The 115,343-nt window shown below is 67.6% G+C and carries 104 protein-coding genes and 1 tRNA gene (2 of these 105 running past the window's edge); 53 read left to right on the forward strand and 52 right to left on the reverse strand.

What is annotated here, in order from left to right:
• A protein-coding gene (locus tag NK1_RS02190) for a penicillin-binding protein (RefSeq protein WP_063006903.1) crosses the window boundary here: on the forward strand, window positions 1–53 show its 3' end. The gene continues 2,311 nt to the left of window position 1, outside the view; the window shows 53 of its 2,364 coding nt (coding positions 2,312–2,364); the start codon falls outside the window, past its left edge; its stop codon occupies window positions 51–53.
• Between the two features lie 63 nt (window positions 54–116).
• On the opposite strand, the gene NK1_RS02195 is transcribed toward NK1_RS02190, so the two are convergent.
• The gene (locus NK1_RS02195; protein ID WP_062994581.1) at window positions 117–581 is read right to left on the reverse strand and encodes a GatB/YqeY domain-containing protein; all 465 of its coding nucleotides are present in this window, start codon (window positions 579–581) and stop codon (window positions 117–119) included.
• 148 nt (window positions 582–729) lie between these two features.
• Between NK1_RS02195 and NK1_RS02200 the strand changes: the two genes are divergently transcribed.
• The 4 genes from NK1_RS02200 to NK1_RS02215 all read left to right on the forward strand — a co-directional run bounded on the left by NK1_RS02200 (window position 730) and on the right by NK1_RS02215 (window position 4,090).
• Complete coding sequence (locus NK1_RS02200) at window positions 730–1,716, forward strand: metallophosphoesterase (protein WP_062994582.1); 987 nt, start codon at window positions 730–732, stop codon at window positions 1,714–1,716.
• Window positions 1,717–2,403: 687 nt separating this feature from the next.
• Window positions 2,404–3,384, forward strand: a complete 981-nt coding sequence (locus NK1_RS02205; protein WP_157104036.1) for a DUF8017 domain-containing protein — start codon at window positions 2,404–2,406, stop codon at window positions 3,382–3,384.
• A 56-nt stretch (window positions 3,385–3,440) separates the two neighbouring features.
• Window positions 3,441–3,514 (forward strand) — tRNA-Pro (locus NK1_RS02210).
• A 177-nt stretch (window positions 3,515–3,691) separates the two neighbouring features.
• The gene (locus NK1_RS02215) at window positions 3,692–4,090 is read left to right on the forward strand and encodes a hypothetical protein (protein WP_157104037.1); all 399 of its coding nucleotides are present in this window, start codon (window positions 3,692–3,694) and stop codon (window positions 4,088–4,090) included.
• Window positions 4,091–4,132: 42 nt separating this feature from the next.
• Here the strand turns inward: NK1_RS02215 and NK1_RS02220 are convergent, their stop codons facing one another.
• Together NK1_RS02220 and NK1_RS02225 are read right to left on the reverse strand one after the other, a co-directional pair.
• On the reverse strand, window positions 4,133–5,401 hold the full coding sequence (locus tag NK1_RS02220; RefSeq protein ID WP_063006906.1) for a low temperature requirement protein A: 1,269 nt from the start codon (window positions 5,399–5,401) through the stop codon (window positions 4,133–4,135).
• A 73-nt stretch (window positions 5,402–5,474) separates the two neighbouring features.
• The gene (locus NK1_RS02225) at window positions 5,475–6,518 is read right to left on the reverse strand and encodes an ABC transporter substrate-binding protein (RefSeq protein ID WP_062994586.1); all 1,044 of its coding nucleotides are present in this window, start codon (window positions 6,516–6,518) and stop codon (window positions 5,475–5,477) included.
• Window positions 6,519–6,730: 212 nt separating this feature from the next.
• Between NK1_RS02225 and NK1_RS02230 the strand changes: the two genes are divergently transcribed.
• Complete coding sequence (locus NK1_RS02230; RefSeq protein WP_063006907.1) at window positions 6,731–7,735, forward strand: isopenicillin N synthase family dioxygenase; 1,005 nt, start codon at window positions 6,731–6,733, stop codon at window positions 7,733–7,735.
• A gap of 1 nt (window position 7,736) precedes the next feature.
• Here the strand turns inward: NK1_RS02230 and NK1_RS02235 are convergent, their stop codons facing one another.
• Window positions 7,737–8,570, reverse strand: coding sequence for an SAM-dependent methyltransferase (locus NK1_RS02235; protein ID WP_062994588.1), 834 nt, complete (start codon window positions 8,568–8,570; stop codon window positions 7,737–7,739).
• Window positions 8,571–8,937: 367 nt separating this feature from the next.
• On the opposite strand from NK1_RS02235, the gene nicT reads away from it, so the two are divergent.
• Window positions 8,938–10,044 (forward strand): Nickel transporter NicT, encoded by a 1,107-nt coding sequence (gene nicT / locus NK1_RS02240; RefSeq protein WP_062994589.1) that lies wholly within the window; start codon window positions 8,938–8,940, stop codon window positions 10,042–10,044.
• Between the two features lie 131 nt (window positions 10,045–10,175).
• Window positions 10,176–11,576, forward strand: a complete 1,401-nt coding sequence (locus NK1_RS02245; RefSeq protein WP_245660307.1) for a lipase family protein — start codon at window positions 10,176–10,178, stop codon at window positions 11,574–11,576.
• Window positions 11,577–11,684: 108 nt separating this feature from the next.
• Here NK1_RS02245 and NK1_RS02250 read toward each other — a convergent pair whose 3' ends face one another.
• On the reverse strand, window positions 11,685–13,286 hold the full coding sequence (locus NK1_RS02250) for a succinic semialdehyde dehydrogenase (RefSeq protein WP_062994798.1): 1,602 nt from the start codon (window positions 13,284–13,286) through the stop codon (window positions 11,685–11,687).
• 136 nt (window positions 13,287–13,422) lie between these two features.
• On the opposite strand from NK1_RS02250, the gene NK1_RS02255 reads away from it, so the two are divergent.
• Window positions 13,423–14,244, forward strand: coding sequence for a crotonase/enoyl-CoA hydratase family protein (locus tag NK1_RS02255; protein ID WP_063006908.1), 822 nt, complete (start codon window positions 13,423–13,425; stop codon window positions 14,242–14,244).
• 115 nt (window positions 14,245–14,359) lie between these two features.
• On the opposite strand, the gene NK1_RS02260 is transcribed toward NK1_RS02255, so the two are convergent.
• The 5 genes from NK1_RS02260 to NK1_RS02280 all read right to left on the reverse strand — a co-directional run bounded on the left by NK1_RS02260 (window position 14,360) and on the right by NK1_RS02280 (window position 19,478).
• A complete protein-coding gene (locus NK1_RS02260; RefSeq protein WP_063006909.1) occupies window positions 14,360–15,127 on the reverse strand; it encodes an SDR family NAD(P)-dependent oxidoreductase in 768 nt (255 codons plus the stop codon).
• On the reverse strand, window positions 15,124–15,810 hold the full coding sequence (locus tag NK1_RS02265) for an acetoacetate decarboxylase family protein (protein WP_063006910.1): 687 nt from the start codon (window positions 15,808–15,810) through the stop codon (window positions 15,124–15,126). Before NK1_RS02265 ends, NK1_RS02260 begins: the two co-directional genes overlap by 4 nt.
• A 213-nt stretch (window positions 15,811–16,023) precedes the next feature.
• Window positions 16,024–17,637: an acyl-CoA synthetase gene (locus NK1_RS02270; protein WP_062994593.1), complete on the reverse strand. Its 1,614-nt coding sequence runs from the start codon at window positions 17,635–17,637 to the stop codon at window positions 16,024–16,026.
• Between the two features lie 45 nt (window positions 17,638–17,682).
• Window positions 17,683–18,924 carry a hypothetical protein gene (locus NK1_RS02275; protein WP_174552684.1) on the reverse strand — a complete coding sequence of 414 codons (1,242 nt, stop codon included), beginning with the start codon at window positions 18,922–18,924 and terminating at the stop codon, window positions 17,683–17,685.
• A gap of 5 nt (window positions 18,925–18,929) precedes the next feature.
• Window positions 18,930–19,478, reverse strand: coding sequence for a Cif family virulence factor (locus tag NK1_RS02280; RefSeq protein WP_062994595.1), 549 nt, complete (start codon window positions 19,476–19,478; stop codon window positions 18,930–18,932).
• A gap of 399 nt (window positions 19,479–19,877) precedes the next feature.
• Here NK1_RS02280 and NK1_RS02285 point away from each other — a divergent pair, with 399 nt between their 5' ends.
• From NK1_RS02285 to NK1_RS02315, 7 genes are all read left to right on the forward strand, one after another.
• Window positions 19,878–20,807, forward strand: coding sequence for an NAD(P)-dependent oxidoreductase (locus NK1_RS02285; protein WP_063006912.1), 930 nt, complete (start codon window positions 19,878–19,880; stop codon window positions 20,805–20,807).
• Entirely contained in the window at window positions 20,797–21,204 is a 408-nt protein-coding gene (locus tag NK1_RS02290) for a carboxymuconolactone decarboxylase family protein (RefSeq protein ID WP_063006913.1), read from the forward strand. The genes NK1_RS02285 and NK1_RS02290 overlap by 11 nt, the downstream gene beginning before the upstream one ends.
• Window positions 21,205–21,218: 14 nt before the next feature.
• Window positions 21,219–22,703, forward strand: a complete 1,485-nt coding sequence (locus NK1_RS02295) for an FAD-dependent oxidoreductase (RefSeq protein ID WP_063007044.1) — start codon at window positions 21,219–21,221, stop codon at window positions 22,701–22,703.
• 26 nt (window positions 22,704–22,729) lie between these two features.
• Window positions 22,730–23,590: an LLM class F420-dependent oxidoreductase gene (locus NK1_RS02300; RefSeq protein WP_063006914.1), complete on the forward strand. Its 861-nt coding sequence runs from the start codon at window positions 22,730–22,732 to the stop codon at window positions 23,588–23,590.
• Window positions 23,591–23,658: 68 nt separating this feature from the next.
• Window positions 23,659–24,918 (forward strand): glycosyltransferase family 4 protein, encoded by a 1,260-nt coding sequence (locus tag NK1_RS02305; protein ID WP_036497320.1) that lies wholly within the window; start codon window positions 23,659–23,661, stop codon window positions 24,916–24,918.
• Complete coding sequence (locus NK1_RS02310) at window positions 24,912–25,643, forward strand: class I SAM-dependent methyltransferase (protein WP_036497318.1); 732 nt, start codon at window positions 24,912–24,914, stop codon at window positions 25,641–25,643. The genes NK1_RS02305 and NK1_RS02310 overlap by 7 nt, the downstream gene beginning before the upstream one ends.
• A complete protein-coding gene (locus NK1_RS02315) occupies window positions 25,630–26,703 on the forward strand; it encodes an alpha-L-rhamnosidase-related protein (RefSeq protein WP_062994601.1) in 1,074 nt (357 codons plus the stop codon). Before NK1_RS02310 ends, NK1_RS02315 begins: the two co-directional genes overlap by 14 nt.
• A 41-nt stretch (window positions 26,704–26,744) precedes the next feature.
• On the opposite strand, the gene NK1_RS02320 is transcribed toward NK1_RS02315, so the two are convergent.
• Window positions 26,745–27,431 carry a class I SAM-dependent methyltransferase gene (locus tag NK1_RS02320; protein ID WP_063006915.1) on the reverse strand — a complete coding sequence of 229 codons (687 nt, stop codon included), beginning with the start codon at window positions 27,429–27,431 and terminating at the stop codon, window positions 26,745–26,747.
• A gap of 169 nt (window positions 27,432–27,600) precedes the next feature.
• Here NK1_RS02320 and NK1_RS02325 point away from each other — a divergent pair, with 169 nt between their 5' ends.
• Window positions 27,601–28,167 (forward strand): TetR/AcrR family transcriptional regulator, encoded by a 567-nt coding sequence (locus NK1_RS02325; RefSeq protein WP_083870533.1) that lies wholly within the window; start codon window positions 27,601–27,603, stop codon window positions 28,165–28,167.
• A 28-nt stretch (window positions 28,168–28,195) separates the two neighbouring features.
• Here the strand turns inward: NK1_RS02325 and NK1_RS02330 are convergent, their stop codons facing one another.
• Window positions 28,196–28,687 carry a glutathione peroxidase gene (locus NK1_RS02330; RefSeq protein ID WP_063006916.1) on the reverse strand — a complete coding sequence of 164 codons (492 nt, stop codon included), beginning with the start codon at window positions 28,685–28,687 and terminating at the stop codon, window positions 28,196–28,198.
• A gap of 326 nt (window positions 28,688–29,013) precedes the next feature.
• Here NK1_RS02330 and NK1_RS02335 point away from each other — a divergent pair, with 326 nt between their 5' ends.
• Entirely contained in the window at window positions 29,014–30,630 is a 1,617-nt protein-coding gene (locus tag NK1_RS02335) for a GMC family oxidoreductase (RefSeq protein ID WP_063006917.1), read from the forward strand.
• A 422-nt stretch (window positions 30,631–31,052) separates the two neighbouring features.
• Here the strand turns inward: NK1_RS02335 and NK1_RS02340 are convergent, their stop codons facing one another.
• Both NK1_RS02340 and NK1_RS02345 read right to left on the reverse strand, forming a co-directional pair.
• Window positions 31,053–31,334: a hypothetical protein gene (locus NK1_RS02340; protein ID WP_063006918.1), complete on the reverse strand. Its 282-nt coding sequence runs from the start codon at window positions 31,332–31,334 to the stop codon at window positions 31,053–31,055.
• A gap of 2 nt (window positions 31,335–31,336) precedes the next feature.
• The gene (locus NK1_RS02345) at window positions 31,337–31,522 is read right to left on the reverse strand and encodes a hypothetical protein (protein WP_062994606.1); all 186 of its coding nucleotides are present in this window, start codon (window positions 31,520–31,522) and stop codon (window positions 31,337–31,339) included.
• Between the two features lie 352 nt (window positions 31,523–31,874).
• On the opposite strand from NK1_RS02345, the gene NK1_RS02350 reads away from it, so the two are divergent.
• From NK1_RS02350 to NK1_RS02355, 3 genes are all read left to right on the forward strand, one after another.
• Window positions 31,875–32,819 (forward strand): helix-turn-helix domain-containing protein, encoded by a 945-nt coding sequence (locus NK1_RS02350; protein WP_063905878.1) that lies wholly within the window; start codon window positions 31,875–31,877, stop codon window positions 32,817–32,819.
• A complete protein-coding gene (locus tag NK1_RS33410) occupies window positions 32,761–32,967 on the forward strand; it encodes a DUF397 domain-containing protein (protein ID WP_084460517.1) in 207 nt (68 codons plus the stop codon). Before NK1_RS02350 ends, NK1_RS33410 begins: the two co-directional genes overlap by 59 nt.
• Window positions 32,968–33,235: 268 nt before the next feature.
• Window positions 33,236–33,901, forward strand: a complete 666-nt coding sequence (locus tag NK1_RS02355; protein WP_063006920.1) for a LutC/YkgG family protein — start codon at window positions 33,236–33,238, stop codon at window positions 33,899–33,901.
• Window positions 33,902–34,261: 360 nt separating this feature from the next.
• Here the strand turns inward: NK1_RS02355 and NK1_RS02360 are convergent, their stop codons facing one another.
• Window positions 34,262–35,782, reverse strand: a complete 1,521-nt coding sequence (locus NK1_RS02360; protein ID WP_062994802.1) for an MFS transporter — start codon at window positions 35,780–35,782, stop codon at window positions 34,262–34,264.
• A 155-nt stretch (window positions 35,783–35,937) separates the two neighbouring features.
• On the opposite strand from NK1_RS02360, the gene NK1_RS02365 reads away from it, so the two are divergent.
• The gene (locus NK1_RS02365; protein ID WP_062994609.1) at window positions 35,938–36,690 is read left to right on the forward strand and encodes a TetR/AcrR family transcriptional regulator; all 753 of its coding nucleotides are present in this window, start codon (window positions 35,938–35,940) and stop codon (window positions 36,688–36,690) included.
• A 28-nt stretch (window positions 36,691–36,718) separates the two neighbouring features.
• Here the strand turns inward: NK1_RS02365 and NK1_RS02370 are convergent, their stop codons facing one another.
• A complete protein-coding gene (locus NK1_RS02370) occupies window positions 36,719–37,456 on the reverse strand; it encodes an SDR family oxidoreductase (protein WP_063006921.1) in 738 nt (245 codons plus the stop codon).
• Window positions 37,457–37,556: 100 nt separating this feature from the next.
• Between NK1_RS02370 and NK1_RS02375 the strand changes: the two genes are divergently transcribed.
• Together NK1_RS02375 and NK1_RS02380 are read left to right on the forward strand one after the other, a co-directional pair.
• Window positions 37,557–38,192: a TetR/AcrR family transcriptional regulator gene (locus tag NK1_RS02375; RefSeq protein WP_062994611.1), complete on the forward strand. Its 636-nt coding sequence runs from the start codon at window positions 37,557–37,559 to the stop codon at window positions 38,190–38,192.
• A gap of 50 nt (window positions 38,193–38,242) precedes the next feature.
• Window positions 38,243–38,461 (forward strand): hypothetical protein, encoded by a 219-nt coding sequence (locus NK1_RS02380; RefSeq protein ID WP_063006922.1) that lies wholly within the window; start codon window positions 38,243–38,245, stop codon window positions 38,459–38,461.
• Between the two features lie 79 nt (window positions 38,462–38,540).
• Here NK1_RS02380 and NK1_RS02385 read toward each other — a convergent pair whose 3' ends face one another.
• A complete protein-coding gene (locus tag NK1_RS02385) occupies window positions 38,541–40,007 on the reverse strand; it encodes a catalase (protein ID WP_063007045.1) in 1,467 nt (488 codons plus the stop codon).
• A gap of 70 nt (window positions 40,008–40,077) precedes the next feature.
• On the reverse strand, window positions 40,078–40,500 hold the full coding sequence (locus tag NK1_RS02390) for a Fur family transcriptional regulator (protein WP_062994613.1): 423 nt from the start codon (window positions 40,498–40,500) through the stop codon (window positions 40,078–40,080).
• A 153-nt stretch (window positions 40,501–40,653) separates the two neighbouring features.
• On the opposite strand from NK1_RS02390, the gene NK1_RS02395 reads away from it, so the two are divergent.
• A complete protein-coding gene (locus NK1_RS02395) occupies window positions 40,654–42,000 on the forward strand; it encodes a serine hydrolase domain-containing protein (RefSeq protein ID WP_062994614.1) in 1,347 nt (448 codons plus the stop codon).
• A gap of 73 nt (window positions 42,001–42,073) precedes the next feature.
• On the opposite strand, the gene NK1_RS02400 is transcribed toward NK1_RS02395, so the two are convergent.
• Window positions 42,074–42,490 (reverse strand): nuclear transport factor 2 family protein, encoded by a 417-nt coding sequence (locus NK1_RS02400; RefSeq protein WP_062994615.1) that lies wholly within the window; start codon window positions 42,488–42,490, stop codon window positions 42,074–42,076.
• Window positions 42,491–42,584: 94 nt separating this feature from the next.
• Between NK1_RS02400 and NK1_RS02405 the strand changes: the two genes are divergently transcribed.
• Window positions 42,585–43,181, forward strand: coding sequence for a TetR/AcrR family transcriptional regulator (locus tag NK1_RS02405; RefSeq protein ID WP_062994616.1), 597 nt, complete (start codon window positions 42,585–42,587; stop codon window positions 43,179–43,181).
• 94 nt (window positions 43,182–43,275) lie between these two features.
• Here the strand turns inward: NK1_RS02405 and NK1_RS02410 are convergent, their stop codons facing one another.
• Both NK1_RS02410 and NK1_RS02415 read right to left on the reverse strand, forming a co-directional pair.
• Window positions 43,276–44,310, reverse strand: a complete 1,035-nt coding sequence (locus NK1_RS02410) for an aspartate-semialdehyde dehydrogenase (protein WP_063006923.1) — start codon at window positions 44,308–44,310, stop codon at window positions 43,276–43,278.
• Window positions 44,311–44,388: 78 nt separating this feature from the next.
• Window positions 44,389–45,654: an aspartate kinase gene (locus NK1_RS02415; protein ID WP_063006924.1), complete on the reverse strand. Its 1,266-nt coding sequence runs from the start codon at window positions 45,652–45,654 to the stop codon at window positions 44,389–44,391.
• Window positions 45,655–46,042: 388 nt separating this feature from the next.
• Between NK1_RS02415 and NK1_RS02420 the strand changes: the two genes are divergently transcribed.
• Window positions 46,043–46,459: a secondary thiamine-phosphate synthase enzyme YjbQ gene (locus NK1_RS02420; RefSeq protein ID WP_063006925.1), complete on the forward strand. Its 417-nt coding sequence runs from the start codon at window positions 46,043–46,045 to the stop codon at window positions 46,457–46,459.
• A gap of 6 nt (window positions 46,460–46,465) precedes the next feature.
• On the opposite strand, the gene NK1_RS02425 is transcribed toward NK1_RS02420, so the two are convergent.
• On the reverse strand, window positions 46,466–47,041 hold the full coding sequence (locus NK1_RS02425) for a dihydrofolate reductase family protein (protein ID WP_063006926.1): 576 nt from the start codon (window positions 47,039–47,041) through the stop codon (window positions 46,466–46,468).
• A 193-nt stretch (window positions 47,042–47,234) separates the two neighbouring features.
• Here NK1_RS02425 and NK1_RS02430 point away from each other — a divergent pair, with 193 nt between their 5' ends.
• From NK1_RS02430 to NK1_RS02440, 3 genes are all read left to right on the forward strand, one after another.
• Complete coding sequence (locus NK1_RS02430; protein ID WP_036497343.1) at window positions 47,235–47,420, forward strand: DUF1918 domain-containing protein; 186 nt, start codon at window positions 47,235–47,237, stop codon at window positions 47,418–47,420.
• Between the two features lie 273 nt (window positions 47,421–47,693).
• A complete protein-coding gene (locus NK1_RS02435) occupies window positions 47,694–48,152 on the forward strand; it encodes an SRPBCC family protein (RefSeq protein ID WP_062994621.1) in 459 nt (152 codons plus the stop codon).
• Window positions 48,153–48,206: 54 nt separating this feature from the next.
• Entirely contained in the window at window positions 48,207–49,412 is a 1,206-nt protein-coding gene (locus NK1_RS02440) for a low temperature requirement protein A (RefSeq protein WP_063006927.1), read from the forward strand.
• A 13-nt stretch (window positions 49,413–49,425) separates the two neighbouring features.
• Here the strand turns inward: NK1_RS02440 and NK1_RS02445 are convergent, their stop codons facing one another.
• The 8 genes from NK1_RS02445 to leuA form a co-directional block, all read right to left on the reverse strand.
• Entirely contained in the window at window positions 49,426–50,253 is an 828-nt protein-coding gene (locus NK1_RS02445) for a hypothetical protein (protein WP_063006928.1), read from the reverse strand.
• 74 nt (window positions 50,254–50,327) lie between these two features.
• A complete protein-coding gene (locus NK1_RS02450) occupies window positions 50,328–51,944 on the reverse strand; it encodes a GMC oxidoreductase (RefSeq protein ID WP_063006929.1) in 1,617 nt (538 codons plus the stop codon).
• Window positions 51,945–52,070: 126 nt separating this feature from the next.
• Window positions 52,071–52,781, reverse strand: a complete 711-nt coding sequence (locus tag NK1_RS02455) for a type 1 glutamine amidotransferase (RefSeq protein ID WP_063006930.1) — start codon at window positions 52,779–52,781, stop codon at window positions 52,071–52,073.
• Entirely contained in the window at window positions 52,781–54,016 is a 1,236-nt protein-coding gene (locus NK1_RS02460; protein WP_063007046.1) for a Mur ligase family protein, read from the reverse strand. Before NK1_RS02460 ends, NK1_RS02455 begins: the two co-directional genes overlap by 1 nt.
• Before the next feature lie 119 nt (window positions 54,017–54,135).
• The gene (locus NK1_RS02465; RefSeq protein WP_063007047.1) at window positions 54,136–54,753 is read right to left on the reverse strand and encodes a pyridoxamine 5'-phosphate oxidase family protein; all 618 of its coding nucleotides are present in this window, start codon (window positions 54,751–54,753) and stop codon (window positions 54,136–54,138) included.
• A 36-nt stretch (window positions 54,754–54,789) separates the two neighbouring features.
• Window positions 54,790–56,463 (reverse strand): hydroxysqualene dehydroxylase, encoded by a 1,674-nt coding sequence (locus NK1_RS02470; RefSeq protein WP_245660308.1) that lies wholly within the window; start codon window positions 56,461–56,463, stop codon window positions 54,790–54,792.
• A 210-nt stretch (window positions 56,464–56,673) separates the two neighbouring features.
• Window positions 56,674–58,770: a nucleotide-binding protein gene (locus NK1_RS33415; RefSeq protein ID WP_084460518.1), complete on the reverse strand. Its 2,097-nt coding sequence runs from the start codon at window positions 58,768–58,770 to the stop codon at window positions 56,674–56,676.
• A gap of 242 nt (window positions 58,771–59,012) precedes the next feature.
• Window positions 59,013–60,815: a 2-isopropylmalate synthase gene (leuA, locus tag NK1_RS02480; RefSeq protein ID WP_063006932.1), complete on the reverse strand. Its 1,803-nt coding sequence runs from the start codon at window positions 60,813–60,815 to the stop codon at window positions 59,013–59,015.
• 200 nt (window positions 60,816–61,015) lie between these two features.
• Here leuA and NK1_RS02485 point away from each other — a divergent pair, with 200 nt between their 5' ends.
• Entirely contained in the window at window positions 61,016–61,657 is a 642-nt protein-coding gene (locus NK1_RS02485; protein ID WP_063006933.1) for a hypothetical protein, read from the forward strand.
• A gap of 57 nt (window positions 61,658–61,714) precedes the next feature.
• On the opposite strand, the gene recR is transcribed toward NK1_RS02485, so the two are convergent.
• Both recR and NK1_RS02495 read right to left on the reverse strand, forming a co-directional pair.
• The gene (gene recR / locus NK1_RS02490; protein WP_039775474.1) at window positions 61,715–62,323 is read right to left on the reverse strand and encodes a recombination mediator RecR; all 609 of its coding nucleotides are present in this window, start codon (window positions 62,321–62,323) and stop codon (window positions 61,715–61,717) included.
• Window positions 62,324–62,344: 21 nt separating this feature from the next.
• The gene (locus tag NK1_RS02495) at window positions 62,345–62,683 is read right to left on the reverse strand and encodes a YbaB/EbfC family nucleoid-associated protein (protein WP_084460519.1); all 339 of its coding nucleotides are present in this window, start codon (window positions 62,681–62,683) and stop codon (window positions 62,345–62,347) included.
• 171 nt (window positions 62,684–62,854) lie between these two features.
• Between NK1_RS02495 and NK1_RS02500 the strand changes: the two genes are divergently transcribed.
• From NK1_RS02500 to NK1_RS02510, 3 genes are all read left to right on the forward strand, one after another.
• Window positions 62,855–63,460 (forward strand): hypothetical protein, encoded by a 606-nt coding sequence (locus NK1_RS02500; protein WP_157104038.1) that lies wholly within the window; start codon window positions 62,855–62,857, stop codon window positions 63,458–63,460.
• A gap of 41 nt (window positions 63,461–63,501) precedes the next feature.
• Entirely contained in the window at window positions 63,502–64,323 is an 822-nt protein-coding gene (locus NK1_RS02505) for a MerR family transcriptional regulator (protein ID WP_063006935.1), read from the forward strand.
• A 62-nt stretch (window positions 64,324–64,385) separates the two neighbouring features.
• Window positions 64,386–64,739: a VOC family protein gene (locus NK1_RS02510; RefSeq protein WP_063007049.1), complete on the forward strand. Its 354-nt coding sequence runs from the start codon at window positions 64,386–64,388 to the stop codon at window positions 64,737–64,739.
• Window positions 64,740–64,769: 30 nt separating this feature from the next.
• On the opposite strand, the gene NK1_RS02515 is transcribed toward NK1_RS02510, so the two are convergent.
• Window positions 64,770–65,204, reverse strand: coding sequence for an SRPBCC family protein (locus NK1_RS02515; RefSeq protein WP_036497274.1), 435 nt, complete (start codon window positions 65,202–65,204; stop codon window positions 64,770–64,772).
• Window positions 65,205–65,868: 664 nt separating this feature from the next.
• On the opposite strand from NK1_RS02515, the gene NK1_RS02520 reads away from it, so the two are divergent.
• Window positions 65,869–67,320 (forward strand): FAD-binding oxidoreductase, encoded by a 1,452-nt coding sequence (locus tag NK1_RS02520; RefSeq protein ID WP_063006936.1) that lies wholly within the window; start codon window positions 65,869–65,871, stop codon window positions 67,318–67,320.
• The gene (locus NK1_RS02525; protein WP_063006937.1) at window positions 67,317–68,636 is read left to right on the forward strand and encodes a class I SAM-dependent methyltransferase; all 1,320 of its coding nucleotides are present in this window, start codon (window positions 67,317–67,319) and stop codon (window positions 68,634–68,636) included. The genes NK1_RS02520 and NK1_RS02525 overlap by 4 nt, the downstream gene beginning before the upstream one ends.
• Before the next feature lie 61 nt (window positions 68,637–68,697).
• Here NK1_RS02525 and NK1_RS02530 read toward each other — a convergent pair whose 3' ends face one another.
• The 4 genes from NK1_RS02530 to NK1_RS35515 all read right to left on the reverse strand — a co-directional run bounded on the left by NK1_RS02530 (window position 68,698) and on the right by NK1_RS35515 (window position 79,196).
• Window positions 68,698–72,291: a serine/threonine-protein kinase gene (locus tag NK1_RS02530; RefSeq protein WP_063006938.1), complete on the reverse strand. Its 3,594-nt coding sequence runs from the start codon at window positions 72,289–72,291 to the stop codon at window positions 68,698–68,700.
• 197 nt (window positions 72,292–72,488) lie between these two features.
• Window positions 72,489–74,651, reverse strand: coding sequence for a 3-hydroxyacyl-CoA dehydrogenase NAD-binding domain-containing protein (locus NK1_RS02535; RefSeq protein ID WP_063006939.1), 2,163 nt, complete (start codon window positions 74,649–74,651; stop codon window positions 72,489–72,491).
• Between the two features lie 37 nt (window positions 74,652–74,688).
• Complete coding sequence (locus NK1_RS02540) at window positions 74,689–75,900, reverse strand: acetyl-CoA C-acetyltransferase (RefSeq protein ID WP_063006940.1); 1,212 nt, start codon at window positions 75,898–75,900, stop codon at window positions 74,689–74,691.
• Between the two features lie 299 nt (window positions 75,901–76,199).
• Window positions 76,200–79,196, reverse strand: a complete 2,997-nt coding sequence (locus tag NK1_RS35515) for a DNA polymerase III subunit gamma and tau (RefSeq protein WP_084460520.1) — start codon at window positions 79,194–79,196, stop codon at window positions 76,200–76,202.
• Window positions 79,197–79,622: 426 nt separating this feature from the next.
• Here NK1_RS35515 and NK1_RS02550 point away from each other — a divergent pair, with 426 nt between their 5' ends.
• From NK1_RS02550 to NK1_RS02565, 4 genes are all read left to right on the forward strand, one after another.
• The gene (locus tag NK1_RS02550) at window positions 79,623–80,465 is read left to right on the forward strand and encodes a hypothetical protein (RefSeq protein ID WP_245660309.1); all 843 of its coding nucleotides are present in this window, start codon (window positions 79,623–79,625) and stop codon (window positions 80,463–80,465) included.
• Between the two features lie 93 nt (window positions 80,466–80,558).
• Window positions 80,559–81,869: an ammonium transporter gene (locus tag NK1_RS02555; RefSeq protein WP_063007051.1), complete on the forward strand. Its 1,311-nt coding sequence runs from the start codon at window positions 80,559–80,561 to the stop codon at window positions 81,867–81,869.
• Between the two features lie 87 nt (window positions 81,870–81,956).
• The gene (locus tag NK1_RS02560) at window positions 81,957–84,212 is read left to right on the forward strand and encodes an MMPL family transporter (protein ID WP_063006942.1); all 2,256 of its coding nucleotides are present in this window, start codon (window positions 81,957–81,959) and stop codon (window positions 84,210–84,212) included.
• Entirely contained in the window at window positions 84,209–84,895 is a 687-nt protein-coding gene (locus NK1_RS02565; protein ID WP_063006943.1) for a TetR/AcrR family transcriptional regulator, read from the forward strand. Before NK1_RS02560 ends, NK1_RS02565 begins: the two co-directional genes overlap by 4 nt.
• 29 nt (window positions 84,896–84,924) lie before the next feature.
• Here the strand turns inward: NK1_RS02565 and NK1_RS02570 are convergent, their stop codons facing one another.
• Both NK1_RS02570 and NK1_RS02575 read right to left on the reverse strand, forming a co-directional pair.
• The gene (locus NK1_RS02570; RefSeq protein ID WP_245660310.1) at window positions 84,925–86,163 is read right to left on the reverse strand and encodes a neutral zinc metallopeptidase; all 1,239 of its coding nucleotides are present in this window, start codon (window positions 86,161–86,163) and stop codon (window positions 84,925–84,927) included.
• 6 nt (window positions 86,164–86,169) lie between these two features.
• Entirely contained in the window at window positions 86,170–87,012 is an 843-nt protein-coding gene (locus NK1_RS02575; RefSeq protein WP_245660311.1) for a neutral zinc metallopeptidase, read from the reverse strand.
• 520 nt (window positions 87,013–87,532) lie between these two features.
• Between NK1_RS02575 and NK1_RS02580 the strand changes: the two genes are divergently transcribed.
• On the forward strand, window positions 87,533–89,152 hold the full coding sequence (locus tag NK1_RS02580) for a DUF2207 family protein (protein ID WP_063006944.1): 1,620 nt from the start codon (window positions 87,533–87,535) through the stop codon (window positions 89,150–89,152).
• Here NK1_RS02580 and NK1_RS02585 read toward each other — a convergent pair.
• The gene (locus tag NK1_RS02585) at window positions 89,133–89,621 is read right to left on the reverse strand and encodes a TetR/AcrR family transcriptional regulator (protein WP_245660312.1); all 489 of its coding nucleotides are present in this window, start codon (window positions 89,619–89,621) and stop codon (window positions 89,133–89,135) included. The genes NK1_RS02580 and NK1_RS02585 overlap by 20 nt on opposite strands.
• A gap of 82 nt (window positions 89,622–89,703) precedes the next feature.
• Between NK1_RS02585 and NK1_RS02590 the strand changes: the two genes are divergently transcribed.
• Window positions 89,704–90,336, forward strand: coding sequence for a methyltransferase domain-containing protein (locus NK1_RS02590; protein ID WP_063905880.1), 633 nt, complete (start codon window positions 89,704–89,706; stop codon window positions 90,334–90,336).
• 47 nt (window positions 90,337–90,383) lie between these two features.
• Here the strand turns inward: NK1_RS02590 and NK1_RS02595 are convergent, their stop codons facing one another.
• A complete protein-coding gene (locus tag NK1_RS02595) occupies window positions 90,384–91,664 on the reverse strand; it encodes an ROK family protein (RefSeq protein WP_063006946.1) in 1,281 nt (426 codons plus the stop codon).
• A gap of 474 nt (window positions 91,665–92,138) precedes the next feature.
• Between NK1_RS02595 and NK1_RS02600 the strand changes: the two genes are divergently transcribed.
• The 8 genes from NK1_RS02600 (at window position 92,139) to NK1_RS02635 (ending at window position 101,516) form a co-directional block, all read left to right on the forward strand.
• Window positions 92,139–93,002 carry a GntR family transcriptional regulator gene (locus NK1_RS02600; protein WP_084460538.1) on the forward strand — a complete coding sequence of 288 codons (864 nt, stop codon included), beginning with the start codon at window positions 92,139–92,141 and terminating at the stop codon, window positions 93,000–93,002.
• Entirely contained in the window at window positions 92,977–93,204 is a 228-nt protein-coding gene (locus NK1_RS02605; RefSeq protein WP_030516520.1) for a 4Fe-4S dicluster domain-containing protein, read from the forward strand. The genes NK1_RS02600 and NK1_RS02605 overlap by 26 nt, the downstream gene beginning before the upstream one ends.
• A gap of 55 nt (window positions 93,205–93,259) precedes the next feature.
• The gene (locus NK1_RS02610; RefSeq protein WP_063006947.1) at window positions 93,260–94,684 is read left to right on the forward strand and encodes an ABC transporter substrate-binding protein; all 1,425 of its coding nucleotides are present in this window, start codon (window positions 93,260–93,262) and stop codon (window positions 94,682–94,684) included.
• Window positions 94,681–95,559 carry an ABC transporter permease gene (locus tag NK1_RS02615; RefSeq protein ID WP_157104040.1) on the forward strand — a complete coding sequence of 293 codons (879 nt, stop codon included), beginning with the start codon at window positions 94,681–94,683 and terminating at the stop codon, window positions 95,557–95,559. Before NK1_RS02610 ends, NK1_RS02615 begins: the two co-directional genes overlap by 4 nt.
• A complete protein-coding gene (locus tag NK1_RS02620; RefSeq protein ID WP_063006948.1) occupies window positions 95,556–96,311 on the forward strand; it encodes an ABC transporter ATP-binding protein in 756 nt (251 codons plus the stop codon). The genes NK1_RS02615 and NK1_RS02620 overlap by 4 nt, the downstream gene beginning before the upstream one ends.
• Window positions 96,312–96,412: 101 nt before the next feature.
• Entirely contained in the window at window positions 96,413–99,115 is a 2,703-nt protein-coding gene (locus NK1_RS02625) for a fumarate reductase/succinate dehydrogenase flavoprotein subunit (RefSeq protein ID WP_063007057.1), read from the forward strand.
• Between the two features lie 86 nt (window positions 99,116–99,201).
• Complete coding sequence (locus NK1_RS02630; protein WP_063006949.1) at window positions 99,202–100,425, forward strand: arylsulfotransferase family protein; 1,224 nt, start codon at window positions 99,202–99,204, stop codon at window positions 100,423–100,425.
• Between the two features lie 233 nt (window positions 100,426–100,658).
• Window positions 100,659–101,516, forward strand: coding sequence for an SDR family oxidoreductase (locus NK1_RS02635; protein WP_063006950.1), 858 nt, complete (start codon window positions 100,659–100,661; stop codon window positions 101,514–101,516).
• Here the strand turns inward: NK1_RS02635 and lppU are convergent.
• A complete protein-coding gene (gene lppU, locus NK1_RS02640; RefSeq protein ID WP_157104041.1) occupies window positions 101,510–102,223 on the reverse strand; it encodes an LppU family putative lipoprotein in 714 nt (237 codons plus the stop codon). The two genes, NK1_RS02635 and lppU, sit on opposite strands and share 7 nt — an antisense overlap.
• A gap of 266 nt (window positions 102,224–102,489) precedes the next feature.
• On the opposite strand from lppU, the gene NK1_RS02645 reads away from it, so the two are divergent.
• A complete protein-coding gene (locus NK1_RS02645) occupies window positions 102,490–103,110 on the forward strand; it encodes a DUF8020 domain-containing protein (protein ID WP_063006952.1) in 621 nt (206 codons plus the stop codon).
• Window positions 103,111–103,219: 109 nt separating this feature from the next.
• Window positions 103,220–103,891: a hypothetical protein gene (locus NK1_RS02650; protein ID WP_157104042.1), complete on the forward strand. Its 672-nt coding sequence runs from the start codon at window positions 103,220–103,222 to the stop codon at window positions 103,889–103,891.
• Here NK1_RS02650 and NK1_RS02655 read toward each other — a convergent pair.
• The 8 genes from NK1_RS02655 to NK1_RS02690 all read right to left on the reverse strand — a co-directional run bounded on the left by NK1_RS02655 (window position 103,874) and on the right by NK1_RS02690 (window position 113,000).
• Entirely contained in the window at window positions 103,874–104,398 is a 525-nt protein-coding gene (locus NK1_RS02655; RefSeq protein WP_063006954.1) for a flavin reductase family protein, read from the reverse strand. The two genes, NK1_RS02650 and NK1_RS02655, sit on opposite strands and share 18 nt — an antisense overlap.
• 36 nt (window positions 104,399–104,434) lie before the next feature.
• The gene (locus NK1_RS02660; protein WP_063006955.1) at window positions 104,435–105,691 is read right to left on the reverse strand and encodes an SfnB family sulfur acquisition oxidoreductase; all 1,257 of its coding nucleotides are present in this window, start codon (window positions 105,689–105,691) and stop codon (window positions 104,435–104,437) included.
• The gene (sfnG, locus tag NK1_RS02665) at window positions 105,688–106,806 is read right to left on the reverse strand and encodes a dimethylsulfone monooxygenase SfnG (RefSeq protein WP_063007058.1); all 1,119 of its coding nucleotides are present in this window, start codon (window positions 106,804–106,806) and stop codon (window positions 105,688–105,690) included. Before sfnG ends, NK1_RS02660 begins: the two co-directional genes overlap by 4 nt.
• A gap of 199 nt (window positions 106,807–107,005) precedes the next feature.
• The gene (locus NK1_RS02670) at window positions 107,006–108,385 is read right to left on the reverse strand and encodes a styrene monooxygenase/indole monooxygenase family protein (protein ID WP_063006956.1); all 1,380 of its coding nucleotides are present in this window, start codon (window positions 108,383–108,385) and stop codon (window positions 107,006–107,008) included.
• Between the two features lie 78 nt (window positions 108,386–108,463).
• Window positions 108,464–109,894: an LLM class flavin-dependent oxidoreductase gene (locus NK1_RS02675; RefSeq protein WP_063007059.1), complete on the reverse strand. Its 1,431-nt coding sequence runs from the start codon at window positions 109,892–109,894 to the stop codon at window positions 108,464–108,466.
• On the reverse strand, window positions 109,891–111,111 hold the full coding sequence (locus tag NK1_RS02680) for an acyl-CoA dehydrogenase family protein (protein ID WP_063006957.1): 1,221 nt from the start codon (window positions 111,109–111,111) through the stop codon (window positions 109,891–109,893). Before NK1_RS02680 ends, NK1_RS02675 begins: the two co-directional genes overlap by 4 nt.
• Before the next feature lie 58 nt (window positions 111,112–111,169).
• Entirely contained in the window at window positions 111,170–112,102 is a 933-nt protein-coding gene (locus tag NK1_RS02685; protein ID WP_063006958.1) for a serine hydrolase, read from the reverse strand.
• A 1-nt stretch (window position 112,103) separates the two neighbouring features.
• Complete coding sequence (locus tag NK1_RS02690) at window positions 112,104–113,000, reverse strand: LysR family transcriptional regulator (protein ID WP_245660323.1); 897 nt, start codon at window positions 112,998–113,000, stop codon at window positions 112,104–112,106.
• A gap of 141 nt (window positions 113,001–113,141) precedes the next feature.
• Here NK1_RS02690 and bla point away from each other — a divergent pair, with 141 nt between their 5' ends.
• Window positions 113,142–114,095, forward strand: coding sequence for a class A beta-lactamase (gene bla, locus NK1_RS02695; RefSeq protein WP_063006960.1), 954 nt, complete (start codon window positions 113,142–113,144; stop codon window positions 114,093–114,095).
• 98 nt (window positions 114,096–114,193) lie between these two features.
• On the opposite strand, the gene NK1_RS02700 is transcribed toward bla, so the two are convergent.
• Window positions 114,194–114,910 (reverse strand): DUF8020 domain-containing protein, encoded by a 717-nt coding sequence (locus NK1_RS02700; RefSeq protein ID WP_063006961.1) that lies wholly within the window; start codon window positions 114,908–114,910, stop codon window positions 114,194–114,196.
• A gap of 229 nt (window positions 114,911–115,139) precedes the next feature.
• Window positions 115,140–115,343, reverse strand: partial view of a DUF8020 domain-containing protein gene (locus tag NK1_RS02705; RefSeq protein ID WP_063006962.1) — the final stretch only. The gene runs 492 nt beyond the window's last position; the window shows 204 of its 696 coding nt (coding positions 493–696); its start codon lies beyond the right edge, outside the window — the gene reads right to left on this strand; it ends in the stop codon at window positions 115,140–115,142.

A 115,343-nucleotide genomic window follows, 5' to 3' on the forward strand; every position in this document is an offset into this window, starting at 1 on the left:
GTCTGCCGCAGATACCGAGGCTGCCACCGATTCCGATTCCGATCCCCCGGTAGCGATACGCGAGAGGCCGGCGAATGTGCGACACATTCGCCGGCCTCCTGCTTTGTCCGGTGAAGCTACAACCGGGCTTTGACCGCGGCCGAGATCCGCGAGCCGTCCGCCCGCCCCGCGGCCAGCGCCGTCGCGACCTTCATGACCTGGCCCATCTGCTTCATGCCCGGACGCTCGCCGAGCTGCTCGGCCACATCGGCGATGGCGGTGTCGGCGATGTCGGCGACCTCGGCTTCGGTGAGCGGTGTCGGCAGATATTCGTCGATGATCTCCTGCTCGGCGCGCTCGTTGGCGGCCAGCTCGCCGCGACCGTTCTGTTCGTAGACGACGGCCGCCTCATTGCGCTTCTTCGCCTCCTTGCCGAGGACCGCGATCACCTCGGCATCGGAGAGCTCCTTCGCCTCGGTACCGGCGACCTCGGCGTTCTGCACGGCCGCCAGCAGCATGCGCAGCGTGCTGAGGCGCAACGTGTCCTTGGCCTTCATCGCCGCGGTCAGATCGGCGCGCAACTTCGATTTGAGTTCCGACATGCGCCACACGCTAGCCGGTGCGCGCGGACCCTCCCACCGCATTTCCGCGTGTCGAGCCGGGTGGACGGGCACAGCTACGCCCCACAAACCGGATGCCTGTGCGGAATCACACTCGGTATTCGTCACAGTGGTCGCCTATTCTGGGCTGATGCCCGTATTCTCGTCCCCCGCACTTCGACGAGCAGCGCTGGGCTCCGGAGCTAAGGTCGCCGCCGCGGCCGCCGGTACCGCAGTGGCCGGAATCGGCTATGCCTCGCTGATCGAACGCAATGCCTTCGTCCTGCGCGAGGCCACGATGCCGGTGCTGCAGCCGGGCTCGTCGAGCCTGCGTGTGCTGCACATCAGCGACCTGCACATGACGCCCGGCCAGAAACTCAAACAAGCCTGGGTTCGCGAACTCGCCGCCCTGGAACCGGACCTGATCGTCAACACCGGCGACAATCTCGCGCATCCGAAGGCGGTGCCCGCGGTGGTGCAGTCGCTGACGGCGTTGCTCTCCCGTCCGGGCATCTTCGTGTTCGGCAGTAACGACTACTTCGCGCCCGTCCCGAAGAATCCGCTCAAGTACTTCGACAAGAACCACAAGCGCGTGCACGGCGATCCGCTGCCCTGGCAGGATCTGCGCGCGGCGTTCACCGAACGCGGCTGGCTGGATCTGACGCATGTGCGGCGCGACCTCGAGGTCGCCGGAATCAAGATCTCCACGGCCGGCGTCGACGACCCGCACCTGGCTCGCGATCGCTACGACACGGTCGCCGGCTCGCCGAATCCCCTGGCCGATCTGAGCATCGGACTCACCCATTCGCCCGAACCGCGGGTGCTCGATCGGTTCGCCGGTGACGGGTACGACCTCGTGCTGGCCGGCCACACCCACGGCGGGCAGCTGTGCCTGCCGGGATTCGGCGCGCTGGTCACCAACTGCGGTATCGATCGGTCCCGGGTGAAGGGGCCGTCGCGCTGGGGTGCGCACACGCGGCTGCACGTGTCCGCCGGTCTGGGCACCTCGCCGTGGGCGCCGTACCGCTTCTGCTGCCGCCCCGAGGCGACCTTGCTGACGCTGGTCGCCGCCCCGCCGAAAGGCCCCGTCGCCGACAGTGGCCATGGCGTCTCGGAATCGGAGGCCGTGGCGCGCTAGGGTGGCGTGCCGAGGCACGACATCAGGCAGGGGTACACGGTGAACAGTGGGTTCGAGCGGAACGACGACCCGACCGCGCGACGAGAACCCACTCCGGACTCGAACGAGACCCCGCCGACACTGGCGATCCGGCGGGTGCCGGGCGCGAATTTCCCTGTGTCACAAGGGTCTCCGTGGGCCCGGCCCGGGTCGGCGCCTACGGCTCCCGGCGGCCCGGCCGAACCCGGGCGATCCGGCTCTCCGGCCGAACCTATGAAGCCCGCGTCGCCGGACGCGGGCCGGTCGTCCGGGTCGCTGTTCGACGGGAACAACGCTGCCGGAGGGCAATCCGCGCCGCTCCATCCGTGGTCGCCGCAGGGCGGCGCGAGCGGAGACGCCTCTCGCGGCCCGAATGCCGACCCGGGTTCCGGCAACGGTCAGCCGAATTCCGGTGCCCCTACCGCTTTCCAGGCGCCTCGTATCGGGCCTGAGGGGTCGGCGCCCCACCATCCCGACGTTCCTCCGACCTCGCCGGGCACGCCGCCGGGCTTCGCTCCGTCGCCGCACGGTTTCGGCACCCCGGGTGGGCCCGGCGGGTCGCACAACCCGAATCCCTTCGGCGGGCAGTGGAATTCCGGTGCGCCGGGCGCACCCTCGGGGCCGGGCGGATCCGATGCGCCCACCACCGCCTTCGGAGCCCAAACCGGGATGCCGCCGTGGCCGGGCAGCGCGATGCCGGGCGCGAATACTCCCTCCCAGCAACAGTTCTCGGCGCCGCCGGGTAGCGGTCGCCCCGAGCCGGATTGGCAATTGGGGGTCGGATCACACCCCGCACCGCAGCAGGCGTCCTGGGGGCCACCGACAGCCCAGCATCCGCACACCGCACTGCTGCAGGTACCGGCCGAGCAGCCGCCCCGGCGGCGAAAGGCTCTGCTGCTCAGCGTAATAGGAGTGCTTGTCGTCGTGGCGATCGGCGCGACCGTGGCGGTGGTCGCGAGCCGGCATTCCGACTCGCCGGCCGCCGCGGGGTCCGGCAAGCCGTCCATGGTCAGCGCGCTCAGTAGCGAAAACCAGCCTCCCCCACCGCCGTCGCGGCCGCAACAGACCGCGCCGCAGCAGTCTGCGCCGAAGCCGCAGCCCGGCGCCGCGCCTCCGCCGATGGTTCCGGGCTACCAGGTCGTTCAGATCCTCGATCGCGGTGCGGCCTACGACGCCCCCGCGGAGTGGAAGGTCGATCCGGTCGGTACCGCCGCCTGGGGTTCGGGATCGAATCCGCTGGAAATCGCCGGCTTGGCACAGGACGGCAAGAACTACTGCCCGAACTACACCCGGACCAACGCCTTCCTCACCATGTCTCCTCAGGCGGACCCGGCCGCGGCCGCCGCCGATATCGGGGCCCGGATGGCCAAGTTCGGCTGGTCGAACGCCACCGTCGCCGCCCCGGCCCCAGCCCAGCCGATGGTTTCGCTGGACGGACAGCTGCACGGCGCCTTCGTCGAGACCACCGGCAGCGCGCCGCCACCGGCCCCCGGCTGCGCCACGACCTTCGCGGTCTACACCTTCGCCTTCCCCAGCGAGAACGGGAACTTCGTCATGACCGTCGCCGCCGACACCGGCGTCGACAAGTCCGTGGACAAGGAAACCGCCAAGCGCATCCTCTCCACCATCCGCCCCCTGCCTGCCCGCTGACCAGCGGATTTAATGATCCGCTCCCCCCTGCTGTAAGCTACGACAGGCTCAACTCACGGGGTGTGGCGCAGCTTGGTAGCGCGCTTCGTTCGGGACGAAGAGGTCGCAGGTTCAAATCCTGTCACCCCGACTCGTGTGTGGAGACACGGCAGAGGCCCTGACCAATCCACTGGTCAGGGCCTCTTGCTTTGCCGGATGCGCATCGGGGTCGGTTTCGGGAGACTTCACCATCCACGGCCCGATCCTCTGGGCGCGCTCGCTTCCCATTTCCGGGACCACCGGAACTCCTTGTGCTACAACTTTGTTCGTGGTGGCACTCATCGGCTTGATGGCGATCTTGGGGATCATCATCCTCATCGCGGGAGCGGTTCTGTTGGTCGTCAGTCTGGTCAAGGCGTCCGGGCGGAGGCAGGGTGGTGCTGTGCCGGTGGCACCGCAGAACCAGGATCTGCCGATGTGGACGCCGCCGCAGAACCAGAATGTGCCGCTGTGGACCCCGCCGCAGAACCAGGATGTGCCGCTGTGGTCGCCTCCGCAGAACCAGAATGTGCCGCTGTGGACCCCGCCGCAGAACCAGGATGTGCCGCTGTGGTCGCCTCCGCAGAAGCAGGACGTCCCGCTGTGGAGCCCGCCGCAGCAGAATTCGGCCCAGCAGAATTCGGCCCAGCAGCCGCAGACGCCGTATTGGTCGTCCGGACCGCGGTAGACCGGCGACGGGCCCGAGGCAGCAGCGCGGGGCGTACCGTCCTCACTCCAGATTCGCCAGCATCTCGCGCTGGTGCCGGTAGCCGATGGTTTCGTAGCCGACCACGGTGATGAACGGGGAGATCATCACGACCAGCAGGCAGACGGAGATCGATACGCCGAGCGCGGCCAGGACGACCGCGACGGCCAGAACCACGGCCGTGAGGGTCAGCAGCAGGATGTGGAACGGGTCGGGCGCCGACAGCAGCAGCGTGTGCAGCAGGTAGACCATCAGCAGGTAGACGCCGACCGGCAGCGCCAGGGCCAGGACCACCGCGACCGGGCCGATACGGGAGTGGTGCTCGAGTGACAGGCCCGCGACGTGCAGGCCCGCGCCGGCGCCGGCGATACCCATGTAGAGCGGGATGTGGCCGTATCCGAACAGGTAGCCGCGGTTGCGGCGGTGCACGAGGATCTCGCCGAACGGAGTGGTGAAGTACACCCACCACATGCCGAAGGTCAGGCCCACACCGGCGACCACGATCGCGATCGCGTCGGCGCTCCAGTTCGCACCGTCGCTGCCGCCGAGCAGCCCACCCGAGGAGGCCACCGTGCCGACCACGCCCTCACCGAGCGCGATGATGGCGAACAGGCTGTAGCGTTCGGCGACGTGGTGCGGATGCCACGGGGTGCCGCTCGCGCGGCCCTGGGTCAGCACCGGTACGAGCAGTTCCAGCACGCCGAGCAGCACGCATCCCACACCGGCCACGAGCAGCGGCATGTGGACGAATCCGATAATCACCCAACCGATTTGGGCGATGATCGTCCAGCGGATACTCCCGTAGCCGACGTGCCGGAAGGGGGGCGACTCCCGTCCGGCGCGCCACCACTGCAGCACCATCGCGATCCGCATCACGATGTAGCCGACGACCATCACCCGCACGTCGAGGTGATCGCCCACGTCGACCGAATGGAACATCGCGGGCAGGCCGAGGGCGAAGACCACGACGCCGATCATCACCACCATGGTGAGCACGCGGTACAGCCAGTCGTCGGTGTCGAACGCGGAGGCGAACCAGCTGAAATTGATCCAGGCGTTGACGATGGCGAACATCGCCAGCACGAAGGCGACCACCGCCTTGCCCGCATGCCCGTCGGCCACCATCTCGGCGAAATACGACGCCGAGGTGCCGACCGCGACCACGAAGGTCAGATCGAACAGCAGCTCCAGCGGTGAGGACACCCGTCCGGGTTCGTCGGGATCGCGGCCGGTCATCGGGATGCGGCGGTGCGCCGGCCCGCGGGCGCCGCCGGTGGTCACGGAGTCGCTCATGGGCACCGATGATGCCGTACCGGCGGGTCGGCTCGCCTCTTACCGACCCGCCGGGGCACGACGTGCGTGCGCGCTACTTTCCGGACGCGTCCGAGGACTGCAGCAGCGAGTTGAACTTGTTCGTGTAGAACTTGCTCGGATCCAGCTTGTGATCGATGGCCCCGGTGTCCTCGAGCCAGCTCTGCCAACGGGTGAAGTCCTCGTCCGACACCTTGCCGTAGCGGGCCGGAACGCCCACGGACAGCCAGTATTTCAGCGTCGAAGTGTCCTCACCGGCGCGGTGGCGGGCGTTGATGATCTCGGTGAATTTCGCGATCACCTGCTCGCGCGGCGTGCTGCGCTCCCACTCGATCGCCTTCGCGACGCCGGTGGTGAAGGCGCGGACCACGTCGGGGTTCTTCGCGATGAAGTCGTTGCGGAAGACGTAGGGTCCGCCGTTGATCGGACCGCCATATTCGTCGAGTTCGGTGAAGATCGGACGCACCCCGCCGTTGGCCACCGCACGCTGCTGGAACTGGCCGTTCAATGCCGCGGCGTCGATCTGTCCTTGCCGCAGCGCCTGTTCGATATTCGGCGGCGGCAGCGCCACCAATTGCACCGATTTGATCTGCTCGACGCTCAGTCCGGCCTTCTTCAACGCATCGTGGATATCGGCCTCGTTCTGGCCACCGAGCGTATTCACGCCGACCTTCTTGCCGACCAGATCGGCGGCCGAACGAATCGGGCTGTTGTCGAGCGTGTAATAGCCCTGGAAGGACTTTTCGTCCGACCCGTAGTAGTTGACCACCGCGGTGATGGGCGCCCCGGCGCCGGCCAGTTTGGCGACCGCACCGGCGAAGGCCCCGCCGAAGTCGACCTGCCCGGTCGCGGCGGTCTGGATTTCCTGCGGTCCGCTGATGGTGTTGCCGACGTAGTCGAGTTTGATCTTGCCGTCGAAGAATCCGAGGTTCTCCGCGAGCTCCGGAAGCGTGACCTGATCGGTCCAGCCCAGATACCGCAGCGAGGTCACCCCGTTCTCGGTGTGGGCGGATCCTCCGCTGCCGCAGGCGGTGAGCAGCACAGCGGCAGCCGTACCGGCTGCGAATACGGATAATGCGGTGCGGATACGTCCGGACATCAGGTAATTCCTCTCGACACTGCGCACGACGGCACGGTGGTGCGCGTCGGCCCGGCCGAGCCTAGGTGGTGTGAATTGCGAAGCCGCCCCTTTGAATCACGACGATTCGGTTTGGAGCGATTTGCATTCCGGCCGAGTCGAACCCTTTCGACACCTGCGCGAATGCGGTAGATCTGGGGATTATCGACCGCGAACGAGGATAAGGATGTGCGATGACCGACCGCGTACTCCCGGTACTCGATCTGACGACCGCGGATGCCGATCCACAGCGGTTCCGCAGCGAATTACGCGCGACCACACACGAATTCGGATTCTTCTATCTGGTCGGTCACGGCGTCGCACCCGAGCGCGGTGCAGAACTGCTCGCCTTGGCCCGGCGGTTCTTCGCGCTGCCGGAGCCGGCCAAGCAGGAGATCAGTCAGTTGCGCAGCCCGCAGTTCCGCGGCTATTCGCGACTCGGCGGCGAACTGACCAACGGCCGGGTCGACTGGCGCGAGCAGATCGATATCGGGCCGGAGGCCGAGGCGATCGCCGGGGCGGAGGGGTACTGGCGACTGCAGGGCCCCAACCTCTGGCCGACCGCGCTCCCGGAACTCCGTCCCGCACTGCGTGTTTGGGACGCATCTCTCGCCCGGGTCGGGCGTGCCCTGCTGCGGCACTGGGCCGCGGCCCTGGGTGCGCCGGAGAACTTCTTCGATCCCGCCTTCGCCGACCGCCCGGCCACCCTGATCAAGGTGGTTCGCTATCCCGGTAACCCGGACAATCCCCAGGGCGTCGGCGCGCACAAGGATTCCGGTGTGCTCACGCTGCTTCTGGTGGAACCGGATTCGCACGGTCTGCAGGTGGAACTGTCGTCCGGGGAGTGGGTGGACGCGCCGCCGCTACCGGGTGCCTTCATCGTGAATATCGGCGAATTGCTCGAGGTGGCCAGCGGCGGCTATCTACGTGCCACCCGTCACCGCGTACTCGCCCCGGAACCGGGCACCGACCGTATCTCCGTCCCGTATTTCCTGAATCCGGCGCTGGACGCCCGCATACCGCTGCTGCCGCTGCCACCCGAATTGGCCGCGGCCGCACACGGAGTCACGGCCGACCCGGACAACCCGATTTTCGACACCTACGGCCGCAACGCCTGGAAATCACGCATCCGGGCCCATCCGGACGTCGCCGAACTGCATCACGGCATCGCCCCGGGCGCACCCGCGGGAGCGTATTGACTCAGGGCTTGCGACCGACTCCACCCAGGATGCACCGGCGCACGTCCGACAACGGTGTGAGTCGCGGGCCGTCCGGCCACCAGTCGTCGCACAGCACGAGCCCCGGTTCGATCATCTTCAGTCCGCCGAACAGGGCCTGAATCTGGTCGCGGGTGCGGAATCGCCCGCTGCCCATCGGGCTGTGGACGAACCTGTCCTCCATCTTGCGGGCCAGTTCGCTCGGACCGGAGTCCTCCGGATCGTAGAAATGCGCGATCGCCACGTACGAACCGGAGGGCAGCGCGTCGATATAGGTCTGCATCAGGGCCGGGGCGTCGTCATCGAGATAGTGCTGCAGGGTCCCGATCTGGAAGAGCGCCATCGGCCGGGAGAAGTCGAGGTCGTCGCGCACGGTCGGATCGGTGAGCACTTCGTGCGGGCGGAAGATGTCGCAGGCGACGATGCTGGTCTGCGAATTCGCCTCGAGCAGCGCCCGTGCGTACGCCAGCACCATCGGATCGTTGTCGACGTAGACCACCCGGGCCTCGGGCCGGATCCGCTGCACCACCTGATGGGTGTTCTCCGCCGTCGGCAGCCCCGAACCCAGGTCGAGATACTGGTCGATCCCGGCCTGCGCGGCCAGGAAGCGGCACGCTCTGATCAGGAAGTCCCGGTTCGCCCAGGCCAGATCGTTCACCTGCGGGGCCACGGCACGCACCTGCGCGAGCACTTCACGATCGACTTCGAAGTTGTCCTTGCCGTGCAGGGCGGCATCGTAGACGCGCGCGATACTGGCACGAGCGGTATCCACCCCGACCGGCACCACACTCGGGTACGCGGCAGAAGACTGCGACATGAAGGCTCCCCTGGCATTGCTGAAACGGCATTGCTGAAACGCTGACCCTGTGGAACTGGTACCCGGCACACAGCCGTCGCACTACAGACTCTGTTACGCCGAGTCTCCCCTATTTCCTGGGCTTACGGGCGCATACCCGACATTTCATCGCTCGGAAATCCTCTCGCCCCGTCGTCGCGACCTGCGATGACCGTGGCCGGCCGGACGCCGTTCGTTGGTATAGTCCGCAGAGTTCTCGCGATGGGAACGGGAAACCGGTGCCAATCCGGTGCGGTCGCGCCACTGTGTTCAGCCGATGCTGTCAGCCAGACCCCTTTCGTCGCTGCGCACGGACGGGGACGCGGGTTCCCCAGAAGGGTTGGGGCCCATGTCCTCTCGTCGCCGTCTACTTCGCGATGTCCTGCGGGACTGGTCCCGGCGCGACTGGCTGGAGGCCGGGGTGCTGCTCGGCGTGGTCGCGCTGATGCATCTGATCGGATTCGGCCTGTTGTTCGGCGCGATCGCTCCGCACGGTTATCGCATCGGCACCGAGGTCTTCGGTATCGGGCTGGGCATCACCGCCTACACCTTCGGGCTGCGTCACGCCTTCGACGCCGACCACATCGCCGCCATCGACAACACCACGCGCAAACTGATGAGCGACGGCAAACGCCCCAAGTCGGTCGGATTCTGGTTCGCGATGGGGCATTCCACGATCGTGTTCGTCCTCGCCGCGCTGGTGGTGGCCGGTGCGCACGTGGTGGGCACACTGGTCGACGAGGACTCCTCGACCCGCAAGACCCTCGGCACCATCTCCACCGTCGCCTCCGGCTCGTTCCTGTATCTGATCGGTTTGCTCAATGTGGTTGCGCTGATAGGTATCTGGCGGGTGTTCCGCCGGCTGCGCGACAGCGGGCAATATGATCGCGCGGAGCTGGAGGCGGCGCTCGATTCGCGCGGATTCCTGGCACGCCTGTTGGCGCCGGTGATGCGGATGGTGGGGCGGCCGGTGCACGTCTATCCGGTCGGTGTGCTGTTCGGCCTGGGTTTCGACACCGCGACCGAGGTGGCGCTGCTCGCACTGGCCGGATCCGGCGCGGCGGCGGGACTGCCCTGGTACGCGATCGTGGTGCTGCCGCTGCTGTTCGCGGCCGGGATGAGCGTGATGGACACGGTCGACGGTCTGTTCATGAACGTCGCCTACGACTGGGCGTTCTCCGATCCGGTGCGCAAGATCTTCTACAACCTGGCCATCACCGGCCTGTCGATCGCGGTGGCCCTGTTCATCGGCTCGATCGAGCTGATCAAGGTACTGCACGACGACACCGGATTCGGCGGTCCGGTGGCGGAGTGGATCGCCGGTATCGACCTCAACAACGCGGGATTCGCGATCGTCGGATTGTTCGTCCTCGCCTGGGTTGTCGCGGTCGCCTACTGGCGGCTGGCGAAGGTGGACGAGCGCTGGGCGCCCACGCCGACCGAAGAATCGGCCTGACGGCGAACCGCAGCTCGTCGAGCCACACCAACCGGCGGCCGACCGAAATTCTTGCGACGGCGATCACACCTGTGCCATAGTTCGCTGCACATGTGAGACGGAGCAGTCTCGCATTAGCGAAGGAGCCGAGTGTGACCGAACCCTGGACGCGCCGCATCCGCCGGACGACCCGCGTACTCGCCGCGGCGGCGGCGCTGACCGTCTCGGCGGCGCTGGTGGCCCATCCGCCCAGCGCCACCGCCGAACCCGCGCCGGTCGCACCCGCGGCCCCGATACCTCTTCCGCCCGAGCTGGATCCGGGCTTCTACCACCCCGCAGCGGAGATCGTCGCGGCGAAACAGCCCGGCGAGATCATCACCGCGCGGCAGGTGCGGGTGGCCAATCTCGGGCTGATCCCGGTCAACGTCGACGCATGGCAGATCTCCTATCGATCGAACGACAGCCGCGACCAACCGATTCCGGCGGTGGCGACAGTTCTGAAACCACGTGGTTCGGCGCCGGACAAACTGGTCTCCATGCAGATCGCCGAGGACTCCCTGGCCGGCTATTGCGCACCGTCCTACGCGATCCAGCACTTCTCGGCCGGTCCGTTCCTGGGCCAGATCGTCGCCCCGGCCGAATTCGTCATCGCCCAAGGGGCGTTGCAGCAGGGCTGGGCGGTGGTGATCCCCGATCACGAGGGACCGAACAACGCCTACGCGGCGGGTCCGCTGGCCGGCCGGATCACCCTCGACGGTATTCGCGCGGCCCGCGACTTCGAGCCGATGCGGTTGAGCCCGCAGACCAGGATCGGCCTCTACGGCTACTCCGGCGGCGCGATCGCGACCGGCCACGCCGCCGAACTGAAAGGCAGCTACGCCCCGGATCTGAATATCGTCGGCGCGGCCGAGGGCGGTGTGCCCGCAGATCTCGGCACGACGCTGAACGTGGCCAACGGGCAGGCGACCTCAGGCCTGGTGCTGGCCGCGGTGATGGGCCTGACGCGCGAGTTTCCGGAGTTCGCCCGCTTCGTCGACGAGCATATGGACCCGCTGGGCAAGGGCCTGACCACGCTGCAGAGCGGATTGTGCGTGCAATATGTCAGCGCGTTGCTGCCGTTCCTGAATCTGAAAGGGATGCTGCGGGTTCCGGGCGATCCGATGCAGCAGCCCGCGGTGGCCGCCGTGCTCGACGAGACTCGGATGGGCAAATCGGTGCCGGATATGCCGATGTACATCTGGCAGGGCAATCCGGACGAGATCATCCCGGTCGGCCAGGTGAACACCCTCGTCGACACCTACTGCCGAAACCCTTCCGCCACAGTGCAATACACCCGGGAACACTTCGCCGAGCACGTGGCCACCGAGATTTCCGGCGGCGGTGCCGCGATGCTGTGGTTGCGCGACCGTCTCGACGGCGTGCCGGTCGCGCCGGGGTGCCACACCGCCGATGCCGGATGGTTGTTGCTGGACCCCAACGGTTTCCAGATGCTGGCCTCGACCTTCGGCGAGACCTTCGCGTCGTTGTTCGGCAAGCCGATCGGCGTGAAGTAGACCGGAGCGCCCGATCGGCGCGAGACGCCCGGCACAACGAGGTGCGGGGAGGAGAAGGGCCCGTTCGACGTGGGAGGCGAACGGGCCCTTCGAGTACCGGTGCGCCGGTCAGCGAATGCGCAGCCGCCGGCTCAGACGCAGTGTCAGCAGGGTGCTCTTGAGCTGCTTCTCGAACGGCATGCCCGCCCGCGCCGAGAGCACCTGCTTCTTCTGCACGCCGACATTGACCGTATCGGTGTACTTGAGCAGCCCCGCGTCGCCGTGCCGAGTGCCGACGCCGGACTGCTTCACGCCACCCGAGGGCGTCATCTTCGCCGAATAGGTCGCGACGAACCCGTCGTTGACATTGACATTGCCCGCCTCGAGCCGGTCGGCGAGCTTCTCGGCGCGAGCGAGATCCGTACTCCAGATGCTGGCGTTGAGGCCGTAGGTGGTGGCATTGGCCTGCCGGACGGCCTCGTTCTCGTCGGTGTAGCGGTAGACGGTGACGACCGGGCCGAAGGTTTCGACGGTCGCGTGCTCCATCTCGGGGGTCACACCGGTCAGCACGGTCGGCTCGTAGAACGCGGGGCCGATATCCGGGCGGGCCTTGCCGCCGGTCAGCACGGTCGCACCCTTGGCGACGGCGTCGTCGACGTGGGAGGCCACCCGCCGCATGTGATCGACCGAGACCAGCGAGCCGAATTCCGGATCGGCGGTGTACGACGCACCCGCCTTCGACCCCAATTCCTCTGCCGCCGCGACGAATCGGCGCACGAACTCGTCGTGGACGCGATCGTGCACGTAGATGCGCTCGATATGCATACACGCCTGGCCGGAGTTGCCGTACACCGCGAAGATCGCACCCGGGATGACCTCGTCGAGGTTGGCGTCCTCCAGCACGATCATCGGATTCTTGCCGCCGAGTTCGAGGCTGCAGCTGATCAGGTTGCGGCCCGCGCGCTCGCCGATGGTGCGGCCGGTGGCGGTGGAGCCGGTGAACATCACGAAATCGCTGTGGTCGATCAGGGTGGGGCCGACGTCGGGTCCGGTACCGCAGACGACCTGGATCAGATCGCGCGGCAGCCCCGCCTTGCGCAGAAGTTCGACGCCGTAGAGCGTGCACAGCGCGGTCTTGTTGTCCGGCTTGATCACCACGCCGTTGCCGGCGATGAGGGCCGGGATCGAATCGGAGATCGAGATCGCGAAGGGGAAGTTCCAGGGCGCGATCACCGCGACGACGCCCTTGGGCCGATGCTGTTCGGTGGAGGTGGAGATGATGGGCATCGCGCCGCCGCGCCGGATCGGCTTCAGGATCCGCTCGGCGTGTTTGAGGTAGTGGCTGATCACCATCACCGGATCGCACGATTCCTCGATGGCCATCCGGCGGGTCTTGCCGCAACCGATCTGAATCAGGTCCGCGATGGTGTCGAGTTCGGAGAGAATCAGCTCATGGGCCTTCTCGAAGACCTGCAACCGGCGCTTGACCGGCCAGTTCGCCCATTCCCGCTGCGCCGCGCGCGCCTTGTCGGCCGCCGCGGCGACGTCCTCGGGCGAGGACTGCGGCAGCTCACCGACGACCGCGCCGGTGTAGACCTCGATCATGTCGTAGGGTTCGCGCTTCTCCCCCGCGATGCCCGCGGTGATCAGCCCGGTGAGGCGGTCGATCAGCGTCTTCGTGATCCGCGGCGGCAGCGTGCTCGCGGCGCCGCTGTGCGTGGTTGTCTCCATCAGCGATCTCCATAACTTGCCGCCCGTAACGGCGGTCACCATGATCCAAACTAGAACACGTTATTGTTCTGTACAACGTTGCGGGGTAACTTCGTCCGCAAAACGCGAGTAATACCATGAGGAAAGTGGGTCGGCGATGACGACGGCAGCAACTGAAACAGGTAGCAACACAGAACCCCATGCGCTGCTGGAGCGACGCGGCGCCACCCTGATCGTCACCATGAACCGCCCGGCCGTCCGCAATGCGCTGTCGGCCGAGATGCTCGACCTGATGGTGCAGGCCTGGGACACCGTCGACAACGACCCGGAGATCCGCTCCTGCATCCTCACCGGCGCCGGTGGCGCGTTCTGCGCGGGCGCCGACCTCAAGGCGATGACCAAACAGGATCCGGCCAAGAACATGAGCGCGGACGGCGCGTTCGACCCGACCAACATCCCGGGTCTGCTCAAGGGCCGCCGCCTGACCAAGCCGCTGATCGCCGCCGTCGAGGGCGCCGCCATCGCCGGCGGAACCGAGATTCTGCAGGGCACCGATATCCGGGTCGCCGGCGAGAGCGCGAAATTCGGTGTGTCCGAGGCACGCTGGAGCCTGTTCCCCATGGGCGGCTCGGCGGTGCGACTGCCCCGGCAGATCCCCTACACCGTCGCCGCCGACATTCTGCTCACCGGCCGTCACATCACCGCCGCGGAGGCCAAGGAGTACGGCCTGATCGGACATGTGGTGCCGGACGGGACCGCGCTGGACAAGGCGCTCGAACTCGCCGAGAAGATCAACGCCAACGGCCCGCTGGCGGTGCAGGCGATTCTGAAGACCATGCGCGACACCGAGGGCATGCACGAGAACGAGGCCTTCAAGATCGACGCGCAGCTCGGCCTCACCGTCTTCCGCAGTGACGACGCCAAGGAAGGTCCGCGGGCCTTCGCCGAGCGCCGCAAGCCGGAGTTCAAGGGCCGCTGACACCGCATCCGGTTGTCCACCGGGCGGGAAGAGGCTGAACACATCGTGCGAACCTCGACAAGATTGCGAGAAAACTCGATTTCGCGCCGAGGTTTGCACGATCAGTTCAGCACCATCACAATTCCGGCTTCACCATCCGAGTGACCTGCTTGCGCAGGAAGTTCGGGGCGAAACGTCGTGCCAGCCACAGCGGCTTGGCGGGGCCGGGGAAGATGAACAGCGGCGCCTTCGGGTCGGCGACGGCGCGTTCGGCCGCATCCAGCACCCGGTCCGGGGTGATGCCCTTCTGGCCTGCGACCACCGCCTCGTTGGCGGCCCGAATGCCGTCCAGCAGAGGGGTTTCCACGATCGGCGGGCAGATCGAGATCACCCGGACCCCGGTCCCGTTCAACTCCTGCGCCAGCGCTTCGTGATAGCAGACGACGGCGAATTTGGAGGCCGAGTAGGCGGCCAGGCCGGGCGAGGGCAGCCAGCCCGCCACCGAGGCGAACAGCACCAGGGTGCCGCGACCGGCCTTCTTCATCTCCGGCACGATGGCCTGGCAGATATTGATCGTGCCGCCGTAGTTGATGTCCATCACCCGGCGCATATCCGAAACATCGTGCGTCAGAGCCGATCCCACTCGGCACAGCGCGGCCGCGTGCACGACGTGCTCGATCGGGCCGAGGTCGGAGCGGACCTTGTCGACCACCGCTCGTACCGCCTGATCGTCGGCGACATCGCAGGTGTAGGTGCTCATGTTCGGTGAGCGCCGGGCCGTCTCGGCCAGGCCGGTCTCGTTGATGTCGAGTGCGGCCACCCGATACCCCCCGGCCGCCAGCCGCTGGGCCGCCATGCGCCCCATACCGCTGGCCGCACCGGTCACCACTGCCGTCTTGCTCATCGAACCTCCACCGCGTCTTCGAAAGTCATGCGCAGCAGTCCGATCCGGCTGCTGAAGAGTGCGCGCTTGGGCAACCCCAGGGCACGCATCTGTTCGGCGACGGGGTGATCGCCGAGCTCGATCCTGGTGCCGCCCAGCCCCATTCGCACCTGCGACGGGTTCATCACCCACGGGGTGCGGCGCAGGATGCCGTCCATATGGGTGTAGGCCGCGATCGACGCACCGCCCATTCCGCCCGGTGACGGCACACCGCCACCGACTTCCATCGCCACCACCAGACGGTCGTCGATCCGCACCTCGCAGCGCTTGCCACGACGCACCGGCGTGATCCGGATATCGGCGATCTCCTTGGGAAAACCCCAGATCTCGCGGCCGGCGGCGCAGGTGAAGGTCTGGTTCACCGGCAGCCACGGGATGTAGACGCCGAGGTCCTTGTCCCGGCCGCGCACCATCAGGGTGAGGCCGAATTCGTGATACGGCCCCAGGTCGCCGTCCACGTATCGCACGAAAACCAGCGAGCACACCCCGCGCCCGGCGACCGTGAGTGGTTCTAGTCCGGTCGGCGCCACGATCTCCCGGGCCGCCCCCGCGTCGACGAGAAATGTCGCCGCACAGGCGTCGGCGTCGCGGATCTCGACCGGCATCCTGACTTTTTCACCGAGTACGGAATGCACCGCTGTCATCCTCCAAGTAGAACACGTTCCAATTTGATTGCACAGACCTTCTCGTCCCCGAAATCCCACTCACCGAGACGGTCCGCTCCCGCGGCCGCGGTGTCGCGCCCGGCCGACCAGCCCGGCCGCATCCGGCCGCACGACGACGCCCGAACGCACCGAGGCCGCCCCGGGTCGAGCGCGAGCACTCGAATCGGGACGGCCGGCGGCGATGCGGTGGATTCAGGAGCCGACGGTGTAGGTCGGCGGGTGGGATTCGGCATGACCCTTCGCCCACCGATAGTCCGGTTTGCCGCTGGGTGTGCGCCCGACGGCGTCGACCACCCAGATGCTGCGCGGCAGTTTGTATCCGGCGAGGTGTTTGCGGACATGCGCCTCGAGGTCGGCGAAATCCAGCGGATCGGTACCGGCGGTCGACACCACCGCCGCGACCTGATGGCCCCAGCGCTCGTGCGGAACTCCGATGACCACCACGTCGTAGACGCCTTCATGGGCCTTGACGACGGCCTCCACCTCTTCGACGAACACCTTCTCGCCACCGGTGTTGATCACCATGTTGCCGCGGCCGATCAGGGTGATGGTGCCGTCGGCCTCCACCCGCGCGCGGTCGTCGGTGATGACCATGCGGACACCGTCGACGGTCTTGAACAACTTGTCGGACTTGGCCTGGTCCTTGTAGTAGCCGAGGGGCACCGACCCCTTCTTGGCCATCCAGCCCTCTTCGCCGGGCGCCACCTCCCGGCCCTCCTCGTTCACCACGACCGCACCGCGTCCGGTCTGCACGCGCGGCCCGCGGGACGGGTCGTCGTCCTTCTGTGCCACGCCGATGCCACCGAATCCGGTTTCGGAGGAGCCGATCGAATCGGTGATCACCGCATGCGGGAACAGCTCCAGCATCTCGTTCTTCACCGGCTGCGACAGCAGTGCCGCCCCGGAAGCCAGGGCGACCACCGAGGAGGCGTCCACCGGTGACTGCCGATAGGAGTTGAGCAGCGGCCGCGCCATGGCGTCACCGGTGATGACCACGATGTTGACCCGCTGGGACGCGACCACCTGCCAGACCCGGTCGGCGTCGAAGCGCGGCTCGTACACGACGGTATTGCCCGACCACAGCGCGGTGAAGGTGGGCATCAGCGCCGCGGCGTGGATCAGGGGCGGCAGGAGCAGCCAGCGCAGCGGGTCGTTCTGCGAGCCGACCCGGGACTGTTCGAACTCGTCGGCCACCGGCACATTGGTGTAGAAGTCGATGCCGCCGCCGAGCACCCGCCACATGTCCTCCTGGCGCCACATCACGCCCTTGGGCATGCCGGTGGTGCCGCCGGTGTACATCATGAACAGGTCGTCGGCGCTGCGCTCGCCGAAATCCCGTGCGCTGGAGCTGCTTTCGAACGCTTCGGCGTAGGGAGTGGATTCACTGGGGAGGCCGGCGCCGCCCTGATCGTCGTCGACGACGAAGGCGTGGCGCAGCGTGGTCACCTGCGGACGCACCTGATCGACGACCTGTGCGTAGCAGCGGTGGTGCACCACCGCTTCGAGATCGGCGTTGTCGTAGACGTAGCGCAGTTCGTCCGCGCCGTAGCGGTAGTTGATGTTGATCGGCACCGCCCGAATCTTGAAGGCGGCGATCAGGGTTTCCATCGTCTCGATGCTGTTGTGCATCTGGAAGCCGATGTGGCTGCCCTCCCCCAGCCCCCTCGCGGCCAGGTGGTGGGCGAGCTGGTTGGCGCGGCGTTCCAGGTCCTGATACGTGACCTGGCGCTCGCCCTGAATCAGCGCCACCCGATCCGGCATGGCGTCCACGGCGTGCTCGAACAGGTCGGCGAAATTGTTCGGCATATCTGAGATCTCTCGTCGATTGCGGCGGTTCGGGACTGAGGGCGGTCAGACGACCGTCAGCGGCAGCGACTGCCGGGGGCCGAAGTGGAAGTCCGCCCCGGTGCTGAACCGCGTGATCGCCACCTCCGGCGACTCGCGGAAAGGTGTCGATGCGGCGGTGATCTCGACGACGAGTTCACGCTCGTCACCCTCGCGGGCATGCACGTCGAACCGTGGGTTCACCCCGCGCACCATGGCGGCCAGCGGCTCCAGATGTTCGGCGTCGACCGCGGCCGGCCAGCCGCCGTCGCGTACACCCGGGCTGTCGCGCGCGATGCGCAGGACCGCGGAATCGTGATAGGCGTCGACCTGCATGTCGACGTAGGGCAGCGGATTCCACGCCGGATGCAGCCGCAGAACCTGAGCGAGATCGTCGAAGCCGGTACCGAGACCCAGGACCGCACGCAGCCGTTCGGAGGTGAGCCCGGCTATCCCGGTGAACTGTTTGCGCGCGATCGCGGCGGTGGTCTCCGCGTCCGCGCGCTCGCCGACCGCGATCAGGAATCCGAGGTTCAGCAGATGCTGCTGCAGGCACACCTCGTCGGCCATCCGGACCAGCGCCGAATGCGAGAAACTCGCGAAGTCGATATCGCTCAGCAGCGGCCCGCGGTAGTCCGACCGGCCCGGCCCGCCGGCTTCGATCGGCGCCAATTCGATATCGACAGCGGCGAATTCGGCCATGCGTGCCGCGTTGCGCGGTACCGCGGGCGGTTCGTTGGCGGGATCGATGCGAACCGTCCACGCGCACACCGGTACTCGATCGGCCGGCCGCCGGGGCGGCCGATGGATCGGGCGCACCTGCGCGTGCGGGTTGGTGGCCAGTGCGGTCGCGTCGAAGGTGGGGTCCTCGATGGTGTGGCACATGGCCACCACGTAGTCCTCACCCATCGGCTCGACGTCGGCGAGCGCACCGCAGTGGTCGAGCCAGAACTCACCGTTGTGGTCGTCGTCGACGCGGAACCGGAAGTCCATGAACTGCGGCGGCGCGCCGATATCCAGTTGCAGCCCTTTGAATATGGTGACGACGCCGTCGCCGGGGATGTCGAGGGCCGCACGCATCCGGCGGGTGTAGATCGGGCTGGCCAGCTGCCATTCCTCGATCGCCACCTCGGCCATCCCGTCGCGCCCGAAGGCGCCGATCGAATGCGCCATGCCCGAGCGATCGATGAGATGCCCGCACAGCAGCAGTTCGGGCACCAGGGCCGCCAGCTGCTCCCGGCTCAGTGCGGCGAAGCGACTCGCAGGCATCGGACTCACCACAGCGGGACCGGCGACTCGCCGATCTTGTACCAGCCCGGCAGCGGCCCGGCGCCCGAGCGCTCGATCCGCTTCTGCATGCCCTCCGAGAGCGCGTTCGCGGTGATCATCTCCACGAACAGCGCGGAGACGTTGCCGAAGTCGAAAAAGTCACGCTGCCAGGACCATTGGAAGTCGCCGCCGTAGCGGAACCAGCTGCCGCCGATGCCCTCCGGGCTGTAGTGGCGCCCGTCGGGGCGAGTGTTCTCGTTGACCTGCTTCCACAGGCCGATCACGGTGCCGCTGCGCTCGTCGACGACGAATTCCTGGTACGGGTAGGTCCAGCCTTCGAGCCCGTCCATCTCCTGCCCCAGCGCGAGTTCGCGGATCTCGTCGCGGCCCACTGCCATGAACTCCTGGGTCGGGCCGTAGTTCCAGCCGTAGGTGGCGTCCTCGGTGTACATGTCGGCCAGCGGCCGCCAGTCGCCCGCCGCCTCGCAGCGTTCGTTCTCGACCACCCAGCGGCGGACCATCTCGTCGAGTTCGTCCCGGGAAAAACCGGACATCGCAGCTTCCTTCACATTCTGTGTCGAGGGCCGGCGCCGATATCCGGCGTGGCCTGATCCGGGCGGTCACCGGGCTGCGGCGACCGCGAACGTCGTGGTCCGTCAGCCCGTTTTCGAGAACGAGTTCAGGCCGGCACATCCCTCGCGGACCGGCGCGAAAGACACATCGCTGGACATGTGTCTGGACGGTACCACCGTGAGCGAGGGCCGACAACGGATCGACCATTTTTGCCACCGAGAGGCGGTCGTTCGACCAGGGTGCGGCGGGCCGTCCACGCCGTGGTCGGCGCCGATTCCGCGTACCCGGCACAGCCGCGGAATTGAAACAAGTTCTTGCGCCAAGATCAGAGTCGAACCTATAGTTCCGTACACGTGTCCAGACAGCTCCGAAAGGTACCCATGAGCGGGTCCACGAACGACAGCCCGAGCGCCGCGGGTTTCATCGGCCTCGGCAATATGGGTGCGCCGATGGCCGAGCGGCTGCTGAACCGCCCCGGTGGCCTCGTCGTCTGCGACACCCGGGCGGAGGCCGTGCAACCGTTCGTCGACGGCGGCGCCGAACCGGCGAAGACGGCGGCCGAGGTCGCCGAGCGCGCCGAGGTGATCTCGGTGGTCGTCCTCAACGACGAGCAGGTCCGATCCGTGGTGACCGGTCCGGACGGACTCCTGAGCACCGCACGACCTGGCACGGTGATCGCCGTGCATTCGACCATCAGCGACCGGACCGCCGTCGAACTCGCCGGCATCTGCGCCGAACACGCGGTGGACTTCGTCGACGCCCCGGTCAGCGGTGGCGGCGCGGGGGCCAAGAAGGGCTCGCTCGCGGTCATGGTGGGCGGCGGCGACGCCGCCTTCGAGAAGGTGCGCGAACCGTTCGGCTACTGGGCCGACCTGGTGGTGCACGCGGGCGATGTCGGTGCCGGCACCCGCATGAAACTGGCCCGCAACCTGCTGCATTTCGTCTCGTTCACGGCCACCGCGGAGGCACAGCGACTGGCCGAGGCGGCGGGGCTGAACATCGTCGACCTGGGCAAGGTGGTCCGGCATTCGGATGCCATCACCGGCGGTGCGGGCGCGATCATGCTGCGCGACACCACCGCGCCGGTCGCCGCGGACGACTTCTGGCATTCGATCTTCACCCACACGCGCGATCTCGGCGAGAAGGATCTGTCGCTGGCCCTGTCCCTGGGCGAGCGGCTCGGCGTCGAATTACCTTTCGCCCGAATGGCTTTGAGCGGACTCGGCGACGGTCTCGGCGTCGGGCCCGGCGATGTTTCCCGAGCCGCGCGGACGGCCACCGACACTTCCGAGGAGAGCGATGAGCGCTGAAACCGACGGCCTCACCCCCGAGCAGCGTCGCGCGCGCGGGGTGGCCAAGATGGGCGAGGTCTACGGCTGGGAGATGTCCGACGGACCCGGCGAGCATTTCGCCGTGACGGCGGACCATCTGTTCGCCGACATCTGGAGCCGCCCGGAACTGTCCGTGCGTGATCGCCGCCTGCTGCTGCTCGGTGCGCTCACCGCACAAGGCCACCTCGACGTCACCGAGATCCAGGTCAGCGCGGCCCTGCGCAACGGTGAACTGACCGAGCAACAGTTGCGCGAGATCGCGATCTTCCTGTGCCACTACACCGGCTGGGCCGCCGGGACCAAGCTCGACAGCGTCGTCGGCAAAGTCGTGGCCGCCGAGAAGAAGGCTGCCGAAAAGAAGTCCGCCGAGAAGTGAGGAACGAACCCACCATGTCCGACACCCTGGGTGTGCGACCACAGCCCGCCGCCGATATCACCGACTGGGACTACGAGGCCGATGTGGTCATCGCGGGGTACGGCATCGCCGGCGTCGCCGCGGCGATCGAGGCCGCCCGGGCCGGCGCCGACGTGCTGGTGCTCGAGCGCACCGGCGGCTGGGGCGGTGCGGCCTCCCTGTCGGGCGGATTCATCTATCTGGGTGGCGGCACTCCGCTGCAGAAGGCGCTCGGTTTCGAGGACACCCCGGAGAACATGGAGAAGTTCATGCTGGCCGCCCTCGGGCCCGGCGTGGACGAGGCCAAGATCCACGACTACTGCCAGGGCAGCGTCGAACACTTCAATTGGCTCGTCGCCCAGGGCGTTCCGTTCAAGGAGGAATTCTGGGGCGAGCCGGGCTGGGAACCCCCGCACGACGAGGGCCTGATGTATTCGGGCGGTGAGAACGCCGCGCCCTTCAAAGACATCGCTACCCCGGCCCCGCGCGGTCATCTGCCGCAGATGCAGAACAAGCGCATCGGCGAGCAGGGCGGCGGCTACATGCTGATGAAGCCGCTCACCGACACCGCCGAATCCCTCGGTGTACGAGCCGAATACGACATCCGGATCCAGCGGCTCGTGGTCGCGGCCGACAATCGCGTAGTCGGCGTGGTGGCCAAGCGCTACGGCAAGGAGATCACCGTCCGCGCCCGCCGCGGCGTGGTGCTGGCCACCGGCAGCTTCGCCTACGAGCAGCGGATGATCGAGGGCTACGCCCCGCGACTCATCGGCCGGCCCGCCGCCGCGATCGAGGAACACGACGGCATCGGCATCCGGGTCGCCCAGGCGCTCGGCGCCGAACTGGCGCATATGGACGCCACCGAGGTCGCCTTCTTCGGCGATCCGCAGATGATGGTGCGCGGCATCCTGGTCAACGGCCGGGGGCAGCGCTACATCGCCGAGGACACCTACCCGGGCCGGATCGGCCAGGCCACGCTGATCCAGCAGGACAACCAGGCCTACCTGATCATCGACGAGGCCGCGCTCGAGGAAGCGCTGAAGACCGAGACCAGCAGCCCCTTCTTCCGCCAGCCCCCCACCTGGGCGGCGGAGACGGTCGAGGAACTCGAAAGCGATATGGGCCTGCCCGCGGGTTCGCTGCAGGCCACCGTCGAGGTCTACAACCGGCACGCCGAATCCGGCGCCGATCCGCTGCTCGGCAAGAAGCCGGAGTGGGTGAAGCCGATCGGCACTCCGGTGGCCGGGTTCGATATGCGCAACTTCACCGCCGGATTCACCCTCGGCGGTCTGCGCACCGATCTGGATTCGCGGGTCATCCACGTGACGGGCGAGCCGATTCCCGGTCTATACGCCGCGGGCCGCTGCACCTCGGGCGTCTGCGCGGGCGGCTATGCCAGCGGCACCTCCCTCGGCGACGGCAGCTTCTATGGTCGCCGCGCGGGCCGCGCCGCCGCCAACGACGGTCCGGCATCGAGCTGATGCCCGACCGAACCGAAAGGAACCCCATGCGTTTCGGCATCGTCCTGTTCACCAGCGACCGTGGCATCCGGCCGGCGGTCGCGGCAAAGGCCGCCGAGGAGCGCGGCTTCGAGTCGTTCTTCGTGCCCGAGCACACCCACATCCCGATCAAACGGGAGGCGGCGCATCCGCTGACCGGCGACGAGAGCCTGCCCGACGACCGATACATGCGCACCCTCGACCCGTGGGTCGCGCTCGCCACCGCGGCGGCGGTCACCGAACGCATCGAATTGTCCACGGCGGTGGCGCTTCCCACCGAACACGACCCCATCACGCTGGCCAAGACGATCGCCACCCTGGACCATCTGTCCGGCGGCCGGGTCAGTGTCGGCGCCGGATTCGGCTGGAACACCGACGAACTCGCCGACCACGGGGTGCCGGGCAACAAGCGCCGCACGGTGCTGCGCGAATACCTCGAGGCCATGCGAGCGCTGTGGACCGAGGAGGAGGCGAGCTACGACGGCGACTTCGTGAAGTTCGGCCCCAGCTGGGCGTGGCCGAAGCCGGTGCAGTCCAAGGTGCCGGTGCTGATCGGCACCGCGGGCACCGAACAGGGTTTCCGCTGGATCGCGCGGTCGGCCGACGGCTGGATCACCACCCCGTACGAGACCCATACGCTGCTGGAACGCCTGCAACTACTGAGCAAGGTGTGGCAGGAGGCGGGCCGCGAGGACACCCCGCGGGTGGTCGCCCTCGACGGCAAACCCGACACGCAGCGGCTCACCGAATGGAGCGCCGCCGGAGTGACCGACGTACTGTACGGACTGCCGGACAAGTCCGAAGCCGAGGTGCTGGCCTATCTCGACCGCCTGGCCGGCAAGCTCGCGCCCCTGCGCGCGAGCGCTTGAACGACACGGCGCGCGAGCGCTTGAACCACCACGCGACCTGGCGCCCGAACAGGAAGTGAGCCGAAGACGTGCGTATCGCCCTGCTGTCCTACCGCAGCAAGACCCACTGTGGCGGGCAGGGGGTGTATGTCCGGAAGTTGAGTCACGGCCTGGCCGAACTCGGCCATGAGGTCGAGGTCTTCTCCGGTCAGCCGTACCCGGAACTGCTCGACCCCCGAGTGCGGCTGACCGAGGTGCCGAGTCTGGACCTGTACCGCGATTCCGACCCGTTCCGCACGCCGCGGCCCGGGGAAATCCGCGACCGCATCGACCTGCTGGAACTGGGCACGATGTGGACCGCCGGCTTCCCGGAGCCGCGTACCTTCAGCCTGCGCGCGGCCCGGCTGTTGCGTTCGCGCGCCGCGGATTTCGATGTGGTGCACGACAACCAGTGCCTCGGTTCCGGACTGCTCGACATCGCCCGGCGGGTGCCGCTGGTGGCCACGATCCACCATCCGATCACCCGCGACCGGGCCGTCGATCTGGCGGCCGCGCCGTGGCGGCGCAAGGCGTTCGTGCACCGCTGGTACGGATTCCTCGGCATGCAGCAGCGCGTCGCCCGGCTGATTCCGGATCTGATCACCGTCTCCTCGACCTCGGCCGCCGATATCGCCGACGACTTCGGCGTCGACGCCTCCCAGTTGCGGGTGGTCCCGCTCGGCGTCGACACCGAACTGTTCCGGCCGCGCGAGCGCCGCGTACCCGGCCGGATCGTGGCGGTGGCCAGCGCCGACAAACCGCTCAAGGGCATCTCGCACCTGCTGCAGGCGCTCGCGCGGTTGCGGCTCACCCACGACGTCGAATTACAGTTGGTGGCCAAGCTGGAACCGAACGGCCCCACCGAGAAGCTGATCGCCGAACTGGGCATCTCCGATATCGTCACGGTGTCGAGCGGACTGTCCGACGAGGCATTGGCCGAACTGCTGGCCTCGGCGCAGATCTCCTGCATTCCGTCCATGTACGAGGGCTTTTCGCTGCCCGCCGTGGAGGCGCTGGCCAGTGGCACCGCCCTGGTCGCCAGCCGGGCCGGCGCGCTGCCGGAGGTGGCGGCCGACTGTGCCGAACTGGTCGAGCCGGGCAATGTGGACGAACTGACCGGCGTCCTCGGGAAACTGCTCGACAATCCGCGTCGCATCGACGACCTCGGCGCCGCCGGGCGCCACCGCGCACTCACCGTCTTCAGCTGGGAAGCCGTGGCAGCCCAGACCGTTTCGGTGTACGAACGCGCCATCGCCCGCCGCCAGGGCACCGATCTGACCGCCGATACACAGGAGGCGACCGTATGCTGACCGTCGATTTCGACCGCTTGGGGATCGGGCCGGGCGTCCGGGTGATCGATGTGGGATGCGGACAGGGTCGCCATTCCTTCGAGGCGTACCGGCGCGGCGCCGATATCGTCGCCTTCGATCAGAACGCCGACGACCTCGCCGATGTGAAGGTCATGTTCGGCGCGCTGGCGGAGGCCGACGAGGCTCCCGACTACGCGCAGGCCGAGACGGTCCAGGGCGACGCGCTGGCCCTGCCCTTCGAGGACGGCGAATTCGACGTCGTCATCGCCTCGGAGATCCTCGAGCACATTCCGGCCGACGACGGCGCCATCGCCGAACTGGTACGCATCCTCAAACCCGGTGGGGCCCTGGCGATCACGGTGCCGCGCTGGCTGCCCGAGCGGATCTGCTGGCTACTCTCGGACGAATACCACGCCAACGAGGGCGGGCATGTGCGCATCTATCGCGCCGACGAACTGCGCGGCAAGGTCACCGCACGCGGGATGCGATTCATCCACAGCGAACACGCGCACGCCCTGCACGCGCCGTACTGGTGGCTGAAATGCCTGGTCGGCGTGGACAAGCCCGACGCCCGGCCGGTGCAGCTGTATCACCGGATGCTGGTGTGGGACATGATGAAACGGCCGTGGCTGACCCGTGTCGCCGAATCGGCCCTGGACCCGGTGATCGGCAAGAGCGTCGCCCTGTACTTCACCAAGCCGGCGGTGTCCGGTGCGCGCCGCTGAGCTGCCCTCGATTCCCGGCGTCCTCACCGCCAGGCAATGCCTGGCCACCGCGGAATCCATTGCCGCACAACAGCACAGCGATGGCGCCATCCCGTGGTTCCGGGGCGGGCACACCGACCCCTGGGACCATGTCGAGTCGGCGATGGCGCTGACGGTGGCGGGTCTGCACGATGCCGCGCGCGCCGCCTATGCCTGGTCGGCGGACACCCAGCGGGCGGACGGCTCCTGGCCGTCGCAGTTCCGCGGCGACGTCGTCGAGACCGCCGACACCGACACCAACTTCTGCGCCTACATCGCCACCGGCGTCTGGCACTACTACCGCTGCACCGGTGATCGTCGCTTCGTGGACACGATGTGGCCGACCGTGCGCGCGGCCATCGACTACGTCATCTCGTTGCAGCAGGGCCGCAACGGCGAGATCTATTGGCTGCAGACCGAACAGGGCATCCTGCCCGAGGCGTTGCTGACCGGCTGCTCGAGTATGTTCCACAGTATCGGCTGCGGGCTGGCGATCGCGGAACTGCTCGGCCTGGCCCAGCCGGAATGGGAAGTCGCGGCCCTGCGCCTCGGCCACGCGCTGCGGCATCATCCGGAATCCTTCGCCGAGAAGGACCGGTATTCGATGGACTGGTACTACCCGGTGCTGGGCGGTGCGCTGCGCGGGGAGGCCGGACATGCCCGGATCGCCGCGCGCTGGAGCGATTTCGTGGTCGGCGAGATCGGCATTCGGTGCGTCTCCGACCGCCCGTGGGTGACCGGCGCCGAGACCTGCGAACTGGCACTGGCACTGGACACGCTCGGCGATGCCGATCGCGCGCTGCGACTGCTGGCGAGCATCCAGCACTTGCGCGAGGACGACGGATCCTATTGGACGGGATTGGTTTTCGCCGATGGTAAGCGCTGGCCGGAGGAGCGCACGACCTGGACCGGAGCGGCGGCGGTGCTGGCCGCCGACGCGCTGACTCGCACCACCGGCGGCAACGGCATCTTCCGCGACCTGGCGCCCAGTGCGGATATCGCGACCGGCCTCACCTGCGACTGCGTGCGCTCGCCCAGCTGAGCCGGCCGCGACGCGGCCGTATCGCCTCAGCCCCTATCGCTTCAGCCCTTACCGCCGCACCCCGTGCCGCGCTCGAGCAGCCGCAGCGATCCGATGGCCGCGACCTCGCGGAAATTGCCGCTGTCCAACGCCTTTCGATAGATGTGGTACGGAGCCTGGCCGCCGTCGGCCGGATCCGGGAAGACGTCGTGGATGGCCAGCACGCCACCGGCCGCCACCCAGTGCGCCCAGCCGTCGTAATCGCGCTGGGCCGCGGCCTCGGTATGTCCGCCGTCGATGAACAGCAGCCGGATCGGGCTGCGCCAATGCTTCGCCACGGTTGCCGAGGGGCCCACCACGCCGATCACGATATCGGTCAATTCCGCGCGCACCATGGTGCGGCGGAACGTGGTCACGGTGTCGAAGCGGCCGGTTTCGGGGTCGACCAGCGAGGTGTCGTGATATTCCCAGCCGGGCTGATGTTCCTCGGACCCGTGATGATGGTCGATGGTGTAGACGGTGGCGCCGGTGTCGCGGGCCGCCGCGCCGAGGTATATCGCCGACTTACCGCAGTAGGTGCCGATTTCCACGATTATTCCGTCGCCCGCGTACCGTCGCGCGGCCTCGTAGAGCGCGCGGCCCTCCTCGGTCGGCATGAATCCCGTCGCCTGCTCGGCCAGCTCGAACAATCGCCGAGTATCCGCGGAAATATCGGATTCCGCGGGAATTATCGAATCGGCACGAGTCATCAGAAGAACACCTTTCGGAAATCATCTCTCGATACTTTGCGAGCGGATGCGATATTTTGTGATTTGCAACTGTATCCGCTGCGGCAACGGGTATGCGAGTTGCTTTCGAAGCTTCACTACAGTAGCATCCAGACACGTGTCCGATCCCATTTCCACCGAGCCTACACCGGTGAATATGGAGGCAACTCGCCGCCGCCTCACCGAGAAGCAGGCCGATACCGTCGACCGGCTGACCAAGGCCGCGCTGGAGGTGCTGTCGCGCGAAGGCTTCGCCGGCCTCACCGTGCGCATGGTGGCCGCGGCCGCCGGAGTGGGTACGGCCACCGCCTACACCTATTTCTCCTCCAAGGAACACCTGGTCGCCGAGGTCTTCTGGCGGCGACTGGCGGCCGACGCGCCGCCGGAGCCCGAGGCCGGCGCCGACCGGACCACCCGGGTGGTCGCGGTGTTGCGGCAGATCGCCATGCTGGTCGCCGACGAACCCGCACTGGCGGGCGCGGTGACCAGCGCCCTGCTGGGCACAGACCCCGACGTCGCACATCTGCGCACCCGCATCGGGACCGAGATCCGGCGGCGCCTGCTGGACGCCCTGGGCCCGGATGCCGATCCCGATGTGGTGGAAACGCTGGAATTGCTTTACGCCGGCGCTCTGGTGCGCGCCGGCGTGGGTTACGCCTCGTACGCCGAAATCGCCGATCGACTGGAAAAATCGGCCCTGCAGGTACTGCGGGACTGATCGCGCAATTCCCGGCGCATTCCGGAAATTACGGCAATACCGCTTCGATGGCGGCGACCACATTCGGATCCTGCGGTTCGGTGCGCGGACGGAAACGGCCGACGACCTTACCGTCGCGATCGATCAGGAACTTTTCGAAATTCCACTGAATATCGCCGGCGTCGCCTTCGGCATCGGCGGTCTGCACGAGTTCGCGATACAGCGGATGCCGGTCGTCACCGTTGACGTCGACCTTGGCGAGCAGCGGGAAATCCACGCCGTAGGTGGTCGAGCAGAACTGCTGGATCTCCTCCGCGGTGCCCGGCTCCTGCCCCATGAACTGGTTGCACGGCACGCCGACGACGCTGAATCCGCGCGAGCCGTATGCCTGCTGCAGCGCGACGAGTCCGGTGTATTGCGGTGTCAGACCGCATTTCGAGGCGACGTTGACCACGAGCAGGGCCTTGTCACCGGCGAGTTCGGCAAGGGTCGCGGGTTCGCCGGCGAGGGTCTGGACGGGAATTTCACGAATATCGGTCACAGTCGAAATGATAGGTCGAATCTCGGCGGGCGCGAGCGCGACTTCCGTCGCCGGACCCGTCCACGGAAGGGGTGCCGAGGGTCGGCACATCCCGGTGCCGCATCCCTGCACCGGCGAACTAACTGCAACCTGTTCTATAGTGTGACCTGGACAACATCGCAGGTCATAGCCAGGAAGTCGCTCCCGGACCGCGTCCTGCGCATCATTTTTCCCCACCGCGCGTCTTCACCATTATTAGAACTTGTTCTACAGTGATCTGAGGCACGCTCCCGCGCCGAGCGGAGCCGCGATCAGCCGCTACCACTTCGAAGATGAGGTAACCGAACATGACCGACACCAGCGCAGCCGATTACATCGTCATCGGCGCGGGCAGCTCCGGTGCCACTGTCGCTAGTCGGCTCGCCGAGCAGGGCGCCAGCGTCATCCTGCTCGAGGCCGGCCGCAAGGACAACACCAAGTTGGTCACGGTTCCGGGCATGATCACGACGGTTCACACGGTTCCGCAGCTCAAGCACCAGGTCACCTGGTCGCAGTACTCGATTCCGCAGAAGCACGCCGCGGAACGCCGGGTACCGATGACGCGCGGCAAGGTCCTGGGCGGTTCGAGTTCGGTCAACGGCATGCTCTTCGTGCGCGGCAACAAGGCCAACTTCGATTCCTGGGCCGCCGAGGGATGTGAGGGCTGGAGCTACGAGGACGTGCTGCCGGCCTACAAGCGCCTGGAGAACTGGGAGGACGGCGCCAGCGACCTGCGCGGCTCCGGCGGTCCCATCGAGGTGACCCGACAGAAGGACCTCACCCCGATCGCCAAGGAGTGGATGGAGGCCGCGGCCGACACCTTCGGCGTCCCGGTCATCGAGGACTACAACGGCGAGTCCCAAGAGGGCATCAGCATCTTCCAGCAGAGCGTGAAGGACGGCCTGCGCTTCAGCTCCTCGCGCGGCTTCATCACCAACCGCCCCAATCCGAATCTGAAGATCGTCACCAAGGCGCACGTGGCGCGCGTGGTGATCGAGAAGGGCCGCGCCATCGGCGTCGAGGTGATCGAGAAGAAGGGCCGCCGGATCATCCGCGCCGAGAAGGAGGTCGTGGTCTCCGGTGGCGTGATGGGTTCCGCGCACATCCTGATGCTGTCCGGAGTCGGCCCGGCGGGACACCTGCGCGACCTCGGCATCGAGGTCAACGCGGATCTGCCGGTCGGTCAGAACCTGCACGACCACCTGTTCGTCCCGATGACCTTCATCTCGAAGAAGGCGCTGCACCGCGGCATTCCGTCGCATTTCGCGGCCGGTTTCCTCAAGGAACTGCGCAGCCCCGGCAGCTCCTGGTTCGGGCGCACGGTCTTCGAATCCGTGGGCTTCGTGCGGACCTCGTTCGCCAAGGACATCCCGGATATGCAGATCCACACTCTGCCGTGGAGCTACCCGACGCCCAACCAGGACGAGGACAAGCTGCACATGGTGGACAAGCGGGAGGCTCTGACCATCTTCCCGACCCTGATCTACCCGAAGAGCCGCGGCGAACTGCGCCTGGCCTCGACCGACCCGCTGACCTCGCCGCTGATCGACCCGGGCTACCTCTCGGATCCGGCCGATATGGACTTCCTGGTCGAGGCCATCGGCATGATCCGCGAGGCGGCGGCGAACAAGGCGATCGCGGGCGATATCACCGAGGAATTCTCCCCCGGCCCCGCGTTCCAGGACGAGACCGCGCTGCGCCGCGAGCTGCCGATGCGTATCCACTCGGTCTACCACCCGGTCGGCACCTGCCGGATGGGTGTTGACGAGCGCGCGGTCGTCGACCCGCAGCTGCGGGTGCGCGGCATCGAGGGCCTGCGTGTGGCCGACGCTTCGATCATGCCGAGCATCACCGGCGGCAACACCAACGCGCCGTGCTACATGATCGGTGAGAAGGCCGCCGAATTCATCACCGCCTCAACGTAATTCGCATCGCCCGGCCGGCCCCGATTGTGATCCTCGATCGCAACCGGGGCCGTCGTCGTCGGGGGGTCTGATGTCGCCGAGATCGTGTCGACGGTGAACGGTGGGCGTTCCCGAGGGGGCGGTGGTGGTCGGCCGCTTTATCCCGAAGCGGTAATTTGTCATCCGCGCCGCCCGGAGCGCTGCGCAGCATCCGTTCCGGCGGGCGGGGTCGGGTGGCGGGGTAGCAGGTCGTTCAGGCAGGGGAAGCTGGCGGCGGGGGTGGCGCGTAGGGCTTGCGCGATTGCCGCGTACCAGTGGGGGTCGCCTTGGATCGCCGGTGCCGATGATGTCCGTGGAATGCGTTGCGGCAGAGAAGGTGTCATACATTGTTCCTTGTCGAGTTGCGGTGGCCTGCGGGGTCGGGAGGGGACCCCACAGGCACCTCAGGCCCGCTCGCGCCACTCGGTGGGGAGTGTGGACGGTGGCGTCGAAACATCCTGCGATCGGGACGTTTTCATTGTTCGGCCGGTGCGGCAGCCGGGGCATCGGGCGGGGGTCGCGGCGTCTGGGTCGTGGCCGAGGGTTGTGAGGATGTTGCGGCAGCTGCTGAGCATGTCGCAGGTCTGCGGGGTGCAGTTGGCGTGGCGTTCGGCGTGGATCTCGCGGTGCATCCGCTCGGGGGAGATCGGGTTGGCGAGCGGGCCGTGGAAGACCGGATTGGTCATGCTCAGATCCCGAAGTGCGGGCGGTCGGCGGGGTGCATGGCGCCGGTCGCGACCAGCCAGAGTTTGGCCTGTAACTTTCTGGCGCACACCGTGATCGGGCAATCGAGGTGGTCCTGCATGATGCGGTGAGCGAGCGCGGTGGTCATGGTCGGCAAGGCGCTGTGGATGATCGGTCGCAGACCGTGCACGGGAGAACACCTCCGGACATCGTCGGGGCACCAGCGGGCATGCGGCTGGTGGTACTCCCGATGGCCGGGGCCATTTTTCGGCCACCACCTTGCGGCGTCGGTGCTACGCGGTAATGTCTCGTCGGTATCATCACGGTTGTAGTCGCATCCGGGGGCAACGGTTGTGCGACTTGCCGATTCGAGTTTCCCGGCCATCGGGGTGGCTCAAGAAGACCACCGACTGAGCCGGCGGGACAATAGCGCCATGCATATGCAACGGAAGTTCTGCAACGGCCCAGAGCGGTCCGCACGGGGGTAGCCGATTTCTTTCCTCGTGCAAACGGAGACCACTCACGATGCAAACGAGGAATCCATGACGAATGTTGGTGAGGACAGCTCGACCACCCTGCCCCGGCGGCAATTGGGAAGGTATCTCAAGGAGGCCCGCCTGGGCGTGGGCCTGCGGTTGGAAGACGTTGCGCCACTTATGCAATGGTCGGCGAGCAAACTGTCTCGTTTCGAGGCCGGAAAGTCCCCAGCCATCCGCGTGCTCGATGTGGAGGCGCTGTGCCGCATCTACGACATCGACGATCCGGAGGTAATTGCCGGGCTGGTCGGCTTGGCCAAACAGAGCACAGGCAAGAGCTGGTGGCAGGCATTCGATGATGTTATTTCGGGGAACTTCGACCTATATGTGGGATTGGAGTCATCGGCTAAACGACTCTCTATCTTCAGGCCAGACATGCCGTCTGGGCTTTTTCAAACGAAGGAGTATGCGCGTGCTGTTGATCAGCGTTACTACCCTCAGATCGATCCTGGCGAGTTGGCCCGGCGAATCGAACTGAAGACCAAGCGTCAAGCACTGCTCACCAGGAAAGTAAACCCCGTCTCGGTTGATCTGGTAATCCATGAGTGCGCGGTGCGAACCGTTGTGGGCGACCCCCGAACGATGGCGGCACAATGCCACCACCTGGCGAATCTCCCAGGAAATGTGACCGTCAAGGTCCTCACGTACGAAGCTGGATTTCCGGCCGGACTGCCGACCGGCCCCTTCGCCATCCTCGACTTCGGGATCGACTCGAAGGGCCGCCAACTATCGCCGACGGTTGTCTATATCGAATCGTACGCGGGTGATCTGTACCTCGAGCGCCCAAAGGATGTGGGACGGTATCGTCAGGCGTACGGCATCATCGAGCAAGCGGCGCTTGACATTGCGGACAGCAAGCGCTTTCTGAGGCACACAGCAAGGGAGTTCGAGCGTGAACGTCGATCTGACCGAAGCCAAGTGGTTCAAGTCGAGCCGCAGCGGTGGCGGTAAGGACTGCGTAGAAACAGCGTTCCTCGCCAGCGGCCATGTCGGAGTCCGCGACTCCAAGCACCCCACCGGCCCCGCCCTCGTCTTCACCCCTGCCGAATGGGACGCCTTCACCACCGACCTCCGCAACGGCACCCTCGACCACGCTTGACCGATCGCCTCATGCGAAACAAGGGGCTGAGCACGTCGTTCGGCGCGGATCTACTGTGACCAGGACCACAACAGGGAGGGTGTCGTCGTCGCGGCCGGCACCCGGCGGGATGAACGGCCACCGCGGCGATCTGGTCGTCACGCTGATCCGGCACCGGCGCGAGCCGGGAATTCGTGGGCTGAGCTCGCGATCTCCTACCGCACGGTAGCCTGGTGCGCGAAGTACGATCCGGCGGGAGGAGCCGGAGCAATGGAACGGGAGATTCACGGTGACCTCGCGGGAGGATTTCCTGCGCCGCGTGCGCGATGCCCTCGAGGCGTTACCCAATGACGAACGTATGGTGCCGGTGCCGCGCAACTATCAGCGCAACGCCCCGGTGCACTCGGCCGAGGACCAGGCCGAGATCGTCGAACTGTTCATCGACCGCCTCAAACACCATGGCGCCCAGGTTCATCGGGTCGGCGTGGACGAGATCCCCGGTGCGATCGACTCGGCCCTGCGCGCCCACGGCGCCCGCTCGGCGCTGGCCCCCGACGGCCTGCCCGAGCATTGGCTGCGGCGCTGGGAACTGACGGGCGAACATCGTGTCCTCGGCGATCAACCGCACCTGTCGATCCTCGATCGTGAACGCACCGATGCCGTGGTCACCGGATGTGCCGGCGCGGTAGCCGATGCCGGAACCCTGATCCTCGACGGCGGACCGGGACAGTGCCGCCGCGATGCCGCCGTCCTGGCCGACTGTCACATCTGCGTGGTCCGCGTCGAGCAGATCGACTACTCGCTGCCGCAGGTCCTGGACAAGCTGGACCCGCGCCGGTCCATCACCTGGTTCGGCGGCCCGACCGCCATGACCGATCCGGAGGCCGATTCCGGCAAGGTCGGCGGGGTGATCGAGGAGACCGAGCGACGGCTGGTCGTCGTCATCGCCGGTTGATCGACGGCCTCTCATTTCCAAGCGCCCCCACAAGCGCTCGTTAAGGGCGCGGCAAGCGCATCCCGGCAATGTCGTCGTCGACACCGGGAGTGCTCCTGCCGCGAGAGGGGGCGGCAGGATCACCCACCGGCTGCGACCGAGACGATCCGCTCGGTCTGTCGACGAGGGGTGACAGGCCGGGCGGATCACGATTCGGCAGCGGCGCGGGTGTCCGACTCGAGGAATGATGGGGGTATGGAAACTGCGGTCGTCTTCGTCCTGGCTTGCCTGATCTACTGGTGGGGCTTGATCTGACCGATCGGCAGCCCCCGGCTCGCCACGGACTCGACCTCCGGACGCGACGGAGTCCGTCCCGGCCGGTCAGCGCGTGCCGACCAGTTCTTCCGCTGTACCCGGGTCCTGCTGTCCCACAGTCTCTTTCACGTTACGCATCGACAACACCGCCACCAGTGCCGCGACCACCGCGCTCACCGCGCCGACCGCGAAGGCGGCCTGCATTCCCGAACTGAAGGCATCGCGAGCCAGTCCCGCCAGGTGCGGGTCGCCCAGGCCGAGCGCACCGGCGATGGATTCGCGCGCACTCGCCGGCGCCCGGTCCGGCATCGCGCCGGAATAGCCGCCCGCCAGGATGGCTCCCAGGACCGCGACGCCCAGCGCACCACCGGTCTGCTGAATGGTGTCGTTGAGCGCCGACCCCACCCCGGCATGTTCGGCGGGCACCGCGCTCATCAACGCGCCGATTGCCGCGGGCATCGCCAGACCGGCTCCCGCACCGAGCAGTGCCATGGCCAGCGCCGGCAGCCAGAACCCGGTTCCGGCGTTCAATGTGGCCAGCACCCCGAAGCCTCCGGCGACGACGACCAACCCGGCGACGGTCACCGGCTTGGCACCGAGTTTCGCGACCACGCTCGCCCCCAGCGCGTTGAACGCCAGCAGCGCGATCGCCATCGGCGTGAACGCCAGCGCGGTCCGCATCGGCGAATAACCGAGCACGAATTGCAGATATTGCGTCAGCACCAGCACCAGGCCGCCGTTGGCGAAGGTCACCAGCACCAGCGAGAAGCTGGACCCGGTGAAGGTGCGGTTGCCGAACAAATGCAGCGGGACCATCGGCGAATCGGTGCGCAGTTCCCGAATCACGAAGCCACACAACGCGGCGGCCGTCACCGCCGCGGCAGCGATGGTCGCACCGTCCGACCAGCCGCGCTGCGGCACCGCGATGATCGTCCACACCAGCGCCGTCATCCCGACGATGGACAGCACCGTGCCCGGGAGGTCCGGCTTACGCCACGGCCCCCGCGATTCCGGCATGAGCACCAACGCCGCGATGATCGCCATGCCCGCGATCGGCACATTCATCACGAAGACCGAACCCCACCAGAAGTGGTTCAGCAGCGCCCCGCCGAGCACCGGGCCGCCGACCATGCCGAGGGTGGCGACCGCACTCCACGCCGCGATGGCCTTCGGCCGTTCCCGGTCGTCGAAGACGGTGATGAGGATCGACAGGGTGCTGGGCATGATCAGGACGCCGCCGATGCCCATCAGGACCCGCCCGGCGATAAGCGTCTCCGGACTTCCGGCATAGGCGGCCAGCAGTGAGGCGCCGCCGAAGAGTGCCAGTCCGATCACCATGACCAGACGCCGGCCGAAGCGGTCGGAGAGACTGCCGGACGTGAGCAGCAGTCCGGCGAACACCAGCAGATAGGCGTCGATGATCCATTGGATCTGCTGCGCGTCGGCATGCAGATCGGTGGCGATCTGCGGGATGGCGACCGTCAGCACCATATTGTCGATCACCAGCACCAGCGAGCTGAGGCACAGGACGACCAGGATCAGCCACCGGCGCGCACTGCCGACAGCGGTCGATTCCGAAGTTTCCATCGCGAATCCTTTCGAGAGATCGAAGCGACGCACACCGTGCGCCATTCCGAACACTGTACGGTCACCGCACAGTGTTCGGCAATGGGTACGGCGTTCGCCCGATCGAACGTCGTGCGGACGCGACTATGCTGACGTCGACTGCGAAAGGAGAGCCGATGGCGTCTCGGCCCGATACGACCCGATCCACGGAAGCCACGCAGATTCGCTCGGTGTGGACCCGCGAGCACCGGCAGCGCCGCGATCAGCCCGCGCTGAGCCGAGAGCAGATCGTCGCCGAGGCGATCGCCCTGCTCGACGCCGAAGGGTTCGAATCGCTGAGCATGCGCAAGTTGGGCAGCCGGTTGGGCGCGGGCGCGACCTCGCTCTACACCCATGTCGCCAACAAGGACGAACTGCTCGAACTGGTCGTCGACGCGGCCTTCGGCGAACTGCGGTTACCGGCCGAGCCGATCGCCGACTGGCGGGCCGCCGCGCTCGAACTGTGTCAGGACATCCGGCACATCCTGCTGCGCCACCCATGGACTTCGATGGTGATGACCACCGCCGGGCTGGTCTATCTGGGGCCGAACATGTTGCGTCTGTCCGAGTCGTTGCTGTCGATATTGGAAGGCGCCGGCTTCGACACGGACACCGCGGACCGCGCCTCGAATACGCTGCTCGCCTACGTCATCGGCGCCACCTCCACCGAGGCCGCGATGCTGACCTCGATCGCGCGCAGCGGCCTCGACGAACAGGTCTGGTTCGACCAGTTCATGGCCGCCGCCGAAATCGCCGCACGCCCCTATCCCCGGATCTACCAGCGCTTCGCCGACCACCGCGGCCACGACTCCGCCCGCATCCGCGAGGACAATTTCGACGAGGAACTCGGCCTGATCCTGGACGGACTGCACGCGCGGCGGAGGTCCTGAGCAACTGCCCGGACCTCCACCGCGGAGCTCAGCGGCCGGTGGGCAGGTTCGCCCCGCCGGTGACGTCGAGCACCACACCGCTGACGAAGCCGTTGGTGGCGATCATGTGCACGGCCCGCGCCAATTCCTCCGGATCCCCTACGCGCCCAACGGGTGTGGTGGCGGCGAGGCCGTCGAAGAGGGTGCGGCGCTGTTGCTCCGGCACCCGCTCCCACCATTCGGTGTCGATGACGCCGGGGGCCACGGCGTTCACCCGCAGCGGGGCGAGCTCGACCGCCAGCGGAGGCACCATGGCGTTCAGCGCCCCGTTGATCGCGGCCAATCCGGCGGTGCCGGGGAAGGCCGCATGCGCCGACGCCGCGGTGATCAGGGTGATCGAACCGTTCGAAACCAGATGCGGCAGGGCGGCTTCGACAATTCTCACCTGCGGCCAGAACTTGCCGTCGAACCCCTGCGCCAGGTGGTCGAGATCGAGTTCGGCGAACGGACCGCTGCCCGCCGAACCGCTGACCGCGACGACGAGGTGGTCGATGGGACCGGACTGCGCGAAGAACGCCGCGATCTGCTCGGCATCGGTCGCGTCCATCCGGTAGCCGCTGGTCTTACCGCCCAGCCGAGCCACTGCCGCGTCGAGTTTGTCCTGACCGCGGCCGGTGATGACGACCTCGGCGCCCTCGTTCGCGAACAGCGCGGCGGTGGCCGCACCGATACCGGAACTACCGCCCATGACGACGACGCGCGGGATGCCGGTGCTGGAAGCGCTCATTACTGTTCCTGTCCTGTACAGTTTGTCGAGACTGACAGTCTCGACAACGAGCGTATCGGGTGCGGTATTCCCGCACATCGTCACCGCTGGGAGGCAGGCCATGGGAATACCACCGCGGGAGCCGGATTCGGCGCCGCCCGAGCGCGCGCACACCGGCCGGCGCCGGAACGAGGCCACCCATCGCGCGATTCTCGACGCCGCCCTGGCCCAACTAGCCACCTCCGACGGCCGCTCGGTCACGGTCGATTCCATCGCGGCCGCGGCCGGGGTCGGCAAACAGACGATCTACCGCTGGTGGCCGTCGAAGGGTGCGGTGCTGCTCGACGCTCTGCTCGACCGCGCGCGCCGCTCGGTCCCGACTCCCGACACCGGCTCGGTGCGCACCGATCTGCTGGCGGTCGCCGATTCCACTTTCGCCGGCGCCCAGCAGGCTTCGACCGCCCCGGCGCTGCGCGCGCTGGTCCGCGAGGCCGCGCGAGACCCCCACCTCGCCGAATTGATGCAGGAGTTCACCGCGGCTCGCCGCGCCGCCGTGCGCGATATCCTCGAGCGCGCGATCACCCGGGGTGAACTGCCCGCCGAGACGGATGCCGACCTGCTGGTGGATCTGCTCTACGGACTGTTCTGGTATCGCTTCCTGCTCGGCCACGCCCCACTCGACCACACCACCGCGACCCGGCTCGTCGACACCCTGCTGCCGCCCGTTAACACTTCTCGCACAGCCGTAGATGAGTGAGCGGATCCGTTCCCACGGATCGAAAATCCTTGACGGAAGGTCTGTTCACGATGACTCGGATTTCGCGGCTCACCGCCGGCGCACTGGTGTGTGGCGCCATCCTGCTCCCCCTCGCTCCGGCACAGGCCGAGACGGCGACGCAGACCGCCGCACCCGTATCCGCGACCCAGCCGGTTGCCGACGGCGGCAGCGGATCGTCCACACAGTCCATCATGTGCACCATCCTTCGCCTGATGCTGATGAACCAGGGCCCCACCTGGTGCCAGTAGCGGCCGGCGCCGCGCGGCATCGATAACAGGCGACGGGCCCGCACCGAAGTCCGGTGCGGGCCCGCAGATTTCGTCAGCTTCAGCCGTTGCCGTTCAGACCGGCGCGCACACCTTCCTCGATGCGCTTGCCGATCTCCGGATCGACGTTCTTCCAGTAGTCGAACACCCGGCTCAGCACCGGTTCACGCACGCCGCCGAGCACATGCCCGACCACGTTGTCCACCAGGCGCTCCCGCTGTTCGTCGTTGTACACCTCACGCACCAGCGTGCCCGGCTGTGCCCAGTCGCTGTCCTCGGCGTGCTGGACGTAGCCGGCCCGCACCTGCTCGGGCTCGAAACTCCACGCCGCCTCCTCCGGGGCGGCGGCCGCGTCGGCATGCGGGCCGCCGAACGAATTCGGCGCGTACACAGGCACTTCCGGCGCGTTGAAGTCGTAGCGCATGGCGCCCTCCTTGGAGTAGGAGTTCACCTCCGCCGCCCGCGCGCGGTTCGGCGGCAACTGGTGGTAGTTGGTGCCGATGCGGTAGCGATGGGCGTCGGCATAGGCGAAGACCCGGCCCAGCAGCATCTTGTCCGGCGAATAACCGATACCCGGCACGATCGCCGACGGCTCGAACGCGGCCTGTTCGATCTCGACGAAGTAGTTGCGCGGGTTGCGGTTCAGCGTCCAGGTGCCGACCTCGATCAGCGGGTAGTCCTTGTGCGACCACACCTTGGTCAGATCGAACGGGTTGAAGCGGTAGTTCGCCGCCTCGCCCACCGGCATGATCTGTACATACAGAGTCCAGCTCGGGAATTCACCCCGTTCGATGGCCTCCCACAGATCCTGGCGGTGATAGTCGGGATCGGTGCCGGCCAGCCGGTCGGCCTCCGCCTGAGTCAGGAATTCGATGCCCTGATCGGTTTTGAAGTGGTACTTCACCCAGAACCGTTCGCCCGCGGCGTTGATCCACTGGTAGGTGTGCGAGCCGTAGCCGTTCATGTGCCGGTAGGTCTTGGGAATGCCACGGTCACCCATCAGCCAGGTCACCTGATGCGCCGATTCCGGGCGCAGGGTCCAGAAGTCCCACTGCATGTTGTGATCGCGAAGGCCGTTGCCCGGCAGTCGCTTCTGCGAACGGATGAAATCGGGGAACTTGATCGGGTCCTTGATGAAGAACACCGGGGTGTTGTTGCCGACCAGATCGTAGTTGCCGTCGGGGGTGTAGAACTTGACCGCGAAACCGCGCGGATCGCGCCAGGTGTCGGGGCTGCCCTGTTCACCGGCGACGGTGGAGAACCGCGCCAGCGATTCGGTCCGCGCACCCGGCTGGAACAGCTTCGCCTTGGTGTAGCGGCTGACGTCGTTGGTGACGACGAGCTCGCCGAAGGCGCCCGCACCCTTGGCGTGCACGATCCGCTCCGGCACCCGCTCCCGGTTGAACTGGGCGAGCTTCTCGATCAGGTAATGGTCGTGCAGCAGAATCGGGCCCTCGGTGCCGGCGGTCAGCGATTCGTTGTCGCTGGGGACCGGAGTGCCGGTGTTGGTAGTGGTCGGCCCACTGATCGGCTTGGTCATCGCAGCCTCCTGTTTCAGCTGTCGCCCGGGAGGTCCGGGCCATCGTGATGGCGCGTCGTCACCGACGGCATTGCGGGCAGAGTCCCCAGAACACGACCTCGGCTTCGTCGATCGTGAACCCGTGCGCATCCGACGGGTCGAGGCAGGGGGCACGGCCCACGACACAGTCCACGTCCACGACCGTGCCGCAGTTCCTGCACACCAGATGGTGATGGTTGTCGGTGATGCGGGTTTCGTACCGCGCCGCCGAACCGGCCGGTTCGATCCGGCGCAGCAGGCCCGCGCCCACACAGGCGTGCAATACGTCGTACACGGCCTGTGTCGACACCGAACCCAGCTCCCGCCGGACCGCGGCGGCCACCCTGTCGGCATCCGAATGCGGATGGGCCGCAACCGCTTCCAACACCGCCACCCGCGGGCGGGTAACCCGCAGGCCGGCCGCACGCAATCGTTCGCGCGGATCGAAACCCTCGGTGTGCATGACCCCAGTCTGCCCCTTTTCTGGAATAAGTCAAGAAAAGACTCATGGGGATGTTTTCTCCGGGCCGCACCCCCTTGTCGTGCCGATTCCGATTTGATTGCGGCGGTTGCGTGTTGGACACCACGGCCGGATGCCCGTCGTTAACCTCGACTCATGGGACGCCTACACGGCTGGTTCATCGGGGTTCTCGTCGTCGTACTGATCGGTGGCGCCTGCGCCACCGCGGTACCGGCACGAGCGGAGGATCCACCGACCTGCGCGGTCTCGTCCGGACGCGCATTCGAACGGGCCACCCCGGAATCGGCGGGCCTGGATTCGGCGCGGCTGGCTTCCGCGCTGCGGTTCGCCGACGAACGGAACCGGCTGAACGTCAAAATCTTTCGGCACAACTGCCTGATCGGATCCGGCGCGCACAACGACGCCACCGATACCACGCCGTGGAATATCTGGAGCGTCACCAAAAGCGTGGTGTCGCTGATCGCCGGAATCGCGTGGGATCAGGGCGAACTCGATATCGACGCGCCGATCGACCGCTACCTGCCGCCCGGACTCGGCGATGCCGCCCACCGCGCGATCACCGTCGAGGATTTGCTCACCGAGCGCTCCGGCCTGCGCGTCGGAGTGATCAACGAGGGCGTCTCCGGGGTGGTGCCGATCGATCCGAACAGTGCTGTGCAGGCGCTCGGGGTCCCGCTCGACAATCCGCCCGGCACCCGGTTCTCCTACAGTCAGCGCAACGTCGATCTGCTGTCGTATGTGATCGAACTGGCCGTCGGTGAACCGCTGCAACAGTTCGCACAGCGGGAACTGTTCTCCCCCTTGGGAATTCAGCGTAGCGACTACTACTGGGCTCGCGACCGTTCCGGTCACACCTACGGTTACGCGCACCTGATGATCCCGCCGGACGATCTGGCGAAGATCGCCCTGCTGGTCGCAAACCACGGCGACTGGAACGGGGTGCCGGTGGTCTCGGCCGACTATCTGCGCCGGGCCCAGGAGACGGGCCCGGGCCGCGAGTGTTACGGCTATCTGTTCTGGGCCCGCCCCGGGTGTATCGAGATACCGTCGTTCCTGCCCCCGGATGTGTTCGCGATGTCCGGGCTCGGCCTGCAGGACGTCTTCTTCATCCCCAGCCTGGACCTCACCGTGGTGTGGACCGGCGTCTTCGGCAACCGCAGCAGCGGTGGCCCGACCGGCATCGTGCAGAACCTGACGGAGTTGACCTGGGAGTTCTTCCGCAGATTACTTGGCGCCTTCCGGGAGCCGCCGATTCCGGATCCCGGCCCCTATGTCGAACCACCGGTCACCCTGGATCCGCGGGCGTTCTTCGATCCGGACATCACCCTGGCGGTATTCGGCGTCGGGCCCGATGCCTACCGCGGCTGTTCGGTGCTGTCCTGTCTGAATACGCCACTGGCACCGCCGTTCTCGGACGCCCCACCGGGCTGCGCACTGCTGGTCTGCCTCGGGCCCGATCCCCGCACACCCGGAATCCGCTGACGCGGCGGCGTGATGCGCGGAGTCGGGCGGACAGCTCCGGCACGCGCTCCCGGGCCGGGCCGGCGAGGTCGGGTCAGCCGGCGATTCGCCCGATCCGCGCGGTATCCATATAGTCACGGAACAGGGTGACCTCGCCGTCCCGCACGTGCACCACGTTGACCGAGGTGTGAACCCGCGCCCGCGGCGCCCCCGGCAGCGTCATATCCACCTCGTTCTCCACGAAAAGCACTCCGTCCTCGGTCGATTCGTACACCGTGGGATAGACGCCGTGCACCTCGATGCCGGACAGACCCGACCAGCGTTGCGCGAGGTGTTCGCGGATCGCCTCCCGTCCCTCGAGCCGCTGCGGCATTCCCGGAATCGGGAACGGGATCTCGAAGACCGCATCGGGGGCGAGCGCCGCGACGAAGGCATCGGCATCGCGCACCGGCAATGTCGCGAACAGGTCCTCGACCACCTGGCGGGCACTGCGCACCGAACTGGAAACCATGACAAACTCCCTATGCTAGAAGCGGAACGTACGCCCCGTTTATAATCCGGAACGCACGCCCCGTTTGTCAACGGTTGCCCGGTAGACTCGCCGTGTGGCGGAGAAACAGTCAGCGGACCCGGCGGCCGAACCACGCCGCGCCCTGCGCGCCGACGCCCGCCGCAACCGGGAACGGGTACTCGCGGCCGCCCGGGAAGCCTTTGCCGCCGAAGGTATTTCGGTCCCCTTGGATGAGATCGCGCGGCGCGCCGGGGTAGGCCCCGGCACCGTGTACCGCCATTTCCCCACCAAGGAAGCCCTGTTCCACGCCGCCATCGTCGACAACATCGAGCGAATGCTCGACTACGCGCGCAGCCTCGAGTCCGCCGCTGATCCCGGGGCCGCCTTCTTCGACCTGCTGGACCACATGGTCGCCGAGGGCGGGGTCAAGCGCGACCTCGCCGACGCGCTGGGCGGTCACGAGACGATCGAGATCACCGGTCCCACAAAAGAATTCCAGGCCGCGATCGCCCGGTTGCTGCGGCGCGCGCAGGATGGCGGCGCGATCCGCGGCGATATCGACTTCGACGATCTGATGCGGGTACTGAAGGGCACCTTCGCGGGTACGCACACCGCCACCGGAGATCAGCGAGCCCGCGCTTTCGCCGTCGTCTTCGACGGACTCCGGGCCCGCTGCGCACCAGCCGGCTGAGCCCCCGCGAGAAACCCGCTGAGCGGCGACAAGAAAACGGGCCGCCCGCAATCGGACGGCCCGTTCGAAGTGAACGTCGACAGAGAACCCAGTGTCAGCGCTGCGCGAGCAGCACTTCCGCGATCTGAATCGTGTTGAGCGCGGCGCCCTTTCGCAGGTTGTCACCCGAGACGAACAGTGCCAGGCCGCGCCCCTCCGGCACGCCCGGATCCTGACGGATCCGGCCGACCAGCGACTCGTCCTTACCGGCGGCATCCAGCGGCGTCGGGACGTCGACCAGCTTCACACCGGCCGCATCGGCGAGCAGTTCCTTCGCCCGCTCCACCGAGAGCGGCCGCGCGAATTCGGCATTGATCGACAGCGAATGCCCGGTGAAGACCGGCACGCGCACACAGGTGCCGCTGACCAGCAGCTCCGGCAGGCCGAGAATCTTGCGACTCTCGTTGCGCAGCTTCTGATCCTCGTCCGTTTCACCGGAACCGTCGTCGACGAGCGAGCCCGCCAGCGGCAGCACGTTGAACGCGATCGGCGCGACGTACTTGTTCGGCGCGGGAAACTGCACGGCGCTACCGTCGTGGGTCAGCTTCTCGGCATCCCCGATCACCGCGCGGGCCTGGCCGGCCAGCTCCTCGACACCGGCCAGTCCACTGCCGGACACGGCCTGGTAGCTGGAGACGATCAGCCGCTGCAGTCCGGCCTCGTCGTGCAGGGGCTTGAGCACCGGCATGGCGGCCATCGTGGTGCAGTTCGGGTTGGCGATGATGCCCTTGACCAGATTGCGGGTCTGTTCGGGGTTCACCTCGCTGACCACCAGCGGCACCTCGGGGTCCTTGCGCCACGCCGAGGAGTTGTCGATGACGGTCACGCCCGCGGCCGCGAACCGCGGCGCCTGCACCCGGGACATGGTGGCGCCGGCGGAGAACAGGGCGATGTCCAGTCCGGACGGATCCGCGGTCTCGGTGTCCTCGACCACGATCTCGCCGCCGCGCCAGGGCAGCTTCTTCCCGGCCGAGCGCGCGGAGGCGAAGAATCGCACCTCGTCGGCGGGAAAGTCGCGGTCCTCCAGCAGTTTTCGCATGACGGCGCCGACCTGCCCGGTCGCGCCGACCACACCTACGCGTACGCCCATGGCTCTGCTCCATTCGACATGCTCGGGAGCGCTACGTGGTTACGCTGCGCTGCCGCCTCCGCGCTTGACCCGATCATGTCAGCGCCCCGATCCCGCGTGCACGACCGCGACCTCGTCGCCGCCGAGGTCGAACGCCTTGTGCAATACCTGCACGGCGCCGTCCAGCTCGGTGTCCTTGACCAGCACCGAGATGCGGATCTCGGAGGTGGAAATCAGGTCGATGTTGATTCCGGCCTTCGCCAGCGCCTCACAGAAGGTGGCGGTGACGCCGGGGTGGCTCTTCATCCCCGCGCCGACCAGCGACACCTTGCCGATGTGGTCGTCGTAGAGGACCTGGCTGAAGCCCAGCTCGCCCTGACGCTTGGTCAGAAACTCGACCGCGCGCGGCCCGTCGGCCCTGGGCAGAGTGAAGGTGATGTCGGTCTTGCCCGTCTCGACCTTGGAGATGTTCTGCAACACCATGTCGATGTTGATCTCGGCGTCGGCGATGGCCCGGAACACCTTGGCCGCGTAGCCCGGCTCGTCCGGCAGGGCCACCACGGTCACCTTGGCCTCGCTGCGATCGTGCGCGACGCCGGTGAGAATTGCGTCCTCCAAGGGGATGTCCTCCATCGATCCGTAGATATAGGTGCCCTTGCGGTCGGTATAGGACGACCGCACGTGCACCGGAACGTTGTAGCGGCGGGCGTATTCGACGCAGCGCAGCATCAGCACCTTGGCGCCGGTGGCGGCGAGCTCGAGCATCTCCTCGAAGCTCACCTGCTCCAGCTTCTGCGCATCCGGCACGATCCGCGGATCGGCGGTGAACACGCCGTCGACATCGGTGTAGATCTCGCAGACGTCGGCCTCCAGCGCGGCGGCCAGCGCGACCGCGGTGGTGTCGGAGCCGCCGCGGCCCAGCGTGGTGATGTCGCGGCTGTCCTGCGAAACGCCCTGGAACCCCGCGACCAGCACGATCAAACCCTCGTCGAGGGCATCGCGAACCCGGGACGGGGTCACGTCGATGATGCGGGCGTTGCCGTGGGTGCCGGTGGTGATGACTCCCGCCTGGGAACCGGTGAACGACCGCGCCTCGGCGCCGAGCGAGTGAATCGCCATGGCCACCAACGCATTCGAGATACGCTCACCTGAGGTCAGCAGCATGTCGAGTTCGCGGGCCGGCGGCGCGGGCGCCACCTGCTGGGCCAGGTCGAGCAGTTCGTCGGTGGTGTCACCCATTGCCGAGCACACGACGACCACGTCGTGTCCCTGCTTCTTCGTCTCGACGATCCGCTCAGCGACGCGCCGGATCCGCTCGGCAGACTCGAGCGAAGATCCTCCGTACTTCTGAACGACGAGAGCCACAGTGGGGTCCTCCAAGATCGACTAGCTGCTGTTACAGCCAATAAGACTACCGATCGGAGTCCGCTCGGTGGTCGGCTACCTCCGAGCGGCAACCGGGAGCAGCCGGGTTCGACCACGGAATTCGCTACCCGGACCAGCGGCGATCCCGTCCCCGGACGGCGCCGCGGGGCGCCGCCGCGACTGCAGAGCCCTTGCCGGGCATCGGAATCGGCGCGAACAGCCTCGTTCATCAGCGGTTTTCCGGGTTCGCCGGACTCGGTGACCCGATCCCGCCCGAACAGCCGGCGTACCGGTGTGAGTAATCACACCGACCGGTTTAGCACCCGGTCGGCGAACCCCTTCCCGCGAGTTCCCTGTACACGTCGCGGCGAAAGCGCACGATGGGCCCATGAAGAGCATCGAAATCGAGCTGCACACCGGTGATCGTGAGGTCGTCCACGACCTCACCCCGCAGTGCGCCACGTTTCTGCGCGAGGCCGGCTGCGGCGACGGACTGCTGCACGTCTTCGTCCCGCACGCCACCGCCGGCGTGGCCCTGATAGAGCTCGGCGCGGGCAGCGACGACGATCTGCTGCGCGCCCTGCGCGATCTGCTGCCGGCCGACGATCGCTGGCGCCACGCCCACGGCTCGCGCGGGCACGGCCGCTCGCACGTCATGCCCGCGCTGATCGCGCCTTATGCCACCGTGCCGGTGCTGGGCGGCGAGTTGACGCTCGGCACCTGGCAGTCCATCGCCTTCGTGGACCTCAACGTCGACAACCCGGTCCGCCGGGTGCGCCTGTCCTTCCTGCGCGACGCCGGGTGATCCCGGTCAGGCGCGCTCGAACCAGGTGACCTGGGCACCGTTGCCGAATTCCTGCCGCCGGACCGGCCGGAAGGCGGTCGGCGAGAAGTTCCCCGACACCACCGGGATCCCGGCGCCGAGCAGCACGGGATAGCTCTTGATGATCACCTCGTCGATCTCGTCGATCAGGGCGCCGGCGAGTGTGCCGCCGCCGCACAGCCAGATGTCCTTGCCGTCCTGCTGCTTCAACTTCCGCACCAGCGCGACCGGATCGTCGGCCACGACCTCGACGTTCGGATCGTCCACCGGGTCCAGGGTGGTCGAGACGACGTACTGCTTCATATGCGCATACGGGCTGGTGACACCGATCTCCAGCGCGGGTTCGTAGGTCCCGCGCCCCATGATCAGCGTGTCCCATTCCCGATTCGGAGTTTCCACCGGCAGATTCACATGCGGGCGGATATGGGTGGGCACCACCTCCGGATACCGCTCGTTGAACCAGTCCAACATCTCCTGGGACACGGGGTAGATGTCGACCTCGCCACCCGGGCCGGCGATATAGCCGTCGAGGGAGACGCCGACGTAGTAGACGAGCTTTCGCATCCTGATACCACCTTGACTGTTGCACTCTAACTGTAGTGGTTGAAACGTAGTACTACGGACGGAGTGGTGTCAAGAGGGGATGGCGCTTTTTCGCGCGTCGGTTCGAGGGATCACTGAGAGCAGGCGATTTCGCGCGCCAGGGAACTGCGACAGCGACTTGTGAGCAGTATCACATCGAACGATAATGGCGGTCATGCAGGCGCATGTAGGCGATCACATCCTCGTCCACAGCAATGCTGTGGGAATGCCCGAACGCACCGGCGAAATCATCGAGGCGCGCGGCAGCGACGGCGCCCCGCCCTATGTCGTCCGGTTCGAGGACGGACACGAAAGTCTGGTCTTTCCGGGGCCCGACTGGGAGGTCCTCCACCACCGGTAGCTGTGCGGACGAGCAACGTCAAGCCCCCTTTCCCACCCGGGGGCAGTCCCTCTTCGGGCAAGTGACCACTCACCCGGCAATCGCCGGGCCACCGGCGCGCCATGCCGACGCCGAGTACGCCGCCGATCCGCCCCGGCAGCGCGACCGCAAACGCGGCACGCCCGACCGAACCTAATCAGACTGGTCGGTCTCTGTAACTCCGGGAACAGACCACACGGTTGACGACCGCGTGTGACGGCGGAGACAATCGGCCGAAGCAGTGGAGGGCAAGACATGCGCACGAAGACCGACCACCGATTCATCATCGATGTCGAACCCGATCAGGTTCAGGAAGCATTGCTGGCCGTCGAGCGGATTCCGGAATGGTCGCCCGCGCATCGAGATGTGCGCGTCGCGACCCGCGACGAATTCGACCGTCCCCGCCGCGTCTACGCCACGGTGACGACCCTCAACAACTCCGACCGTCAGGTCCTCGAGTACACCTGCACCCCGGAACGCATCTCCTGGGAAGTGGTGGAGAGCGCCGCCGGTGGCGGCGGCAAGGGCTGGTTCGACATCGAGGAGACCGACGAGGGCACCGAGGTCTGGTACCACTCCGAGGTGTATCTGCCGATCCCGGTTCCCGGTCTGCTGCTCAAGCGCACGCTGTCGCGGGCCAACGACGAGGCGGTGCAGAACCTCATCGAATACATCGAAAAATTTCCCTTCGGCGAGAACTACGAGGTCGGCTGACCGAGAAGTTCGCCGTCGCGGGCGCTGACGTCGGCTTCCTGTCACGATGTGCGAATGACCGGTGTCAGACGCACACGCATTCAAGCGGTCACCGAGGACGCCTCGGTAACCCAGCTGGAACTCTTCTTCGACCTCGTCCTGGTTTTCGCCTTCACCCAGGTGACCGATCTGGCCGCCCACGACGTCACCGCGCTCAACATGCTGCGGGCCGTGCTGGTGCTCGCGGTGATGTGGTGGGTGTGGATCGCCTACGCCTGGCTGGGCAATGTGGTGAAGGCCGACGAGGGGCTGGCCCGGGTGGCGATGTTCGCGGCCATGGGCGCGGGTCTCATCGTGGCCGAGGTGATTCCCGAGGCGTTCCACGACATGCCGGGCGGCTGGTACGGACCGCTCGTGTTCGCCATCGGCTATCTCGTGATCCGGCTGGTCCATCTGGGGATGTTCTGGCTGGCCAGCACCGAGGACCGGCAGTTGCGCGGCCAGGTCGGCCGCTGGGCGGGTGGCTCGATCACCATCGGCACCACACTGCTGATCGTGGCGGCCGTCGAGCACGGGACGGTGCAGATCGTGCTGTGGATCGCGGCCATCGCCGGCGATATGGTCTGGACCTTCTTCGCCGGTAACGACTGGCGCGTGAATTCGGCCTCGCACTTCGCCGAGCGGCACGGGCTGATCGTGATCGTCGCCCTCGGTGAATCGATCGTCTCCATCGGCGTCGGCGTGGCCGGGCTGCCGATCTCGTGGCCGATCACCGTGGGATCGCTACTCGCACTGGCGGTTTCGGGACTGCTGTGGTGGGCCTACTTCGACGTCGCCGCGACCGTCGTGGAACGCGCGATGACCGAGGCCTCGGGTCCGCGCCGGATCCGGATCGCGCGCAATTGCTACACCTTTCTGCACTTCCCGATGGTGGCCGGCATCGTCGCCATGTCGCTCGGGTTGAAGAAGACGCTGAACTATCTCGGTGGCGCGGCCGGACACACCCTGCACGATCGGCTGCACGGCATTCCCCTGTTCGCGCTCTACGGCGGCGTGGTGCTGTACCTGCTGGCACTGGTCTGGTTCCGGCACTACGCGACCCGGGTGGTGCTGTGGCCGCGCCTGGTCACCGCAGCGGTACTGATCGCCGCGGTTCCGCTCGCCGGACAGCTGCCGGCGATGGCCGCACTGGCGCTGCTGTGTGCCGTGCTCACCGTGCTGATCGTCTGGGAGACAATGCGTTACGCGCAACCTCGCGACGCGGTGCGGCACGCGCACTGACCACCGAACCGGACTAGCGCGGTGCCCGATCGGGCGAAATACGCTGCTGGAGTTTGTGATCCACCGCCTCCGGCACCTGCCCGCCCTCGCGCACCGCGTCCCGCATCTGATTGATGTTCTCGCGCAACACATCTCCGACCAATTCGTCGGTGCGCGGATCGGCCAGCACCTGGAAGACGATCCGGAAGCTGGTGTCGGCGATACCGCGGATGATCTCCTCGTGGAAGGGCAGGTAGCGCACCCGCCCGACCGCCGGATCCTTCTTGATCAGCTCGAGGATCATGGCGTCGAGTTCGTCGCGGTTCTCCTCCAGCGCCGCGGCGATATTGTGGGTGTACCGCCCCCGGCGCAGCACATCGGCGACCTCCTCCAGCACGGCCATGGTGACCGGGCGCCGGACCGCGTCGACGATCACGCCGACCGAGCGGTTCACCACCGCGGCGGTGACCCGGTCGCCGAAGGCCCGGTCCGCGACGCGGGCCAGCCGGACCAGGATCACGATGATGCGCAGCAGCCGGAAGCCCCGGAAGAACGGGCTGGTCACCGGGATCATGCCCAGGACCTCGTACCAGTAGACGAACGGGAAGGTCCACGACCAGTCCGCCCGCCGCCAGCGCCAGAGGAATTCGAGGGCGAACACCGCGCAGATCGAGATGTCGACCACCACGATCACGTGATACGTGTGCTGCGGCACGGTGAAGAAGGTGATCCAGGTGACCAGACCCACCGAAACCACGGCGAGCGCCAGCATCAACAGGTCGGTCCACAGCGCCGGCGGCTTGCGCGGATATCCCTCGGGCAACGATCCAGCCGGGTACTGCGCCACAACGGCCCCTTCCACATCGAACGGGTACCTGCCGAGAGTAGCGGCACCGGCGGCGCCGGGAAGCCGCCCCGAGCCCCGGGGCGGCGGAATCAGCGCCCGGCGCGGATGATCGCTTCGAGGTTGCGTTCGGCCAGCGCGGTGATCGTCAGCGACGGATTCGCCGCGCCGGTGCTGCCCGGAATCGCCGCGCCGTCGACCACGTACAGCCCCGGATAGCCGTTGACCCGGCCGTAGTTGTCGGTGGCCCGGCCCAGCACCGCACCGCCGAGGGGATGCGCGGTGAACGGGGCATTGGCGTCGTAGCCGAGCGCCCCGTAGTCGAACAGCGCGCCCGACCGCTCGGCGATGCGCTGGTCGACCGCGCGGCAGGCGGCCACGACCTGATCCTGAGCCGCACGCGGCCAACTCAGGGCGGGGGCATTGCGCGCGGCGTCGTAGGTGATGCGCGTCCGGGTCGGATCGATCACCAGCCCGAGCGAGGCCAAGGCGCCGGTCTCCACCGGAATTCCGGGGATGTACCAGCTCTCCAGGGTCAACGGCATGCCGGACTCGTCGAAGATCCGGCTGGCGCTCGGCACGCCCTGCCCCAGCCCCGAGAGCCGGCTCTCACCGCGGGCCAGCGCGACGTCGCCGTTGGTGCCCCAGCCGTCGCCGATGTGTTCGTCGAGGTTGGGCAGCGTGCCGGTGGCGCGGGCGCGGACCAGCAGTTCGGTGGTGCCGATGGATCCGGCGCCGAGGAACAGCTTGTCGCAGGTCAGAGTTCGGATGCCCAGGACCTTGCCGGTCGGGTCGATTTTGGAGACCTGGAGGATGTAGCGGTCACCGTCGCGGCCGATGCTGTCCACCCGATGCCCGGGAAACACCGACGAGCGGCCCGTGGCATGCGCGTACTTCAGATAGTTCTGGTTGAGGTCGAACTTCGCGCCGTTCGAGTTGCCGAGATTGCTGCGGGCCGCGGTGGCCGACGCGCGCGTGGCACCGGCCAATTCGGCGCGCACCGTATCCCATTTGAAGATGGACTCGCTGGGCACCGGCTCGTACCCGGCCGCGCGCACCTGATCGTCCCACATCCGGGAATGGGCGAACGGCGGCGAATTGTAGATGTCGGCCGGCATGACCGACAGGCGGAGCATCTGCCGCACACGCGGATAGTAGGTGCGCTCCAATTCGGTGTAATCGACTGTGCCACCGAAGATCTCGTCGAAGTGGCGGCGTTCCGGGGCGATCATGCACCCGGAGAAGATCACCGATCCGCCGCCCACGGCCGCGGCCCGCCACACATCGATCCCGTCGAATTCGGTGACATCGAGGACACCGCCGAAATCGGCGAAATGCATGGCGACCTTGGTGACGCCGGTGAAGCTGGTGCGATGCCAGAACCCGCGGCCGTCGGGCAGATCGTCACCGGTGAAGATCTCTCGCCACGGATCGTTCGGCCAGCGCGACCCGCGCTCCAGCACGGTGTTGGCGATACCCGCCTCGGCCAGTCGCAATGCCGCGACCGCGGCGCCGAAGCCGGATCCGATCACGATCGCCTCGGTATGCTCCGGCGGATCCGCGAGCGGTACGAAGATCTCCGACACCCAGTTGCGGAACATCCCGTCCCACGCCGGATCGGCGGCGGCTGTTCCGGTCTCGCGCAACGCGCCCGTGGCACCCAGCAAAACCGCAGCACCGGCCGCCTGTAAAAAGGCACGTCTCCGCACCGGCCACCTCCCTCATCACGCATGGCCGCGCGCGAGATTACCGCCGAACTTCCTATCTCTCAACAGGATCGGCGCCGGCGACCGCGCTGTTACATGCGCGATCGCTATATCACGTAGTAGCGGGACTCAGGCGCGCAGACGTTCGCGCCGCAGCCGGTCGACCTCGGGCAGATCGAGCGGTGCCAGTTCACGACCGCCGAGGGCCCGCGTGAGCAGGTGGTCGGCCAGTTCGGGGTTGCGGGCAAGTGCCGGGCCGTGCATGTAGGTGCCGATCACCGAGCCCTGCACCACCCCCTCGAGACCGTCGCCCACACCGTTGCCGACGCCCTTGGTGACCCGGCCCAATCCGGTCGCGTCCGCGCCGAGAGTCGTTCCGCCCCGGTGATTCTCGAAGCCGGTCACTGGCTGGGTCAGGCCCGCGAGCAGCGGCGTGGTGGCGACCTCCCCGATGGACCGGACCCGCTGCGGCGCGGTGGTCACGTCGAACAGGCCGACACCGTCCACGCGCTCCCCCGCCGAGGTTTCGTACCAGTTGCCCAGCACCTGGATCGCGGCGCAGATGGCAAGTACCGGAACACCTTTCGCGGCCGCGCGTTGCAGACCCGGATAGCGCTGCAGATGCCGGGTCGCCAAGCGCTGCGCGGAGTCCTCGGCGCCGCCGAGGGTGTAGATGTCCAGCGTCTCCGGCACCGGGTCCGCGAGCGTGATCTCCACGATCTCGGCATCGATACCGCGCATGCGCAGCCGCTGCCGCAGCACCAGCGCATTGCCGCCGTCACCGTAGGTGCCCATCACATCGGGAAGTACCAGCCCGATCCGTACCGTCGATTCAGCCATCAGTGGTTTCCGTCCAGATCGCGATTCAAATCCCGGAAGGCGGTGTAGTTGGCGAGCACCTCGACCCGCCCGGGCGGACAGGATGCGATGGCACGCAACGGATTCGGCACGGTCGTGTGCTCGACACCGGCGTAGGTCAGCCGCACGCCCAGGTCGGTGGCGCGCTCGCCCGCCGCGACCACCTGAGTGCCCTCGAAGTGCTCGAAGCGCACATCCCACAGCCAGGACAGATCCTCGCCGTCGGGCACCTGGCCGTTGACCGCGATCACCAAACCCGTTGCGTCGGGGTCGATCATGGACAGCGCCTCCTGCCACCCGGCCGGATTCTTGGCCAGCAGCAGACGCGCGGAGTGCTCACCCACCTGCACGGTGCGGTAGCGGCCGGCGATCTCGCGAACGGTTCCGGCGGCCTGCGCCGCCGTTTCGGCACGGCCGCCCAGCGCAACCGCCGCGGCCACCGCCTGCGCGGCGTTGCCACGATTGGCACGACCCGGAAGGGCAAGGTGCAGCGGCAGTTTCAGCCCGTCGGGCCCGCACAGATACTCCGCGTCGACCCACCACTGCGGATCGGGCCGCTGGAAGTCGGCACCGGTGCTGCGCCAGTGGTTGCCCTCCCAGACGATCGGCTCGCCGCTGCGGGGGCAGCTGGTGGCATCGACCGCCCAGCCGCTGCCCGCCGACACCCACACCACATTGGGATGGTCGTAAGCGATCGAGGTGATCAGCACGTCGTCACAATTGGCGATCAGGACGGTGTCGGGATGGCGAGCCATACCCTCGCGCAGTTTGCGCTCGATCATGTTGATCTCGCCGACCCGGTCGAGCTGATCGCGGCTCAGATTCAGCAGCACCACCGCGGCCGGGTTCAGCGCATCGGCCACGTGCGGCAGATGCAGTTCGTCGACCTCGATGGCGGCCAGCGGCGCGGCGCGGTCCACACTGAGCGCGGCGACGATTCCGGCATCCATATTGGCCCCATCGGCCTGGGTGACGACGCGGCCCAGTTCGGCCAGCGCGGCCGCGGTCATCCGGGTCGTCGTCGACTTGCCGTTGGTGCCGGTGACCAGCACCGTCCGCCGATCGCGGCCCAGCTGGGTCATGATGTCCGGGGCGATCTGCAGGGCGATCAGCCCGCCGATCATCGACCCCTTACCGCGTCCGGCCTTCTGAGAGGCCCACGACGCCGCTGCCGCCGCCCGCAGCGCCAGCCGTCCGCGCACCGAGATGTCTGCCACCACGCGAGTGTATTGGTGGGCGGACACCCGTGCGCGACCGGCCGATGTGATCTGCGACCCGGGGCTACTGAGGCCGGGCCGGGCGCCGCCGACCGGGCTCACTCGCGACGCGATGCCGGTCAGTACAACATGCGCCGATAATTCTCGGGCGAGTAGTAGTCCTGCAGTTGTTCCAGCGATTCGGCGGTGTTGCGCTGGACTTCCTTCACCAGCACCGCATGGCTGGGCAGCGGATCCTCCGGCCAGCGTTCGGGCAGCCACAGCTCGCTGCGCAGCAACGCCTTGGCGCAATGGTAAAAGATCTGCTCGATCGCCACCTCGACGGCGAGGATCGGCCGGTGCCCCTTGACCACCATGTCGTCGAAGTAGGGCGCGTCGCGCAGCAGCCGCGCCCGGCCGTTGATCCGCAGCGTCTCGTTGCGTCCGGGAATCAGGAACAGCACACCGACGTGCGGATTGGACAGGATGTTGAAGTATCCGTCACCCCGCCGATTGCCCGGCCGCTCCGGGACCGCCAGCGTCCGGTCGTCGATCACGTGCACGAATCCGGCCGGATCGCCCTTCGGGGAGGCATCGCAACGCCCCTCGGCGTCGCTGGTCGCGAGGATGGCGAACGGCGCGGTCGCGATCCATTCCCGATCGAGCGGATGCAGGCGCGTCCGCTCCTTCGTCGCGGCGCGCGGCGCCGGCTCACCGAGCAGTTCCCGAAGTTCGGCGGCGCTGGTGATCTCGCTCATCACCCCATTGAACGCGCGAGATCCGCCGCCCGCCACCTACATCGGGACGTCGAACATATTCGGCTGTCCGGCCGCGTAGCGCGCGCTGTCGGCCTGGCGCAGTGGCTCCAGCTGCGGCGCCCGGTACAGCTGGAACAGCCGGCAGCGGGCGGCATTCGATCCGGCGACGTCCAGCAGCGCGTTCACCGCGGTGCGAGCCGCCTCGCACGCACCTTCCATGGTCGCGAGATCGATGTTCGTGCGCACGTAATCGCCTGCGAGGAACAGGTTTTCCAGACCGCCGTGCGCATTCGGGCGCGCCGCCCAGGAACCGGCGGTGTTGATCAGCAGCGGATCGGCGTTCGTATTGCGGTTCTGCGCGGCGTCCCAGCTCACGCCGGTATCCAGGAACCACGACACCAGATCCGAATCCTCCAGCGCCGCACGGCCTTCCAGATGCCTTTGCAACTGCGCCCAGACCTCGCGGGCGATTTCGTCGTGGGTGCATTCGATCGCCGGCTTGCCGTACAGGATGCCGGGTGTATTCCAGTCCGAGATGTCGACCGACAGACAATCCCGGACCGAACCGTCACCGGATTCGGAAAGCCTTGTGCGCGTCCAGAACTGGTTCTGCGCGATGGAGGTGAGCGACCACGGGGAGTCGACGTAGGCGGTATGGCCGCGCGCGATCTGGGTGGGACGGCGCAGATAGAACTGCATTCCGCTCATCCAGTTCACCACCAGGCCGTCCATGGCCGCCAATTCCGGCTGCACCGCGAGGATTTCCGGCGTCCACAGTGTGCGCGCGACCTCGACCGGCACCGCCAGCACGAAATAGTCGGCGTCGACCGCCCGCTCGCTACCGCCGACGGCCACCCGGGCGCCCGAGATGCGCCGATCGCGCACGTCGAGCCCGCGCAGTTCGGCGGTGTCGAAACGCACCCCCAGGCCGCGCAGATGGGCCACCCAGGGGTCGATCCAGGCCTCGTTGGTCGGACCGTTCAGCAGCCGGTCCAGCGGTCCGTCGTTACCGGTCTCCAGCGGATTGCCGAGGAACTGCTCGCCCATGGAACCGATGGTCCGGGTACTGGCGTGATCGTCCTTGGCCGCGACCAGCAGTGTGGTGAGGGTGCGCGACATCAGCATGCGGAATTCCTGCGAGCGACCACGGGCGCCCACGAAATCGCGCCAGGCGAGTTTCTCCCACTCGCCGAAACGACGATCGTCGCAACTGGTGTTGAAAACCAGGAGCCGATTGGCGAAATACGCCGCATCGGTCATCGGCATCTTCATCGAGGTGGAGATCACCGAGGCGACGGTCTGGCGGAAATCGTCGGGGGTGGCCCACGGTTTTCCGGCGCGACCCATCGGCACGATGGTGTCGTCGGCGCCGGCGCGGGAGAAACGCGCCTCGGCAGCCGGGACCAGATTGTCCCAGACACCGTTGGCATTACCCGCGAACGGAATTCGCCGCATGGTGTCGGGAAGGTGGTGATAGAAACCGGGGAAGAATCGGAAACCGTGTTCGCCCGGCAGATCGGCACGGCCGCCGCGACCACTGTCCGGCACCGGAATGCTGCGCGCTTTACCGCCCAGCGCCCGGCGTTCGTAGATCGTGACGTCGAATCCGCGCTCGGCCAATTCGTGCGCCGCGGTCAGTCCGGCGACGCCGCCACCGAAGATCGCGACCCGCCGGCCGGGATCGGCATTCGCACGAATCGGGCGCATCATGGCGCCCGCGGTTATCACACCCGCGCCGGCCGCTCCGCGAAGTACCGTCCTTCGCGAGACGGCCCCGTATTTTTCTGCCATCTATCGGGACCTCCACACCGCGGGTAACTGTATGCGGTGCGGCCGGGCCCCGTATCGATTGGGGTAACAATTCGGCCGGGCAGCAATTCGACGGGGAGAAAATCCTCGCAAATCGATGCCCGGCGCGAATCAGTAGCCCTGCGGACCCGGATAGTGCCCCTGCGGGCCCGGGTACTGCGTCTGCGGACCCGGGAACGGCGGCTGCGGGACGTGATATCCGAAATCGTCGGCGACCATGGCCGCCAATTCCAGCAGCGCCCGCCGGGTCGGCTTGCCGACCAGTTCCAGATCGATCTCCGCGCCCTCGGCGAGATGATCGTCGAACGGCACCACCTGCACCGCGCGGGTGCGGTCGAGGAACAGTTTGCGCAGCTGATCCAGGTCGACGGTCGAGGCGCCGCGGCGGGAGGCGTTGACCACCACCACGGTCCGCTCCACCAGTTTGCTGTAGCCGTGGTGCTCGAGCCAGTCCAGCGTCGCCGAGGCACTGCGCGCGCCGTCGATGGCCGGGGACGTGACCAGGATCAGCGAACTCGCCATATCCAGCACACCCGCCATCGCCGAATGCATCAGTCCGGTACCGCAGTCGGTGAGAATGATGTTGTAGAACTGCTGCAGGATGCCGATCGCGCGCCGGTAGTCGGCCTCGCTGAATGCCTCCGAAACGGCCGGATCCTGTTCGCTGGCAAGCACTTCCAGCCGGCTCGGGGCCTGCGAGGTGTGAGCCCGCACATCCGAGTAGCGGCCGATGTGCTGATCCTCGAGCAGATTGCGGACCGTCGAGCGGGTCTGGCGCGGCACCCGGTGCGCCAGGGTCCCGAGGTCGGGATTGGCGTCGATGGCGATGACGCGGTCACCTCGCAGCGAGGCGAAGGTCGAACCCAAACCGACTGTGGTCGTGGTCTTTCCGACGCCGCCCTTGAGCGACAGGATCGCGATCCGGTAGTCGCCGCGCACCGGCTGATTCACCCGATCCACCAGTTCGCGGTAGATCACGTCGGCCGACGATTCGCCCGGATTGATGGCGCCGCCGGTCACCTTGTGCACGGCGCGGCGCCAGCCGCTACGCGGTGAACGCCGCGCCCGCTTGAGCAGATTCAGGTCGTTGACCGAATTACCCGGCTGCACCGGCTGGGTCATGTGCTGCGGCTGGAACGTCGACTGCGGCGGCTGCTGCTGCTGATACGGCGGCAGCTGCTGTTGCGGTCCGGGACCGCCCTGCCAGCCGCCCTGCTGCTGCGGTTGATACTGCTGGGGCTGCTGCGGCGGAGTCGAGGGCAGCGGCGGCGGCGCCCAGCTGAAGATCGGTCCGCCCGCATCGGCGTCCCCACCCTGCTGCTCGGGGCCGGACGGCGGCCCTTGCCGCTCGTCGAAGACCCGGCGGACCATACCGTCGGCGCCGATCTCCTGGCGGATTTCACCGTACGGCGTTTCCTGGCGGACCTCGCCGTACCCGGGTCCCGGCTCACCGGCACCGGGCCGGAAACCGCCCTGCTCACCGGGATTGCCCTGCGCGGCGAAACCACCCGGATCGCCCGGATTGCCGTGCGGCGCGAATCCACCTGGCTCGCCGGGGTTTCCGTGCGACGGAAAACCACCCTGCTCACCGGGGGGCGCGAAACCACCCTGTTCACCGGGATTTCCGGGAGGCGGGAAACCACTCTGCTCACCGGGGAATGCGGCCGGCGCGAAGCCCGGTTCGCCGGGGTGACCCGGGGGCGGGAAGCCGCCCTGCTCGCCGGGGCCACCGGGCGGCGGGAAACCGCCCTGCTCACCGGGGAATCCATTGGGCGCGAAACCGTCCGGGCCGGGACCGCCCGCCCACGGCGGCGGGAATCCGTTCGGATCTCCCGGCGGAGCGAAGGGACCGCCATGGTCGTTCATCGGGAAGCCCGGCGGCGCGAAACCCTGATTCGGCGGATACGGGTTCGCTCCCGGCGGCGCGAACGGGCCCGGTGCGAATCCCCCCTGTTCGGGCGGGGCGAAGCCGTCGGGCCCGAACTGCGGACCCGGTGCGAACGTGGTCTGCTCGATACCTTCGGGCACCGGCGGAATGATCCCGGACGCCGCGTATTCGAATTCCGCGGATTCGTCGGCAGGTGCGCCGTTCGGTTCGGCGTCGGATGTCACGTTCGCCGTCCCGTCGGATGCCGTTGTGTCCGCGTCGGATTCGTCCTGCGACGGCAGCGAGGTCGGATTGTCCTGGTCGGCAGCTGTATCGCCCATTCCCTGCCCCTGCAACCAAGGCGGTGAAGTGGAGTTGTCGTTAGTCGTCACGTTTCCCCCATCTGCTCGACAGAGTTCGAGCAGAGAGCTCGCGGCCAATGCGCCACAACGCTAGCACGCTGGCCGAATACGAGTCCCCCGGTGAACAGGGGCCGCACCCCGTACCGGACGGGTTGCCGCAGAACACCGCCCACCACCTTCCCGGCGGTGGGCGGTCCCTGCTGTCGAGCGGGGTGTGCGGATCAGCGAGTGCGCTGTGCGCGGTTCACCGCGGAGACGACCGCGCGCAGTGAGGCGGTGGTGATGGAGGTCGCGATGCCGACACCCCAGGTCACCTTGTCCCCGATCGCGCATTCGACGTAGGCGGCGGCCTGTGCGTCGTCACCGGAGGACATCGCGTGCTCGGAGTAGTCCAGCACTCGCACGTCGTAGCCGATGGTCGCCAGCGCGTCGACGAACGAGGCCAGCGGGCCGTTGCCGGAACCGACGATCTCCTGTTCGGCTCCGTCCACCTTCACCACCGCGGTGATGGTGTCGGTGCCGGAATCGGTTTCGGCGGCCGTCATCTTCTGCCGGATGCGCTCCAGCGGCAGCACGGGGTTCAGATACTCCTCGGCGAAGACGTCCCACATCTCCTTGGGCGTGACCTCGCCACCCTCGCCGTCGGTGATCTTCTGAATCGCCTGCGAGAACTCGATCTGCAACCGCCGCGGCAACACCAGTCCGTGGTCGGTCTTCATGATGTAGGCGACGCCGCCCTTGCCGGACTGCGAGTTCACCCGGATCACGGCCTCGTATGTGCGGCCCACATCCTTGGGATCGATCGGCAGGTACGGAACCTCCCAGACGATGTCGTCGATATCGGAATCGGAGGCGTCCGCAGTGTCTTTCATGGCGTCCAGGCCCTTGTTGATCGCGTCCTGGTGGCTGCCGGAGAAGGCGGTGTAGACCAGATCGCCGCCGTAGGGGTGACGCTCGTGCACCGGCAGCTGGTTGCAGTACTCGACCGTGCGGCGGATCTCGTCGATATCGGAGAAGTCGATCTGCGGATCCACACCGCGGGAGAACAGGTTCATCCCCAGGGTGACCAGACAGACGTTGCCGGTCCGCTCACCGTTGCCGAACAGGCAGCCCTCGATGCGGTCGGCGCCGGCCTGATAGCCCAGTTCGGCGGCCGCGACCGCGGTGCCGCGGTCGTTGTGCGGGTGCAGCGACAGCACGATCGAATCGCGACGGGCCAGATTGCGGCTCATCCACTCGATGGAATCGGCGTACACGTTCGGCGTCGCCATCTCGACCGTCGCCGGCAGGTTGATGATCAGCGGCTTGTCCGGGGTCGGCGCGATGATCTCCGAGACCGCGTCGCACACCTCGCGGGCGTAGTCCAGTTCGGTGCCGGTGTAGGACTCCGGGCTGTACTCGTAGCGCCAGTTGGTGTCCGGGTAGCGCTGCTCGATCTCCAGGCACAACCTCGCGGCATCGGTCGCGATCTTCTTCACCGCGTCGCGGTCGGCGCGGAAGACCACGCGACGCTGCAGGATCGAGGTGGAGTTGTAGAAATGGACGATCACATTGGCGGCGCCCTGGCAGGCCTCGAAGGTGCGCTCGATCAGCTCGGGGCGGCACTGGGTCAGCACCTGGATGCTGACGTCGTCCGGGATCGCGCCGTCCTCGATGATCTCGCGGACGAAATCGAAGTCGGTCTGGCTGGCCGAGGGGAATCCGACCTCGATCTCCTTGTATCCCATCCGCACCAGCAGGTCGAACATGCGGCGCTTGCGGGCCGGGCTCATCGGGTCGATCAGGGCCTGGTTGCCGTCGCGCAGGTCGACCGCGCACCAGCCGGGAGCCCGGTCCACGACCTGGTTCGGCCAGGTGCGGTCGGGCAGCGTGATGGGCTCGACCTCCTCGGCGAAGGGCCGGTACCGGAAGGTCGGCATCGAGGAGTTCTTCTGCTGGTTCCACGCGGGCTGATCGGCGGGCGCGGGTTTGGACGGCGCGGTGATGGTGCGCGTACCGGATACGAAGGCGTCAGCGGGTGACATGGCGTTTCTCCGAGGGTGTGGGTGGGTGTCCCAAGTATGGGGTCGACCGGCACAGCTGAACCCCGCGACGGGAGCCGGTCCGATTCAGACCCCGTCGCGGCGGCCGAGGAGGAGTGCCCGCTGCATGATGTCGGCCAGTTTACAGGTCGGTCCGCGGCCGGGAAAAGGACCCTCGCCACACCCCCACGTAGCCTGGCCGGATGAGTTACGACCACGTGTTGCTCCCCGCGGGCATCGCCACCTCGCCCGATGCGGTGGAAACCTACCTGGCCGCACAGCAGGGACGGCCGCAGACCGACACCGTGGCGGCGATCGCGGCCGAGGTGAACCGGCGCAACGACGCGCTGCCGGAGGAGGAGGCGTTCCTCAGTGTCGCCACCGGCGGCGACGGCACCGGCGGCGCGCTCTACGTCGCCGCCCGCTACGACGCCATCGGCCACGTGCGCAACCTCCTGTTCGAACTCGCGACCCCGCGTGACTACGCGCTCTACGATCCGCAGCTGAACTGGCTGATCGATCCGACCGGTCGCATCGATGTCACCGTCACCCACGGCGGTGCGGGTGAATTCCCCTACCTCACCGAGCAGCTCGCGCACCGATGGATCACCGAACTCGGGGAACCGAATCCGTATCTGATCGTGGAGCGCGCCGACCACCTCTACATCCAGACCTATCGCGACGAGCCCGGCCGGTACACGCTGGAATATCGCGACGGCGGCCCCGACCGGCATTTCGCGGTGCAGTTGGCGGACGGCGACCAGGTGGCGGCACTCGTCTGGGACTGGGCCGCCGGGGATCGCGGCCGCCTGGATGCGCTCGACTGGGAGAGGGTGACGTTCTGACGGTGAAGTTCTGACGGTGACGTTCTGACCGACGTTGCGATCGGCGCCTCCGCTACGTCAGAGCGTTCGCCGTCCCGACAGGGCGCGGCCCAGGGTCAGTTCGTCGGCGAATTCCAGATCGCCGCCCATCGGCAGACCGGAGGCGAGCCGGGTGACCGACAGGCCCGGGAAATCCCGCAGCATCCGCACCAGATAGGTGGCCGTCGCCTCGCCCTCGGTATTGGGATCGGTGGCGATGATCACCTCGGTGACATCGACGCCGTCCTCCTGATTTCCGATGCGCGCCAACAACTCTCGAATGCGCAGCTGATCCGGGCCGATCCCCGAGAGCGGATCCAGCGCACCGCCGAGCACGTGGTAGCGGCCGCGGAATTCGCGGGTGCGCTCGATGGCCTGGACGTCCTTGGGTTCCTCGACGACGCAGATCATGGTCCGGTCCCGGCGCGGGTCGGCGCAGATGCGGCACAGTTCTCCGTCGGAGACGGTGCCGCAGACCGCGCAGAACCGCACGCCGTCGCGCACCTTCTGCAGCGCCGACTGCAACCGATCGATCTCCGGCGGCTCGACCGACAACAGATGGAAGGCGATGCGCTGCGCGCTCTTCGGACCGACGCCGGGCAGTTTCCCCAGTTCGTCGATCAGATCCTGGACCGGACCCTCATACACCGATTCGTCCTATCGGGCCGCTCAGAACGGCAGGCCGGGAATGGAACCGCCGCCCATGCCGCCGGCGAGCGGGCCCAGTTTCTCGGCGGCCAGCTGCTGCGCGTTGGCCATCGCGTTGTTGACCGCCCCGACGATCAGATCCTGCAACGTCTCCACGTCCTCCGGATCGATCACCTTCGGATCGATCTGCAGTGACTGCACCTCGCCGCTGGCCTTGATCGTCACCCGCACCAGACCGCCGCCGGCCTCACCCGTCACATCGGTGGCGGCGATTTCGGCCTGCGCGGCCATCACCGCCTGCTGCATCTGCTGCGCCTGCGCGAGCAGGGCCTGCATATCGAGCTGTCCACCAGGCTCCACGGGGATGTCCTCTCTGCGGGATGCGGATGTGCACCAGCGTAGTCACGTTCGGATCCCGCCCGGTACCGGCCCGGCCCGGGCGCCTCTACCATCGGAACAGGGCCGGACGTCGGCACACGGGTCGGGCCAATCCGGTGGAGGCCGGTTATGTATCGGGATCAAGATCAACACATGTCTTCCGCACCTGCGCACACCCCATCCGCACCACCGCCACGTCGCGGGCGGCGGAGTTCGGCGCTGACGGCCGTCGTCGCGATCGCCGTTCTGAGCCTCGGGTCCGCCGTCCTGGCCCCGGCCGCCTCGGCGGATACCGATTACGGCGGTGGCTGCGTGCTCTACACCGACGATCCGGCGGCGACGATCGACGCGTTGCACAACCACTGTTCGGCCGAACAGCAGGATCAGATCTTCCGGGACGCGCCTCGCGGCGACGTGCCGACCGGGGTGACCAACGGCTGGGTGACCCGCCCGCCGGTGATGGAGGCGGTGGCGCCGCCGTTCTGGATCGGCAAGAACTTCTACACCGGCCCCGACGGCGGCACCCTCACCAACCGCATCACCGCGGCCGGCATCGAAGGTTTCCCCGCCGACGTCTATTCCGGACCCGCCCGCCTGGACGGCCAACCGGCCTGGCTACTGGACTACAGCCCCTCGATCACGCCCCAGATCCTCGACGAGATCCGCCAGGTGACCCCCGGTGTCTGGTTCGGTTACTCCTGGTGGAGAGGGTTCTTCCAGACCACGCTGCTGCTGACGTTCGCACTCACCGAGCAATAGGACTTGACTCTCCTGTTGCTGGAGGGTGTTCGCTTGTCTTCATGCCCGCGACAGTCTCCATTGGCGAGTTCTCCCGCCTCACCTATCTCAGCGTGAAAACGCTGCGGTACTACCACGAGATCGAGTTGCTCGAGCCGGCGTCGGTCGATCCCGGCTCGGGGTATCGGCGGTATTCGACGGCCCAGGTGGAGCAGGCGCATCTGATTCGCCGCCTGCGCGATCTCGATATGCCGATGCCGCAGATCCGCGCGGTCCTGGCCGCGCCGGATCGGTCGACCCGCGATGCCGCGCTGGCCGCGCATCTGGAGCGGATGGAAGCGGAGTTGCTGCGGACACGCGATGTGGTGGCATCGCTGCGGGCGCTGCTGTCACCCGGCGCGCCGATCGACGTACAGTATCGCCTCGTTCCGGAGTTCACCGCGGTGACGATTCGCGCGCTGGTGTCGCGGGCGGAGATCGGTGCGTGGTGCGGGGCCGTGTTCCCCCGGCTGTACGACGTGCTCGCGGTCGCGGGGGTGGCCCCGGGCGGCCCGAGCGGGGCGACGTATTCGGCGGACTTCTTCGAGAACGAGATCGGCGAGGTGGTGGCGTTCGCGCCGCTGGCAGCGGATCCGGGCGCCATTTTCGACCAGCACCGTGATGTCGCGGTTCGCCGATTTCCGCAGCGCCGCTTCGCGATTGCGGTCCATGCCGGACCGTTCACCGACTTCGACCGCACCTACGGGGCGCTGGGTTCCCATGTGGCCGAACACGATACCGCGCTGGCCGAGCCGATTCGCGAGATCTACGTGGTCGGCCCGCAGGACTGCGCGGATCCCGCCGCGCAGCGCACCGAGGTCTGCTGGCCGATCGCACCGGCGTGATCGGGCGAACGCCCCGACACACCTCGCGTATTCACGAATTTCCCACGAAGAGAGGATATTTCATGTCGATCAGTCTGGCCGCCGTCACCTTCGACTGCCGTGACGCCGTCACCTTGGCGAACTTCTACGCACAGCTGCTGGAGCGGCCGGTGGACCCGGAGGCCAACGAGTACTTCGCCTCGATCGGCCGCGGTGGCGACGGCGGTACGGCGCTGATGTTCATCCAGGTCCCCGACAAGACCCCGGGCAAGAACGTGGTCCACCTCGATCTGAGCGCACCGGACTGGCGCGCTCAGATCGAGCGGGCGGTATCGCTGGGCGCCGAACACATCGGCGACTTCGACGAATACGGCGTGCAATGGGTCACCCTCGCCGACCCCGAGGGCAACCTGTTCGACATCGCCCACCAGCACTGAGCAGCTCCGCCGGAGCGAAGCGGAGGCAGACTAACTCAGCTCGCGCTTGAGGTTTTCCAGGACCTCGGCCTGGATCTTCTTCAGGCCGAGCGGGGCGAAGATGCCCTCGAAGAAGCCGGGGACGCCGCCCGCGCCCTTCCAGCTGGTGCGGACCGTCACCTGCGATCCCTCACCCGAGGGGGTGACGGTCCAGGTGGTGACCAGCGTGGAATTCGAATCCCGTTCGGTCACCATCGAATCGGAGACCGAGACGACCGCATGGACGTTGCGGGAGCGCTTCTGCGTCGCCTGCAGCGTCCATTCGGCGACCGTTCCGGCGCCCTTGCCGCCTTCGAGCACCTTGTAGTCGTGGTAGTGCGAAGACAGGATGCGGGGGCGCACATCCTGATAGTCCGCGATCGCTTCCAGCGCACGCTGCGGTTCCGCAGCGACGACGGTCGAGCTGGATGCACTGACCTGTCCCACAATGAGCTCCTAGTCGATCCGGGGTCGTTCGGGTTTATTCGGGCCGTTCTGCGGGGTTATGCTACGCCGCGTCCGGTGCAGTTCCGGACCGGCAGACGCGCTTTCGCTCTGCCCGCAGCTACGCCCGGGGGGATGAGGTGTCGAACGTCGCTGTCGGCGCAAACATGGCCACCGCACCACCCGATGGCGCCTTCCTGGTCGGCGAGGTGCGCCGGTGGGGCGGTTCCGGTGCGAAGACCGGAATGCCCGGCTATCCGTCGCGCTGAGCTTTTTCCGTAACACCGAGTTCGAGCCATCGCACTGCGCCTCCACATTCCGCATTTACAGCAGTCGCCCCGCCGGGCGCCGGAGGGGGTCCCGGCGCAGCGGTAGCGACCGGCTCGGCGGCGGGCCCGGAACGCGATCATCGGCATCCGTTCGACCCCGAACCGGAACGCTCGTTCCGGGACCGGCGGCGAATTTCGACGGGTTCGTCACAAGCCCCGGGTCAGCACACAGCCGCACGATTCCGCCCGGAAACATGTCCGCGAGCTGGGCGGATGACCCACAAGCGCGGGCCCGGCCCGTGATCGAACGCAATGCAACATATGCGTGAAGAATCTCGCCCATAGGTACCCTCGCGGTGGCCGGGGGAAACCAGGAGAGATAGCGTCAGGGGGTGGCAGTGAGTCTGTTGGGGAAGGCCGGCCGCGCGCCGGCCGCACGCGAATCAGGTTTTGCCGCGCACCGAGAAGGTGTCGAGCGTCTGCTCGCCAGCTATCGTGCGATTCCTTCGGATGCCAACGTCCGGTTGACGAAAAAGACGTCGAACCTGTTTCGCGCCCGGGCGAAGAACCCCGCACCCGGACTGGATGTTTCGGGCCTGAACCGGGTGATCGCGGTCGATCCCCAGGCGAAGACCGCGGATGTGGCCGGTATGACGACCTATGAGGATCTCGTCGCCGCCACCCTGCCGTACGGTCTGGCGCCCTTCGTGGTTCCGCAGTTGAAGACGATCACGCTGGGTGGCGCGGTCACCGGCCTGGGAATCGAATCGACCTCGTTCCGCAACGGTTTGCCGCACGAATCCGTCCTCGAGATCGATGTGCTGACCGGTGCGGGCGAGATCATCACCGCCACCCCGGACGGCGAATACGCCGATCTGTTCCGCGGTTTCCCGAATTCCTATGGCACGCTCGGATATTCGACGCGCCTGAAGATCGAGCTGGAATCGGTGCAGCCGTATGTGGCGCTGCGCCATGTACGTTTCCACGATCTGCGCGAACTCGAAACCGTCATGGCACAGATCGTCATCGACCGCAGCTACGACGGCGAACGGGTCGACTACCTCGACGGCGCGGTATTCACCGCCGAGGAGAGTTATCTCGTCCTGGGCCGCCAGACCGACGAACCGGGCCCGGTCAGCGACTACACGGGGATGGACATCTACTACCAGTCCCTGCGGCACGACAGCGCCGAGCCCAAGCGCGACCGGCTGACCATCCACGACTATCTGTGGCGCTGGGACACCGACTGGTTCTGGTGCTCACGGGCATTCGGCACCCAGAATCCGAAGATCCGCCGATTCTGGCCGAAGAAGTACCGCCGTTCGAGCTTCTACTGGAAGCTGATCGCGCTCGATCACAAATACAACATCGGCGACAAGCTCCAGGCACGCAAGGGAAATCCGCCGCAGGAGCGCGTGGTGCAGGACATCGAGGTGCCGATCGAGCGCACCGCCGATTTCCTGCACTGGTTCCTGCGCGACATTCCGATCGAACCGCTGTGGCTGTGCCCGCTCCGGCTGCGCGACGGTGCGGAAGTACCGGGAAAACCCGAGGATCCGTCGCGTCCGTGGCCGCTGTATCCGCTGGAACCGGCTCGCACCTACGTCAACGTCGGTTTCTGGTCGGCGGTGCCGAAACAACCCGGGCAGATCGAGGGTGCGGCCAATCGCGCGATCGAGGACGAGGTCGCCCGCCTGGACGGCCACAAGTCCCTCTACTCGGACTCCTATTACACAGAAGACGATTTCGCGCTCCTCTACGGAGGCGATCACTACGCGAATCTGAAGAAACGGTACGACCCCGATCATCGTTTGCTGGATTTGTATTCGAAGGCGGTGCAACGCAAGTGACGACATTCAAGGATTCCCAGCTGCCCCCGTTCTCGGAGCTGGGAACGAAACTCAGCATTGCCGAAATCTTCGAGACGCTCGTCGACGGCGGCGTCCCGATCCGGTTCTCCGCCTACGACGGCAGCAGCACCGGACCCGACGATTCGAAGTTCAGCCTCGAGATCACGACCCCGCGCGGTATCAACTACATCGCCACCGCACCGGGCGACCTCGGCATGGCGCGGGCCTACATCTCCGGTGATATGGCGGTCGACGGCGTCCACCCGGGCGATCCGTACGACATCCTGAAGGCGATGACCGACCTGAAGTTCCGGCGCCCGTCGGCGCTGGCACTGGTCACCATCGCGCGCTCGCTGGGCTGGGACGCGCTCAAGCCGATCGCGCCGCCGCCGCAGGAGACGCTGCCGCGCTGGCGGCGCATCGCGCTCGAGGGGCTGCGGCATTCGAAGAACCGCGACGCCGAGGTGATCCACCATCACTACGACGTGTCCAACCGGTTCTACGAACTGGTGCTCGGCCCGTCGATGACCTACACCTGCGCCTGCTACGCCGACGAGAACCAGACCCTCGAAGAGGCCCAGGAGAACAAGTACCGCCTGGTGTTCGAGAAATTGCGGCTGAAGGAAGGCGATCGCCTTCTCGATATCGGCTGCGGCTGGGGTGGCATGGTCCGCTACGCGGCCCGGCGCGGCGTCAAGGTCATCGGCGCCACCCTGTCCAAGGAACAGGCCGAATGGGCGCAGGCCAAGATCGTCGAGGAGGGTCTGCAGGAGCTGGCCGAGGTCCGCCACAGCGACTACCGCGACATCGCCGAATCCGGTTTCGACGCGCTGTCCTCGATCGGCCTCACCGAGCACATCGGGGTACAGAACTACCCGAGCTACTTCGGATTCATCAAGAGCAAGCTGCGCGACGGCGGCCTGTTCCTGAACCACTGCATCACCCGCCCCGACAACACCCGCACGACGAAGGCCGGCGATTTCATCGACCGCTACGTCTTCCCGGACGGTGAGCTGATCGGATCCGGGCGCATCATCACCGATATCCAGAACATCGGGCTCGAGGTGGTGCACGAGGAGAATCTGCGCCCGCACTACGCGCTGACCCTGCACGAATGGTGCAAGAACCTGGTCGCGAACTGGGACGAGTGCGTCGCGGAGGTCGGTGAGGGCACCGCCAAGGTGTGGGGCCTCTACATGGCCGGCTCCCAGCTGGGCTTCGAGCGCAACGTGGTGCAGCTGCACCAGGTGCTCGGGATGAAGCTCGGGGACAAGCAGACCTGGGACGTGCCCCTGCGTCCCTGGTGGAACGCCTGATTCGACACGAAATGTGTTGCCGGCGGGCCGGATTCGTGGTGACGAATCCGGCCCGCCGGCGTTATCGGTGCAGCAGCGCGTTCAGGAACGGCCGCGGAATATCGAACGATCCGGTGCCCTCACCGGCGAGCAGCACGTCGTCACGCAGTGAATGCAGCAGATAGCTCAACTCCGGGCCGGCGTCGAGAAGTGGTCTGGTCCAGCCCAATCGGGCACAGCGGTCCAGCGCCGGCAGCAGTGAGGTGATCGCCTCGCCGTTCCATCCCGCGACCGAGAGGCATTCGACCAGCAGCAGCGCGGCATCCAATTCCGCTCGGGGACGGTTCTGTTCGACCATCCGGCCGTAGAGCGCGCGCGCCCGTTTCACCGCCGATTCGAGGCCCTCGGCCGCCACGTTCTTCCCGTCCAGACCGCGATAGTGCCGCGCCAGCAGCACGCGCACGGCCGCGACCTCCTCGGCCTCCGCGGTGAGCGCGGCGGTGCCGGCGGACTGGCGCAGCACCGGGGCGGACGGCTCCGGCCCGGCCGGTGGTTCGACCAGCCCCAACCGCAGCCGTTCCGCCCGGATGTGGGCGGCCATGCGCGGAAGTTTGCGCTCGGCGGCCACCCGCGCGCCCTCGTCGAGCCGGGCGCGCGCGGTCTCGGTATCGCCGAGCACGGCCTTGACCCGCGCGCCCACGACGAAGGTGGTGATCATGAAATCCACCGCACCGATCCGCGCCGGCAACTGATGGCTCTGCTCGAGCAGCCGGTCCGCCGCCTCCAGATCGCCGCGCCGATAGGTCAGCTCCCCCAGCAGCGCGGCGGCCACCCGCACCGCGTGCGAACGCGGGCCCGAGCGCTCCCGACCGATCTGCCAGGCCTTCTCGTAACACCGGGTGGCGGTGACGATATCGAGCTGTTCATAGGCCACCGCGCCGGTGTTGAGCAGGCCCAGCACCACCCCGAGCGGATCCTTGGACCTGCTGTGATAGGGCGCCGCCCAGTCCTGGATGGAGAGCGCACCGTCGAAATCGAAATCGCACAACCGCACGAACGACACCAGATTCGCGGCGGTGGACACCGTCCACGGCGGCAGTTCGTCGGGCTCCTCCAGACACGGCAGCACCTTCTCCAGCACACCGTCGGTGCGGTCGCGGGCCACCAGGTCGGCGGCCGACAACACCGCGGCCTCACACCGCTGGCGGGTGGCATCGGCATCCGAGGGGGAGCTGCGGGCGAGCATATTCGACAGTCGCCCGAGCGCGGTGCGGGCCGCTCCGGACTGCTGCAGGTTGATATTGGCCCGGGCCAGCGTCATCAACAGCTTCGAGCGCGAAGTCACCTGCTGCACAGGAAGTTTGGAGACGGTGCCGAGCAGGGTCGCCAGGCGGGAGGTGTCGATCAGATCCATGCCGCCGTTCTCGACCAGATCCACCGCCATCTTCAGGTCGGTGGCGGCCAGGGCATGGTCCACCGACTTGCGCAGTTGCTGATGTTCGGCATACCAGCGAGACGCTTTGCGGTGCAACGACTTCAACTTGCCCGGATGCACTCGCTCGAGCCGGGCGCGCAACTGCTCGGCGAACAGCGGCTGGATCCGGAACCAGCCCGGATCGTGTTCGACGCGGGTGACGAACAGTTCACGCTGTTGCGCCTGCTCCAGCAGTTGCTCGGCATCCGGTTCGCCGCTGAGTGCCGCGGCCAGCCCGCCGTTGAGTTTCTCCGCGATCGAGATCGACATCAGGAATTCGAGCATGCGCGGTTCGAGCCCGGCCAGCACGTTCTCGGCCAGATACTCCCCGATGGCGTGATTTCCACCGGACAGATGGGCGATCAGCTGGGCCGGGTCGACCGGCGCGCCCGGGGTGGCGCCGCGCAGCGACAAGCTGACGAGCTGGATCGCCGCCGGCCATCCGTCGGTGGCGGCGTGGATCTGTTCGACTTGTTCATCGGTCAGCGGAAACTCGTTGCGCTCCAGCAGGATCCGACGCGTCTCGGCGAGTGTGAGCCGCAGTTCGTGACTGTCGATCTCGACCAGCTCGTCACACACCCGCATCCGGCTCAGCGGCAGGGCGACCTGCTCGCGGGCGGTGATCACGAAGCGCAGATGGTGACATCCGTTCTCCAGCAACGCATCCATCACCCGGTGCGCGCCCTCGTCGGTGACCCGATCCCAGTTCTCCACCACCACGACCACGACCTGCCCGCCGCTGTGGATCTCGTCGATCAGCGTGGAGATCGCATAGGGCACCGCCTCCGCGGGGCGCTCCTCGAGCACCTCGGCCAGCCCGGTACCGATATCCGGCGCCACGCGCCGGATGGCCTGGATCAGATGGGCCAGCAGCCACACCTCGTTGTCGTCGTCGTGATCGATCCCGATCCACGCCACCGCGATGCCGTCGGCGGTGAGTTCGGCGCGCCACTGGGTGGCGATCGTACTTTTTCCGAAGCCCGCCGGTCCGTGGATCACGGCCAGCCGGCGGCGGCCACCCGTGCGCAGGATATCGAGCAGCCGGGGCCGGGGAATCGGCTCGCGGGCCGGGGTCGGCGGACGGAATTTCGTTGCGGCCGTAGGCGGTAGCGTCGCGGGCTGGGCGAGACCGGGCGGCCCCGGAGTGCGCAGTGCCGGCACGCCGAGGACCGCGCGGCTGCGGCGTGAGGTGATCGGATACGCCGTCGCGTCGGATTCGGCCGTGCGGCCGTCGGTCGTTTCGCCGTCGAGCAGAGCCATCTCGTCGGCCGTCTCGCCGTGCGCGATCTGCACGGCACGCATCTCCTGACCGAATTCCAGGGCCGAGGCCGGACGATCGGCGGGATCCTGAGCCATCGCCGCTTCGATCACGCCCGCCACATCGGCCGGAATGTCCTGTTCGCGCAGGTCGGGAACCGGCTGGGTGGTGATCCGCAGGAATTGGGCGACCACGCGCTCACCGGAGCGGCGTTCGAAGGCGGCGTGCCCGGTCAGCAGCGCGAACAGCGTGGCGCCCAAACCGTACACATCGGACCGCACGGTCGGTTCCTCGCCCTTGAGCACCTCCGGCGCGGTGAAGGCCGGTGATCCGGTGATCATGCTGGTCGAGGTCTGAAAGCCACCCGGGATGCGCGCGATGCCGAAATCGGTCAGCTGCGGTTCGCCGTAGCGGCTCAGCAGCACGTTCGCCGGTTTCACATCGCGGTGTAGGACGTGCACGCGATGTGCGCTCTCGATCGCGCCCGCGAGCTTCACGCCGACCCGCAGCGAATCCGACCAGCTCAGCGGGCCGTGATCGCGAATCAGCTGCTCCAGCGAGCCGTGCGCGGCGAACGGCATGACGAGGAACGGCAGACCGCTGGGGGTGACGTCGACCTGCAGGACGTCGACGATATTCGGATGGCCCGACAGCCGGCCCATGGCATGTTCCTCGCGCAGGAACCGCTCCCGGCTCTCCTCGTCGATCTCCGAGGACAGCACCTTCACCGCCACCACGCGATCCAGCGCCCGCTGCGCACAGCGATAGACCACCCCGAAACCGCCGCGCCCGATCTCCTGGGCATCGAACAGCCCCATCGCCTCGAGTTCGTCGGCGATGCGAATCGGTTGGTAGCGCTGGGTATTCGCCCCCGCGGCTGCCTCCGAGTCCGCCGCGGGATCGGGATCGTCGTCGCTGCGGACCTTGCCCGTCTGTGGATTCATCTGGCCACCTCGAACGTTCCGCCCTCACTCCAACGTAGCGCGGTCCATGCGCATCCGGGCGCAGTTCCGCTCGCTTCGAGTCGTGACCGTTTCCGTCGGCCGCGGCCATGCCGGTGAGAGCGACGAGACAGCAAACGGCCCGGATCACGCGGGAACGTGATCCGGGCCGTCGCAGGGAATCTCGGCGGGCGAGAACCTTACTTGCGCAGCGAGTCCGGCACCTGGAAGCGCTCACCGAACTTCGCGGCCAGCTCCTCGGCACGGGCGACGAAGCCCTTCGTGCCACCCGGGTAGCCGACGATGAACTGGTGCACACCACCGGTCCAGGCCGGGTAGCCGATACCGAAGATCGAGCCGATGTTCGCGTCGGCGGTGCTGGTCAGCACGCCTTCGTCGAAGCACTTCTGGGTCTCGATGGCCTCGATGAAGAGCATGCGGTCCTTCAGGTCCTGCAGCGTGACGCCCTCGGGCAGCTCACGCTTGGAGTTGAAGGCGTCGCGCAGGCCCTCCCATAGACCGGCGGTCTTGCCGTCGGCGTAGTTGTAGAAACCCGCACCGTGCAGCTTGCCCTTGCGATCGAACTTGTCGATCATGGTCTCGACCACGCGGCCCGAGGCCAGCGAAGCGGCGGAGATCGCGATGCCGTCCTTCTCGGCGGCCTCCTTGGTCTCCTTGAAGATCTTCTGCATGGTCTCGAAGTTGAGCTCGTCGCTCAGCTTCAGCGGCGCGGCCGGGTAGCCCGCCTGCAGACCGGCCTGCTCGATGGTCTGCGGGTCGATGTTCTCCTCGAGCATCATGATGGCCTCGTTGATGAACGTGCCGATGACGCGAGAGGTGAAGAAGCCGCGGCTGTCGTTGACCACGATCGGGGTCTTGCGGATCGCGAGGGTGTAGTCGTACACCCGGGCCAGCGCCTCGTCGGAGGTCTTCTCACCACGGATGATCTCCACCAGCGGCATCTTGTCGACCGGGGAGAAGAAGTGGATGCCGATGAAATCCTCGGCCCGCTTCACACCGTTGGCCAGCAGGGTGATCGGCAGGGTGGAGGTGTTGGAGCCCAACAGCGCGTCGGCGTCGACGACGTCCTCGATCTCCTGGAAGACCTTGGCCTTCAGGTCGGGGTTCTCGAAGACGGCCTCGATCACGAAGTCGACACCGGCCAGATCCTTGGGGTCGGCGGTCGGGTGGATGCGATCCAGCAGCGCCTTGGACTTCTCCTCGGTGGTCTTGCCACGCGAGAGCGCCTTCTCCTCGATCTTCACCGAGTACTGCTTGCCGCGGTCGGCGTTCTCCTGGGAGACGTCCTTCAGCACGACCTCGAAGCCGGCCTTGGCCGAGACGTAGGCGATGCCCGCGCCCATCATGCCGGCGCCGAGCACGCCGACCTTCTTGATCTCACGCTTGGGCACGTCCTTCGGACGCGAACCACCGTTGTTGATGGCCTGCAGGTCGAAGAAGAACGCCTGGATCATGTTCTTCGCGACCGGGCCGGTCAGCAGCGAGACGAAGTAGCGCGACTCGATCAGCGACGCGTTGTCGAAGTCGACCTGCGCGCCCTCGACCGCGGCGGCCATGATGGCCCGCGGGGCCGGCATGTTCTGGCCCTTGAGCTGCTTGCGCAGGTTGGCCGGGAAGGCCGGCAGGTTGGCGGCCAGCGCCGGGCTCGACGGCGAGCCGCCGGGGATCTTGTAGCCCTTGCGGTCCCACGGCTGGGTGGCGGCCTCGGCGTTGTCCTTGTTGGCCGTGATCCACGCCTTGGCGGCCGGGACCAGTTCCTCCACGCTGCCGACGACCTCGTTGATCAGGCCCTTGGCCTTGGCCTTCTGCGCGTTGAACTTGTTGCCCTGCAGCAGCACGCTCATCAGGCCGTCGGCGATGCCGAGCATGCGGGTGATGCGGGTGACACCGCCACCGGCCGGGAGCAGGCCGAGCGAGACCTCGGGCAGACCGATCTGCACGCCCTTGACGTCGGCGGCGATGCGGTAGTGCGTGGCCAGCGCGATCTCCAGGCCACCGCCGAGCGCGGCGCCGTTGATGGCGGCCACGACCGGCTTGCCCAGGGTCTCGAGGCGACGCAGGTCGGCCTTGATGCTGGTGAGCTCTTCCATGATGTCCGGAGCGTTCTCCGGAGTGGTCTTCATCATGTTCTTGAGGTCACCGCCGGCGAAGAAGGTCTTCTTCGCGGAGGTGATGACGACACCGGTGATGTCGTCGACCTCGGCCACCAGGCGGTCCACCGTGGCGTGCATCGAGCTCTTGTAGAGCTCGTTCATCGTGTTGGCGCCCTGGTTCGGGTCGTCCATGGTCAGCACGACGATGCCGTCGGCGTCCTTTTCCCAGCCGATCATGTTCTCTGTCATAGTTTTTCGTTCTCCTGGAGAATGTGAAGGGTGGGGATCAGACGCGCTCGATGATGGTGGCCACACCCATGCCGCCGCCGATGCACAGGGTCACCAGGGCGTAGCGGGCGTTGCGGCGCTCCAGCTCGTCGACCATGGTGCCGGTGATCATCGCGCCGGTGGCGCCCAGCGGGTGGCCCATCGCGATGGCACCGCCGTTGACGTTCAGCTTCTCGTCCGGGATCTTCAGATCCTTCTGGAACTTGAGCGCGACCGAGGCGAAGGCCTCGTTGATCTCGAACAGATCGATGTCGTCGACCGACAGACCGGCCTTGGCCAGCGCCTTGTGCGCCGCCGGGGTCGGGCCGGTGAGCATGATGGTGGCGTCGGCGCCGCTGGTGGCGGTGGCGACGATGCGGGCGCGCGGGGTCAGACCCGAAGCGGCGCCGGCCTCCTCGGTGCCGACCAGCACCAGCGCGGCGCCGTCGACGATGCCCGAGCTGTTACCGCCGTGGTGCACGTGGTCGATCTGCTCGATGTAGTGGAACTTCTGCAGCGCGACGGCGTCGAAGCCACCCATTTCGCCGATGCCCGCGAAGGACGGCTTCAGCTTGGCCAGATCCTCGACGGTGGTGCCGGGACGCATGTGCTCGTCCTGGTCGAGGATGGTCAGGCCGTTGATGTCCTTGACCGGCACGACGGACTTGGCGAAGTAGCCGCCCGACCACGCCTGCGCGGCCAGTTCCTGCGAGCGCACGGCGAACTTGTCGACGTCCTCGCGGGTGAAGCCCTCGATGGTGGCGATCAGGTCGGCACCGATGCCCTGGGGCGCGATGTAGAGGTCGTAGCTGGTGGCCGGGTCGGCGAACAGCGCACCGCCGTCGGAGCCCATCGGCACGCGCGACATCGACTCGACACCACCGGCGATGACGAGGTCTTCGAAGCCGGAGCGGACCTTCTGCGCGGCCATGTTCACGGCCTCGAGGCCGGAGGCGCAGAAGCGGTTGATCTGCACACCGCCGACCGTGTCGGGCAGGCCCGCGGTCAGCACGGTGGTGCGGGCGATGTCGGCACCCTGGTCACCGATCGGCGACACGACACCCAGAATGATGTCCGAGATGCGATCCTCGTCGAGGTTCGGGAAGCGGTTGCGCAGCTCCTGGACCAGACCGGTCGTCAGATCGATCGGCTTGACCGAGTGCAGCGAGCCCTTCTTGTTGCGGCCGCGCGGGGTGCGGATGGCCTCGAAAATGTAGGCCTCTGTGGTCATATCGGAGTGTTTCCTTCCTTAAAGGTGCCGACCGGCCATCCGACCGACCGTGTTCGATCCCGGCGAGCCCTCAGGCACACCACACCGGCGAACCGGGAGGTCACACACGGTTCCCTCCGGAAGTCCGCCGAGCGCATAACGCTGTACAAACGCCGACACGCATCGACCTGCGAGGCTCCGGGATGCCCGTATGCCTGGGCATACCATAGAACCTCGTAGCACCGATGCTGACGACCACCCGTTCATAGTACAGCGGGATGCGAACTCCGGTTAACTTAACGTATTCCGGCAGGTGACTGTCAACCACCCAGATGTGTGGCACCCAACTCAGTTCGCAGCAACTCCAAGGCCACCTCATCGGGGTCGCGGCGCTGTTCCGGCGGGACCGGTCGCGCCGATTCCGCGAACATCTCCTGCTCTTCTTCCGGCGTCAACGCAGGTGGGACACCGTCGTAACCTACCGGCGAGTAGTCCGACGGCCCGGGGTCGTCCGGGAGGTCCGGCGCCTCGGGCGGCGGAATATCGTCGTCGGGCGCGGTTCGGTCGGCGGCGCCGGCACCGCGCGGCGGACGGAACTCCCGCCGCTGTCCCTGCCCTTGGCCGTCGCGACGATCGGCCGCGGCGCCCCGGGTATCGGTCTGACCGCCGCGGGTCTCGCCCTCCGCCGCCTGCGCCTGGCTCTGGCTGGGCCGGACGAATCGCGGCGGTTGCGACTGGCCCGGATTGTCCCCACGCCCACCGCGACCGGCCGACGGTTCGGCGCCGCCGCGCGCGGGTCGCTCGGACGCCGCACCACGGGAACGCGCACCGGCGTCGCCCGCCCCGACTTCCCACCGGACGCCGTACGGCCGGCCGATCACCGCGTGCACCGCGGCCCGCACGGCATCGATGTTCTGTGTGATCGACAACCGCTGCGCGAGCGGAGCATGCGGATGCGCGAACACGATCGTGTCGCCCTCGACCCGGACGGCCCCCACCGCACCCGAGAGCAGCGCGTGCAAGGCGGCACTCGATTCCCGCGCCTTGGCCCGGATATCGGCCCAGGCGGCCTCGATCTCCCGCAGCACATCGCCACTGCCCGCCGCTGCGGGTGACGTCACCGACTCCGCGGGGGTATCCGCGATCCCGTCCGCCTCCGCATCCGAGGGAACCCGCGACTCCGGGCTGTCGGCCGAAGCCGACTCGGAAGACCGGGCAGCGCCGGAATCGGTGACGGACTCGACCTCGGGAGTGTGGGCATCCGGACCGTTCGAACTCGCGGCACCCGTCGACCGGGCTGCCACACCGGCCGGCTCCGAGCCCTGATCGGCCTCGGCGGTTCCTTCGGCGGCCGCGCCTCCCGTTTCGGGCCCGTTGGCGACATCGCCGGAAGCGGTCGCGCCCGGCCCACCGTGGCCGCGCCCGGCGGCGTCGTCGGATCCGGCCGACACCGAGCCGCCCGGATGGGCAGTGGAGGTGGCATCGCCGGGCGCGGGATGCGTCGGGCCGGACGATTCCGCTCGGGCCGCGGAATCCGCAGCCGGCGGCTGAGGGACGGCGACCGACTCGCCTGCGCCCGAATCGGGAGCAACCTCCGCCGTTCCGGCATGTCGCTCGGTGTCGGTCACCGGCCGCACGCCGGAGGGAGACGCACCGTCCTGCCCGGACCCGGCGATCTGATCCGCATTTCCTGATTCGGCATCCGAACCGGTTGTCGCCGTGAGCTTTTCACTCGCTCCCGCACCGGCCGACGCCGGGCGGGCGGTTTCACTGTCGGCGGATACGGCACCGACGGCCGCTGCGGAGGCGGTCGCGGAGACCTGCCCACCACTCGCCGAGATCCCGGCGGCACCGGGCCGGTCGTCAGAAACCGGGCGATCGGCCGCCGCCGGGGACGCACCCTGCGTCTCGGCCGAAACTCCTTGCGGCCGTTGATCTTCCGATTCGTTCTGTGATTGCGCCGCCGCCGGTGCTTGTGGGCCGGTCGGCGACTGCGCCCGCTGCGCCGGATGGGGCGCGCTCTTCTTCTCCCGCATCGCGGCGAGCGCTTCCGCGCCACGGCGACGCGACTCTCCGGACGACCGGGCCGCGCCACCGGCAGACTCCGGCGCCGAGGCGGCGGGCGCGGCGGACGGCTGCGGCGCTGCGGCGGGGACACCACCCGACTCCATCCGCCGCTCCAGGCGTTCCAGCCGCTGCAACGCCGCCGATTCGGCCTGCGAGACCGAGGGCAGCAGCATGCGGGCGCACACCACCTCGAGCAGGAGGCGGGGTGCGGTCGCGCCGCGCATCTCGCCGAGGCCCTCGTGCAGCAGCTCCGCGTAGCGGGCCAGGGTGGCCGGGCCGATGCGGTCGGCCTGGGCCGACATCCGGTCGATGACATCGCCGGGGCCGGTGACCAGATTGCGTTCGACGGCATCGGGAACCGCGCGCAGCAGGATCAGATCGCGGATGCGTTCGAGCAGGTCGGTGGCGAAGCGGCGTGGGTCGTGGCCGGCCTCCACCACTCGATCGACGGTGGCGAACAGGGCCGCGCCGTCGTCGGCGGCCAGCGCGTCGACGGCCTCGTCGATCAGCGCGATATCGGTGACGCCGAGCAGGGCCAGCGCCCGGGGATAGGTGACGCCTTCGGCGCCGGCGCCGGCCAGCAGCTGATCGAGCACGCTGAGGCTGTCACGCGGTGAACCACCGCCGGCCCGGATCACCAGCGGATAGACCGATTCCTCGACCTGCACCTGCTCCTGCTCGCAGATCTTGCCGAGCAGCCCGCGCATGGTGGCCGGTGGCAGCAGCCGGAACGGATAGTGATGGGTGCGCGAGCGAATGGTCGGCAGCACCTTGTCCGGCTCGGTGGTGGCGAAGATGAAGATCAGATGGGCCGGCGGCTCCTCGACGATCTTCAGCAGCGCGTTGAATCCGGCCGTGGTGACCATATGCGCCTCGTCCACGATGAAGACGCGGTACCGCGATTCGGCGGGTGCGTAGAAAGCGCGATCGCGCAGCTCACGGGTATCGTCCACCCCGCCGTGGCTGGCGGCGTCGAGTTCGATGACGTCGAGATTGCCGGGCCCGCCCGGGGCCAGCGCGACGCACGACGGGCATACTCCGCACGGTCGCGAAGTCGGGCCCTCGACGCAGTTGAGCGAGCGCGCCAAGATGCGCGCCGAGGAGGTCTTGCCACAACCTCGCGGGCCGGAGAACAGGTAGGCATGACTGATCCGCCCGGTGTCGAGCGCGGTACTCAGCGGATCGGTGACGTGCTCCTGCCCCACTACCTCGGCGAAGGTTGCCGGTCGATACTTCCGGTACAGAGCCACGGCCCGAGGGTACCGGCGAACACCGACAGGAAACCATTCGCGCACCGGGTATCCACCCCGCCCGCCGAAACGATCACGGCCATATATAAACTATGATGTACATCACAAGCATTCTTTTCGTCCGATCTCGAGGCGGACAACCGACCTGGTCGACAATCGGTTCCCGCCCGACAATCGGAAACAGTGTGAAAATATCTCCGATTTCGTCTGCGAGCCGCCGGGTGACGAAAACTTTCGGACGCGCTCCCCGTTTGCGACCGAAATAATGGACGTAACGATTCCGTCACCCGATTAGCGCCCGGTCCGCCCCGGTGACTAACGTTGATTTCGGCAACTTCGGTAGCCAAACCTTCATCAGGTTGGTGTCCCCGGTCGGTCCCTCATCCCGACCGGGGCACAACAATGTTTCGGAGGTAATGACGGGTTATGACGACCGTGCCGTCGTGTGACGACATCGCCGCCGCCTGGCTCTCACACACCGATTTCGCCGGCGATCGGGCCGCCACCGATCTGCTCCGCCGCGCCATCAGCCCCCGCGATTTCTCGCGCAACCGAGATTCGCTGCCGGTTTCGGCCGCGGCCGATCCGGCCACCGCGGGTGCCATTCTCGAATTGCTGGACCGCGGCCAGGTTCCGACCCTGCCGGCCATCGACACCCTGATCGCGCAGAATCGGATACGCGCCGAGGCCGCACGCATCGAACGGCTGGGCCGGCGCGCGCAGCGCAGTATCGACGAATTCGGCCGCACCCTCGCCGAGCTGACCGAGGACTATCGAAACACCCACGCGATGGGACCCACTCGCCGCGATATTCTCACCGCCGAACCGATGGTGACGCTGATTCGCGAACGCGTCGGCGATATCGCCCCGAACGCGGTCAAACATCTGTGGCTCGTCGAACGAGCGCAGCGCGCGGGATGGATAGCCTTCGATGCCACGCCGCGATCGCTGTGCGCGGCCCGGCGTTTCCACTCCGCGAAATTCGGCAACCGCGTGTCGCTGCGCCCGGTCAACACCATCGGCACCCTCGTGGCCGAGTTCCTGGACGCCTACCGCACCGCGCACGGCCGCCCGCCGCGCTGGTCGATCCTCGCGCACGAGCTGCGCGACGACCGCGGCCGCCGCGTCTTCAACGACACCGCCGACGCGCGCACCCAGCAGCAGTGGCTCGTCACCGCGCAATGGCTCGCGCTCGAGGACGATCTGCCGGTCCCCGGGGCCCGCGGTCGGCGTGCGCTGACCCGGCAGGCCCGCAAGCGCGGGAATTGAATCCGAACGGAAGTACCAGACTCGCTCATCGGCGCAACACAGGGGGTTCGGTAGTTTCTTGCCACGCGAACGCGTGTGGAAAAGGAGTTGTCCGTGCCCCCGACCATCGACCCCGCCGCCACGGCGTGGCTGTTGACCAGCACCGCGCTGGTCCTGCTCATGACCCCCGGCCTGGCGATCTTCTACGGCGGCATGGTGCGCACGACCGGCGTGCTGAACATGCTGATGATGAGCTTCATCTCCATCCCGCTGGTGACCGTGGTGTGGCTGCTGTTCGGCTACACCCTGGCCTTCGGTGACGACGCCGGCGGCGGGTTGATCGGCGGGCTGGAACATTTCGCGATGACCGGCATCACCCCGGGCACCGTACGCAGCGGCATTCCGGAACTGCTGTACGCGACCTTCGAGCTGACGTTCGCGATCCTCACCGTCGCACTCGTCAGCGGCGCCATCGCCGATCGCGCCAAGTTCTCCGCGTGGATGGTGTTCGTCCCGGTGTGGGCACTGGTGGTGTTCGCGCCGATCGCGCACTGGGTCTGGGGTCCGAACGGCTGGCTGGCCTCCTTCGGGGTACTCGATTTCGCCGGCGGCCTGGTGGTCGAAATCGCTTCCGGCGCTTCGGCTCTGGCCTTGGCCCTGGTCCTGGGACCGCGGATCGGATTCAAGGTGGACGCGATGCGCCCGCACAATCTGCCGTTCGTGCTGCTGGGGGCCGGACTGCTGTGGTTCGGCTGGTTCGGCTTCAACGCCGGATCCGCGTTCAAGGCCGACGGACTGGCCGCCGCGGTGTTCCTGAACACCTTGGTCGCGGGCTGTCTGGGCATGCTCGGCTGGTTGATCGTCGAGCAGATCCGCGACGGGCGCCCGACCACCTTCGGTGCGGCCTCCGGTGCGGTCGCCGGATTGGTCGCGATCACGCCCTCCTGCGGTTCGGTCAACGCACTCGGCGCGGTGATCGTGGGCCTGGCGGCGGGTGTGGTCTGTTCGTTCGCCGTCGGCTGGAAATTCAAGGCGGGCTACGACGATTCGCTCGATGTGGTCGGCGTGCACTTCACCGGCGGCGTGGTCGGCACCCTGCTGATCGGACTGCTGGCGAACCGGGTGATGACCGGCGGATCGCGCGGATTGTTCTACGGCGGCGGACTCGCGCAGCTCGGCAAACAGGCGGTCGGCGTCGTGGTGGTCGCCGCATGGGCGTTCGGCGTCTCCTATCTGATCGGCAAGGTGATCGATCGGGTGATGGGCTTCCGGGTCAGCAAGGAGGACGAGGTCGGCGGTATCGACTTCGCGCTGCACGCCGAGACCGCCTATGTCGAGGGTGTGCACGGCCACGCGCCGCGGGGCCTGTTCGGCCATCATCCGCACGGCGGCGGGGAGCGTCCCGCCGGCGACGGGGATCGCTGAGGCCGAACCGCCTTTCCTCTTGCGCCGGGGCGGGGTAACGGCGTTACGCTAACGCCGTTACCCATGCCGGCCGCCCGAGGAGCACCCATGCTGACCCGAATCGCACGGCTCGCCACGCGGTATCCGAAACGGGTGCTTCTCGCCGCCCTCGCCCTGGCCCTGATCGGCGGCGGATTCGGCGCGACGGTCACGGCCCGTCTGCAAGCCGGCGGATTCACCTCGGACAAGGCCGAATCCACCCGCGCGGCTCAACTGGTGGCCGATCAGTTCAACGGCGCCCAGCCCAATCTGGTGCTGCTCGTGCACGCCGACGAGGGCGTGGAGTCGGCCCCGGCCCGTGCGGTCGGCGCCGATATCGCCGCCCGGCTCGGCAGTCGCTCCGATACCGTCGGCGTCCGCTCGTATTGGACCAGTCCACCGCAACTGGCCGCCGCCCTGCGCAGTATCGACGGCACGAGCGCATTGATCATGGCCTACCTGACGGGCGGCGACGACAAGGCTCAGCGCACCGCCGGTGAGATCGCGAGCACCCTGCCCGCCTCCACACCCGGGGTGACCGTGCAGGCGGGCGGAATCGCCGCCGTCTACCACGATGTCAACAATCAGGTCACCAAGGATCTGGCGATGGCCGAGGGCATCGCGGTCCCGCTGACGGCGATCGTGCTGATCCTGGTGTTCGGTAGCGTCATCGCGGCCTCGCTGCCGCTGGCGGTCGGAATATTCGCGATTCTCTGCACGCTCGCGATTCTGCGCAGTTTCACCCTCTTCACCGATGTGTCGATCTACGCGCTGAATATGACCACCGCGCTGGGGCTGGCCCTGGCGATCGACTACAGCCTGTTCATCGTCAGCCGATACCGCGAGGAATTGTCCGCCGGTTCCACCCACGAGGCGGCGGCGGTGCGCGCGGTGCAGACCGCGGGGCGAACGGTGCTGTTCTCCGCGCTGACGGTCGCGCTGGCGGTGCTCAGTGTCTTCGACATGTACTTCCTGAAGTCGTTCGCCTATGCCGGGGTCGCGGTGGTGGCGGCCGCGGCGATCGCCTCGATCGTGATCCTGCCCGCGGCGCTGGTGCTGCTCGGCGATCGGATCAATTCCTGGAATCTGCGGGTGGCGATCCGGAAACTGTTCGGGCGGCCCGAGCCCACCTCGCGACCGGAGCGCGAATCCGGCTGGTATCGCGCGGTCACCTGGGTGATGCGGCGCGCGTTGCCCGTCTCCGTCGCGATCGTCGCGGTTCTGCTCGCGGTCGGCGCGCCGTTCCTCGGGGTGAAGTTCGGCTATCCCGACGACCGGGTGCTGCCCACCGGTTCGACCAGCCGCGCGGTCGGCGACGAACTGCGAGCGGAGTTCCCCGCCGTGAATTCCGGCACGGGAACGACGATCGTGCTGCCGGGCGCACCGAGCGAACCCCAGGCGATCAGCGGCTATGCCACGGCACTGTCGAAGGTCGAGGGCGTGAACGCGGTGCTGTCCAGCAGCGGTGTCTACGTGTCCGGCGCGCGGATGGGCGGCGCCGCGCCGGGCATGGCCAACGACTCCGGTCAATACCTCACCGTCACATCGGCATTCGATCCCTACTCGGCACAGGCCAAGGATCAGTTGCAGGCGTTGCGCGATGTGCCCGCGCCCTCACCGGCGCTGTTCGGCGGTGCGGCGGCGATGAACGTGGACTCGCTGAACGCACTGGGACAACGGTTGCCTCTGGCGATCGCGCTGATCGCACTCGCGACCTTCGTGGTTCTGTTCCTGTTCACCGGCAGCGTGGTGCTCCCGTTGAAAGCCGTAGTGATCAACTCGCTCTCGCTCACCGCGATGTTCGGGATGATGGTGTGGATCTTCCAGGAGGGACACTTCTCGGGGCTGCTCGGCTTCACGCCCACCGGATTCCTGGTGCCGACCATGCCGATTCTGATGTTCTGCTTGGCCTTCGGCATGTCGATGGACTACGAGGTGTTCCTGCTCTCGCGCATCCGCGAGGCCTGGCTGGCCTCCGACCGCACCGCCGCGGACAACGACCGTTCGGTGGCCATCGGCGTCGCCCGGACCGGTCGCATCGTCACCGCGGCCGCGCTGTTGATGGCGATCGTGCTGGGCGCCATGATCACCGCGAAGGTGTCGTTCATGCAGATGTTCGGACTCGGCCTCACGATCACCGTGCTGGCCGACGCCACCGTCATCCGGATGCTGCTGGTTCCGGCCCTGATGCGACTGATGGGCCGCGGAAACTGGTGGGCCCCGGGGCCGTTGGCGCGCTGGCACGAACGGTTCGGCCTCACCGAACACCCCACGCCCGCAGCGCCGCAACCGACGGCGGAACCGGCTCCGGCGGGGCGGCCGTGACGCGTTCCAGCCGTCCCCGTTCGGCCCGCGGCTCCGGCACCGAACTACGCGCCGAGATCCTGACCGCGACACGAGAGTTGCTGGCGCGCACCGGTAATGCCGAGTCGGTGTCGATTCGCGAGGTCGGCGGGCTGGTCGGCGTCACCGCACCGTCGATCTACCGCCACTTCGCAGACAAGGACGACCTCATCGATGCCGCGGTGGCGGAGGTGTTCGAAGATCTCGACGCCGCCATCGGCGCCGCGACCGATCCGGCCGTCTCCCCCATCTCCCGGATGCGTCAACAGGGCCTGGCCTATGTGCGCTTCGCTCTGCAGCATCCCGGTCAATACCGCGTCGCCACCGCCGCCTCGCCCGGCGAAGGCCCCTCAGCGGTAGATGTGGTGCTGGGCAGTGGTGCGTTCCAACGGTTTTCGCAGACCGTGCGGGAGGCGATGGACGCCGGTGTGATCGCACCCGGTGACCCGATGCCGCTGGTGCTCGAGCTGTGGGCCGCCGCGCACGGTATCGCGTCTCTGCTCATCGCCAAACCTCATCTGCCGTGGGGTGATGCCGAGGCCGTCGCCGACCGGGTCCTGGCGGCGGCCTGCCTCGGGCATGCGGTGCTGGACGTCATCGGCGGGAAGACACCGGACCCCGACGAGGGTGCGCGCTGGTTGGCGCAGTTGCGCGAGGACCGGTAACGCTCAGGCCTCTGCGATCCCTGCGCCGATCACGACACCGAATCCGACGGGGAGTCCCAGGTGTTGCACATCCAGGTCCGGTTGTTGTCCTCACCCTGCGCGTACCACGCCCCGTAGTGCTGGTTGGCCCCGTGGTCGCGCACGTCGGAACGATCGTCCCCGCGTCGATAGTTGTCCTGTTTCACGTAGTAGGCCTGGTCGTTGGAGACCGTACCCGCCACCTCGGAGGAGCTGATGAACATGCCGCCGAAGCACTGCGCCTCCAACTCCAGTCGACGCGAAAGCTCCAGTCCCGCAGCGGAATTGGTACCGGCGCTATAGCGGTCCCGGCTCATCTTGGACATGATGCCGGAGATGGCCTGCACATGGTGACCGTATTCGTGCGCGAAGACCCCCAGATAGACGTACCAGCGATCGCCGTACACCTCGGTCTGAATGTGATCCAGTGGCATGTAGATCGTATTGTTCGCCGAGCAGTAGAACGCGGCGTAACTGCCGGAACTGCCACACGGTGACGCCGCGTTCGCGCCACTCGCCGGAACACTCACGGTGGGGCTGGAGAACGGGAGGTTCTGCGCCGCGAGTACCGGCTGCCACATCCGGTCCAGACACGATTTCGCCGCCTGGAAGAAGGCTGTCGCCGACGCGACATCGGAACCCCATCGGGGGTAGCCGCAGGAGATGTTGATCAGCCCGGAGTTGTGATCGTCGAAGATCGGATTGGCCGCCGTGGCCGCCACAGGCTGGGGGCCGGCCGGTTTCGTCGTCGGCACGACAGTCGTCGTGCGGTAGTAGGGCTTCGTCGTGGACGGATACGGCGTCGTCGTGGACCGCGCGGTCGTGGCGGTTTCGCTGGTGCTCGTGGCCCAGGTGGGCGGCGTATACGTGAAGCTCGGCGTCGATGTCGAATACGACGCCGACGAATTGTCACGACCTCCCATGGTCGCGAACGCGACCAGCCCGCCGACCACCACGAAGACGAACAGCACGGCGAGGACCGCCCCGACCGCGCCGCCACCGGACCGCGGCGGCGGATACGGACGGCCGTAATAGCCGGGCGGCGGCAAGGGCGGTCCGCCGTAGGGCCCGACCGGATACGCACCCGGCGGCGGTAGCGGCGCACCGTACGGTGGGCGCGGACCGGGTGGCGGATACCCCGGCGGCGGGCCGTATCCGGGTGGTGGCCCGTACCCGGGCGGCGGACCGTAGGGTGGGCGACCGTAGGGCGGAACCCCCTGCGGCGGTGGATATCTCGGCGGTTGCGGCATGGCGGTTCAGCTCACCTGTCCGGACGGCGCGACGAAGGTGTTGCAGGGCGCGGTCGCGTTCCTGTCGTATCCGGTACTCCACCAGTCGCCCGCGTGTTCGGCGGTGCCGTGGCTGCGCATGTCGCCTGCGCTGTCACCTCGGCCGTAGGCGTCCTTGCGCGCCGACTGCGCCTGCACCGGCGTCAGCGATTTTCCCCCGGCCGAGGATGCGAAGTACATGCCGTCGAAACAGTTGGCCTGCAATTCGATTCGTCGCGAGAGGTCGAGCCCCTCGTCGCTGTAGAGGCCGGTCTGGCGGCGTTGCTTGTTCGCCGCGCCGAGGATTCCGGACAGCGCCTGGATGTGGTGCCCGTATTCGTGGGCGAAGACCGAGAGGTAGATCTCCCAGTGATCGTGGAACATGTCCGTCTGCAGCTGACTGATCGGCATGTAGATGGTCTGATCCGCACCGCAGTAGAAGGCCGCGAAATTGCTGCTGGATCCGCTGCACGGCGTGGTGATGCCCGAAGTGGTGGCGGTGACGACGAGTTTCGGTGGCGTGAACTTCAATTTCGCATTCTCCAGCACCGGTTTCCAGGCGTCGGCCAGACAGGACGCGGCACTGTCGAAGAACGCCCGCGCGGCGTCGACCTGCGTGCTCCACGGGGTATACGGGCAGCGCGCCGGACTCAGCGGCGACCCCGGGTCGGCCAGCAGTGGATTGGCGCCGGTTTCGGCGACGCCCCCGGAATCCTTTCCGGGCGGGGGGTTGTAGCTGTAGTTGCCGTGTTCCCCCGTATGGGAGGTGGCGTCGAATCCGGTCCGCACGGCGAAGCGGATGAGGCCCGAGGTGACGATCAGCAAGATCACGACGACGACCGCGCCGAAGCCCCCGCCTCGCTTGCGCGGCGGAGCGGGGCGCGAGCCGGCCGGGCCGTACGGCCGCGGCGGCGGAATCGGCGGGCGATGACCGGGCGGCGCAGGGGCTCGAAGCCCCTGTCCCGCAGCGTATCCGGGGCTCGCTCCGTAACCGGCCGGCGTGGGATATCCGCGCTGCGGGGATCCGGCGGGCGCGGCGTAACCCGGAGGCGGCGGATAAGCGGGTGGAGGCGGATAACCGGGCGGTACCGAGTGGCCGGGCGGGGGACCGTATCCCGGCGGTGGTCCCGGGCGCCGTGGACCGCCCGGACCATACGGTGGAACCGGCCGTCCGCCCGGCGGATTCGGGCCGTGCCCGTAGGGTGGTCGACTCACTCCCCCACTCCCCCTTGTCCGTTCCTCATCCGGCGACAGCCACCGCTCTCCGGCGACAGCCGCCGACGCAGAATAGCAAGCCACCGGATTCGCCGACCCCTGCTCGCACAGTGGCCCGCCGCTAAGCTACTGCCCCATGCTGATCTTTCGGGGGGGCGCATTCGGCGCTCTGTTGTTGACCGCGGTCGGGCTGTTCGCCGCAGCACCGGCCGCTCGGGCACAGGAGCCCACGGGTGTGTCGATCATCGCGGATGTCAAACTCAGCGAGGCCGGTCTGCTCGAGGTGGCCGAAACCGTGAAGGTGCCGCCGGGTGGGCAGTTCCACATGGCGCTGCCGCTGCGAGTGGGACGCGACGACGGGAGCGAACGCCGCTTCGGCGTGACCGACATCTCCAGTACCGGACCGGGTTCGGCGAAGGTGGCGGGCGATGTGTTCAGTGTGGACGCGCCGCCGGGGGAATCGTCGTTCAAGTACACCGTGCACGGGACGGTCGCCGATGCGCCGGGTACGCAGGTGTTCCACTGGACGGGTGTCATCAACACCGATGTCGCGTCGTTCGACGGTTCGGTGATCAGCCCGAGTTATCAGATGGGCATCGCGGACTGCACGGTCGGCTCGGTGGGTAGCACCCGCAAATGCAACGACGCTCGCGTCGAACCGGACGGCGTCCTCACCATGCACGAGGAGAACCTGCACAAAGGTGACATCCTCGATGTGACACTGCAGATGCCGCCCGGCACGGTGAAGGCCAACGCCGATATTCGCGGCGGCCGAGGGTCGGGCGCCTTCGCCGTCACCGCCCCGGTGCTGATCGCCTTCGGTGTCCTGCTGGCGGCGGTGGCCGCCTTCGGCGCCTATCTGGCCCGGTCTCGCCGCCAGGACGCCGCGGCCCTGACCTCCACCGGCACCCTGGATCCGGTGCAGCGCAACGGAAACCACAGCGAATTCGTCTCCCCCGACGGCATCCTGCCGGGTGAGGCGGGCCTGTTGCTCGACGGCTCCGCCGATGCCGCCGATATCGCCGCCACGGTGGTCGATCTGGCGGTGCGGCGCTACCTGTGGATCGCCGCGGTGAGCGATTCGGAGTGGCGCATCACCCGGGTGAATCCCGCCGACGATCAACTGCGCAGCTACGAAAAGCACGTTTACACCACCCTGCTGCCCGAGGGCGCCGACTCGGTACTGCTGTCGGAACTGCGAGCGCCGGGACGCGTCGCCGCCGAGCCCGTCCGCTCGGCGCTGCGCCGCGATGCGCTCGAGCGCGGCACGCTGATCGATCACGACCGGCGCGGGCTCGCCTTCTGGATCGGCATCGCGCTGCTGGTGGTCGGGGCGGGGGCGACCGTCGGCCTCGCCGTCGCCGGCGGCTATGCGCTGGTCGGCGTGGCCATCGCACTCGGCGGTGCGGCCATCCTGCTGCTCGGCCGGTATCTACCGGTGCGGACCGCCGCCGGCCGCGCGCTCGCCGCCCAGGTGAAGGCCCTGCAGAACGGACTGGACGCCCAGCGGCCCGATCAGATCCCGCCGGCCGATCGCGAACTGCTGTTCTCGCGAGCGCTGCCGTTCACGATCATCGGTGGCCGGGCCGACAACTGGATCCGCACCTTCCGCGACGTGGATCCCGGGGCCGACCGTCAGGCCGGGCTCTACTGGTTCGGCGGCTTCGACCGCGACCGGAATCTGCACCGGTTCGCCGGGCATTTCCCGTATTTCATCACCGCACTGGAGGGGCTGTTCACGACGTCGGGTCACTGATCCGCCGGACGACCTCGTAGGCCGCCCGAGCGGTGGTGCGGCCTTCGGCCACGGCGGCCAGCAGCCCGACCAGTCCCCACGACAGAAATGTGGTGTCGGGCTCCGCACTGCCCTGATCGGCCAGAACTCCGGCGATCATCTGCTGGGTGCCGCGTACGACGACCATGGTGCTCTTCGGGCCGAGAAGCGCGCGGTAGACCTCGCGGTGCCCCTCGGCCAGTTCGACGATGGCTCGTATCGGGTCACCGGAGCGCCGGGCGAGCGCCGCCCGCAGGAATTCGGTGCCGCTCACCACGAGCAGGTCGTCCTTGCTGCGGAAATGGGCGTAGAACGTCGAGCGGCCGACGTCGGCGCGGTCGAGGATGTCCTGCACGGTGATGCGGTCGTAGGGACGTTCGATCATGAGCTCGATCAGGGCACGATGCAGGGTGCTCCGGGTCCGTCGGACGCGGCGATCGTTCTCGGACACTGTGCCTCCGGATGTGCGGAATCGAACGGATTCGGTGCTTTTGCTCCTGGTGGAGCAGACACTTACCTCAGATCATGAACACATGTTCCGAATCGAACAAGATCCTCACGGCATCCTGATCACCAACCCGCGCGGCTACAGCGCGTTCACCAATGTCTTCTTCGGCGGCAGACGTCGCCGGCACGCGGCCGCCCTCGCCGCCGCCAGTGGCGCCCCGCCGGGTGGGCGCGCGCTCGATATCGCCAGCGGCCCGGGCACTTTGGTGTTCGCGCTCGCCGATCGGGTCGGCCCGGGCGGCGAAGTCGTCGGAATCGATGCGGCGCGGGAAATGGTCGACTACGCCGCCGCGAGGTCCGGTGGGCGGGCGAACTGCCGCTTCGACCACGGCGTGGCCCAATCGCTGGAGCTGCCGGATGCGGCGTTCGACGTGGTCACCTGCACGTTCGGTATGCACCACATTCCCGAGGCGGACCGTGGTCGCGCGCTGGCGGAGATGTGGCGGGTGCTACGGCCCGGAGGACGAGTGCTGCTCGCCGATATGGCGCCCGCGGGCGTGCACGGGCAGCTGACGAAACGACTCAGCAGGCATATGGATCCCGCCGCGATCGATATCAGACGGTATCGGAAAGCGCTGCAGGAGACGGGTTTTCAGGATCTCGACTATCGGACGATCAAGCCGTCCACAGGCGTGCTGACCGGCGTCAAGCCCGGCTGAGCGACCTCGGCCGGGGTGGCCGTACCACCCCGGCCGTCTGCGCCGGCTCAGCGCGAGCGCGTGGCCCGGCGCAGCGCCGACAGTGGATCGGCGTAGCAGACGCTGAGCGAGGTGACGGCCGCCGCATGCTCCTGGACCCGCCCGCCGAACCGGCTGATCCGCAGGTCGGCCGGGGCGAGAGTGGTGGCGCGACCGAAGGCCTGCACGACCCGTTCCAGTCCCGGCCGGTACCCGGTGAAGGCCTGTCCGCCCAGCACCACCCGATCGGGGTTGAACATGTCGCGCACCAGCGCCGCGGTGTTGCCGAGGATCTCGGCTCGCTCGAACAGCATGTCGCGAGCCGGGGCGGAACCCTGTTCGGCGGCCTTGTACAGCTCGGCGATCACCGGCTTCCGCGGCGCCTCCCGCTTCGGCACGATGCCGGCGCGCACGGCGCGAGCCAGCACCGCCGCCTCACCGACCGTGGCCTCCAAGCAGCCGCGCCGGCCGCACGAGCAATCGATATCGGATCCGGTCGGCAGATGCGCGATCGAACCGGGGCCGTTCGCCGGGGTGTAGACGCGATCGTGCAGCGTGACCGCGACGCCGACCGTCTCCCGGCCGTAGATGTAGAGGCTGCTGCCGGGCCGGTCCTGCGCACCGGAACGGTCCGGTGTACCGGTGGTGAGCAGCAGTTCGGCGGCAGCCATCGCTTCCACGTGGGCAGCGACCGAAACCGGCAGGTCCAGCACAGTGGCGAAGATCGGGCCGACCGGCGCCGACTGCCAATCCAGGCGGGGGTGATCCACGACGCCGGCGACGGGATCGACCCGTCCGGCCAGCGCCACACCGACCCACAACGGCCGGCGCCGCGGCAATCGGTCGAGGAATGCCTTCGCGCTGCGGGCGATGATGGTGATGGCCGCCTCCTGCGCGGCCTGCGGGGTGGCGATCTCCAGCCCGCCCAGAATGCGGCCGGACAGGTCGGCGGCCACGATCCGGGTGAGATTCGCACCGATGTGGACGCCCAACGTGGCGAAGCGGTCGGTCTCGACCTCGAACGGAACACGCGGACGCCCGACCGCACCGGATGCGGTGAGATCAGCGCGTTCTCGCAACAGGCCGGACGAAAGTAGCGCCGACACTTGGCGATTCACGGTCGCGATGCTCAAACCCGTTGTCTGAGCGGCATTGTCGCGGAAGATGGGTCCGCGGGTGGCGGCGCGCAGGACGGCGGCCGCCGGGTTGTCGGTGATCCGCAATTCCGGCGGAACCACCGGCCGCGGCACACTGCGTACCGGCCGCGGACGAGTGGGGGAAGACTGTCGTTCGAGGGTGGGGCTCGTCATGGGGCGAAGTCCTTGTCGAAAGTCTCGTGCAGAGACGGAACTACATCGGCAACAAGGCAGCGAGAAGGGCCCGAAAGGGTCGACAGACGGACGACTGGAGCGGTCTCAGCTGCGCGGCCGGGAACAACACAGTTCCCGCTGCCGCGGCAGCCGCACACCGAGCGCCACGGTCACGTAGGTGACCCGTGTGCGGTTCGAACGGCTGGTGGACATGTGTAAAACGGTAACATCCCGATTCTGCGCCGCGCCAGCGAACGGGTAGGACACATATTGCGCTCACACTGATTTGAATGTGAGCCCCCATCACCGCAGGTGGCGCATTACCTTCGATCGCCCGGATTTCAGCAGGTCCGCCGCCCGGGCGGGCGGCGGATAACCGCACACCCGGCCGCCGTCGGCGGTGCGGGCGGCACTCCGGCCACCACACCCCCGTTACGCTCGGAAACCGCAGGTCACAAGCGTTAGGAGGTGGAGATGACGGCCGATCCGGTACCCCTGCGGCAGCAGCGCGGCTCCGCTGCCGACCACCCGGCCCCCGGGACGGAGACGACGGCGCCCGGCGCCGGCGCACGCACCATTCGCAAGGCCGATCGGGCCCGCCAGGTGGCCGACGTCCTGCGCCAGCAGATCCACACCGGACAGTGCCCGGACCCGCTGCCCACCGAATCCGAACTCGCCGCGGAATTCGCGGTGTCCCGCAACGCGGTGCGCGAGGCACTCGCACTGCTGCGCGACGAGGGCCTCATCGGCCGGGTTCCCCGGGTGGGCACCTATGTGGCACAACGCAAATACGATCACGGCCTGGACAGCCTGCGCGGCCTGAAGGAAACGCTGCGCGGCCACGGCGAGGTGCGCAACGAGGTGCGCGCGGCACTGCGCCTCACTCCGCCGCCCGCGGTCGCGGGCCGGCTCGGGCTCGAACCCGGCGAATCCGCGGTCTACCTGGAGCGGCTGCGCTATCTGGGCGATCTACCCCTCAGCCTGGACCACACCTACCTGGCCCCCGACATCGGCGAGCAGGTGCTCGATTGCGATCTGCGCTCCGAGGACATCTTCGGACTCATCGAACAGATCAGCGGCCAGTCGCTCGGATCGGCCGATCTGGCGGTGGAGGCGATCACCGCCGATATCCACAGCGCCGCCACCCTGCAGGCCCCCGAGGGCAGCGCCCTGCTGTTGCTGGAGCGACTGACCTATCTCGCCGACGGGCGGCCGGTGGACCTGGAGTACATACGCATGCGTGGTGACCGGATCACCCTGCGCGACAGTCTGATTCGCACCACGGAAAGCAACGATTGGAGGCTGAGCCGCCATGGCGTCGGTCAATCAGCGGGCTGATGTCCCGGTAACCATCGACGAATCGCTGTGCATCGAAGGGTGCACGCTCTGTGTGGAGATCTGCCCGCTGGACTCGCTGGCGATCAATCCGGACAACGGCAAGGCGTTCATGCACGTCGACGAATGCTGGTATTGCGGTCCGTGCGCGGCCCGCTGTCCCACCGGCGCCGTCACCGTGAACATGCCGTATCTGCTGCGCTGAATCGCGCAGCGGAACCTTTCAGTGGCCGGCCTCGGCCCGATTTCGAGGAAATACCATGAAGTACCGTCGTGCCCGCATACTGGCCGCTGCCCTGATCGCCACCCTGGCCGCCGGATGCTCGCTCGAGCAGACCGGATCCGGGGACACCGTCCGGGTGGTCGTCGGCTACCAGTCCAAAACCATCAATACCGTCACCGCCGGAACTCTGCTGCGCGCCAAGGGTTTCCTGGAGAAGCGCCTGAACGACCTGACCGCGAAGGGCGGGCCGAAATATCAGGTCGAATGGCAGGACTACGACACCGGGGCGCCGATCACCGCACAGATGGTCGCGGAGAAGATCGATATCGGTTCGATGGGCGATTATCCGTTGCTGATCAACGGTTCCCGGACCTCGGCCAGTGAGCGTTCGGCCACCGAACTGGTCTCGATCACCGGTTACCAGCCGCGCGGATCCCTGAACATGGTTGTCACCGCGCCGAATTCGACGGCGACGACACTGTCGGATCTTGCCGGCAAGAAGGTGTCCGCGAGCGTCGGCTCCGCCGGTGACGGCACGCTGCGCCAGGCGCTGAGCCGCGCGAACATCGATCCGGCCCACGGTGTGGACGTGCTGAATCAGCAACCGCAGATCGGCGCCTCCGCACTGGAATCCGGTCAGGTGCAGGCACTTTCGCAATTCGTGGCATGGCCCGGCCTGCTCGTTTTCCAGGACAAGGCGAAGCTGCTCTACGATGGTGCCGAATTGAACGTGCCGACGTTCCACGGAGTGGTGGCACGTCGTGATTATTCGAAATCCCATCCCGAGGTGCTCGATGCATTCCTGCAGGCGCAACTTGACGCCACCGATTTCCTGCACGCGAAACCGCTCGAAGCCGCGCAGCTGGTCGCTGACAACTCCGGACTGCCGGCGGAGGTCGTCTACCTCTACAACGGACCCGGGGGAACCTCATTCGACACTCCCCTGAAGCCGCAGCTCGTCCAGGCGTTCAAGGGTGACGTTCCGTATCTGAAGTCGATCGGTGACTTCGCCGATTTCGACATCGACAAGTTCGTCGACGATGCTCCGCTGCGCAAGGTCTTCGCCGAGCGCGGCGCGAACTACGATGCGGCCGTGGCGAACTTCGCCAATCCGGCTCCGATCACCGGCACCGACCCGAGTACCGGCAAACCGGTCTCCGATCCGGCCCTCGCGGGCGAGATCTGGTTCGACGGCCAGTCCACCGCCCAGCCGGCGGGAAGCCCGACCGATCTGCTGCGTGCGGTGAAAGCCGCTCGGGCCCAAGGGAAGAAGATCCGCGCGGCGTACGTGCCGGATGCGGAACTCGGCACCCGCTGGTTCGCGGACAAGGCGCAGTGGGTGCGCGAGGGCGATACGTATCTGCCGTTCATCACTCCCAGTGCGGTGCAGCGGTATCAGGCCCGCCATCCCGGTGCCGTCGCGGTGAGTTACGACCAGGCCATCGGTGAGGTGCGGTCATGAGCGCCACCACCCTGCCCGTCGACGCGCCGGTGCCGGCCACCGCCGCTCCCGCCGCCGTCGCAGAACGCGGCGCCGGCGCGGGTATGCCCCCGGCGCGGCTGTGGACGTCGCGGCTGGTGCGGGTGGCCTCGATCGTCGTCGCGCTCGTCGCCTGGCAGTTGTTGACCGCCAACCACATTCGGCTGTGGGTGCGCTTCGATACGCTGCCGACGGTTACCCAGATCGTGCACACCCTGCGGCTGCAGTTGCAGACCGACACCTATTGGCTGGACCTCGGGCAGTCGTTGATCCGCATTCTCAGCGGGTTCGGCCTGGCCGCGGTGATCGGCGTCGCGACCGGCGTGGCGCTGGGACGTTCCCGCTGGTTCGCCGATGTCTTCGGACCGCTGACCGAGCTGGCCCGGCCGATTCCGGCGATTGCGATCGTGCCGGTGGCGATTTTGCTGTTCCCCACCGACGAGGCCGGCATCGTCTTCATCACCTTCCTCGCCGCCTATTTCCCGATCATGGTGAGCACGCGGCACGCGGTGCGGGCCCTGCCGACCATCTGGGAGGAATCGGTGCGCACGCTGGGCGGCAGCCGCTGGGACGTCCTGGTGCGGGTGGTGCTGCCCGGTAGCCTGCCGGGCGTGTTCAGCGGCCTGTCGGTCGGGATCGGCGTGGCCTGGATCTGTGTGGTCTCGGCCGAGATGATCTCCGGGCGGCTCGGCGTCGGCTATCGCACCTGGCAGGCGTACACGATCGTCGACTATCCCGGTGTGTTCGTCGGCATCATCACCATCGGCGTGCTCGGTTTCGCCACCTCGGCGGCCATCGAACTGTTGGGACGGCGCGCCACTCGCTGGCTGCCGCGGGCGCAGGAGGTATCGAAATGACCGGCACCGCAATGAGTCTGCGGCTCGACAAGGTCGAACTGCGCTACGGTGGCGCTCCCGTGCTGGACGAGCTGACACTCGATATCCGCGCGGGCGAGATCCTGGTGCTGACCGGGCCGTCGGGATGTGGGAAGTCCACGGTGCTGCGCGCACTGGCCGGACTGCTGCCGCCCCGCTCCGGGCGGGCGCTCGCGGACGGTGACGAGATCACCGGCCCCTCGCGCGATCGGGCGATGGTATTCCAGGACAACGCGCTGTTGCCCTGGCGCACAGTACGTTCCAATATCGACCTGGCGTTGAAGTTGCGCGGCGTACCGCGGGCCGGTCGCGCGGCGCAGGCCGAGCGCTGGATCGAGGAGGTCGGGCTCACCGGCTTCGGCGACTACCTGCCCAAGAGCCTGTCGGGCGGTATGCGCCAGCGTGTCCAACTCGCCCGCGGTCTGGCGGGCGCGCCGCGAGCGGTGCTGATGGACGAACCGTTCGGCGCCCTGGACACGCCCACTCGGATCACCATGCAGCGCTTGCTGATCCAGACCTGGCAGACACATCCGACCACGGTCGTGTTCGTCACCCACGATGTGGACGAGGCATTGACCCTCGGCGACCGGGTCGCGGTCCTCGGCGGTACCGACCGGGCACTGCGATCGCTGCTGACGGTGCCGAGTCCGCGCGTCAAAGAAGTCGACCGCAGTGCCGAGCGCGCCGAAATCCTTGCCGCCCTCGATCATTCGTCGCAGCCGGCCGCCGCCTGAGCCCACCGCCCGAACGCGGCACCCCTCGGCGACCCGGCCACGGCGGCGCCCGGCACCGGCGCGTATGTCGCCCCGACTATTCATCTCTGTGGAGTGTGCTGATGAAGATTCCCGAGCTGTCCGACACCGTGCGGCTGGACTGCGATGTGCTGGTGATCGGCGGCGGAACCGCCGGCACCATGGCCGCGCTCACCGCCGCGGAGAACGGCGCGAACGTTCTGCTGCTGGAGAAGGCGCATGTGCGTCACTCCGGTGCGCTGGCCATGGGCATGGACGGTGTGAACAACGCCGTCATCCCGGGTAAGGCGGAGCCGGAGGACTACGTCGCCGAAATCACCCGCGCGAACGACGGAATCGTCAACCAGCGCACGGTGTATCAGACCGCGACCCGCGGCTTCGCCATGGTGCAGCGGCTGGAACGCTACGGTGTGAAATTCGAGAAGGACGCCTACGGCGAGTACGCGGTGCGCCGCGTGCACCGCTCGGGCTCCTACGTGCTGCCGATGCCGGAGGGCAAGGACGTCAAGAAGGCGCTCTACCGCGTCCTGCGGCAACGCAAGATGCGGGAACGGATCCGGATCGAGAACCGTCTCATGCCGGTGCGGGTCCTCACCGACAACGGACGCGCGGTCGGTGCGGCCGCGCTGAACACCCGGACCGGGGAGTTCGTGGCGGTCGGCGCGAAGGCGGTGATCCTGGCGACGGGCCCGTGCGGGCGCCTGGGTCTGCCGGCGTCGGGATATCTGTACGGCACGTACGAGAATCCGACCAATGCCGGTGACGGGTACGCGATGGCCTATCACGCCGGTGCGGAACTGTCCGGCATCGAATGCTTCCAGATCAATCCGCTGATCAAGGACTACAACGGACCGGCCTGCGCGTATGTCGCGAACCCGTTCGGCGGATATCAGGTGAACGCCGCCGGTGAGCGGTTCGTCGACTCGGACTACTGGTCCGGGCAGATGATGGCCGAGGTGAAGCGGGAGATCGAGTCCGCGCGGGGGCCCATCTATCTGAAGGTCTCGCATCTGCCCGAAGAGACGCTCGACGCGCTCGAGGGCATCCTGCACACCACCGAGCGGCCGACCCGGGGCACCTTCCACGCCAACCGCGGCCACGACTACCGTACCCACGACATCGAGATGCACATCTCCGAAATCGGTTTGTGCAGTGGGCATTCCGCGTCGGGCGTGTGGGTGGACGAACATGCGCGCACCACGGTGCCGGGACTGTACGCGGCGGGCGATCTGGCGTGCGTGCCGCACAATTACATGATCGGGGCGTTCGTCTACGGGGACCTGGCGGGCGAGCACGCTTCTTCGACGCTCACGGAAGTCGCCGCGCCGCAATCGCTTCCCGCCGATCAGCTGGCCGCAGCGCACGAACTGATCTATCGTCCGCTGCGCCATCCCGACGGCCCGCCGCAGCAGCAGGTCGAATACAAGTTGCGTCGTTTCGTCAACGACTACGTGGCTCCGCCGAAGACGCAGACCAAACTGTCGCTGGCGGTGGAGACCTTCGAGCGGATGCGGCAGGAGATCGCCGAGATGGGCGCGGACACCCCGCACCAACTCATGCGCTGCGCCGAGGTCGATTTCATCCGCGACTGCGCCGAGATGGCGGCGCGCTCCTCACTCACTCGCACCGAATCGCGCTGGGGTCTCTACCACGACCGCGCCGACCTGCCCGAACGCAACGACGAGGACTGGCGCTACCACCTGAACCTGCGCAAGGGCGCCGACGGCGAGATGGAATTCCTGAAGCGTCCGGTCGCGCCCTATTTCGTCCCGGTGCCGGAATGGGAGGATCTGCCGCGCGCCGACCTCGAGCCGGTCGCGGTGGCGCAGCCGGAACTGATCGCCGGCCCGCCCCGGACGGCAGGCGCGGCCACCGGTGCCGCACCTCGGCCCGGCATCACGGTCCCGGCCCCATCGGACGACTCCGCCGCACCCCGGATCGCGATTCTGCTCAGCCTGGACGGCCCGACGGTGGCCGAACTCCGGGACTACCTCCACGACACCGACCCGCGGGTGCGAGCCACGGCCCTGTCGGTGCTGACCGAGGGCACTCCCGACGGATTCGCCGACACCCTGATCACCGCACTCGGGGACGACGACGCCGCAGTGCGCGCGGCCGCCGTCTCCGGCCTGCGTGAGCTGATCGAAATCCTCCCGCCCGTAGAACAATTGACCGCACACGCCGAATCACCCGATCCGCTCGTGCGAGCCGCGGTGGTGGACCTGCTGCGCGCACAGCGCCGCGGCTCGGCGGATCTGTTCGGCAAGGCCGTGGTGGACAGCGATCACCGCGTGCGCATCGAAGGGGTGCGCGCGCTGGTCTCCCTCGACGACTGGTCCGCACTCACCGCGGCGGCATTCGACGAGAACCGTGAGGTCCGGGTGGCTGTCGCTCGGGGACTCGCCGAGGTCGGCGCCGGCGGTGCCGACACCGTCCGCGCCCTGGTCGGTGACCGTGATCCGCTCGTCCGCGCCGCAGCCCTGGCCGCGCTGGCCCGACTCGGCGATTCCTCGGATGCGACGATTCTGGCTGCGGCGCTGAAGGATTCGGCCTGGCAGGTCCGCGAGGGCGGCGCCCGCGGCTGGGCCGGCCTGGACCCCGAATCCGCGGCCGCCGCCCTGGAATCGGCCCTGACCGACCCCCACCCGGACGTCCGCAAGGCCTCCGTCCTGACACTGTCCCACTGGCCCGACCACGCGGCCGTCCGAGCCGCCCTCCAGGTCGTCCTCGCCGACACCGACGCCGACGTCCGCGCCTACGCCCGACGCACTCTCGAGGCGGCCTGAGGGAGTACGGGGCCGCCTTCATCACCTCCACAGAAATCGGGTCTACGCTCTGCGCAACTGTCGGTCGATTCAGCAAAGGAACACTGATGACCCGGATCGCGAGGAATCTTCGGCGCGCCGCCGCGACGTTGGTCGCGACTTCGGTCGGAGTCGGCGCGGCGTCGACGGCGTTCACCGCGAGCGCGGCGCCGCTGCCGACTTTCCCGATCGGCGCGCCCGAATACACCGTGGATGTGAATACCCCGGCCGCCGCGCCCGGCTACGTCTACTACAGCAACGGTGTCAGTGCGGCGGCCCTGGTTCCGGGGGCCGGTAAGGCGTTGTCGGCCGTTCCGGCGACCGCGCCGGCGAATATCGTCGTGGACAAGGCCGGGCACGAGGTCTGGCGCTACACCCCGCCCGCCGGGCAGGACGTCTCCAATTTCCGCACCCAGACCTATCAGGGCAAGCGGGTGCTGACGTGGTGGCAGGGCGGGACCGTCGGCGGGCACGGTTCGGGCGCCGACTACATCGCCGACGAACACGGCAACGTCATCGAAACCCTCGACGCCGGAGGGACTCCCAGCGATGTGCACGAATTCCGCCTGACTCCCGACGGCCGGGCGCTGATCACGTCGTACCAGGAGGTGGCCGCCGACCTGTCCGCGATCGGCGGTCCGAAGAACGGCACGATGTACGACACCGTCGCCACGGTGGTCGATGTGGCATCCAAGCGAGTGTTGTTGCGCTGGAGCGCCGCCGAGCACGTCCCGCTCACCGACACCACCACACCCGGCAAACTTCCCGGCAGCGATACCTACGACCCCTATCACATGAATTCGATCGCGCTGGACCCCGACGGCAACCTGGTGATCTCGATGCGCGACACCTCCACCGTCTACGACGTGGACATCCACACCGGTGCGATCAACTGGCAACTCGGCGGATTGCATTCGACCTTCGACCTCGGCCCCGGCGTCGCATTCGCCTTCCAGCACGATGCGGAATTCGCCGACCCCAGCACCCTGCGCCTGTTCAACAACAACTCCAGCGGCTTCCAAACGCTGGGTGTGTCGAGTGTGCAGTGGATCCACCTGGACCTCGACAACCACCGAGCCACGTTGGTACGCAATCAAACCCACCCCGACGGCCTGACCGCCTTCGCCATGGGCGACGCCCAGCCCCTGCCCAACGGCAACACCCTGGTGGGCTGGGGTATGGCACCGCACATCTCGGAATTCGGCCCGACGGGCGACATGGTCTACGACGCCCGATTGCCCCTGGGCACCTATCGCGCCTTCCCGGCAGATTGGGCGCCGACACCGAACTGAGAGCCGGCCGGTTGCCATGAGGCGGACCGAAAGCGGACCCGCAACCTCGTTCGGGTGCGGGGGCCGCTCTGCGCGGTAGCGACTCAGCCGTTGGTCTCCGTGGTGATTGTCGTGGTGCCCCCTTGCATACCGACTTGCGAACGAGGTGGTCGAGACACCCCCTAGGGTGCCTAGTGCGGCGAGGAAAAACCTCTATTGTGAACAACAGTGTTCGTAAATAAGGGGAGACCACGATGAAAGATCTGACCGGCAGGAAGTGCCTGATCACCGGGGCGGCCAGCGGGATCGGCCGGGCGACGGCGGCCGCTGCCGCGGCGGCGGGGATGCGGCTGGTGCTGACCGATATCGATGCCGACGGACTGGCCGAGACGGCCGCCCGGATCCGTACGGGTGGGGGTGAGGTGCTCGACGTGCAGGTGCTCGATGTCTCCGACTACGAGGCGGTGACGACGTGGGCGAAGCGCGTGCACGACGAATACGGCAGCCTCGACGTGGTCATGAATATCGCGGGCATCGCCACCTGGGGCACGGTCGAGAACCTCGAGCACCGGCATTGGAGGTCGATGGTCGATGTGAATCTGATGGGCCCGATCCACATCATCGAGAACTTCGTGCCGCCGATGGTGGCGGCGGGGCGCGGGGGGCACCTGGTCAACGTCTCCTCGGCCGCCGGACTGCTCGCACTGCCGTGGCACGCCGCCTACAGCGCCGCGAAATTCGGGCTGCGCGGAGTGTCGGAGGTGCTGCGATTCGACTTGGAGCGCCACGACATCGGCGTGAGCCTGGTGGTGCCGGGGGCGGTGCGCACGCCGCTGGTGGGCACCGTGCAGATCGTCGGTGTGGACCGCGACGATCCGCGGGTGCGGCGGATGGTGAAACTGTTCGAGGGGCATGCGGTCACGCCGGAAAAGGTGGCCGACCGGATCATCGCCGGTGTCCGGCACAATCGCTTCCTGGTGCACACCTCGCCCGATATCCGCATCGGGTACTGGTTCGCCCGCAAGTTCGCGTGGCCGTACGAGGTGGTGGCGCGAATCGCCAACCGCGAGTTCGCGAAACTGCTGCCGGCGCCGGCGCGCGGCACTCAGTAGTGCGTCACGCAGACCACGAAACGCCTTTCGTTGTAGACGAATCCGCGGTCACCGTCGGAGCAGCTGTTGACGTCGGTGGTGCCGTTCTTGATCTCCACCACGCGCACCCGGCCGGGGGCGGCGGTGGCGCAGTCGACGGGAGTGGGGCTGCCGTCGGCGATATTCATACAACTGCCGGTGACCCAGTTGAAGTCGAGGCAGAGCGTGTCGGTGGCGCCACCCGGTAGCGTCTCGGCCACCGCGCGGTCCGCGTCCGCCGGGCAGTGCGCGCCCGCGACGGCCTTGGCGGTGATCTTGTAGCGCGAATCGGTACTCGCACAGGCGGTTTTCTGGACGGGAGCGCCGGCGTCGGGCGCGGCGACGACCGCCGCCACACAATCGCCGACGGCCACCGTCTCACCCTGATGCTTCTGATCGGCGCCCTTGTTCAGGACCAGCGGCTCGTCCGGTGCCGAGGAGGTGACGCTGGTACCGGTCGGCTGGACCGGCGCCTCGGCGGCCACGGGCGCGAGGGTGGTGGTCGGTGATACCGCTGCCGCGGCACGGGTTTCGTCCGAATGATGCCCGGCGGTGAACGACAGCGCGGCGGCGATCAGACATGCCGCCGACAGCGCAGCGGCAATCACGAAACCCGTCAGGGTGACACCGGCTTGAACACGTCGGCGCGACACGTACTCGTCCTCCAGAGCGGTAACACTTCGAACCACCCCGAACGATGATCGAAGAACACTTGCGGATTTGCAGACCTCGCAAATGCTTACACGATCCGCGCGTTCACGTCGAGGCAACGGCGCGAGCTCGAGGTCGGAAAATAGAAATCTTTCTTTTTCACTAATTCCCGACGATCACAATCGTGCAACATTGCCGCCGTGAGGGTTTCGCAATTCCCGAGTCTGGCAAAAAGCGCTCGACGCGTTATTGTCAGCTTCCGTCCGGGCCGTTCGGCCGGAAGTCTCGTGAGAAGGAATCCTGAATGAAGTTCGGCACGTTCGCCGCAACCTCGATCCTGGCGGTGGCCACGGTCGGGATCACCGCGGGAACCGTGAACGCCAGTCCCCCGGCCGCACCACCGGCCGCCGCCAAGGAGATCACCACCTCCGGAACCGACCGCGGAGTCACCTACCACGCTGTGCTCAGCGACTTTTCGCGAGTCCTGACCACTGTCGTCGAGCACGGGCGATTCGAGGTCGACAAGGATGCGACCGCCATCGCCCTCAAGTCCGACAACGGCACCGACCTCGTCACGGTGCCGCTGACGTACCGGATGGCCGGCAGCACGGTTCATGTCGCGCAACACATCAGCGACGACGGGCACAAGGTCGTGCTCGAGCCCAAGGCCACCGCCACCGAAATCGGCGAGATGCAGCCGATCAATTCGATGGCGCGGCTCACCAACGAAATCAATCAGAACGTCGTCGGCCTGGTGGCCGGTGGCGTGCTCGGCGGTCTGATCGGCGCCGTACTCGGGATGGGCTTCTTCAGCATCATCACCGGGCCGATCGGCATGGTGGTCGGCGCCATCGCGGGTGGATACGCGATGGGCGGCCAGCCGTTCCTGGACGCCGTCAACGCGGTCGTCAGCGGCCAGCCCTGATCCGGGCCGGTGTCGCGGGGCGGACCGCGCCGCGCCGCGACACCGGTTTCGGCGAATTCTCAGGCGTTTTTGCTTGCACCCCCGCCGAATTCGTGGCTCAATCCGAAGGATGGCCGGGGAACCGTATAGATGGGTCGCCACAGGCGAGACCGATATGGTCGAACTGCGCGATCCGGTGTCCGGGCGCGCGGTCGAGATCGCGCGGCCCTCGGACGACGACCTGCCCGCTCCGCTACTACGCGAGGTCGAGTCTCTGGTCTTCGACTGGGCCAATCTGCTCACCCAGTACGAGGCGTGGTCGGATCTGCACACGCTGTACCGCAGCGAGCCCGATACCGTTCTCTGGGCCCTGAGCTGGCTGCTGGCGCTCTGGGCGGTCGTCGGTGAGACCCGGACCGGCAAACCGGCCGACGCGATCATCCGCGACCTGGACTACCGCGGGGGCTGGCGGGATCTGCGCAACGCGGAGGACGAGCGGATCTGGACCGGATTGACGCAACGGGTACGACTGGGCGGCATCGCCGCACTCACCGAGGATCCCCGTGCGGTGAGGGCCTATCACGACGCGTGCGTCGAACCTGCCGATATCGGCCCGATTCTGCTGCGGCACACCCTGATTCATCTGGACGCGCTGAGCCAGGACATGGACCGGGCGGGAATGCGAGCGCGCGGGCTCGCCTCTTCGGTGCTCGATCACACCGCTCCCGATCCCGGACCGCGGCGGCGGCTCTGTTTCCGGCCCTCGCGGCCGGGATCGGACGGGTTACGCGACCTCGGCTGAGGCCGGATCGGCGCCGGGATGCAGGCGACGGAACCGGCTGCCGTGGAAGACCAGCGGTTCGTGCTGGGAGCGCGTCGCCAGGCGAGTGATCTGGACCAGGACGACCTGATGGTCGCCGGCCGACACCTGAGTGTGCACGGTGCCCTCCAACCAGGCCGCCGCGCCACCGACGAAGATCGAACCGCCCTCTCCGCGATGCAGGTCGACATCGCCGAAGCGGTCACCGTGGCGGCTGCTCATCCGCTGCGCCGCCTCGTCCTGGTGGGCGCTGAGCAGGCTCAGACCCAAGCGCTGGGCGCCGACCAGCTTGGGCCAGGTGGTCGAGCTGTTCTGCACGCAGAAGGACACCAGCGGCGGATCCAGGGATACGGGCACGAAGGTACTCACCACCAAACCGGCCGGCACGTCGTCGAATTCCGCGCAGACCGCGACCACACCGCTCGGAAAATGCGCGAAAGCGCGACGCAAACCCGTACTGTCGGCGGGTATTTCGATCAGATCAGACATGGTTACCCACTTCTCGGCTTCCTCGCGGTCGTCGAATCAGACGACGCCGTGCAACGGGGGTGGGGTGCCGTTGAGCACCGCTCGCCCGATGTGCTGGTACTTCCACCGCACCGGATCGTGCAGCGTATGGGTGCGGGCGTTACGCCAGAACCGGTCCAGATCGAGATCGGCTGCGGCACTGCGGGTTCCGCTCACCTCGAACAGTGCGGCGGACACCTCGTTGGCGGCCCGGTCCGAGGTGATCTTGGCGGTGGCGACCGCGATCGACGCCTCCGCCGCGAGCGCGGCGGCCGTCTCGGCGTCGAGGTCGCCGCTGTTCGTCTGCGCGACAACGCGATCCACCGTCCGGCCCGCCACCTCGAAAGTCGCCTCGGCGGCGGCCACGGTAACCGCCAGCTCACCGATGCGCTGGATCACCAGCGGATCCTCACTCGCCCGATCGACCCCGGCCTCGAACCACGGTCGGCTCTCGGTGCGCACGAAGTCCGTGGCCGCGTCCAGGGCGCCGCGGGCGATGCCCACATCGATCGCGACGTGCAGCAACTGCGCGAAGGCGCCGTAACCGGTGGGGGCGCGCACCGCCGCCGCCCGCGGAATCAGCTGGTCAGCGGACACTCGCACCGCATCGAATGTCACGGTCCCGCTGCCCGTCGTGCGCTGGCCGATGCCGTTCCAGTCGTCGACGATCGTCACGCCGGCGGTGTCGGCGGGCAGGAAGGCGATGTACTCGCCGGGATCGAGACCACTGCGCCCGTCCGGATCGTCCAGACGGGTCAGCACCGCCAGCAGATCCGCGAAAAGTGAACCCGTACAATAGAATTTGGTGCCGTCGATCCGGAATTCGCCATCAACGAATTCGCCATCAACGGGACGCACGGTGGTGCCGATGTCGGCGATGGTCGCGCTGGTGCGCTCCGACTGCGCGTTCGCGATGCGCGCACCGGCGAGCACTCGCCCGAAATAGCGTTCCCGCTGGGCGCGAGTTCCCGCCAGCCGCAACAGATTCAGATAGACGAAATGACTGTGCGGAATCTGCGCGATATTCGGATCCGCCGCCGCCAGCAGCCGGAACACCTCCGCCACCTGTGCGGGCGCCAGGTCTGCACCACCGAATTCGGCCGGCACGGTGACGGCCAGCAGCCCACTGGCCGACAGCTGATCCAGTTCCCGGTGCGGCAATTCGCGGGCGCTGTCACGCCGGGCCGCGTCGACCGCGAACTGCGCGGCCAGGCGTGCCGCCGTCTCGTGAGCCTGGGCGGCGGAGGTGATCCGCGCGGCGGCGACGGCAGTCATCGACTCGCCGCCAATTCGGGTTCGCGCTGGGCCTCCAACTCCCGGACCAGCGGCAGCACCTTGGCGCCGAAGTATTCGATCTCCTCCTGGAAGTGCAGGAAGCCGCCGAGGATGAGGTCGACGCCGAGATCGCGATAGGCGACGATCCGCTCGGCGATCTGCTCGGGCGTGCCGATCAGCTGCGTGCGGAAGCCGTCGTTGTACTGCACCAGATCCTCGTAGGTGGAATCGGCCCACATACCCTTGCCGTCCCGCGTGGACGCGCCCGCCTGCTGCACCGCGTCGCGGAAACCCTCCACGGCGGGCCGGTTGGCCTTCTCGATGATCTCGCGCAGGGTGTCGCGGGCCTCGGCCTCGGTATCGCGAGCGATGATGAATCCGTTCAGGCCGAACTTGACCTCCCGGTTGTGCTCGCGCGCGACCGCGCGCACATCCTCGATCTGTTCGGTGACGCCGTCGAAATCCTTACCGTTGGAGAAGTACCAGTCGGCGTAGCGGCCACCGTTGCGCCGCGCGGCCGTCGAGTTCCCGCCCTGGAAGAGTTCGGGATTCGGCCGCTCCGGGGTGTTGAGCGGCTTGGGCTTCAGCGTCAGGTCGCGAATCCGGTAGAAGTCCCCGGCGAAGTTCACCTCGTCCTCGGTCCACAACTTGCGCACGACCTCGAGGAATTCGGCACTGCGCCGGTACCGCTCATCGTGCTCGAGCCACGGCTCCCCGAGCGCGGTGAACTCCCCGCCGAACCAACCGGATACGACATTGATCGCGAAGCGCCCGCCGGACAGATGGTCGGCGGTGACCCCGAATTTCGCCAGCACCGCCGGATGCCACAGCCCCGGGTGCACGGCCGCGATGACCTTCAGCCGCTCGGTGGCGCCCAGCAGCGCGAGACTGAACGACGTCGACTCGTGCTGATATTCCGCACCGTAGGAGGCGGTGTAGCGCACCTGGGACAGCGCGTAGTCGAAGCCGTTGTTCTCGGCGGTACGCGCCAGCTTCTTGTTGTACTCGAAATCCCAGCTGGTGCGCTGGTCGATCGTGCTGGTCACCAGCCCGCCGCTGACGTTGGGCACCCAGTACGCGAACTGAGTCTGCGCGGCGATCTTCTCGGTGGTCATCGACACTCCTGTGATTGGGACATCCGCACCCGGTCGCGCCGACGGCCGGGCTGTTCGTTACGCACTCCGTGGCCGGTGCGCCGAGTGCGGCAACCGTGCACCCGGCGCACCTCCACTTCAACACCGCTGACCGGCGGGGACGAGGGTTTGAATCCTCAGGATCGGATCAGCGGCACTCATCCGAGCCGGGGGAACGCCGTTATGCCGACGCGACCGCCGAGCCGTATCCGGAACGTTCGAATCGGCCCGCGGGCTGGAACCGGGCCACCAACTCGTCGGCGCCCTCACCCGTGATCTGCTCGAGCAGCGCGTCGGCGTCGGCGAGGGAGTTGATCTGCAGCAGCGGCTGCGGCTTGTGCAGCGTGCTCACCAGTACCGAGGCGACGCGCGGGTCGACGGCCGCGGCGGCGAAGAACCGGTTGCCGATCTCGGCCAATTCCGGATCGCCGAGGAACAGGCGGGTCACCTTGGCGGCGGCGTCGGAGCGGGCCAGCAGGAACGCGTTGTACTGCTCCTCGATCCACTCGGCGTCGAAGGGCCCCTCGTGCGCGGAGGCGGCCGCGACGAGCCGCTGCGCCTGAATGAGGCCGCTCTGCGCGCCCTGTCCGGCGATCGGGTCGTAGGCGACCGCGGTGTCACCGAGCGCCGCCACGGCGTGCCCGCCCGCCGTGCGGCCGACACCGTGACGAACCACCGGCCGAACCGCACCCTTGAGCCAGGAGTGCGGATCCTCGGCGATCACCTTGGTAGCCAGCACTTCCGGCAGATCCCAGTCGATGTAGTCCCGGTAGAGCTCGGTCACGATGCGATGCGCCGACTCGGCGGAATCGGCGGCGGCGAACCGGCTCTCCCATTCGCTGCCCGGGCGCGCCCAGCCGAGGAAGGCCCAGCTCGGCCCGGCGTCCTTGTGCAGATACGGACCCCACCACGCCTCACCCTGCTCGGCGAAGATGGAGAATCCGCTGTGCTGCCCGCCGGAGGTACTGCGGTGCGCGAAAACGTCCGGCTCGTACCCCAATCCGGTCACCGTGACGGTGAGCAGGCTGCGCTGCGGCGCGTCGTAGACGGTGCGGTCGGTGTCGATCGGGAACAGCTCCGCCAAACCGGCCTTACCGGTAGCGACCAGCACCAGATCGTGCGCCGCGGCGATGCCGTCCAGGCTCTCCGGGGACACCTTCTCGACCACGAAGCGGCCACCGGCCTCGACGAATGCGGTCAGTCGCTCGTCGACCTTGAGCCGGGTGTCGACCGCGACACCGACGAAACCGTCGAAATCGCCGTCGAATCCGATCAATTCGGGCCGTTCCGGCCCCGGACCCGCGATCCGCACACTGAGTCCGGTGTGCTGCGGGGCCCGATTCACATAGGTGTCGAGTCCGAGGGCGGTTTCGGCGGCCTGAGCCTCACCGAAGATGAGCGCGGTTCCGGTGGCGGGGATGTCGTCACGAAGACCGCGTTGATCGCGATCACTGTAGATCGTGACGTCGAACCCGGCCTGCTGCAGTCCGAGAGCGGCGGTGACACCGGCGATGCCGGCGCCGACGATGGCGGCGGTGCGTTTCGAATTCTGGTTCGTCATAACGAAATAGTGCGCTTGCCAGCGGCTTTCGTTGACAGTTGCGATCACCGGGAATCGATGTCGCGCACCGCCGATCGGTCAGGTCGCGGTGACGCCCGCCTGCGGTCGCACCTGCTCGTCCGGCAGCGCCGTCGAACCCGGTCCGCCGAGCCGGTAGCGCGCGCCGCGATGGTCGTCCGGCAGCCGGTCGCCCGCGCCGAACAGCGCGTTGCGCAGGGTGCCCGGGACGTACTCACTCGGATAGGCGCCGCGCTCGGTCAGCACCGGAATCACGTGCCGCACAATATCTTCGAAGGTGCCCGGAGTGATCGCGTAGGCCAGGTTGTAGCCGTCGATATCGGTCTCGTCGACCCATTCCTGGAGCCGATCGGCCACCGACGTCCCCGATCCGACGAATACGGGTCCCATCCCGCCGATGCCGGCCCAGGCCGCGATATCCCGCACGGTCCATTCCCGGCCGTCGTCGTCGAATTCCTGGAACGCGGCGACGGCGGACAGGATCGCATTGCTGTTCACCTCGCCGATCGGGTCGTCGAGGTCGTAGCGCGACAGGTCGATACCCATCCAGCCGGACATGAACACCAGACCGCCCTCGACGCTGGCATACGAGCGGTATTCGTCGTATTTGCGTTGTGCCGCTTCGTCGGTGGCGTCGGTGATGATGGTGGCGAGCGCGTAGATGCGCGCCGCGTAGCGGTCGCGCCCGGCCGCCTCCAGTGCGTCGCGAATGCGGGTGACCGTCTGTCCCAGAACGCGTTTCGAGGGTGCGGCGACGAAGATCGCCTCCGCGTTCTCGGCGGCGAAGGCCACCCCACGCGGTGAGGCGCCGGCCTGATAGATCACCGGGGTGCGCTGCGGCGAGGGCTCGGACAGGTGAATACCCGGCACCGTGAAGTGCTTGCCGGCGTGGCCGATGTGATGCACCTTCGCCGGATCGACGTAGATGCCCTGCGCCCGGTCGCGCACGACCGCGTCGTCCTCCCAGGAACCTTCCCAGAGCTTGTACAGCACCTCGAGGTATTCGTCGGCGTGGTTGTAGCGCTCGTCGTGGTCGAGATGTTCGGACTCACCCATATTGGCGGCGGCCGAGGGCAGATATCCGGTCACCACATTCCAGCCCAAACGGCCGTTGGTCAGATGGTCCAGCGTCGAGAGCCGCCGGGCGAACGGGAAGGGATGCTCGAATCCGGTGCCGGTGGTGATGCCGAAGCCCAGGTGTTCGGTCACCGCCGCCATCGCCGAGACCAGCAGCAGCGGATCGGCGACCGGCACCTGCGCGCCCTGACGCAGCGCGGCGATGTCGTTGCCACCGTAGACGTCGTAGATGCCCAGTACGTCGGCGATGAAGATCCCGTCGAAGCGGCCGCGTTCCAGCAGCTTCGCCAATTCCGTCCAGTAGCTCAGCTCCTTGTAGCGATGCGACTGGTCCTCGGGGTGGCGCCACAGTCCCGGGGACTGGTGCGCCACACAGTTCATATCGAAGGCGTTGAAACGGATCCGCCGGGTCATGACCGCACCTGGCTCTCGCGGCTGCCCGCGCTCCACGCGTACGGGAGTTCGGTTCCGTTGAGCAGGTGATCGCCGATCGCCCGCGCCTTCTGCACGGCGGGATTGTGCACCGAGATGGTGCGTGCATTGCGCCAATGCCGGTCCAGTCGCAGATCTTCGGAGGTGATCGAGGCACCGCCGACCTCGAACAGCTGGGTGGTGGCGGTCAGCACGGTGTCGATCACACCGAGTTGCGCCTGAGCCGAGGCCAATTCGACCGCGTCCAGCGCCGCGTCGTCCTGGGCGCCCGCCGCCAGCACCTCGTCCAGCAGCTCGGCCACGGCCAGCACGCTCGCGCGCGCCCCGAAGGCCGCCGCCGACAGCTTCCCGATCACCTGCTGGACCAGCGGATCGTGGCGCGGCAGATCGGCCGCCGAATGGGTGTAGCTGCGCGTGCGGTCGGCAACCCACGCCCGCACATCGGATTCGGCCCGCTGGGCGATGCCGGCCAGCACCGCCAACTGCACCAGCTGCAGGTACGAGGTGGCGTAGGTGCGGCCGGGCGCGCCGTACCCCGGGCCGAGCACCCGCTCTTCGGTGATCCGCACATCGTTGAATTCCGTTGTGCCACTGGCGGTCAGCCGCTGTCCGAAGCCGTCCCAGTCGTCGCTCTGTCGCACCCCGTCGGCGTTCGCGTCGACCAGCACCGATACCCGCTCCCCGTCACGATCGGCCGCGGCGAGGATGTAGTCCGCGTACAGCGAGCCGGTGCTGTAGTACTTGGTGCCGTTGAGCAGCCAGTCGCCGCCGGAGCCGCGGGTCAGCCGGGTGCGGTAGCGGTCGACCGCTCCGATGCCCGGCTCGGTGATGGCATTGCCCACCAGGGCACCGGATCCGGCCGCGCGCAGCCAGTGTTCACGCGCGGGACCGGGCTCGGCCAGCAGCTGATCCTCGACGAAGGAGAAATGCACCCGAAGTGCTTGCGGCAGATTGGATTCCGCGGCGGCGAGGTCGATCAGCAGCCGGAACAGCTGGCGCACGCTGACGCCGAAGCCACCGTATTCGGCCGGCACCCGCAACGCGCCGAATCCGGCTCGGCGCAGCCAGTCGACCTCCTCGTAGGCCAGTCGACGATCGATCTCGCGCGCCACCGCCCCGGCGGCGATGCGGTCGAAAACGGGGCCGAAGATGTCGTCGAGGTCGCGATCGGAGATCTGCTGCGGTGCTGTGGAGGCCATACCCGACGATGACCCGGCGGCGCGATTCGCTCACCCGTTACACGCAGCGGGAACATAACTATCCGTCACACGCTGCCGTCCTCGACGACGGCCGCATCCGCAGTTCGTCGTGCAGGATCCGCGCCGCGGTCGCCATCGCGGCCTCCGCGCCGGGTTGCACCACGGCGGGCACCCGCGATCGGGTCAGCACGGTTACGGCCAGGGTCTGCCCGTCGGCGTGTTCGGCTACGCCCGCCTCGTGCCGCAGATTCAGCAGGGTGCCCGTCTTGGACGACCACCGGGTGGCGTCGGAGCTGAAGTCCGGGGCGAGTCGTTGACGTAACAGATTGCCCGACAGAAACTCTCGCACTCTCGCGGCGGCGTCGTGGTGGGCCCGCACCGGCCGCCACAATTCGGCGAGCAGATCGACGAACGCCCGCGCGGTGCCGGTGTTGGCATGGCTGATGTCGAGTTGCGTGACCGGATGCCCGCGCCCGGCCGTCCCGGCCTCGATGGCCAGGGCGTGGGCGAGGTGACCGTCCGCGGGGGCGAACTGCTCGGCCGGGGTCCGCACCAGATCGTCGGCCAGATGCCGGACCGCGATGCCCTCGTGGCCCAGGCGGCGCAATTCGGCGGTCACCGCGTCGGGCGGAGTCAGCTCGAACAGGGCGTCGGTCGCGCCACCGTCGCTGATCGCGATGCTCAGATACATCAGATCCTCGACCGCGACCGTGGCCGGATGGCGAAATCTGCTCAACCCGGTCGGGCCCGCCACCGTACTGCGGCCGGGCTGTACCCGGATCGGGGCCGCCGGGTCGATCTCGCCGCGCAGCACCCGTTCCATCGTCGCCAGCACGAGCGGCACCTTCACCAGCGAGGCGATCGGCAATTCGAGGTCGGCGTCCAGGCCCAGCTCGTCACCGGTGTCGAGATCGCGCACCAGGATGGAACCGTCGAGTCCCGCGTCGCGCAGTTCCGTGCGCGCGCGGCGCAGTGCGGTCGAGACACCCATGTCAGCTCCCCTCGTCGCGTGCGTCGACGTCGTCCGGCACACCGAGACAGCGGCCGATCGGTTCGGGGCCCAGTGCGCGGATCCGGTCCGCGTCCTCGCGTGATGCCGCCGCGATGTCGTAGCCCCTGGCAAGCTCCAGCTCCCCGATCGGCCGCCAGTGCAGGCCGAGCTCGGTGGCCTGGGCGGGCGAGCACAACAGCAGATCGGTGCCGTCGAGCACCTCGGCGACCGCGGTGACCAGTGACCGCGCGACCACCACCTGGGCGGGGCGCAGGCCGAGCGCATCGCGCAGCCGGATGATCCGATCGCGGATGTGCGGCACATCGTCCTCGGGCTGTATCCACACGCTGCGCCGGCCCTGCTGTTCCGAAAGGCGCAGTACTCGAAGGGTTTCCAGGTAGATCGGCGTGCTGTGCGGGCCCGTGGCGTCGGCCAGGCCCAACGGCACGCGCCAGATGCCGCGATCGGCCGGGACGGCCAGAATCGCGGCGCGCACCTCGTGCGTGCGGGTGAGTTCCGCGCGCCGGCCGGGATCGGCGGGCTCCGGTTCCAGCCGAAGCCGCGCGCGGCGGCATTCGGCGACCAGCCCGGCCAGCGGCACCGGTCCGCAAGTGGCGGGCAGCGCCAGTCGGAAGGGACGCTGACGAGCCCGCTCGGCATGCTCCTCCAGGGCCTCGGCCGCCTCGACCAGTCGCCGCGCGGATGGCAACATATCGCGGCCGAACGAGGTCAATGTGGCTGTGCGCGAAGTTCGTTCGAGCAATCGCGCGCCGAAGTGCCGTTCCAGCGCCGCGATCCGGCGACTGGCCACCGACTGCGGGATCTGCGCGGCGGCGGCCCCCGCGGTGAAACTTCCGAGACCGCTCACCGCGACGAAGGCCCTACAGGCGGCGACCATATCCACGATCGCGCAGTCTATGCCGAATCGGCATGGATACCGCCACAAGTGTCTTGGACAGCATGCGCGAGGGCTGCCACTCTTGCTGCGAGCGCTCACCGCCATCGATTCACCAGGAACGCAGATCCACAAGGAACGCCTATGACGCCCCCTCGCTTCACCCGCTCGGCCGTGCTGGTCGCGGCCGCTGCCACCCTCATACCGCTGAGCGCCTGCGGTGCCGATCGCAGCGCCGCGCCCGTATCGACCGCACCCGGATCGGCCGCAGGTGCCACCTCGACGGTTCCGCTCGCCGCCGAGTCGCTCGCCGGATTCCGCGATCTGGAGGCTCGGCTGCACGGCCGGCTGGGCGTCTACGCGCTCGACACCGGAACCGGCCGAGCCGTCGAATACCGGCCGGACGAGCGGTTTCCGTATTGTTCGACGTTCAAGGCGCTGGCCGCGGGCGCGCTGCTGAGCACCCTGCCGCCCGCCGAACTCGACCGTCGTGTCACCTACACCCGGGCCGATCTGGTGCCGAATTCACCGGTCACCGAACAGCATGTCGACCAGGGCATGACTCTGCGGGAGATCATGGACGCCGCGGTGCGGTTCAGCGACAACACCGCCGGCAATCTGATGTTCGCCGAACTCGGCGGTCCGCAGGGATTGCAGCAGCGGCTGCGCGCCATCGGCGATACGACCACGCGGATGGACCGCACCGAGACCACGCTGAACGAGGCCCTACCCGGCGACGAGCGTGACACCAGTACGCCGCGTGCGCTGGCCGGCGATCTGCGGCACTACGTACTCGACCCGTCGGTCGCCGCCGACGATCGCGACGTGCTCACCGGTCTGCTGCGTGCCAACACCACCGGTGCCGCGCTGGTCCGGGCCGGCGTGCCGGTGGGCTGGCAGGTCGGCGACAAGACCGGTGCCGGCGACTACGGAACGCGCAACGATATCGCCGTGGCGTGGCCTCCGGGACGCGCGCCGATCGTGCTGACGATTCTGTCCACTCGTGACCGGCCGGACGCCGAATACGACAACGCGGCGATCGCCCGTGCCGCCACGATCGCGATCGCCGCCCTGGACGGCACTGCGATCCCGCGCTGAGGGTGCCGAATCACCGTGCGCTACCGGATCTTCCACAAAGCCGTGCACCTCGGGTCGGTGCCGATCGACCCGAGGTGCACGGCGGGATCCGCTCTCCCCTACTTGGCCGGAGCCGGAGGGTTGAACGGCGCATTGATGGTGGTGAAGTACTGGGCGACCGCCAGAATCGCCACCGGCGCGGTGACGAGCAGCTGGCCCGCCAGCGTGCCCAGCGCACCAACCGCGATGATGCCGCCGATGCAACCGACCACGGCGGCCGGCAGGAAGCCGCCGAACAGGCCGACGATGGCGGCCGCGGCCACGGTCGCACCCGCGATGCCGCCGAGCAAGCAGCCCACCGCTCCGCCGGTGAGACCACCGACCAGCGTGCCGATGGTCGCGCCCGCGGTGATGGTGCTGGTCAGGCGGGTCCAGGCCGCCACTTCCCGGTCATAGGGCGTCTTCCACGGCGCCTGGTCCTCGAACGGGAGCGCGACCGGCTTGTAGACCGCGTGCTGCAGATCGAACTGCGGAGTCAGGGTGGCGGTGCGACCGGAGATATCGGCGGCGATCGGGAATTCGAAATCGTCGACCCGGAACTTCAATTCGGTTCCGGCCAGGGTCGTCCCATTGGCTGCCTTGATCTTGAAAACACCATTTTCCACGTCCAGCGAACCGGCGTCGGTGGATATGATCGTCGACTTCTCGTTCGTCGATGCCTGGTAGTTGACGGCACCCTCGTCGGGCGCGGCGGGCGCGGCATTCACGGTGCCGGTGGTCACGCCGACGGCGGCGGCCACCGCGGCCGCGACCACGGCAAAGTTCCTCATCTTCACTGCTTTTTCCTCATCACTCATTGCATTCCGCCGGAGCGGCTTTATCCAGTTTGTGGTGAATGCCAAAAAGCGACGAGGTTAATAACCAGGTCGATTCGAATAGCCCGGCGCGGGAAAATAAATCGAATCTCACAAATTAAAAAAGGACCTTCGCACTCGAAAGTGCGAAGGTCCTTTTAATTCGACCGCTGAAATAATTACCGGCTCAGGGGTGGGGCCGGTAACCGCTTCATTTGGCCGGGGCCTTGAAGGGCTCGTTGATGGTGGAGAAGTATTGGATCACGGCGCCGATCGCGACCGGAGCTGTCACGAAGATCTGGCCGGCCAGCACACCGAGGAACCCGACAGCGGCGGCACCGGCGACACAGCCGCCGAGCGGGCCGAGGCCGAACAGGGTGGCCAGCGCACCGGTGGCCACCACACCGAGGGCAGC

This window comes from Nocardia kruczakiae NBRC 101016 (genome assembly GCF_001612965.1).
GTDB lineage: Bacteria > Actinomycetota > Actinomycetes > Mycobacteriales > Mycobacteriaceae > Nocardia > Nocardia kruczakiae.

Excerpts from the sequence above, each read along its gene's own strand:
- NK1_RS02280 (WP_062994595.1), bottom strand. The coding sequence starts at position 19,478 with ATGTCCGGTTTTTCCCGGGACGAACTCGACGAGATGGTCCGCCGCTGG.
- NK1_RS02530 (WP_063006938.1), bottom strand. The coding sequence starts at position 72,291 with ATGAATCCACAGACGGGCAAGGTCCGCAGCGACGACGATCCCGATCCC.
- NK1_RS02390 (WP_062994613.1), bottom strand. The coding sequence starts at position 40,500 with ATGCACACCGAGGGTTTCGATCCGCGCGAACGATTGCGTGCGGCCGGC.
- NK1_RS02250 (WP_062994798.1), bottom strand. The coding sequence starts at position 13,286 with ATGGAGACAACCACGCACAGCGGCGCCGCGAGCACGCTGCCGCCGCGG.
- NK1_RS02365 (WP_062994609.1), top strand. The coding sequence starts at position 35,938 with ATGGCGTCTCGGCCCGATACGACCCGATCCACGGAAGCCACGCAGATT.
- NK1_RS02375 (WP_062994611.1), top strand. The coding sequence starts at position 37,557 with ATGGGAATACCACCGCGGGAGCCGGATTCGGCGCCGCCCGAGCGCGCG.
- NK1_RS02690 (WP_245660323.1), bottom strand. The coding sequence starts at position 113,000 with ATGGTCGCCGCCTGTAGGGCCTTCGTCGCGGTGAGCGGTCTCGGAAGT.
- NK1_RS02645 (WP_063006952.1), top strand. The coding sequence starts at position 102,490 with ATGAAGTTCGGCACGTTCGCCGCAACCTCGATCCTGGCGGTGGCCACG.
- NK1_RS02200 (WP_062994582.1), top strand. The coding sequence starts at position 730 with ATGCCCGTATTCTCGTCCCCCGCACTTCGACGAGCAGCGCTGGGCTCC.
- NK1_RS02635 (WP_063006950.1), top strand. The coding sequence starts at position 100,659 with ATGAAAGATCTGACCGGCAGGAAGTGCCTGATCACCGGGGCGGCCAGC.
- NK1_RS02400 (WP_062994615.1), bottom strand. The coding sequence starts at position 42,490 with ATGGTTTCCAGTTCGGTGCGCAGTGCCCGCCAGGTGGTCGAGGACCTG.
- NK1_RS02620 (WP_063006948.1), top strand. The coding sequence starts at position 95,556 with ATGACCGGCACCGCAATGAGTCTGCGGCTCGACAAGGTCGAACTGCGC.
- NK1_RS02430 (WP_036497343.1), top strand. The coding sequence starts at position 47,235 with ATGCAGGCGCATGTAGGCGATCACATCCTCGTCCACAGCAATGCTGTG.
- NK1_RS02685 (WP_063006958.1), bottom strand. The coding sequence starts at position 112,102 with ATGGGTGTCTCGACCGCACTGCGCCGCGCGCGCACGGAACTGCGCGAC.
- leuA (WP_063006932.1), bottom strand. The coding sequence starts at position 60,815 with ATGTCACCCGCTGACGCCTTCGTATCCGGTACGCGCACCATCACCGCG.
- NK1_RS02195 (WP_062994581.1), bottom strand. The coding sequence starts at position 581 with ATGTCGGAACTCAAATCGAAGTTGCGCGCCGATCTGACCGCGGCGATG.
- NK1_RS02455 (WP_063006930.1), bottom strand. The coding sequence starts at position 52,781 with ATGGCTGAATCGACGGTACGGATCGGGCTGGTACTTCCCGATGTGATG.
- NK1_RS02535 (WP_063006939.1), bottom strand. The coding sequence starts at position 74,651 with ATGACAGAGAACATGATCGGCTGGGAAAAGGACGCCGACGGCATCGTC.
- NK1_RS02510 (WP_063007049.1), top strand. The coding sequence starts at position 64,386 with ATGTCGATCAGTCTGGCCGCCGTCACCTTCGACTGCCGTGACGCCGTC.
- NK1_RS02615 (WP_157104040.1), top strand. The coding sequence starts at position 94,681 with ATGAGCGCCACCACCCTGCCCGTCGACGCGCCGGTGCCGGCCACCGCC.
- NK1_RS02600 (WP_084460538.1), top strand. The coding sequence starts at position 92,139 with ATGACGGCCGATCCGGTACCCCTGCGGCAGCAGCGCGGCTCCGCTGCC.
- NK1_RS02485 (WP_063006933.1), top strand. The coding sequence starts at position 61,016 with ATGAGTTACGACCACGTGTTGCTCCCCGCGGGCATCGCCACCTCGCCC.
- NK1_RS02225 (WP_062994586.1), bottom strand. The coding sequence starts at position 6,518 with ATGTCCGGACGTATCCGCACCGCATTATCCGTATTCGCAGCCGGTACG.
- NK1_RS02255 (WP_063006908.1), top strand. The coding sequence starts at position 13,423 with ATGACGACGGCAGCAACTGAAACAGGTAGCAACACAGAACCCCATGCG.
- NK1_RS02425 (WP_063006926.1), bottom strand. The coding sequence starts at position 47,041 with ATGCGAAAGCTCGTCTACTACGTCGGCGTCTCCCTCGACGGCTATATC.
- NK1_RS02595 (WP_063006946.1), bottom strand. The coding sequence starts at position 91,664 with ATGACGAGCCCCACCCTCGAACGACAGTCTTCCCCCACTCGTCCGCGG.
- NK1_RS02590 (WP_063905880.1), top strand. The coding sequence starts at position 89,704 with ATGTTCCGAATCGAACAAGATCCTCACGGCATCCTGATCACCAACCCG.
- NK1_RS02655 (WP_063006954.1), bottom strand. The coding sequence starts at position 104,398 with ATGTCTGATCTGATCGAAATACCCGCCGACAGTACGGGTTTGCGTCGC.
- NK1_RS02420 (WP_063006925.1), top strand. The coding sequence starts at position 46,043 with ATGAAGAGCATCGAAATCGAGCTGCACACCGGTGATCGTGAGGTCGTC.
- NK1_RS02275 (WP_174552684.1), bottom strand. The coding sequence starts at position 18,924 with ATGCCTGCGAGTCGCTTCGCCGCACTGAGCCGGGAGCAGCTGGCGGCC.
- NK1_RS02540 (WP_063006940.1), bottom strand. The coding sequence starts at position 75,900 with ATGACCACAGAGGCCTACATTTTCGAGGCCATCCGCACCCCGCGCGGC.
- NK1_RS02680 (WP_063006957.1), bottom strand. The coding sequence starts at position 111,111 with ATGGCCTCCACAGCACCGCAGCAGATCTCCGATCGCGACCTCGACGAC.
- NK1_RS02260 (WP_063006909.1), bottom strand. The coding sequence starts at position 15,127 with ATGAGCAAGACGGCAGTGGTGACCGGTGCGGCCAGCGGTATGGGGCGC.
- sfnG (WP_063007058.1), bottom strand. The coding sequence starts at position 106,806 with ATGACCACCGAGAAGATCGCCGCGCAGACTCAGTTCGCGTACTGGGTG.
- NK1_RS02230 (WP_063006907.1), top strand. The coding sequence starts at position 6,731 with ATGACCGACCGCGTACTCCCGGTACTCGATCTGACGACCGCGGATGCC.
- NK1_RS02235 (WP_062994588.1), bottom strand. The coding sequence starts at position 8,570 with ATGTCGCAGTCTTCTGCCGCGTACCCGAGTGTGGTGCCGGTCGGGGTG.
- NK1_RS02505 (WP_063006935.1), top strand. The coding sequence starts at position 63,502 with ATGCCCGCGACAGTCTCCATTGGCGAGTTCTCCCGCCTCACCTATCTC.
- NK1_RS02650 (WP_157104042.1), top strand. The coding sequence starts at position 103,220 with ATGGCCGGGGAACCGTATAGATGGGTCGCCACAGGCGAGACCGATATG.
- NK1_RS02220 (WP_063006906.1), bottom strand. The coding sequence starts at position 5,401 with ATGAGCGACTCCGTGACCACCGGCGGCGCCCGCGGGCCGGCGCACCGC.
- NK1_RS02625 (WP_063007057.1), top strand. The coding sequence starts at position 96,413 with ATGAAGATTCCCGAGCTGTCCGACACCGTGCGGCTGGACTGCGATGTG.
- NK1_RS02610 (WP_063006947.1), top strand. The coding sequence starts at position 93,260 with ATGAAGTACCGTCGTGCCCGCATACTGGCCGCTGCCCTGATCGCCACC.
- NK1_RS02340 (WP_063006918.1), bottom strand. The coding sequence starts at position 31,334 with ATGACCAATCCGGTCTTCCACGGCCCGCTCGCCAACCCGATCTCCCCC.
- NK1_RS02605 (WP_030516520.1), top strand. The coding sequence starts at position 92,977 with ATGGCGTCGGTCAATCAGCGGGCTGATGTCCCGGTAACCATCGACGAA.
- NK1_RS02320 (WP_063006915.1), bottom strand. The coding sequence starts at position 27,431 with ATGACTCGTGCCGATTCGATAATTCCCGCGGAATCCGATATTTCCGCG.
- bla (WP_063006960.1), top strand. The coding sequence starts at position 113,142 with ATGACGCCCCCTCGCTTCACCCGCTCGGCCGTGCTGGTCGCGGCCGCT.
- NK1_RS02550 (WP_245660309.1), top strand. The coding sequence starts at position 79,623 with ATGACGACCGTGCCGTCGTGTGACGACATCGCCGCCGCCTGGCTCTCA.
- NK1_RS02335 (WP_063006917.1), top strand. The coding sequence starts at position 29,014 with ATGACCGACACCAGCGCAGCCGATTACATCGTCATCGGCGCGGGCAGC.
- nicT (WP_062994589.1), top strand. The coding sequence starts at position 8,938 with ATGTCCTCTCGTCGCCGTCTACTTCGCGATGTCCTGCGGGACTGGTCC.
- NK1_RS02290 (WP_063006913.1), top strand. The coding sequence starts at position 20,797 with ATGAGCGCTGAAACCGACGGCCTCACCCCCGAGCAGCGTCGCGCGCGC.
- NK1_RS02440 (WP_063006927.1), top strand. The coding sequence starts at position 48,207 with ATGACCGGTGTCAGACGCACACGCATTCAAGCGGTCACCGAGGACGCC.
- NK1_RS02465 (WP_063007047.1), bottom strand. The coding sequence starts at position 54,753 with ATGAGCGAGATCACCAGCGCCGCCGAACTTCGGGAACTGCTCGGTGAG.
- NK1_RS02265 (WP_063006910.1), bottom strand. The coding sequence starts at position 15,810 with ATGACAGCGGTGCATTCCGTACTCGGTGAAAAAGTCAGGATGCCGGTC.
- NK1_RS02470 (WP_245660308.1), bottom strand. The coding sequence starts at position 56,463 with ATGATGCGCCCGATTCGTGCGAATGCCGATCCCGGCCGGCGGGTCGCG.
- NK1_RS02205 (WP_157104036.1), top strand. The coding sequence starts at position 2,404 with ATGCCGCCGTGGCCGGGCAGCGCGATGCCGGGCGCGAATACTCCCTCC.
- NK1_RS02295 (WP_063007044.1), top strand. The coding sequence starts at position 21,219 with ATGTCCGACACCCTGGGTGTGCGACCACAGCCCGCCGCCGATATCACC.
- NK1_RS02580 (WP_063006944.1), top strand. The coding sequence starts at position 87,533 with ATGCTGATCTTTCGGGGGGGCGCATTCGGCGCTCTGTTGTTGACCGCG.
- NK1_RS02670 (WP_063006956.1), bottom strand. The coding sequence starts at position 108,385 with ATGACGAACCAGAATTCGAAACGCACCGCCGCCATCGTCGGCGCCGGC.
- NK1_RS02370 (WP_063006921.1), bottom strand. The coding sequence starts at position 37,456 with ATGAGCGCTTCCAGCACCGGCATCCCGCGCGTCGTCGTCATGGGCGGT.
- NK1_RS02435 (WP_062994621.1), top strand. The coding sequence starts at position 47,694 with ATGCGCACGAAGACCGACCACCGATTCATCATCGATGTCGAACCCGAT.
- NK1_RS33415 (WP_084460518.1), bottom strand. The coding sequence starts at position 58,770 with ATGGGCGATACAGCTGCCGACCAGGACAATCCGACCTCGCTGCCGTCG.
- NK1_RS02285 (WP_063006912.1), top strand. The coding sequence starts at position 19,878 with ATGAGCGGGTCCACGAACGACAGCCCGAGCGCCGCGGGTTTCATCGGC.
- NK1_RS02300 (WP_063006914.1), top strand. The coding sequence starts at position 22,730 with ATGCGTTTCGGCATCGTCCTGTTCACCAGCGACCGTGGCATCCGGCCG.
- NK1_RS02395 (WP_062994614.1), top strand. The coding sequence starts at position 40,654 with ATGGGACGCCTACACGGCTGGTTCATCGGGGTTCTCGTCGTCGTACTG.
- NK1_RS02310 (WP_036497318.1), top strand. The coding sequence starts at position 24,912 with ATGCTGACCGTCGATTTCGACCGCTTGGGGATCGGGCCGGGCGTCCGG.
- NK1_RS02660 (WP_063006955.1), bottom strand. The coding sequence starts at position 105,691 with ATGACTGCCGTCGCCGCCGCGCGGATCACCTCCGCCGCCCAGGCTCAC.
- NK1_RS02380 (WP_063006922.1), top strand. The coding sequence starts at position 38,243 with ATGACTCGGATTTCGCGGCTCACCGCCGGCGCACTGGTGTGTGGCGCC.
- NK1_RS02570 (WP_245660310.1), bottom strand. The coding sequence starts at position 86,163 with ATGCCGCAACCGCCGAGATATCCACCGCCGCAGGGGGTTCCGCCCTAC.
- NK1_RS02350 (WP_063905878.1), top strand. The coding sequence starts at position 31,875 with ATGACGAATGTTGGTGAGGACAGCTCGACCACCCTGCCCCGGCGGCAA.
- NK1_RS02360 (WP_062994802.1), bottom strand. The coding sequence starts at position 35,782 with ATGGAAACTTCGGAATCGACCGCTGTCGGCAGTGCGCGCCGGTGGCTG.
- NK1_RS02410 (WP_063006923.1), bottom strand. The coding sequence starts at position 44,310 with ATGGGCGTACGCGTAGGTGTGGTCGGCGCGACCGGGCAGGTCGGCGCC.
- NK1_RS02675 (WP_063007059.1), bottom strand. The coding sequence starts at position 109,894 with ATGACCCGGCGGATCCGTTTCAACGCCTTCGATATGAACTGTGTGGCG.
- NK1_RS02500 (WP_157104038.1), top strand. The coding sequence starts at position 62,855 with ATGTCTTCCGCACCTGCGCACACCCCATCCGCACCACCGCCACGTCGC.
- NK1_RS02630 (WP_063006949.1), top strand. The coding sequence starts at position 99,202 with ATGACCCGGATCGCGAGGAATCTTCGGCGCGCCGCCGCGACGTTGGTC.
- NK1_RS02560 (WP_063006942.1), top strand. The coding sequence starts at position 81,957 with ATGCTGACCCGAATCGCACGGCTCGCCACGCGGTATCCGAAACGGGTG.
- NK1_RS02270 (WP_062994593.1), bottom strand. The coding sequence starts at position 17,637 with ATGCCGAACAATTTCGCCGACCTGTTCGAGCACGCCGTGGACGCCATG.